Source organism: Saccharopolyspora indica (genome assembly GCF_027853965.1).
Classification (GTDB): Bacteria; Actinomycetota; Actinomycetes; order Mycobacteriales; family Pseudonocardiaceae; genus Saccharopolyspora; species Saccharopolyspora indica.
Window position 1 is genome coordinate 56328 of sequence record NZ_JAQGLB010000010.1, and the last position, 112963, is coordinate 169290.

A 112963-nucleotide genomic window follows, 5' to 3' on the forward strand; every position below is an offset into this window, starting at 1 on the left:
GCACAGTTGCGCCAGAAGAAGTCTGGGCGAGCGGGCATAGCGCGCAAGTGGTCGTGCTCACGACACTCTGAGTGAGAATTGCCCGTCGATCCGGGCTTTCCGTAACCGGCGCGTGCGTTCAAAGGAGCACAGCGAAGTGCAGGAGTTCGACCTTCTCGTGGTGGGTGGCGGCCCCGGTGGGTACGTCGCCGCGATCCGGGCCGCGCAGCGCGGCCTCTCGGTCGGTGTGGTGGAAAAGGAGCGTCCCGGCGGGGTCTGCCTGAACTGGGGCTGCATCCCGACCAAGGCGATGCTGCGTTCGGCCGAGGTCTACGAGACCGTGCTGCACGCGGCCGACTTCGGCATCAACGTCGAGAACGTGAGCGTCGACTACGACGCCATCCGCCGTCGCAAGAGCAGCGTCGTCAAGGGCCTCACCGACGGTGTCGCCGGGCTGCTCAAGAGCAACGGCGTCACCGTCATCAACGGCCACGCCCGGTTCACCGGACCGACGACCGTGGACGTCTACGCCACCGGTGAGTCGCCGCTGGGCGCCGAGGGCCCGCGCTACGCCGCCGAGCCGGCGGGTGCGCAGCCGATCGAGCAGGTCAAGGCCCGCGACGTCATCATCGCCACCGGCTCGGTCCCCGTGCAGCTGCCGCTGCCCGGCGCGGACCTGCCCGGTGTGATCACCTCCGACGGCGCCTTCGGCCTGGAAGAGGTGCCCAAGCGCATCGCCATCATCGGCGGCAGCGCGGTCGGCGCCGAGTGGGCGACGCTGTTCGCCACCCTCGGCAGCGAGGTCAGCATCATCGAGATGCAGAAGACCCTGGTGCCCGCCGAGGACGCCGAGATCGGCAAGGCCCTGGGCCGCTCGTTCACCAAGCGCGGCATCAAGGTCCTCACCGAGGCCACCGTCTCCCGCGTCGACCAGGCCGCCGACGGCCTGAAGGTCACCGTGGACGGCGCCAAGCCGCAGCAGATCGACGCCGACGTGGTGCTCGTCGGGGTCGGCCGCAAGCCCAACACCGCCAGCCTCGACCTGGCCAGGACCGGGGTCGCCACCAGCGAGCGCGGTTTCATCACCGTCGACGACAAGCTGCGCACCAACGTCGAGCACGTCTACGCCATCGGTGACGTCACCGGCAAGGCGCTGCTCGCGCACGTCGCCTCCCACCAGGGCGTCGTGGCGGCCGAGACGATCGCCGGGCAGCACGCCGCGATCGACTACAACGTCATCCCGGCGGCGACCTTCACCCACCCGGAGATCGCCAGCGTCGGCCTCACCGAGGCGCAGGCCAAGGACGCCGGCCACGACGTCGTCGCTTCGAAGTTCCCGTTCGCCGCGCTGGGCCGCGCCCAGAGCTACGGCGACACCGAGGGCTTCATGAAGATCGTCGCCGGCAAGAAGTACGGCGAGGTCCTGGGCGTGCACATCATCGGCCACTCGGCCAGCGACCTGATCACCGAGGGCGCGCTGGCGATGGCCCTGGAGGCCACCCTCGACGAGCTCGCCGAGACCATCCACGCGCACCCGACCCTGGGTGAGATCGGCATGGAGGCGGCCATGAACGCCCTCGGCCTGCCGGTCCACGTCGCACCGCCGAAGAAGCGCTGAAACCAAGGCTTTTTTCCGAAAGGGGACTGTGATGGCACAGACGGCCACGCGCAGCAAGCCGGCCACCCGCAGCACCGCCAAGTCGCGGCGCGGCGGTGCGGTACGCGGCTCCGGCGGCGGACGCTTCACCGGGGAGTCGCCGGAGCTGCTCCAGGACTACTTCCACGAGATGACCCTGATCCGCCGCTTCGAGGAGCGCGCGGCGCAGGGCTACACCCAGGCCAAGATCGGCGGGTACTGCCACCTCAACCTCGGTGAGGAGGCCACCGTCGTCGGCCTGATGCGCGCACTGCGCAAGACCGACCTGCTCTACACGAACTACCGCGAGCACGGCTACGCGATCGCCAAGGGCATCGAGCCCGGCCGCGTGATGGCCGAGCTCTACGGCCGCACCACCGGCACCTCCAAGGGCTGGGGCGGCTCGATGCACATGTTCGACGTGGAGGCCGGGCTGCTCGGCGGCTACGGCATCGTCGGCGGCCAGATCCCGCTGGCCACCGGTGCCGCGCTGGCCATCGACTACCGCGACGGCGACCAGGTCGTGATGTGCCAGATGGGCGATGGCACCACCAACATCGGCGCCTTCCACGAGTCGCTGAACATCGCGGCGCTGTGGAACCTGCCGGTGGTCTTCGTGGTGATCAACAACCAGCTCGGCATGGGCACCACGGTGGAGAAGTCCTCCGCGGAGCCGGAGCTGTTCAAGCGCGCCTCGGCCTACAAGATGCACGGCGAGCGGGTGGACGGCAACGACGTGCTGGCGGTCCGCGAGGCGGCGACCCGGCTGGTCGAGCAGGCCCGCAACGGCGGCGGCCCGGCCCTGCTGGAGTGCGTCAGCGAGCGGCTGAAGGGCCACTCGGTGGTCGACCCGGCCAAGTACCGCAGCGATGAGTCGGTCGAGAAGGCCAAGGAGGCCGACCCGATCGCCAACTTCCGCGCCCAGCTGATCGAGGCGGGTGTCCTGGACGAGGACGCGGCCGTCGAGATCGAGCGCAAGGCCCAGGCCGAGGCCGACGCGGCGGTCGCCTTCGCCGACGACAGCCCGCACCCGGACCCGTCGACGCTGTTCGACTACACCTACGCCACCCCGGTGGCCAACGATTCCCGACGGCTTCCCGCCGACCCGGTCTTCTGACGCCACCGCCGGGTTCCGCGAGAGGAACCGTCGCGGTATTTGCGACACCCCGCCACTTGATCCGTGAGCGGTTTTGCGGCTGACCGCCGCAAAACCGCTCGCGGTTCCCATTGCTCTTTTCCAGGAGAAACACCCTTGGCCGTCATCACGTACCGCCAAGCGTTGCACGACACGCTTCGCGAGGAAATGCTGCGCGATGAGGACGTCCTCCTCATCGGCGAGGAAATCGGGATCTTCGAAGGCTCCTACAAGATCACCGCAGGGCTGCTGAAGGAATTCGGCGAGAAGCGGGTGCGCGACACCCCGATCGCCGAAGAGGGCTTCGTCGGCGCCGCGATCGGTGCGGCCATGCTGGGCCTGCGGCCGGTCGTCGAGCTGATGACGATCAACTTCTCGCTGATCGCGCTGGACCAGATCGTCAACCACGCGGCCAAGATCTACGGCATGTTCGGCGGCCAGACCCCGGTGCCGATGGTGCTGCGCACGCCGGGCGGCGGTGGCCAGCAGCTGGGCGCCACCCACTCGCAGAACATCGAGCTGTACTACGCCTTCGTGCCGGGCCTGAAGGTCGTCGCGCCGAGCACGCCCGCCGACGCCAAGGCGCTGATGCTGGCCTCCATCCGGGACAACGACCCGGTGCTGTTCCTGGAGAACCTGGCGCTCTACAACACCAAGGGCGAGGTCCCCGACGTCGTCGAGCCCGCCGAGATCGGCAAGGCGAAGGTGACCCGCGAGGGCACCGACATCACCCTCATCGGCTACTCCCGGATGGCGCTGGTGGCCCACCAGGTCGCCGAGAAGCTGCACGCCGAGGAGGGCATCAACGCCGAGGTCATCGACCTGCGCAGCTTGCGGCCGCTGGACCGGCAGACCATCGTGGACTCCGTGCGCAAGACCGGCTGCGCCGTCGTCGCGGAGGACGACTGGCTGACCTACGGCATCGGTGCGGAGATCGCCGCGTCCATTTCGGACGGTGCGTTCGACTACCTGGACGCCCCGGTCCGCCGGGTCGCGGCGGCGGAGGTGCCGCTGCCCTACGCCAAGCCGCTGGAGCGCGCCGCGCTCCCGTCCGCCGAGTCCCTGACGACCGCGATCCACCAGACGCTGGACGCAGTCGGTCGCCGCCGCTGAGGCCTGTCTCACCCGAGGAAGACGATGACTGAGATTCAGATGCCGAGGCTCTCCGACACCATGGAGGAGGGCGTGATCTCGACCTGGCGCAAGAAGGTCGGCGACCAGGTCAGCCGCGGTGAGGTGATCGCGGAGATCGAGACCGACAAGGCCCTCATGGAGCTGGAGGCCTACGACGACGGGGTGCTGGAGAAGATCCTCGTCGAGGAGGGCGCGACGGTGCCGATCGGCACCCCGATCGGCGTCCTGGGCGACGGTTCCGGCGCGGCGGCGGAAGCCGCTTCCACCCCGGCGCCCGCCGCCCCGGCTGCCGAGTCGGCTCCGGCCGCTGAAGCCCCGGCCCCGGCTGCTGCCCCGGCTCCGGCCGCCGCTCCTGCTGCTGCGCCCGCCGAGCAGGGCGCCAAGCCGAAGGCGTCGCCGCTGGCCAAGGCGGTCGCCAAGGAGAAGGGCGTCGACCTGGCCACGGTGCAGGGCACCGGCCCCGGCGGCCGGATCATCCGCGCCGACATCGAGGCCGCCGCTGCCGCCGCCCCGAGCGCCCCGGCCGCCCCCGCCGCTGCTCCGGCCGCTCCGGTCGTGGCGGCGAGCGAGGACGTCGAGGAGGTCCCGCTCAACAAGATCCAGAAGGTGAGCGCCAAGCGCCTGACGGAGAGCAAGCAGCAGGCGCCGCACTTCTACCTGACCAGCGCCATCGACGTCACCGAGCTGATGGCGTTCCGCGGCACGCTCAACGAGCGGCTGGCGGCTGCGGGCGGCCCGAAGGTCAGCGTCAACGACCTGGTCGTCAAGGCGGTGGCCACCGCGCTGCGCGCGAACCCGTCGGTGAACGTCTCGTTCGCCGGGGACAAGCTGCTCAAGCACAAGCGGATCAACCTCGGCGTCGCGGTGGCGATCGAGGGCGGTCTGGTGGTGCCGGTGGTCAAGGACGCCGACCGCAAGAGCGTCTCGGAGATCGCGACGGAGAGCCGCGAGCTGGCCGGGCGCGCCCGCGAGGGCAAGCTGAAGCTGGACGAGATGTCCGGCGGCACCTTCTCGATCTCCAACCTGGGCATGTTCGGCATCGAGCAGTTCAGTGCGGTGATCAACCCGCCGGAGGCGGCGATCCTGGCGGTCGGCGCGGCCCGCGACGAGGTGCAGGTCCGCGACGGCGAGTTCGTGGCCCGCAAGATCCTGCGCGTGACGCTCTCGGCGGACCACCGCGCGGTGGACGGCGCGGTGGGCGCGGCGTTCCTCCAGCAGTTCACGGCACTGCTCGAGGACCCGATCCGCATCATCGCCTGACACCTGGTGAGGCCAAGGCCCCTTCCGCGAAGACCCCCGAATCTCGCGGAAGGGGCCTTTTCACGCGCGCGTACCAACTCCGCGGTTTCCGGGTGAACCGCCGAACACCGCAGCTCAACCACGAACGCGCCCCACAGCCGTACGAGGTCGCGCGCCAGTACAGCGCTGCGTCGAGCGGATGAAGTCCGACGGCCTGGACGATCTCTACCAGCGCGGCTACGTCGTGCACCGCGACAAGACGGGGATCACCGCCGGTCTTCCCGCTGCGACGACGGCTCCTCCCGAGCAGTCCCCTCCGACCGCCGAGGAGTTCGAGGAGAACCAGCACGAGTTCTGGTTCGAGGCGACTCAGGCCCCGATCTACCTCGCCCGGGGCGAGCTCTGGCCCGCTGCTCTCCGCCAAGCCGAGATGCGCGATCTGCTCCTGACCGTGCTGGAGTGGAACGCGGCAGCCCGGTCCGGCGGGGCAATCGACACCTGGCACAACGGGCACCACCTCCAGGAGTGGCTCCCGGACGACTACCACGCGAGGATCGCGCCGATCTTCGCCCAGTACGACCCGGCGGACGGCGCGCGGGCGTGGCGCGCGCTGATCGACCTCTACTCCGATGTCGCGGCGGAAACAGCGCGCCTCGCCGTGCTCCCCCGGCTGGACCTGAAGGCGAAGGTCCTGCGGCACGTCGACTCGGTCCTGCACGGGCCGGGGGACGGCACGTCGTGAAGCACTCGCCGACTGCTCAGGCCGTTTCCTCCCGGTAGATGCGGGTGAGTTCGGGGGCGTAGGCGAGGAGGAGCTGGAGGGTGCTGATCGGGGCTCCGATCAGGCTGGGCACCGCCAGGTCGTGCGCCACGTGGGCGCCTCGGTGAGTGGGGACCGGCGTGGTCACGTCGGTGAACCAGCGCAGGAAGTCGGCCGGGACCAGCGGGATTCCCGTCGCCCGGTCCAGGTTCTCGTTGAGCATCAGCAGCGCGGCCTGCGGGTTGCGGAGCATCCAGCGGTAGAGCTCGCTGAACTGGAAGATCTGCCAGTCGATCCGGGTCGGGCGGGCGCCGTTGGCCTCGGCCAGGCGCAGGCCGTGCTCGGTCGAGGCCTGTTCGGCGTTGCCCCACGCCGGGTCGTGCGTCCAGCGGTCGGTCAGCTCGCCGCGCTGCATGCGGCGGAGGTAGTCGGCCCACAGGTGCGATCCCGGGTTGCCGCCGTCGTCGTCGGAGACGCCCAGGGCCATCGCGGTGCCTCGCTCGATGCCCTCCAGGATGCCGGCGTCGACGTGCGAGACCCAGGAACCCCGCTCGCCGAAGCCCTTCTCGATGAAGAAGCCGATGATGCCCTCGATGTTGCGCCAGTGCCGGAAACCGGGGATGTACTCCGCCGAAACCCGGTCCTGCACGGCTCGGACGAACGCGAGCCGCTCGGTCAGCGGCAGGGCCTCCAGCTCGGCCGCGCTGCAGTCCAGAGTGGACGCGCACGATCGGCCGGTGCGTTCCTGCGCGCTCGCCGGGATCGGCAGCGCTGCGAGGACCAGGGCGAGCAACAAGGGCACGAGACGGGCCACGGAACTCCTCCTCGGGGTGGGCGTCGAGCAGGAAGTGAACCACCAGGACGATCATTCGTCGCCACGTCCACGCAGGGTTTCACCGGATCAGGGCTCGGTTTCGTAGCAGAACCGTCACACGGTGATCGAGACGCGCGGACATCGGCCGGTCACGGTGGGGCACATGCGAAGTCGTTCTCTGCTGTTCGGCGCGGTGCTCGCGCTGACCGCGCCGCTGGTGGGCGCCGTGCCCGCACAAGCCGTCCTGGGCGGTACCGAGTCGGCCCGGCCCTATCCGTTCATGGGTTCGTTCCAGCCGTCCTTCCCCAGATCACCGCATCCCGACGGGCACGGTTGCGGCGTGGAAGTGCTTGCTCCGCAATGGGTTCTGACCGCCAGCCACTGCGCGGGCAAGAATCCGACGGGCGCTCGGGTGGGCGTGCCGCGGGGCTGGCAGGTCCGGATCGGGTCGCTGGAGACCGGCGGCGGGGGAGAGGTCGCCGAGGTCGACCACTACTACCGGCTGGCCACCCACCAGGACGAGGGCGGTTTCTGGGGCAAGGACCTGGCGCTGCTGCACCTGCGGACCCCGGTCCGCGCCGAACCGGTGTGGATCGCCTCGGCCACACCACCGGAGAACACCCCGGTGCGCATCATGGGCTGGGGAATGACCTGCGATGACAGCAACGATCCCGGCTGCTTCACGGAGAAGCTGCGGGAGGCCGACACCGTGGTGCAGCCGAGTTCGGCGTGCCGGGAAGCGAGCCCCGGAGAGCTGTGCATCGGCAGCCGGGACGGCAGCGTCGCTTCGAGCAACATGGATTCCGGTGGTCCGGCGCTGGTCCGCGAAGGCGGCGAGTGGGCGATCGCCGGTGTGGTCAGCGGCCCGGGCGGCGGGGAGAGTTCTCCGACGCTGTTCACCGACGTCACCAGGCACGCCGACTGGATCAACGGGATCATCGGCGGCACCGACGTGCCGCCGGACGACCGGATCCCGAACGTGGAGGGCGCGGTCGAGCTCAACGGCTGCGTCGGTTCGGTGGTCCGCACGCCGACGGCCCGGCCCGAGGATCCGGCGCTGCTGCTGACCAACGGGCACTGCGTCGAGCAGCGGCCCGAGCCGGGGAAAGCGCTGGTGGACCAGCCCGCGGATCTCGAAGTGCCCATCGCCGATCCGCAGGGCTACCCGCAGAGCACCGCCCGCGCGAACCGGCTGGTGTACGCGACGATGACCGGCACCGACATCGCGCTGTACCGCCTCGACAAGACCTACGGCCAACTCGCCGGTGAGGGCGCGAAGGTCTTCGAGCTCGCGTCCGGTCCCGTGCGCGCGGGCGACCCGCTGACCATGGCCTACACCAGCCGGCGCTTCAGCTGCCTCGCCGAGGCAGTGGTCCCGCACCTGCGGGAAGGCGGCTACCAGCAGGACGATTCGATCCGCTACGCCGCAGGCGAGGACTGCGCTCCGTGGCCCGGCACTTCCGGCGCGGCTCTGCTGGCGCCGGACGGCAGCACGGTCGTGGGGATCCACAGCACGCACAACCGCGACGGCGAGCAGTGCACCGCCGACAATCCCTGCGAGGTCGGGCCGGACGGGACCGAAACCGCTGTGCAGGGGCGTGCTTACGGCCAGCAGGTCCACCTGATCGCGGCCTGCCTCGGCGAAGGATCGGAGCTGGACCTGTCCCGCCCGGACTGCGCCCTCACCGGAAACCGCCGGTGAGGAGCCCGCGGCAACCCGGTCAGCTCAGGGCGTCGACGAGCTTCGGCGTGAGGTGGTCCAGCGCGAACGGGATGCTGGAGACCGTGGCCGAGCCGAGGGCCATCGTCAGGTCGTAGTCGTCCAGCAGGATCAGCGAACCCCGCTTGGCCGCGGGGAGGTTGTTCAGCAGCGGGTCGTTGCGGACCGCGTCCACGTCGGTCGCCTTCGCCGTGGTGACGATGACGACGTCGGCGTCCAGCAGCGAGACCTGCTCCTTGCTGATCTTGACGTTGAACTTGCCGCCGCTGTCCAGCCCCTCGATGGCCGGGGACAGCCGCAGGCCCAGCTGCTCCAGCAGTGCGGTCCGGGCGTCCTGCTTGGTGTAGGCCGCGTAGGTGCCCGCCGAGTCGGTGCGGACGGTGACGTGCGTCTTGCCCTGGAACAGCGGGTTGGCCTCGCGGGTCTGGTCGATGCGCGCCTGGGTGTCGGCGAGGAGCTTGGCGACCTCGTCCTGCTTGCCCAGCGCACGGCCGATGGTCTCGGCCTGCACCCGCCAGTTCACCCCGTAGTCGATCGCCTCCGGCGGCTGCGCCACCACCGGGTTGAAGCTGGTCAGCCGGTTGTACTGCTCCTGGGTCAGGGCGCTCTGCAGGGCGAGCATGACGTCGGGGGCCAGCGCGATGACGCCCTCCGCGTCGACCTCGCTGCCGAAGATCTTCGGCTTCTCGCCGCGGAGCATCGGCTCGACCCACGGGCCGACGCCGCTCTCCCACGGCCCCCACTTGGTCAGCCCGACCGGGACGACGCCGAGCGGCAGCAGCACGTCGTGGTCGGTGATGCCGAGGCTGACGATCCGCTGCGGGGCGGCCTTGATCTCCGCGGTTCCGTACCGGTTCGGGATGCTCGCCGGGAATCCCGGGCCGCCCTGCGGGCTGTCGGCCTCGCCGGGAGCGCCGCTGGTGCCGCAGGCGGCCAGCCCGGCGGCGGCGAGCACGCCGGTCGCGCCGATCAGGAAGCCCCGCCGGCCGATGCTGCGGGCGGCTGCTGGGGGAGGAGTCATCTCCGCGTCCTTAGTAGTCCGACATCTCGTGGAAGAAAGGCTAACCTAACTCAGGGTGCCGGTGATCCGCTGGTGAATCGGATCACCGGGGCGCCGCGAGGGCGTATCGTGGCTGGGAGAGCGATCGCACATCAACCAGCGTTGGAGTCGCGATGAGTGACGATGACGTTTTCGGCCGCCGTTGGGTGCTCTCCGAGGACGAGCTGCTGCGGATGCTCTGGCGGAGTCACGCCGGGGAGAATCCCGACGTCCTGCTGGTCGAGCTGCACGCCAACCGCTGCGCTGACCGGCGCAATCCCGGGCCGTTCGGCGCACGCACGCCCAGGACGCCCCGGCACCGGCGCCATCGCGCGGTGCGCTGATCACACCCCGGGCACATCCGGCTGCCGGTACCGTGTCTGTCGATCGACACCCCGGACTGGAGATGTGCCCTGATGAGTTCGTTCCTCGCCGGATTCCGCGCCCTGGGCACCGGGTTCGGCCTGATCCTGCGTCGCCCGAAGCTGCTGCTCCTCGGCGCGTTGCCCGCGCTGATCAGCGCCGCGCTGCTGCTGGGCTGCCTCGGTGCGCTGATCTACTTCAGCGGTGACCTGGTCAGCTGGATGACGCCGTTCGCCGACGGCTGGGGCGATGTCGGGCGCCGGGCGCTGCGGATCCTGGTGGGCGTGGCGCTGGTCGGTTCGGCGGCGTTGCTGGCCTCGGTGTCGTTCATCGCGATCACGCTGCTCATCGGCGGACCGTTCTACGAGCACATCGCAGAGAAGGCCGAAGAGGAACTGGGGCTGGACACCTCCGACGACGGTGCCGGCGTGATGCGCCAGCTCGGCCGCGGGGTGAAGGACTCGGTGAAGCTGGTGCTGATCGCGCTGACCGGCGCGATCGTGCTGTTCGCGATCGGGTTCATCCCGGTGGCCGGGCAGATCGCCGCGCTGGTGCTCGGCGCGCTGTTCGGCTCGTGGCTGATCACCTTGGAGATGGTCGGCCTGGTCTTCACGCGGCGCGGGCTCAAGCTCGCCGACCGGCGCCGGGCGCTGCGCGGGTACCGGGCCGCGACCTTCGGCTTCGGCCTGCCGACCTACCTGCTGTGCCTGGTCCCGGTGCTGCAGCTGGTGGTGATCCCGTCGGCGGTGGTCGGCGGGACGCTGCTGGCGCACCGGGTTCTCGGGCCGACGCCGCGGGACGCGCGCTAGAGCCTGTCTGGGCCTCTTAGTCCTGTGTGGACCGGCGCAGTCCCTGGTCGACGAGGTCGATGAGCCACTCGAAGCTCTCGTCGACGTCGGCGGACCACTGGAAGCCGTGCGCGGCCTGCAAGGTGGCGAAGCCGTGGAAGGAGCTGCGCACCGCGCGCAGCGCGTGGTCCAGCTGATCCGGCTCGACGGGGTAGCCCCGCAGCACCGCGGTGAAGGAGTCCAGCAGCCGTGCTCCGGCGACCGCGATCGGATCGTCCGGGCCGGTCGGCTCGACGCCGACGGTGGCCGCGTACCGGCCGGGGTGGGCGAGCGCGAAGCCGCGGAACGCGCGGGCCGCGGCGGCGAGGGCGTCCCGGCCCGCGCGGCCCCGCACGGCGGCGCCCACCGCGTCGGCCGCTTCGGTGAGGGCGAGCGCGGCGATCCGGCGGTTCAGGTCGTCCTGGTTGGCGATGTGCTTGTAGAGCGACGGTGTTCGCACGCCGACCCGCTCGGCCAGCAGGCCCATGGTCAGCCCGGTGAAGCCGACCTCGTCGGCGAGCGCCGCTCCGGCCGCGACGACGGCGTTCGGGTCGAGTCCGGCCCTAGGCACGGGCGGGTTCCAGGAACGACAGCATCGCGGTGACCACCTCGGCGGGGAACTGGACGTGCGGGTAGTGGCCCGCGCCGGTGATCATCTCAAGCCGGCCCAGGCCGGGCGGCAGCGCCGCCACGATCGCCTCGCCCTCGGCCCGCGGGGAAGCCCAGTCGGGGTCGAGGGTGCCCTGCACGATCAGCACCGGGCAGCCGACGTTGCCCAGCTGCGTCCCGGCGTCGACTGGCGCGGACCGGCCCATCAGCTGCATGGCCTTCATCCGGCCGGGTTCGCGCAGCAGCGCGTCGATCCGGGCGAGGCGGGCGTCCCAGTCCGCCGGTTTCGGGCCGGGGTGGGCGATCTCCAGATACTCCTTCCAGAGCCGGACGCTGCCGAACAGGGCCGCGCCGAGCAGGCGGAGCATGCCGCGGCGGAAGCGGGCCACCCGCAGGTCGCCGAGCGCGATCTGCTGCTCGCGGGTGAACGGCGCGAGTTCGACGACCGCGGTGATCAGCGACGGAGCCTTCGCCGCGGCGATCGTGGCGGCTCCGCCGGAGATCGAGTGCCCGACCAGCACCGCCGGGCCGCCGAGGTGGTTCACCAGGGCGATCAGGTCTCCCGCGATGTCGGTTCGGGTGTAGGACGGCCACCCGGTGCTGGACTCGCCGCAGCCGCGCAGGTCCGCGGCGGCGACGCGGTGTCCGGCCGCGACGAGCGCCGGGGTGATGTGCCGGTAGGCCTCGCGGCTGTCGCCCATGCCGTGGGCCAGCACGACGAGCGGCCCGGAGCCGGTCACCTCGTAGGCGAGGGTGCCGCCGTCGACGGCGAGGTGTTCGGTCATCGCGACCTCCCGTTGGCTAACTCGATTAGCTAAAAGCTAAAGTCGTTAGCCAACAGTGTCAAGCCGCGTGCTCAGGGGAGGAGCGCTGGACGCCGACGATGATGTCGCGCGCATGCCGCGATGTAAGGGTGACGACGGGGCGCGCTTGATGATGTCGGGTGCACTTCCGCAGGTGGGGCCCGTGAGCGTTTTGTGGGGTCATAGCACCACAAAACGCTCACGGTCTTTGACCAGGGGAAACTGAACTTCTCGCGGGGTGAGCAGGTGCTGAGGCTCCCCGGCGGCGGGGGTGGGCACCTAGAGTCGGGGTGTGACGAAGCCTGTGCAGCCGGACGACTCGTACCTCCGCGCCGTTTCCGCCGCCACCGAGCGGGCGGTGGCCGCGGCCGCGCCGATCCGTTCCGAGCACGCCGGGGCCGGTGAGATCCTGCGCGCGGAAGTCGAGGAGTGGGTGGACGTCCACGCCGACGACCTCGTCGCGCTGAGCCGCGACCTGCACGCGCACCCGGAAGAAGCGTTCGCCGAGCACCGGTCCGCGGCGCAGGCCGCGGAGCTGCTGCGCCGCCACGGGTGCGACGCCGAGGTGGGTGTCGGCGGGCTGGACACGGCCCTGCGCGCCGCGGTCGGCGGTGCGGGTCCGCACGTGGCGGTGCTGGCCGAGTACGACGCGCTGCCGGGCATCGGGCACGGGTGCGGGCACAACATCATCTGCTCGGCGGCGGTGGGCGGGTTCCTCGCCGCGGCATCGGCGGTGACCGCGACCGGAGGCCGGGTGAGCCTGTTCGGCACCCCGGCCGAGGAAGGCGGTGGCGGCAAGGAGCACCTGGCCCGCGCGGGACTGTTCGACGACGTCGACGCGGTGGTGATGCTGCACCCGTTCTCGCACGACATCGCCACCCACCCGTTCCTGGGGCGGCGGCAGGTCGAAGTGGTGTTCCACGGCGTGGCCGCGCACGCCGCCGCGCAGCCGTTCATGGGCCGCAACGCGCTGGACGCGGTGGTGGCGACCTACCAGGGCGTCGCGGCGCTGCGCCAGCACATGCCGTCGACGGACCGGGTGCACGGGATCATCACCGACGGCGGCAAGCGCCCCAACGTGGTGCCCGATCGCGCCGCGGCGCTGTTCTACGTGCGCTCCGCCGAGCCGGGATCGCTGCGCGACCTGGCGTCCCGGATCGAGGCCATCGCGCACGGCGCGGCGTCGATGACGGGCTGCGGGGTGGAGCTGAACTGGGACAACAACCCGGCCTACCTGCCGATCCGGCACAACGACGAGCTGGCCGCCCGCTGGGCCGAGCACCAGGCCCGCCGCGGCCGGACGTCGCTGCCGCGCGGTGTGGTCCCGGAGTACCTGACCGGCTCGACGGACCTCGGCAACATCAGCTACCGCGTCCCGGCGATCCACCCGATGATCGGCCTCGGCGACCCGAACCTGGCCCTGCACACGGCGGAATTCGCCGCCGCGGCGGGAAGTCCGGCAGGCGACCGGGCGGTGCTCGACGGCGCGGTCGGCCTCGCGCTGACCACAGTGGACTACTTGACCGACGCCGCGCTGCGCGAAGCGGTCGACGCGGAGTTCCAGGCCGCGGGCGGAACCCTCGACGTCCCCGGCTACTTCGACTGACGCTCCACCGGCAGCCGCACCGCCACCGAGCAGCCCCGCCCGCCCGGTCCGGGGCCGAACTCGGCCGAGCCGCCGCAGGCCAGTGCGCGTTCCCGGACGCCGTCGAGCCCGTGGCCGTTCGTGCCGCCGGTGTCGCCGCGCCCGTCGTCGGTGACCGTGATGAGCAGGTCGTCGGCCCGCCAGTCCAGGGTCACCGAGATCTCCGCGGCGTTCGCGTGCTTGATGGCGTTGGTGAGCGCCTCCTGCACCGCGCGGTAGGCGGCCAGCTCCGCGTCCGGCGCCAGCGGGCGAGGAGTGCCCGACACCTCCAGGGAGGTCTTCGGGCCGGCCCTCGCCACCCCTTCGACCAGCGTCGGGATCTGGTCCGCGGTGGGCGCGCCACCGTCGGCGGGCCGGTCCAGCAGCCCGAGCAGCCAGCGTACCTGGGTCATCGCGTTGCGCCCGGCCGCGGCGATGTCGTCGAACGCCCGCTCGGCGCGCTCCGGCTTGCTGCGCACGACCACCGGACCGGCTTCGGCCTGCACGATCATCAGGCTGATCGCGTGCCCGAGGATGTCGTGCATGTCCCGGGCGATCACGGCGCGCTCCCGTGCCGCTGCTCGCTGCGCCTCCAGCTCCCGCTCCCGTTCCAGCTGCCGCGCGTGGGCCTGCCGGTGCGCCGTGGCCCGGCCCGCGGCCCAGGCCGCGGCGTACATCACGATGCCGTGCACGACCGTCTCCGCACCGGCGTGCAGCACGACGCCACCGAGCTCCAGGGCAGCACCGACGCCCAGCAGCGCCAGCCCCCGGGCGCGTTGCCGGGAGCTGCCCGCGGCGGCCAGCGTGTACGTGGCGACGAGCGCCGCGTAGGCGACCGGCTGTCGTGCGGTGTCCGGGTCGTTCAGCGTGTAGGCGGCGGTGGCGAGGATGACCAGCGCGAAGACCAGCAGCGGCGCCCGCCGTCGCCACAGCAGCGGCAGCGCTTCGCCCAGCACCGGTAGGTACTGCGCGAGCGTCCAGCCGGTCTCGGGGGCGGCGACCCGGGTGGTGACCAGGAACGGCGCGGTGTGGGCGGCGAGCACGGCCAGCGCGATGCCGGAGTCCACAAGGGATGGTGGAATTCGGCGGAGCAGAACGGCGAGTCGTGGCATGGCGGCACCAATCTACGTGAAGTGCAGGCCGGCGAAGTTGTAGATCAGCGCGGCGGCGGCGAAGGACACCGCGCCGAGGGTGAGCGCGGTGTAGGCGATCCGGCCGGGCAACCGCCACCAGCGCCGCCACCACGCACCGAGCGCGCAGAACACCATCAGGGCGGCCAGCGGGACGGTCGCCGAAGCCAGCACCAGCAGCGCGATCAGCGTGGGCGTGGCCTCCACGACGGCTGTCGTCGCAGCGGGCTCGTCGAGCATGATGGCGCCGAACCAGGCGACGAAGGTGACCACGACCGCACCGGTGAACCATCCGGTGGCGCGGGCGATCCGGGCGCCTCGCGGATGCGCCGGACGGCGGCGCGCGCGGCGGATCGCGGCCAGCAGGGGGAATCCGGCCACCGCGAGCAGCCCGGCGGCGGCGCCGAAGCCGAACATGCCCAGGTGCAGCTGCGGAAGGTCACCGGCGCCGATCCGGTCGAACACGTTGGTGCTGCCGTCGATGGCGAGCTGCCCCGGTTCCGGGAAGGCGATCAGCCCCCACCCGCCGCGCTCGGCGAACAGGCCCGGCTCGACCTGGTCCCAGTCCTTCGGCCCGCCGGACAGGCCGGTGGTGCGGATGCTGCCGTCGCCGTTGGCGGTGACGTGCACCGGTTTCCGCCAGAGCGCCTTGACCTTGTACATGCTGAACCGGCTGGTCCGGCCCGCCTGGTACCAGCCGGTGTACTGGTCGGCGTCGGCCTGGAGCGGGGTGCGCGGCGCGGGTGCCCTGGCCGGGAGGTAGGTGTCGACGAGCGCCTCCACGAGCTCGATGCCGTCGATCCCCTCACCGCCCTCGCCGTCGCCGTTGGCGACGATGTTGATGCCCAGGTCGAGCTCCGGCACGAACAGCATGTAGGAGTTCATGCCGGGCATCTCGCCGCCCTTGAACAGCAGCGGATGACCGTTGTGCTGGATGTGCTCGAAGATGAAGCCGACACCGCGCAGCGCCGGGTGCTCGGTGTGCTGCTGGCGCTGCATCTCCGCAGCGATGCCGGGGCCGAGCCTGGGATCGCGGTCGAGCTGGGCGAGCATGTAGCGGCCCATGTCGGCGGGCGTCGACGTCGGACCGGTGCCGCCGGGGATCATGTAGCCGCAGGTCGCCTCGGTGGGAGTGCCGTCGCCGAGGTAGGCGGTGGTGTCGCCCTTGCCGCCGCAGCGGGCGTCGGAGTCGTTCATGCCGAGCGGCTGGAAGACGTGCTGCTCGACGTAGTCGGCGTAGGGCATGCCGGAGGCGACCTCGACCAGGTGCCCGGCCAGCGCGGTGCCGTAGTTGTTGTAGACCACGCCCGATCCCGGCGGCCTGACCCTGGCGGGCTGGTACTTGGCGAGCCCTTCGGCGAGCGGCTCCCGGTGGACGAGCATCCCGACCATGTGGTCCTCGTCGAACCCGGCCGTGTAGGTGAGCAGGTGCCGCAGCGTGACCGGCTGCCCGGGGTAGGTGTCCTCGATCTGGAACGTGCTCAGGTAGCGGTTGACGTCGGCGTCGAGGTCCAGCTTGCCCTCGTGCACCAGTTGCAGCGCGGCTTGCGCGGTGAAGAGCTTGGCCTGCGAGCCGACGAGGAACCGGGTGCGGTCGGGATCGACCGGGATGCCCTTCTCGACGTCGGCCAGCCCGTAGCCCTTGTTGATGACCTGCTCGCCACCGGCGACCACGGTCACGGCGGCGCCGGGTATCTCCTCCTCGGCCATGGCCGCGGCGAGGTAGTCGTCGATCCACTTCTCGAGGCCGGGCGGCGGTGCGGCGGCCAGCGCCGGAGCCGCGGTCAGCAGCGCGGCGGCCGCGGTCAGCAGGCCGACCACCAGTCGTTTGATCATGCCCGTCAGCTTCGGGCGAGCACCCGGCCCGGCACATCGCCGACGCGACCGATCCCGCATCGGTCGCGTCGGCGATTTCCGGCGATCACTGACCGCGGAGGAAGGCCTCCACGGTGTCCTTCGTGACGACCTGGACCGGGATGTTGGTCGGGGCTCCGGGGCCGAGGTCGCGGGCGCGGGCCGCGCGGACCGCCTGCTCCACCGCCGCCTTGCCGAGCAGCTTCGGCTGCTGAGCCACGTCGGCGCTCTCGGTGCCCGCCTGGACCGCCGCCAGGCCCTCCGGCGTGCCGTCGAAGCCGACGACCTTGACGTCGGTGCCCGCGCGGGAGCCCAGTGCCGTGATCGCACCCAGCGCCATCTCGTCGTTGGCCGCGAAGACACCCCGGATCTCCGGGTGTGCCTGCGCGATGTTCTGCATGACGTCCAGCGCCCTGGTGCGGTCGAAGTCCGCGGGCTGCGAGGCCACCACCTGGATGCCCGGGTGGTTGCGGATCTCCTCGGTGAAGCCCTGGCCGCGCTCCCGCGCCGCGGAGGTGCCGGGCTGGCCCTCCAGCACCGCGACCGGACCGGCGCCGACCAGCTGAGCCAGCTGCTGCGCGGCCAGGCGGCCGCCCGCGACGTTGTCGGAGGCGACGGTGGTGACCACGATGCCGTCGCTGGGCGCGCGGTCCACGCCGATCACCGGGATCTCCGCGGCGTTCGCCGCCTTCACCGAGGGCACCACCGCGTCGGAGTCCACCGGGTTGACCACGATCGCGTCCGCGTTCTGCGCGATCGCGTTCTGCACCGCGTTCGCCTGCTGCGAGGCGTCCTCGGAGGCATCGGTGACGCGCAGGTCGACGCCGAGCCGGTCGGCCTCCTCCTGCGCGCCCTGGCGCAGGTCGACGAAGAACGGGTTGTTCAAAGTGGACACCGACAGCGCGATCTGCAGCCGCCCGTCGTCGGCGGCGTTCTGCCGCTGGTAGACCGCCCAGCCCGCGGCCACCACCAGCAGCGCGGTCACCGCCGCCGTCGCGCGGCGGATCGCCGGTGTGCGCAGCAGTCCCGGGCCGCGCCGCCCGCTGCGCCGGCGCTGGCGCACGGTGTCGAACAGCACCGCCGCGGCGATCACCGCACCGATGACGACCTGCTGCCAGAACGCCGAGACGTCCAGCAGGTTCAGGCCGTTGCGCAGCACCGCGAGGATCAGCGCGCCGACGAAGGTGCCCAGCGCGGACCCGACACCACCGGCCAGGCTCGCCCCGCCGATCACCACCGCCGCGATCGCGTCCAGCTCGTAGCCGGTGCCCGCCTCGGGCTGCGCCGAGGACAGCCGCGCCGCGAGCAGGATGCCCGCCACCGCCGCGAAGAGCCCGGACAGCGCGTAGATCAGCAGCCGCTGGCGGGTGACCTTGATGCCGGACAGCCGCGCCGCCTCGGCGTTGCCGCCGATCGCGTACATCGCGCGCCCGGTGTAGGTGCGCCGCAGCACGAACGCCGTGATCAGCCCGATCGCCAGCATCACCAGCACCGGGTAGGGGAGCACCCCGAACAGCTCGCCGCTGCCGATCTCGGTCAGCCAGCCGTCCACCCCGATCGGCCTGCCGTCGGAGATGACCAGCGCCAGCCCGCGCGCCACGCTGAGCATCGCCAGCGTCGCGATGAACGGCGGAACGCGTCCTGCGGTGATCAGCACACCGCTGGCCAGGCCGGCGAGCGCACCCGCGGCCAGGCCGACCGGGACGGCCAGCCACAGCGGCAGCCCGGCCGAGGTCACCGCCCAGCCGGTCACGATCCCGGCCAGCCCGGCGACGCTGCCCACCGACAGGTCGATGCCGCCGCTGACGATCACGAACGTCATGCCGAACGCCAGCACCGCCACCACGGACGCCTGCACGCCCACGTTGAGCAGGTTGTTCGCGGTCAGGAAGTCCGGTGACAACAGCGCCAGCAGGACCACCAGCACGACCAGCCCGCCGAGCGGTCCGCCGGCGCGGCCGAGCGCGGCCCGCCAGCGCGGGGTGGTGCCGACCTCGTTGTCAGGCATCGCTTTCTCCTCCGGTGTGCTCCGCCGAGACGGCGAGCGCCAGCACGCGCTCCTGGGTCGCCTCGGCACCGTTGAGCTCGCCGCGCAGCCGTCCGTCGGCCAGCACCAGCACCCGGTCGCTGAGGCCGAGCAGTTCGGGCAGGTCGCTGGAGACGACGAGCACCGTGGTGCCCGCGCGGGCGAGTTCGTTGATGAGTTCGTAGATCTCGGCGCGGGCGCCGACGTCGATGCCGCGGGTGGGCTCGTCGAGGATGAGCACCCGCGGTTGGGCCAGCAGCCACTTGCCGATGACGATCTTCTGCTGGTTGCCGCCGGAGAGGGTCAGCGCGGGCTGGTCCAGCCCGGCGGTGCGGATCCGCAGCCGCTGCACCGACTCCGCGGCGGCGCGCCGCTGCCCGGCCAGGTCGACGAGCCCGGCGCGGGTGCGGTCGGAAAGCGTTGCCAGGCCCAGGTTCTCGGCCACCGACGCGCCCAGCACCAGGCCCTGACCGGCCCGGTCCTCGGGGACCAGCGCGAGCCCGGCGGCGCGGGCCGCGGCGATGTCGCCGGACGGGATCGACTGCCCGCCGACCAGCACTTCGCCCTCGTCGTAGCCGTCGGCGCCGAACAGCGCCCGCACCAGCTCGGTGCGTCCCGCGCCGACCAGGCCGCCGATGCCCACCACCTCCCCGGCCCGCGCGGTGAAGCCGATGTCGGCGAGCACGCCGTGGCTGGTCAGCCCGCGGACCTCCAGCTGCACCTCGCCGATCTCGGCCTCGCGCGGCGGGTACTGGTGGTCGACGGTGCGGCCGACCATGAGCCGCACCAGCTCGTCCGGATCGGTGTCCGCGGGCACCTCGGCCACCTTGGCGCCGTCGCGCAGCACGCTGACCCGGTCGCCGATCTCGGCGACCTCGCCGAGCAGGTGGGAGATGAACACCACGCCGACGCCCTGCGCGGTGAGGTCGCCGACGATGCCGAACAGCCGGTCCACCTCGGCGCGGCTGAGCACCGCGGTCGGCTCGTCCATGATCAGGAAGCGGGTGTCCAGGCTGAGCGCCTTGGCGATCTCCACCAGCTGCCGGTGCGCGACGCCGAGCTCGCCGACCACGGCGTCGACGTGCAGGTCCAGGCCCATCCGCTCGATCAGCTCGGCGGCCCGGCGGCGCATCGCGCGGCGGTCGATCACGCCGAAGCGGCGCGGCGGGCGGCCCAGGTAGATGTTCTCGGCCACGGTCAGCTGCGGCACCAGCGCCATCTCCTGGTGGATGGTGGCGATGCCCAGCCGCTCGGCGTCCTCGGGGCCGTGGAAGCGCACCGGGCGGCCGTCCACCCGGATCTCGCCGGTGTCCGGCCGGTGCGCGCCGGCGATCATCTTGATCAGCGTGCTCTTGCCCGCGCCGTTCTCGCCGAGCAGCACGTGCACCTCGCCGGGGCGCAGGTCGAAGTCCACCGCGTCCAGGGCGCGCACACCGGGGTAGGTCTTGGAGACCCCGATCAGCTCCAGGTGCCCGTCGTCGGCCATCACCGTCAGCTCCACTCGTCGTTGAGCGCGGAAACTGTAATCGGTTTCCGTAGCTGGGCCACGATGAACCATGAGAGATCTGCTGTCAAGCGGCACAATGGTTGCGTAACCGATTACACTCCGATCGGCCGCAGCGCGACGGTGCGCCCGGCTGCGAGCGGAGGAGGTGGCGTGGGCGTCACGATCCACGATGTGGCGGCGCGGGCCGGGGTCTCGGTGGCGACCGCGTCGCGCGCGATGTCCGGGCAGCGCGGCGTGCGGGCGGAGAACCGCGACAAGGTGCTCGCGGCGGCCCGCGAGCTCGACTACGAGCCCAACGTCGTGGCGGCCTCGCTGCGCAGCCGCACCACGCACACCATCGGCATGGTCGTGCCCCGCATCGCCAACCCGTTCTTCGCCACCCTCGTGGAGTCGATCGAGAAGCGGCTGCACGACGGCCAGCGCAGCCTGCTGCTGGCCAACTCGCACTACGAACCGGAGGTCGAGCAGCGCCAGGTGCGCGCGCTGCTGGACCGCCGCGTCGACGCGCTGATCCTGATCCCGTGCCACCGCGAGCGCAGCGGCGAAGTGCTGGCCACGGCGGCGGCCCGCATCCCGGTGATCCAGCTCGACCTGCGGGTGGACGGCTTCGCCAGCAGCTGGGTCGGCGTGGACAACGAGGCCGGGGTCTGGCAGGTGGTGCGGCACCTGACCGAGCGCGGCGCGAAGCGCCTGGTGTTCGTGGGCGCGCAGCCGACCGACTCGGCCGCCCAGGCCCGGCTCGACGGCTACCGCCGCGCGGCGGGCGACGGAGATGACGTGCTGCTGGGCGACTTCAGCAAGGAGTGGGGCCAGCAGGCGGCGAAACTGCTGCTGCAGCGCGGTGATCTGCCCGACGGCATCGTCTGCGGCAACGACACGATCGCCCTGGGCGTGCTCGGCGAGCTGGCGAGCAACGACGTCCGGGTGCCGCAGGACGTGCTGGTCGCGGGCTTCGACGACATCCCTTACGCGGAGCTCTCCCGCCCGGCCCTGACCACGGTCCGCCAACCGCAGGAGCAGATCGCGGCCGAAGCGGTCCGCATCCTCGACGCCCGCCTCGCCGACGACGCGGCAGCGCCCCGGAGCACGGCGATCACCCCGGAACTCATCGTCCGCGCCTCGACCTGAGCGGTGGTCGAGGCCCCTGCGCGCCGTCCGGGTGGGGACTGCCGCGATTTCAACGGAAATCGGACGTCTGATTTCAATGGAAGTTGCGCAGCGGTCTGCCGGTGGGAGCGGCCGGGTGCCTCGGCTAGGCTGGGTCGCGGTCCCGAACCCCGAACCTCAGGTGTCTGCTGTGGACGAATTAGTGCGGGAGTGGTCCGCGCAGCTGCTCGACTCGGGCAACGTCGCCGCGCTCGTCGCCGGGCTGGTCTCGCTGGTGCTGGTGCTCAACCGGACCACCTGGCTGCCGCTGCGCAACGTCGTGACCATCGCGCACGAGGGCGGGCACGCGGTGGTCGCGCTGCTCAGCGGGCGCAAGCTCAACGGAATCCGGCTGCACTCCGACACCTCCGGGCTCACCGTGTCGACCGGCAAGGCGACCGGGCCGGGCATGGTCCTCACCCTGTTCGCCGGGTACCCGGCGGTCTCGCTGCTCGGGCTGGGCGGCGCGTGGCTGGTCACCGCCGACCTCGCGCACGTGATGCTGTGGGGCTTCATCGCGCTGCTGGCGGCCATGCTGCTCGCGATCCGCAACGCCTACGGCGTGCTGTCGATCCTGGTGACCGGTGGCGGGCTCTTCGCGGTGTCCTGGTTCGCCACCCCTGCCTGGCAGGCGCTGTGCTGCGCCCTGCTGAGCTGGTTCCTGCTGATCGGCGGCCTGCGGCCGATCTCCGAGCTGAGCCGCAAGCGCTCGCGCGGCCGGGCCGCCAACTCCGACGCCGACCAGCTCGCCCGGATGACGGGAGTGCCCGCCGGGCTGTGGCTGGTGCTGTGGTTCCTGCTCGGTCTGGTCGCCCTCGTGCTGGGCGGCACCTGGCTGCTCCTCATGCCGCAGCTGTGAGGTGGGGGTTGCGTGTGGCTGGCGGGTTCGGCCTGGGTAGGTGGGCCGTGAGCGTTTTGGGGTGTTGTAGCGCCCCGAAACGCTCACGGGTGTGAGGATGAGCTCCTTGCCGGAGGTGGCGTTTTCTAGCAGCATCGCGGCGTGACGAGTGCTTCCAACGCCCTGGGTGGCGTGTTCCAGTTGACCGCGGACCGCCAGATCGGCCGGGTCGGGTTCGGCGCGATGCAGCTGGCCGGTCCCGGCGTGTTCGGTCCGCCCGCCGACCGCGACCGGGCGGTCCGGGTGCTGCGGCGCGCCGTGGAGCTGGGCATCGACCACATCGACACCAGCGACTTCTACGGCCCGTGGGTGGTCAACGAGCTGATCGCCGAGGCGCTGCACCCCTACGCCGACGACCTCGTGCTCGCCACCAAGATCGGTGCCCACCGCGACCACGAGGGCGCGTGGCTGCCGCTGAACCACCCGGACGCGCTGCGCGCCCAGGTGCACGACAACCTGCGACGGCTGCGCCTGGAAGCGCTGGACCTGGTCTACCTGCGGCACACCGTGGACCGCGGGATCGCGCTGGCCGACCAGCTCGGCGCGCTGGCGGAACTGCGCGAGCAGGGCCTGGTGCGCGCCATCGGACTGTCCAACGTGTCCGTCGAGCAGTACGAGGAAGCCGAGCAGCACACCGAGATCGCCGCGGTGCAGAACCTCTACAACGTGGTCAACCGCACCGCGGCGGACCTGCTGGCGAAGACCGCCGAGTCGGGTGCGGCGTTCGTCCCGTTCTTCCCGCTGGGCTCCGGTTTCGCCGACAGCCGGGCGCGCGAGGACGACGTGCTGCGCGGGATCGCCGAGCGCCACGGCGCGACCCAGGCGCAGATCTCGCTGGCCTGGCTGCTGCGCCGCGCCGACAACGTCCTGCTGATCCCGGGCACCTCCTCGCCGGAGCACCTGGAGGAGAACACCGCGGCGGCCACCGTCGAGCTCTCCGAAGCCGACATCACCGCGCTGAACGCGCTGGTCGCCGAAGGCGAAACCCTCGAAGAAGCCCACTGAGTCAGCTCCGTTTCCACTGGTCAGGCCGCCGTGAGTGCTTTGGGGCGTGATAGCACCCCAAAACGCTCACGGCAGCCACCCGCGGAACCGCAGCGCCAGTTGCTCGCCCTGAGGCTGCTCACCGCGCCGACCGCTCGCGGAACGCGGTGCGGTAGGCGGTCGGCGTGGTGTCGACCCGGTCGGCGAAGTGGCGGCGCAGGGCCGCCGCGGAGCCGAACCCGGAGCGCGCGGCGACCTCCTCGACCAGGAGGTCCGTCGTCTCCAGGAGTTCCTGCGCGCGGTGCACCCGCGCCAGGACCAGCCACTGCAGCGGCGTCGTACCGGTGAGGTCCCGGAAGCGGCGGTTCAAGGTGCGCACGCTCATGCTCGCCTGCCGGGCGATCTCGGCCAGCGGCAGATCCCGGTGCAGGTTGTCGCGCATCCAGTCCATCGTGGGCCGGAGGCTGCCGCTCGGGAGCTCGTAGGAGATGAACTGCGCCTGCCCGCCCTCGCGGAACGCCGGCATCACGATCAGCCGGGCCGCGCGGGCGGCCAGGGCGGAACCGTGGTCCCGGCGGATCAGGTGCAGGCACAGGTCCACCCCGGCGCAGACCCCGGCCGAGGTGAGCACCTGCCCGTTGTCGACGAACAGCACCGAGGGATCGACCTCGACCCGCGGGTAGGTCCCGGCCAGGTGCCGCGCGGCGTTCCAGTGCGTGGTGGCCCGCATGCCGTCCAGCAGTCCCGCCGCGGCGAGCACGAACGCGCCGGTGCAGATCGACGCGATCCGGGCGCCGCGCGCCGCGGCGTCGGTCAGCAGCTCCAGCACCTGCGGTGGCCACGGCCGGGTCCAGTCCTGCACGCCGGGCACCAGGATCGTGTCGGCCGAGGTGAGCTCGTCGAGCGCGAACGGCGCGGTGAGCTGGAAGCAGTCGGAGCCCACCGCGGTCACCCGGGTGCCGGGCGCGGCGCAGACCCGCACCTCGTAGGGGCTGTCCTGATCGGGCGGCCGGGCCGCCGCGAACACCTGGCACACCGTGGTCAGGTCGAAACCGACCACGCCGTCGACGGCGGCCACGCCCACCACGTGCATGGCCAGAAGCATACGGAGAACGTCCTTTCCGGAGCTGTCGCCGCCCGGCGGCGAAGATCAGCATCGACGTCATGGACAGACGATCACTCCTCCGGGCCGGTGCGGCCGTCACCGCGGCCGCCGCCGTCCCGGCCGCCACCGCGCAGGCCGAACCCTTGCGGCGCAGCCCCTTCCGCGTGCACCTGCTGGTCTTCGACGGCGCCGACGACCTGGACTTCATCGCGCCCAACGAGGTCTTCCAGCACGCCGCGCACACCGGGCCCCGCGTCGAGACCCGGCTCGTCACCGGTGCCGGGCCCGGCACCATCACCTCCGCGTTCGGCACCCGCATCGAGGCCGCCGGCTGGGCGCCGCACGAGGCCGATCTCATCGTGGTCGCCGGCGGCGGCTACGGGATGCCCGACGGGACGCCCGGCGTGCCGCAGGAGATCGAGCGCGGGCACCTCCCGGCCGCGTTGCGCGAGGCCCGGCGACCGGGCCTGGTGTTCGCCTCGGTGTGCACCGGCGCGATGCTGCTCTCGGCGGCCGGGATCACCCGTGGCCGACCGTGCACGACGCACCACCTGGTGCAGGAGGACCTCGCGCAGCAGGGCGGCCGGATCATGCCGGGCCGGGTGGTCGACGACGGCGACCTGGTGACCTCCGGCGGCATCACCTCCGGACTGGACCTGGCGCTCTGGCTGCTGGAGCGGAACTTCGGCGCACAGGTGGCGCTGGGCGTGGAGGCGGTCATGGAGTACGAGCGCCGGGGCGCCGTCTGGCGGCGTTAGGTGGAAGCCGGTCCCGCACCGGGCGGGACCGGCAGCCCCGCCGATCGGCGAGGACGCGGTAGCCCGGTGGGCTGAACGGCCGCCTCGATCGATACCGATCTTGCATCGTCACTACGCCTTGCGGGGCAGGGTGGTGTCACCCAGTAGTCTGGTCGCCACGCAACGGTGCGAATGCGAGGTGGACGTGAGCGAACTGGCGAAGTGGGTGCCCGAGGGTGTCGACGAAGAAGTCCCCAGCGCGGCACGGCTCTACGACTACCTGCTCGGCGGCGCGCACAACTTCGCGGCGGATCGCGCACTCGCCGAGAAGTTCCTGACCGCGCTGCCCAGCGCGCGCGACGTGGCGCGGCTCAACCGCGCCTTCCTGCGCCGCGCCGTGGTCTTCATGGCCGAGCAGAGCGTGCGGCAGTTCCTCGACATCGGCTCGGGCATCCCGACGGTCGGCAACGTGCACGAGATCGCCCAGGCCGCCGATCCGCAGGCGCGCGTGGTCTACGTGGACTACGAATCGGTCGCCGTGGCGCACAGCCAGCTGCTGCTGGAGGGCAACGCGAACGCCACCATCCTGCAGGCGGACCTCACCCAGCCCGCGGCGATCCTGCAGCACCCGGAAACCCGGCGGCTGCTGGACTTCGACCGGCCGATCGGGCTGATCATGGCCGGGGTCTTCCACTTCGTGCCGCGCGAGGCCGACGCGCCGGCGATCATCGCCGGCTACCGCGACGCGCTGGCCCCCGGCAGCCACCTGGCGCTCTCGCACTTCACCGCCGACATCAGCCCGGAGGAGATGGCCGGCGTGGTCGAGGTGATGAAGCGCAGCGCCGACCCGATCCACACCCGCACGCACGCCGAGGTCACCGAGCTGTTCACCGGTTTCGAGCTGGTGGAGCCGGGTGTGGTCGGCACCGCCCTGTGGCGGTCGGACCGGCCGGAGCAGGCCGCCGACGAGCCCGGTGGCTCGCAGATCTACGCGGGGGTGGGGCGCAAGCCATGAGGCGGTCCCGGGGGGCGCGAGCCGGTTCGACGAAGATGTCAGGAAAGGTGTGATTGGGGCGGACCGCCCGACGAGCGTGCTGGACGGTTGAGATGAGCGAGGAAACGGCGGACGAGCCGCCGAGCGTGCTGGTTCCCCAGCGGCGCGATGCCGACTGGCGGGCCGAGGTCGCCCGGCGCTGGGCCGCGGAGCTGAGCACCGCCTCCTACATCCCGCTGGCCCGCGCGACCGTCGAGCAGGCGCTGGAAGACCTGGTCGAGCGCATCGTGGCGGCGCTGGACGATCCGTCCACCCTGGAGGAGACCGGCCGCGAGGTCGGAACCCGGCTGGTGGAGATGCACGCCACCGGCGAGAGCAGCCTGCCGCTGAGCCTGGACCTGCTCCGCGACGCGCTGGTGCAGCGGTTCGGCGCCGACGACGTGCACCGGATGCTGGAGCTCGTCGCCGCGATCGCGGCCGGCTACGCCGCCGCGGACCGCGAGAGCACGTTCGTGCAGCAGGAGACGCTGAAGCGGGCGCTGCTGCGCTCGAAGCTCAAGGCCGACCGCGAGCTGGCGGCCAGCGAGGCGCGCTTCGGCGAGGTGTTCACCACGACGCCGATCGGCGTCGCGATCAGCGACCTGCAGGGCAGGTTCGTCCAGGTCAACCCGGCGTGGGAGCACACGCTGGGCTACCAGGAGCAGGCCCTGACGTCGATGACGATCCACGACCTGTTCCACCCCGAGGACGCCGAATACCTGTCGGCGGCGTACGGCGAGCTGGCCGAGGGCTGCGGCGCCAAGCGCCTCAGCGACCGCAAGCGCCTGCTGCGCGCCAACGGCGAGGAAGCGTGGGCGTACCTGGCGGTTTCGGTGCTGCGCGGCTCGGACGGCGCGCCCCGCCACTTCGTGACGATGGTCGAGGACATCACGGAGCTGCACATGCTGCAGGCCCGGTTCCGCTACCAGGCGCTGCACGACGTGCTGACCGCGCTGCCCAACCGGCAGTACTTCTCCACCCGGCTGGAGACCGCGCTGGCCAACTTCCCGCGCGATTCCCGGATGACGCTCTACCACCTGGGCCTGGACGGGTTCGAGCTGATCAACGACGGTCTCGGCTACGAGGTCGGCGACCTGGTGATCAAGACGGTGGCGCGGCGGCTGGAGCAGCTGGTCGAGGACGAGGAGGCGCTGGTCGCGCGCTTCGGCGGCACCGAGTTCGCCATCCTGGTGTGGGAGCAGGAGAAGACCCCGAAGGTCCCCGAGGTCGTCAAGATGATCAACGACCTGCTCGCCGAGCCCGTCTACGTCGGCGACCAGGGCATCGCGGCATCGGCGAGCGTCGGCGTGGTGCAGCGGCAGGTGGCCGAGGCGGAAGCGTCGAACATGCTGTGGGCCGCCGACGTCGCGCTGCGGCGCGCGGAAGCGTCGAACATGCTGTGGGCCGCCGACGTCGCGCTGCGGCGCGCGGAAGCGGCGGGCAAGCGGCAGTGGGCGCTGTTCGACCCGGACCGGGCACCGGAGGAGCGCATAGAGTCCAAGCTGGCCGCGGTGATGCCGGGCGGCCTGGAGCAGGGCGAGTTCGACGTGGTCTACCGCCCGCTGGTGCGCCTCGACGGCTCCGGCGTGATCGCGCTGGAAGCAGGGCTCCGCTGGGACACCAGCGAGAACGGCACGCTGGAGCACGAGGAGTGCCTGCGCCTGGCGGAGCGCTCCGGCGTGACGCTGTCCCTGCGCGACTGGATGGTGGCCAGCGCCTGGGAGCAGCTGCGCGAGTGGCACGCCGACGGGCACCGGGTGCAGCTGAACGTCGCCCTGAGCCCGAACCAGGGCCAGGATCCCGACCTGGCGGCGGTGATCCACCGGGTCCTGGACACCGGTGACGTCGACCCGGGCTGGTTGCGGCTGTGCCTGCCGATGGTGGCGATCAGCGGCGACAACGAGGAGACCCGCGACAACATCCGATTCCTCGGCAGTCGCGGGATAAGGACCTCGCTGCACGACTTCCAGGGCTCCGCGGAAGAACTGCGGCTGCTGCGCGAGCTCCCGGTGGACGCGGTGCGCCTGGCCGACGAGCTGGTCTCGATACTGCACAACGCGGAATCCCCGGACCTCCCGGAAGTGCAGGCGATCCGCAGCCTGGTCCCGCTGACCAGAGCCTGCGGCGCGCAGCTGTGGGTCGCAGGCGTGGAAACGGAGCAGCAGGCCGAGTCCTGGCGCGAAATCGGCTGCGAGGTGGCATCAGGCCCCCGCTTCGGCGGACCCCTGTGCTCCTTCGACGTCTCGGACTTCCTCCGCGAGCACTGACCCGGTGAAGGGCACCTTTAGGCAACTTACTTGCTAAAAGGTGCCCTTCACCGCAACCCGACCGAGCAGGGCGAAGCTGCCGGAGAGCGATTCGTGGAGCCCTTCGTCGAACGGCAGGACGTGCATTTCGACGTTCGCACGTTCGCCCATGTCCAGCAGGTGAGTCGACTGCTTTGCTGCAACGGCCTTGGTCTTGACGCAGCGGTGCAGGGCGGCTTCGGAGATCACGGCGACGAGGTGCAGCTCCGGCGGCCGACATCGTCTCCGCGAACCGGCCGTGATCTGCGGAGGCCTGGCCGATGACCTGGAAACACGACTGCTGCCACGAGCTGAGATCGGATTGCTGTTCGGCACACCCGATCTCATGACCTGGCACCCGTGGACGCTGCGCCGCGTCCACGGGGGATTGCAGAAGCTGTAGAGCTCGGCGGGGGCACCGTGACCGAACCAGGCAAGGGCCGTGAGCACTTTCTGGTGCTATAACCCCAGAAACCACTCACGGGCCCGTCGCGCACGAGTGGCGACCTTCGCGGGGTGGGCGGATCCGGTGGTCACTCGGAGGCATCGGGAGCGCGCGCGACGGCGTCCCGGATCTTTTCGCGGACGAGGTCGAGGAAGGCGCTGTCGGCGGGTGCCGAGTACGCCATCGTCGGATCCGGGTAGATGACGACGTCCAGTCGTTCTCCGGCGGCGGAGGCCACGGACAGCCCGGCCGACATGCGCGCGACGTTGGTCTTCACCGTGGCCGGTGCAACGTCGGCGCCAGGACTGGGAAAGGTCTGCTTCCGCACCGGCTGGCCGAGACCGACCTTCCACAGCGAGACCGCGACTCGGTCGACGCTGAGGATGAATCCGGCGAAGCTCCGCAGGCCCAGCGTTGGGCGGCACAGAAAGGCGAGGCCGTTCTGGCGCAGCGCTGCCAAGGCCCTGCGCTGGTTCCGGACCACGAGCCGCCCGTAGATCACCAGCGCGAGCAGCAGCAGAAGCGCCATCGCCACGACCAAGATCAGGAAGGCGTACATCGACCGACTGTAACCCGGCGGGGAAGGTGCATCACCGGTCGATCCAGGGGAAGTCGATGCCATGCCTCTGGTGACCGTGCGCGAGGCGGCCGCCGTGCGTGCAGTGCTGGCGTGGGTCAGCCGTCGTTCGCGGGTAGGAAGTTGAGCGCTTCTCGGAGGTTCTGCTCGGCGATCGCTCGCATGGCGTCGCGGTCGGGGAAGTCGCCGTCGAGGAGGCGCAGCGGACCGGCGACGAGGGACAGGCGCATCGCCAGCGCGTAGAACGTCAAGCGCTGTTCGTCGAGGTCACGGGTTTCCAACCACCGGTAGTGCTCGCCGAAGCGCAGGCGCAGGAACGCGTGCTCCCACTCGACGTCGAAGAACATCACGCCCTCGATGTCGATGAGGACCGGTCGCCCGTGGGCGTCCACCAGCACGTGATCCGGGCCGAGCTCTCCGTGGATCAGCCCGTGCTGCGAGCGCGGGCGCACCGCGGCCGCCAGTTCGCGGAGCACAACCTCCAGCTGGTCGCGAGGATGCGCGATCCGCGTGTCGCGGGCGGCGGCTTCGGCGAGATCAGCGAGGGCGCGGCTCAGGATGACCTGCTCGCACGAGTCGCCCTCTGACGCGCCGCCCTCGTCGAGCAGGGCGATCTTTCCGAAGCGGGAACCACGGTGCTCGTGCATCGCATCGAGCGCCTCGGCGAGTAGCGCCATGGTCGTTCCCGCGCTGCGCGGCTCTTCGTGGAGCAGTGCTTCCAGATCCTTGCCGGGCACGTCCTCGACCACCGCGATGTCGGCCGGGTAGTGGCGCCGGCTCCGGTCGATCAGATGGATTCCGGGCGTGCGGATCCCCAGGGCGTCCAGGCGCCGGTGGGCTGCTTCGAAGAGATCGATCCCGGTTGCGGGGGAGAGCGGGTCCGCGCGGTTCTCGGGCTGCTCGGTCGGCCAGTAGTTCTCGGCATCGGCCCAGATGTAGGCGATCGCGGTGGCGCCGTCGTCGGAGGTGAGGCGGTACACGCCCTTCTTGCTGCCGCCTCTGAGCCGCGCGACGTCGGCGAGGCGGTGGCCGGGCCCCAGCGCCGCGCGCGCGACGTCCGTCAGGTGATCTCGCGTGGCAGTTCTGCGCACCGCCGCCTCCTGTGCATCGACCGCCGACCGATCTTAGGAGAAGACGAGCAGGGCCCCGCCAGCTGGCGGGGCCCTGCTCGTCAGGTCAGCGGGTCAGCGCTGGTAGACCGGTTGGGTCTGGGGGTTGAACTCCGCGAACTTCACGCTCTTGGCGTTGTTGGTGCGGGGATCGTTGATCTCCAGCACGTCCAGGCCCTCCTGGATGCCGCTGGAGTAGATGTGGCCGTTGTAGTAGTACGCCGACCACGAGCCCGCCGTCGACAGCTTGCTCTCGTCGAACGCGGTGCGGTCGAAGTAGCCGATCTCCTTCGGGTTGGCCGAGTCGGTGAAGTCCCACACCGACACACCGCCCTGGTACCACGCCTGCACCATGTAGTCGCCGTCCTTGGTCGGGATCAGCGAACCGTTGTGCGCCACGCAGTTCTCGGTGTCGGCCTGGTGCCGCGGGATCTTGTAGTAGCTGCGGAACTCCAGCTCCGCGTCGTCGCCCGCGCCGGTCAGGTCGTAGATGCCGTTGGCGCCGCGGGTCGGGCCGGTCTTCGCGTTGCAGGTGGCCGCGCCGCCGCCGCCGAGCTCGTCGGTGAAGACGACCTTGGTGCCCTCGTTGTTGAAGGTGGCGCTGTGCCAGAACGCGAAGTTCACGTCGTCGCGGACCTGCTCGATCACGCGCGGCTTCTCGCGGTCGGAGATGTCCAGCAGCACACCGTCGCCCATGCAGGCACCGGCCGCGATGTCCTTCTCCGGGAACGCGGTGATGTCGTGGCAGCCGGTGGTCTGGCTGACGGTGTCCGAACCGGGGTTGCCGCCGTCCGGGAACAGCACCGGGGCGTCGACCAGCACCGGCTCGGCCGGGTTGGCCAGCGGCACCTTGATGATCGAGATCTGGTCGTGCGGCGGCTGGCAGTTCGGGAACTCCGCGCGCGGGCCGTACGACGAGACGTAGATGTAGACGTCCTTGCCCGCCTTGTCCGGCACCAGGGTGTTGGTGTGCGAACCGCAGGCGGTGTCGATCGCGGAGACGTAGCGCGGCTCGGCCGGGTTGCTGACGTCGAAGATCCGGATGCCCTCCCAGCCTCCTGCGTCGGCCGCGGTGGTCGACTCGCTGGTGCACGTGTCGTTCGTGCGCGGGTAGTCGACGGAGAGGAACAGCAGATTGCCGGAGATCGAGACGTCGCCCTGGCCGCCGGGGCAGGCGACCTGGGTCAGCACCGACGGCTTCTTCGGGTTCTTGATGTCGTAGACGACGAACCCGTCGTAGTTGCCGACGTACGCGTGGTCTCCCTTGAACGCGATGTCGGTGCCGAAGGCTTCCAGCGTGTTGAACGGCTCCTGCTTCGGCAGGTTCGCGACGTGCGTGATGTTGTCGCTCTTGAGGACGTCACCGGCCGGGGCGGCCACGGTCTGCACGGCGGCCTGCTCCGGGCCGTCGTGGGCCGGGGTCGCCGCAGACGCCGGCGCGAGGGCCAGACCGAGGGACAGGACGCCGACGGACGCGCCTAACGCGCGCCACCTGGAAGTACGTTTCAAGACCAATCCACCCCTGTTGCTCGGGTCGGTCGCAGCTGCGACCAGCGGTGTCGAGAACACCGCCGCCGATCAGTATTGTTTTGCCCGGTTCTGGACCCAATAGGCCAGTTGGCGGCTTTTCCAGCTGGATCCCACCAGGCGGACGCGTTGTGCGCGGCGGCTCCGGTGGGTTAAGGACGACGACAGGAGGACTCGATGCGCCGGTTGACCGCCGTGTTGCTGATCGCGGTTGCTGGGCTCGCCGGATGCGCCGGGGAGCAGCCGGAGCCGCCGAAGGTGGTGCTGCCGGGCGCACCGGGCGACCAGCCGCAGGTGGTGGCGAGCGCCGCGCCGGACCCGGGTGTCCCGGTCGACGTCGAGGCCGGCTACCTGCGCATGATGATCGCGCACCACGAGCAGGCGCTGGAGATGACGGCGCTGGCACCGCAACGCGCGCAGCACCCGAAGGTCCGCGCGCTGGCCGAGCGCATCGGTGGCGCGCAGGGCCCGGAGATCGGTGCCATGCAGGGCTGGCTGGACACCCACGGCTTCGGCGAGGAGCACAGTGGACACGGCCAGTCCGCCGGGCACGATCACGCGACGATGCCGGGCATGGCCACGCCCGCGCAGCTCGCGCAGCTGCGGGACTCCACCGGCGCCGACTTCGACCGGCTCTTCCTGCAGCTCATGATCGCCCATCACGAGGGCGCGCTGACGATGGCCACCGACGTCCTGACCCGGGGCCGCGAGGAGCAGGTCCACGCGATGGCCACGGACGTCCTGGTGACCCAGCAGTCCGAGATCGACACCATGCGCGGGCTGCAGGGCGAGGTGGCCTGAGCGTTATTCGATGGCCGCGGGGCGCGGGCGGTGAGAACATCGCCGGCATGACGATGTTCGGGCCGGTGCTGGACGTCCGCCCCCTGTTCGGCCAGGAGCGGCAGGAGCTGCTCGCGCTGCTCCGCTCGCTGCGCGCCGAGGACTGGTCGCGCGAGACGGTGTGCCCGGGGTGGGACGTGCACGACGTGGTCGGGCACGTCCTGAACGACTACGTGCGCCGGATCTCGGGCGCCCGGGACGGTTTCGGCGGTGCGGTCTTCGCCAACGACGAGACGCTCCCGCGCTACCTGGCGCGCGTCAACGACGAATTCGTCCGGGCGGCGCGGCAGTTCAGCCCGGAGCTGATGGTCGAGCTGCTGGCGCACCTCGGCCCGGAGCTGGACCGGCTCTGGGCGGGCTTCGACCTCACCGGCCCGGCCGCGCTGGACGTGTCGTGGGCCGGACCCGGCTCGAGCCCGGCCTGGCTGGACATCGCCCGCGAGTACACCGAGTTCTGGGTGCACCAGCAGCAGATCCGGGACGCGGTGGGCCGTCCGGGCGCCGACCGGCCGGAACTGGTGCACCCCGTGCTGGACACGTTCCTGCGCGGGCTGCCGCACGCGCTGCGCGAGGTCGCCCGCCCGAGCGGGACCGAAGTCCGCGTCGTCGTGACCGGTCCGCCGGGCGGCATCTGGTGCGCGGTGTCCGACGAGGGCCGATGGCGGATGGCCGAGCCCGGCGGTGAACCGGCGGCCACCGTCACCGTGCGGCCGGACGACCTCTGGCGGCTCGCGACCAGGGGCATCACCGTCACCGAAGCCCGCCGGCGGGCGGACGCGCAAGGCGACCCCGCGCTCACCGAAGCGGTGACCGCACTGCTCGCGGTGGTCGCCTGAGGATCCCTACCGCGAGCTGAGGAACTCGATCGTCCTCCGGGTCAGGAGCTTCGCGGCGTCCGGGTCGTGGGACGGCAGCGAACTGTCCGCGAACAGGTGCTGGTCACCCGGGTACAGGAACATCTCCGCAGCAGCGCAGCCGGAGACGAGGGCGCGGGCGGCGTCGACGTCCTCGGCGAAGAGCGGATCCGCTTCCTTCCCGTGCACCTGAACCGGCACGCCGTCGGGCCATGCCGCACCGAACTCCGACACGGGGATGCAAGCGTGGAACAGGAGCGCGCCCCGCGCGCCCGCCCGGGTCTGCGCCAGCTTCTGCGCGGGCAGCACACCGAGCGAGAAACCAGCGTAAACGGCGTCTCGCGGCAGAGCTTCGGCTGCGCGGACACCGCGCTCGGTGATCTCGCCGAAGCCGACCTGCTCGACGTGGGCGATGCCTTCCTCGAGCGAGCCGAAGACGAGCCCGTCGAAGAGATCGGGCGTGTGGACGGTGTGCCCGGCCGCGCGGAGCTCGTCGGCGAAAGCGGTGACCCCGGAGGTCAATCCCTGCGCGTGGTGGAACAGAACGACCTCTGCCATGCCCGAACCCCTTGCCTGCCGGTAGCGAATGCCGAACGATACCCGAGGCGGTTCACCACTCGACGCGGAGTTCGTGCAGGCCGCGGACGAAACCGCCGGTCTTCCAGGGGAGTTCGGCGTCGGTCAGGCGCAGCTGCGGGAAGCGGCGGGTGAGCTCGCCGAGGCCGGTCTCCAGCTCGATCTTCGCCAGCTGCGCGCCGAGGCAGCGGTGCACGCCGTTGCCGAACGCGAGGTGGCGGTTGGGCTGGCGGGCCGGGTCGAACTCGTCGGGCGAGTCGAACGCCGCGGCGTCGCGGTTGGCCGAGCTCAGCGAGATCAGCACGGTGTCGCCTTCGGCGATGGTCACCCCGCCCAGCTCGACCGTCGCGGTGGCCACCCTGGGCAAGCCCACCTGGAAGGCCTCCAGCGAGGAGTAGCGCAGCAGCTCGTCCACCACCGGCCCGATGAGTCCCGGGTGCTCGACGAGCCTGCGCCACTGGTCCGGGTGCTCGTCGAGCAGCAGGGCCACCGAGTTCGCCAGCTGGTTCTTGGTGGTCTCGTGCCCGGCGTTGAGCAGCGCGAGACCGAACAGCACGAGTTCTTCCTCGCTCAGCCGGTCGTCCTCGTCGCGCGCTGTGATGAGCAGGCTGAGCAGGTCTTCGGTGGGGGAGCGGCGCTTGTCGTCGACGAGCTCCGCGATGTAGTCCGACAGCTCCGTCCAACCGGCCCGGACCTCCTCGACCGGCAGCCCGGACACGGTGAGGATCCGCTCGGTCCAGTCCTGGAAGGAGGGCCGGTCGGCGTCGGGCACGCCGAGCATCTCGCAGATGATCTCGATGGGCAGCGCGGCGGTGAAGTGCTCGATCAGGTCGACCGGCGGCGTCATCCCGGCGAGCTCGTCCAGCAGCCGGTCGGTCACCTCCTGCACGCGCGGGCGCAGCTGCTCGATCCGCCGGGCGGTGAACACCTTCGCGACCAGCTTGCGCAGCCGGGTGTGCTCCGGTGGGTCGGTGGCGAGGATCAGCCCCGGCGGCAGCTCGAAGGTGCCCAGCTTGGGCACGTCCGGGTGGGCGGCGCGGGCCAGGCTGAACCGCGTGTCGACCAGCACGGCGTTGACCTCGGCGTAACGGGTGACCAGCCAGACCGGCTTGCCGGACAGCAGGACCCGCGAGATCGGCTGCTCGTCGCGCAGCCGGGCGATCCGCGCGCGGTCGCTGCTGCCGTCGGCAGCGGTGAACGGGAACTCGGGGAGTTCGGTCTCGCGCACAACGCCTCCTCGCACCGGGAATCCGCGTCGTCCCACCGGCAGGCTACCGCCGCGCGGAGCCACTGCCGATCGGGATTTCGGGTGGAGAACCGTTGCCTGATAAGCGGAATCCGTCGCCTGATCAGCCGTGGCCCGAAAGGAGGCCACGACTCCGACGATGGGGTTGCTGCCCGGTCGGCCGAAGCTCTCGCACGGCAACGCGTTCTCGCCGCGTCGATCCGGCCGAGTCTCACCACTGGACCTGGAGCCGGTGCAATCCCCGAACGAAAACCCCTTTCTTCCAAGGAAGTTCGCCGTCGGTCAGGCGCAGCTGCGGGAAGCGGCGGGTGAGCTCGCCGAGGCCGGTCTCCAGCTCGATCTTCGCCAGCTGGGCGCCGAGGCAGCGGTGCACGCCGTTGCCGAAGGTCAGGTGGCGGTTGGGCGTGCGGGTGGGGTCGAACTCGTCGGGGGAGTCGAAGACCGCGGCGTCGCGGTTGGCCGAGTTCAGCGAGATCAGCACGGTGTCGCCCGCGGCGATGGTCACCCCGCCCAGCTCGACCGGTTCGGTGGCGACCCTGGGGAAGGTCACCTCGTAACCGGCCAGCGAGACGTAGCGCAGCAGCTCGTCCACCGCGGACGGGATGAGCTCGGGGCGCGCGACGAGTCGTTGCCACTGGTCGGGATGTTCCGCGAGCAGCACGGCCACCGAGTTCGCCAGCTGGTTCTTGGTGGTGTCGTGCCCGCCGGTCAGCAGCGTGAGGCCGAACACCGCGAGCTCGTCGTCGCCCAGCTCGTCGTCCTCGTCGCGGGCTGCGATCAGCATGCTGAGCAGGTCGTCGGTGGGAGCACGGCGTTTCTCGGCGACGAGTCCGGCGAGGTAGTAGGTCATCCGCGTCCACCCGGCCCGGACCTCTTCGACCGGCAGCCCGGCGACGGTGAGCAGGCGCTCGGTCCAGTCCTGGAACCGGTCCCGGTCCTGGTGGGGGACGCCGAGGATCTCGCAGATGATCTCGATGGGGAGCGCGGCGGTGAAGTGCTCGATCAGGTCGACCGGCGGCGTCATCCCGGCGAGTTCGTCCAGCAGCCGGTCGGTCACCTCCTGCACGCGCGGGCGCAGCTGCTCGATCCGCCTGGCGGTGAACACCTTCGCGACCAGCTTGCGCAGCCGGGTGTGCTCCGGTGGGTCGGTGGTGAGGAGCTGCCCCGGCGGCAGGTCGAAGGTGCCCAGCCGCGGGACTCCCGGGTCGATGGCGCGGGCCAGGCTGAAGCGCGTGTCGACCAGCACGGTGTTGACGTCGGCGTGCCGGGTGACGAGCCAGGCGGGCTGGCCGGCCAGCGCGACCCGGGTGATCGGCTGCTCCTCGCTCAGCCGGACCATCCGTTCGTGGTCGTTGCTGCCGTCCGGGGTGGTGAACGGGAAGACCGGGAGTTCGCTTTCGGTCGCGCGCACAACGCCTCCTCGGGAGGGGATCGGACCGGACACGTGGAGCCGTCCGGGGGAGGATCCCATCCAGCGGCACCCTTGCCGGCGGTCGAGCTCTGGAGGATCTCGGCGGCTTCCGCTCGTGCGGCACCCACCACCAGCAGGCTACCGCTCACGAGTGGCAGCCGATCGGGTCCCGAGCGGCGGAGGGTTCACCACTCGACGCGGAGTTCGTGCAGGCCGCGGACGAAAACGCCCTTCTTCCAGTCCAGTTCGGCGTCGGCCAGGCGCAGCTGCGGGAAACGCCGGAGGAGGCCGCCGAGGCCGGTCTCCAGCTCGATCCTCGCCAGCTGCGCGCCGATGCAGCGGTGCACGCCGTTGCCGAAAGCGAGGTGGCGGTTGGGCGTGCGCGCCGGGTCGAATTCATCGGGATCGTCGAACATCGCGGTGTCCCGGTTGGCCGAGGTCAGCGAGATCAGCACGGTGTCGCCCTCGGCGATGGTCACCCCGCCCAGCTCGACCGCCGCGGTGGCCACTCTGGGGAAGGTCACCGCGTAGCCGAACAGCGGCACGTAGCGCAGCAGCTCGTCCACCGCGGACGGGACGAGCTCGGGCTGGTCGATCAGCCGCTGCCACTGGTCGGGACGTTCGGCGAGCAGCATGGCAACCGAGCTCGCCAGCTGGTTCTTGGTGGTCTCGTGCCCGCCGATCAGCAGCGCGAGCCCGAGCATCACCAGTTCGTTCTCGTCGAGCTTGTCGTCCTCGTCGCGCGCCGCGACCAACCTGCTGAGCAGGTCGTCGGTGGGAACGAGGCGCTTCTCGGCGACGAGCCCGGCGAGGTAGTCGGCGATCCGCGTCCACCCGGCCTGCACTTCCTCGGCCGGCAGCCCGGCGACGGTGAGCAGGCGCTCGGTCCACTCCTGGAACCGGTCCCGGTCCTGGTCGGGGACGCCGAGGATCTCGCAGATGATCTCGATGGGGAGCGCGGCGGTGAAGTGCTGGATCAGGTCGACCGGCGGTGCCTGCTCGGCGAGCCGGTCCAGCAGCCGGTCGCTCACCTCCTCCACGTGCGGCCGCAGCTGCTCGATCCGCCGGGCGGTGAAGACCTTCGCGACCAGCTTGCGCAGCCGGGTGTGCTCCGGTGGATCGGTGGCGAGGAGCTGCCCCGGCGGCAGCTCGAAGGTGCCCAGCCGCGGAATTCCTGGATCGATGGCGCGCGCCAGGCTGAAGCGCGTGTCGACCAGCACCGCGTTGACGTCGGCGTGGCGGGTGACGAGCCAGACCGGCTGACCGGCCAGCGCGACCCTGGTGATCGGCTGCTCCTCGCTCAGCCGGACCATCCGTTCCTGGTCGTCGCTGCCGTCCGCGTTGGTGAACGGGAACACCGGGAGTTCGCTTTCGGTCGCGCGCACAACGCCTCCTCGGGTGGGATTCGACCGGCCCGGCCGCGCGCGGACAGGTGGAGCCGTCCGGGGAGGGCAACGTTTCCGGCGGAACCTTGCCGGTGGCTGAACTCCGGGATCTCGGTGGCCGTCGCCCGGCGCACCACCAGCAGGCTACCGCGCTCCCGGGTCGTCGCAGATCGCGTGTTCGAGTGGCGAAAACCTTTGCCCGACAAGACGAACCCGTCCCCTGATCGTCCCTCGCCCGATCGGTCCAAGCCGATCCCGAGGCGACCTCAGGCCTTCAGGGCGGCGCGGACGATGGCGAGGGCTTCGTCGGCCGGAATGCCCAGGGCGTGGGTGATCTGGGCGTAGGTGGCCGCCGCTTCGGCTGCTCGGGCTGCGCTCTGATCGCCCGCGTCGGAGACGAAAGTGCCTGCGCGGCCACGGGTTTCGATCAGCCCGGCCTGCTCCAGCTCGCGGTAGGCCTTGGCCGCGGTGTTGGCCGCGATGCCCAGGTCGGCGGCCAGGGCGCGGACGGTCGGGAGCTTGGCGCCCACCGGCAGCTCACCGCTGCGGACCTGCTCGGCGATGCTGGAGCGCACCTGCTCGAACGGCGGCACGTCGGAGTTGGCGTCAACGCTGATCCGCATGGTCCATCACTTCCCGGTCGAGGTCGGTGCCGCAACAGTATCCGGCGGGCCCGCGCGGCTCACCCGCGCCAGGCCTGGGCCGAGGGGAGGTCGGGCACGATGGGGAACACCTCGGTCAGGCGGGTGATCCGGAAGATCTTGAGCAGCCGGTCCGCGGTGCACACCAGGACCACGTCGCCGTCGACGGCGCGGATGCGCTTCAGGGCGCCGACCAGCACGCCGAGCGCTGTGCTGTCCAGGAACTCGACCTGGGTGAGGTCCACGACCAACCGGTGCGCGCCGTCGTTCACCGCGTCGGTCAACCGGTCCCGCAGCGTTGGTGCGGTGCTGACGTCGATCTCGCCGCTCACGGTGATCAGCGCGACGTCGTCGGGCAGCCGTGTGCTGGTCACGCCGAAGTCCATGGGCTGCACACTAGCGCCGGATCCCGGGCTCTCGTGACGATCCGACGTCGTGCGCGCACGGTGGGTGGCATGCTCGTCGGCATGATCGGTTCGTGGTGGAAGCGGCGCCGGGGCGAGGTCGGACGCGTTTCCGTGATGCCTGCCCGGTCGATCTGGATCGGGGCGCTGGTGCTGCTGGTGGTGGCGGCGGTCTCGATGTGGGCGCTGATGGCGCTGTACGGCGGCGGGAGCCCGCAGGACAAGGTCCAGCTGGAGATCATCAAGCTGGCCGGTGGCATCGTGGTCGGGACCGGTGGCGCGGCTGCGCTGCTGCTCGCCGCACGACGGCAGCGCTCCACCGAACTGCAGCTGGCCCAGAACGAGCGGGACCTCGCCCAGAAGGAGCGCGCCGCCGCCGATGCCCGCCACGACGCCGCGGAACGGCGGATCACCGATCTCTACTCCTCCGCAGCGGAACAGCTGGGCTCGGACAAGGCCCCGGTGCGCCTGGCCGCGCTCCACGCTCTCGAACGACTCGGCCAGGACAACCCCGGCCACCGCCAGACGGTCGTGGACCTCCTGTGCGCCTACTTGCGGATGCCCGGCACCTCGCCCGAGGCGATCGGTCCGGATCAGCAGGACGGGCAAAGTCAGGAGGACCAGGTGCGGCTCACCGCGCAACGGCTGCTCACCGCTCACCTCCGGCCCGAGGACGACGAGAAGTTCTGGGCGGACGGGGACCTCGACCTCACCGGTGCCACGCTCACCGCGTGGGACATGACGGGCTGCCGCGTTCGCCACGCCTTGTTCGACGGGACGACCTTCCACGACAAGGCTTCCTTCTCGCTGGCGGTGTTCAGCGGGGAGGCCTCGTTCGGCGCGGCGCTGTTCAGCGACTGGGCTTCGTTCGGTGGAGCGCAGTTCCACGACGTGGTCGGATTCGACGAGGTGGCGTTCCGAGGCCCCGCCTCCTTCCGCGCGGCGGAGTTCGACGGCATGGTCCTCTTCGACGAGTCCGAGTTCCACGATCCGGTCTCCTTCGCCGAGGCCACGTTCAGCGGTCCGGTTTCCTTCCGGAAGGTGGCGTGCCGGGGCGCGGTTTCGTTCCGGCAAGCGGATTTCCGCGCCGCGGCTGCGTTCGGTGCGGCTGAGTTCCGCGAGGAGGCGTCCTTCGGCGGAGCGCAGTTCCGGCACTCCGCCTCGTTCGGTGAGACGCGGTTCCAGGCCGTGGTCTCGTTCCGGGAGGCGGAGTTCCACGACTCGGTGTGGTTCGACCACATCCGACTGGGAGAGCCGGATTTCTCCGACGCCCGGCTCCTCGCGCCCGACTCGGCGGCCGCCCCGGACTGGCTGCGGAGGCTACCGGGATGGCGGCTGACCGTCGTCGAGGGTGAAGTGGCCGATGAGCAGCAGCGTCGTTGGCATCGGTTCGAACCGACCGGGACCGTGCGGTCGGCTTCGGAGGTGGGCGGACGAGACTGTCAGACCGAGTCCGAATCGGTTCGCCCTGCACACGACTCGGCTGAGATCATGGACGTGTGACGAGCCGCGACGAACCGATCGACTGGCAGGCGCTGGCCGAGGGCATCGGCACTGACCCGAACCGGAGCGGCGACCGCACCGCCCGGCGGGCGATCGCCTTCCTGCTGGGCGATGAGGCGATTCGCCGGTCCGTGGACTGGTACGTCGAGGGCCTCCCGGCCGCCGAGCACGCGCGTTCGGTGTTGCGGCTCCTGCAGCCCGACGCCGCCCGGTCCCGCTGCCTGGAGATCTACCGGACCGACCCCGATCCCGAACGCCGCCGCTGCGCCGTCGAGCTGTTCCGCGTCGTCGCCACGGCCGATGATCTGCCGCTGGTCGGCGAGTTCCTCGCCGACGCCGATCCGGGTGTCCAGCTCTGGGGCATCGGCGTCCTCGACCAGCTCCTGTTCGGCGGTCACGTCGACGCCGACGATGCCGAGCCCTTCCTCCAGGTCGCCGAGCAGCACTCGCATCCCCAGGTGCGCGAGAAGCACGCAGACCTGCGCGAGCACCTGGCGGAGCGCTAGGAACCGCTCCGGAAGGCCTCCAGCAGGCGTTCCGCGGCCAGGCCAGCGGTCAGTTCTCCCGCCCGCACCTGGGATTCCACCTCGCCGAGGATCTCCCGCACGCCCGGGTGGTGGGTGAGCTCCGACAGCAGCTGGTCGCGCACCAGCGCCCAGGTCCACTCGACCTGCTGGCGGCTGCGCTTCGCCGCGAACTCGCCGGTTTCGGTCAGCACCGCCCGGTGCTGCTCCACCTGCTCCCACACCGAGTCCAGGCCCAGGCTCTGCAAGCCGCTGCAGGTCAGCACCGGCGGTGTCCAGCTCGCGCTGATCGGGGTGAGCAGGCGCAGGGCGCCGCGGAGCTCGCGGGCCGCCTTGCGGGCTTCGGCCGCGTGATCGCCGTCGGCCTTGTTGACCGCGATGATGTCGGCCAGCTCCAGGACGCCCTTCTTGATGCCCTGCAGCTGGTCGCCGGTGCGCGCCAGGGACAGCAGCAGGAAGCAGTCGACCATGCCCGCCACGGTCACCTCGGACTGGCCGACGCCGACCGTTTCCACCAGCACCACGTCGAAACCGGCCGCCTCCATCAGCACGATGGTCTCGCGCGTCGCGCGCGCGACGCCGCCGAGCGTGCCCGCCGACGGCGACGGCCGCACGAACGCCGCAGGGTCGCTGGCCAGCCTGCCCATCCGCGTCTTGTCGCCGAGGATGCTGCCGCCGCTGCGGGTGGACGACGGGTCGACGGCCAGCACCGCGACCCGGTGCCCGGCGGCGGTCAGCATCGAGCCCAGCGCCTCGATGAACGTCGACTTGCCCACCCCGGGCACGCCGGTGATCCCGACGCGGTGCGCGCCGCCGCTGTGCGGCAGCAGCTCGACCAGCAGTTCCTGGGCCTGCGCGCGGTGATCGGCGCGGGTGGACTCCACCAGCGTGATCGCCCGCGCCAGCTTGGTGCGGGAACCGGCGAGCACGCCCTTGGCGTAGTCCTGGACGTCGATGCTGCGCGGCATGATCAGTGGCCGAGCCGGGTGCGGAGTTCGTCGAGCAGGCCCAGCGCCGCGTCGGCGATGACGGTGCCCGGCGGGAAGATCGCCGATGCCCCGGCCTGGCGCAGCGCGTCGAAGTCGGCGGGCGGGATGACGCCGCCGACGACGATCATGATGTCCTCCCGGTCGATCGCGGCCAGCTCGTCGCGCAGCGCGGGCACCAGCGTCAGGTGCCCGGCGGCGAGGCTGGAGACGCCGACGACGTGCACGTCGGACTCGGCGGCCTGGCGGGCCACCTCCGCCGGGGTCTGGAACAGCGGGCCCACGTCCACGTCGAAGCCGAGGTCGGCGAAGGCGGTGGCGATCACCTTCTGGCCGCGGTCGTGGCCGTCCTGGCCCATCTTGGCGACCAGGATGCGCGGACGGCGGCCTTCGGCCTCGGCGAAGTCCTCGACCCGTTCGCGCGCGGTCTCCAGCTGCTCCGACGGCCCCGATTCGTCCCGGTACACGCCGGTGATCGTACGGATCTGCCCGGAGTGGCGGCCGAAGACCTTCTCCAGCGCATCGGAGATCTCGCCGACGGTGGCCTTCGCCCGCGCCGCGTCCACGGCCAGCGCGAGCAGGTTGTGCGCGAGGTCGTTCGGCCGGTCGTCGGACATCGACGCCTCGGCCGCGGCGGTGAGGCGCCGCAGCGAGTCCTCGCAGGCCTGGCTGTCGCGCTCTTCCCGCAGTCGCCGCAGCTTCTCCAGCTGCTGGGCGCGGACCCCGGCGTTGTCGACCTTGAGCACGTCGATCTGCTCGTCGCCGTCGTAGCGGTACTTGTTGACGCCGATCAGCGGCTGGCGGCCGGAGTCGATGCGGGCCTGGGTGCGGGCGGCGGCCTCCTCGATGCGCAGCTTCGGGATGCCCGCGTCGATGGCCTGGGCCATGCCGCCGGCGTCCTCGACCTCGGTGATGTGCGCCCAGGCGCGCTCGGCGAGGTCCTGGGTGAGCCGCTCCAGGTAGTAGCTGCCGCCCCACGGGTCGATCACCCGCGTGGTGCCGGATTCCTGCTGCAGCACCAGCTGCGTGTTGCGGGCGATGCGCGCGGAGAAGTCGGTGGGCAGCGCCAGCGCCTCGTCGAGCGCGTTGGTGTGCAGCGACTGGGTGTGGCCCTGGGTGGCGGCCATCGCCTCGACGCAGGTGCGCACGACGTTGTTGTAGACGTCCTGGGCGGTCAGCGACCAGCCGGAGGTCTGCGAATGGGTGCGCAGCGACAGCGATTTCGGGTTCTGCGGCGCGAACTGCTTGACCAGCTTCGCCCACAGCAGGCGGGCCGCGCGCAGCTTGGCGACCTCCATCGCGAAGTTCATCCCGATGCCCCAGAAGAACGACAGCCGGGGCGCGAAGGCGTCGGTGTCCAGCCCGGCCTGCCGCCCGGCGCGCAGGTACTCCACGCCGTCGGCCAGCGTGTAGGCCAGCTCCAGGTCGGCGGTCGCCCCGGCCTCCTGGATGTGGTAGCCGGAGATCGAGATGGAGTTGAACTTCGGCATCCGCTGCGAGGTGTAGGCGAAGATGTCGGAGATGATCCGCATCGACGGCTGCGGCGGGTAGATGTAGGTGTTGCGGACCATGAACTCCTTGAGGATGTCGTTCTGGATGGTCCCGGCCAGCTTCTCCGGCGCGACGCCCTGCTCCTCGGCGGCGACGATGTAGAGCGCCATCACCGGCAGCACCGCGCCGTTCATGGTCATCGACACGCTCATCTTGTCCAGCGGGATGCCGTCGAAGAGCTGGCGCATGTCCAGGATCGAGTCGATGGCCACCCCGGCCATGCCCACGTCGCCGGACACCCGTGGGTGGTCGGAGTCGTAGCCCCGGTGGGTGGCCAGGTCGAAGGCCACCGACAGGCCCTTCTGCCCGGCGGCGAGGTTGCGGCGGTAGAAGGCGTTGGACTCCTCGGCGGTGGAGAACCCGGCGTACTGCCGGACCGTCCACGGCTGGTTGACGTACATCGTCGGGTACGGGCCGCGCAGGAACGGCGCCAGCCCGGGGTAGGTGTGCAGGAAATCCAGGCCCTCGGTGTCGGCCGAGGTGTACAGCGGCTTGACGCCGATGCCCTCCGGCGCCTCCCACACCAGCGCGTCGGACTCCTTGCCGGTGGCGGCGAGCACCTCCTCCTGCCAGCGGGGGAGACCGGCGGGCGGCGGGCTGTCCAGCGGGACGTCGGCGAAGTTCGGGATCTGCGTCATCGTCGGACTCCCAACTGGTCGTGGACGTCGGTGAGGACGGCCAGCGCATCGCACCCGGTGAAGACGAACCCGTCCACCCCGGCCAGGTCGCCGGGCTTGCCCGCCAGCAGCACGCGCTGCGCCCCGGCCCGCTTCAGCGCCTCAGCCGTTTCCGCCGCGCGCTCGGCGTAAACCTTGTCGCTGGAGCACAAGCACACCACCGGAGCACCGGAGTAGGCGGCGACGACGTCCTCTGTGGACTCGGTGGCGCCTGCGTCGGTGCACTCGACACCGCCCGCGGCGAAGAGGTTCCGCGCGAAGGAGGCGCGGGCGTTGTGGGCGGCCAGCGGGCCGAGCGTCGCGAGGAACACCGTCGGCCGCTGCGGCTGGGCGTCGGCGGCCTCGCGCAGCCGCTCGAAGTCCTCGGCGTAGCGGTGCGCGGGAAGGCCGCCGGTGGGCCGCTCGGGAGCGGGCTCGCGTTCCAGCGGCGGCTCGTCGAGGTTCGGGAACTCGCTGACGCCGGTGATCGGGTCCTCGCGGTGCGCGATCGCGGTGCGCCGCCGCTCCCAGGTGGCGGCCAGCTCGTCGGCGATCAGGCCGGACTCCAGCGCGGCGGGCAGGCCACCGGCGGCTTCGATCCGCTGGAACCAGGCCCAGGCCGCCTTCGCCAGCTCGTCGGTCAGCGATTCGACGTAGTAGGAGCCACCGGCCGGGTCGATCACCTGCGCCAGGTGCGACTCCTCCAGCAGCAGCGACTGCGTGTTGCGCGCGATGCGGCGGGCGAAGGCGTCCGGCAGCCCGACCGCGGCGTCGAACGGCAGCGTGGTCACCGCCTGCGCGCCGCCCACGCCTGCGGCGAACGACGCGATCGTGGTTCGCAGCATGTTCACCCACGGATCGCGGCGGGTGAGCATCGCCGCGGAGGTCACCGCGTGCTGCACCTGGCCGCGCGCCTGCTCCGAGACGCCGGAGGTGCGGGTCACCTGCTCCCACAGGCGCCGCGCGGCGCGCAGCTTGGCGATGGTGAGGAACTGGTCGGCGGTGGCGGCGTAGCGGAACTCCAGCAGCCCGGCGGCGGTGTCGACGTCCAGTCCGGCGTCGGTGAGCCACCGCAGGTAGGTGGTCGCGGCGGCCAGCGAGCAGCCGAGCTCCTGAGCGTCCGAACCACCCGCCTCGTGGTAGGGCAGACCGTCCGCGACCAGCGCTTTCAGCTCCGGGAACGCCGTGCAGCGCTCGGCGAGCGCGACTGCGGCCGCCCGGTCACCGGGCCGGCCGGTCCGGGCCTGCCAGCCCAGCGGATCGGCGCCGAGGTTGCCGCGCAGCGCGCTGCCGCGCACGCCCTGCTCCTCGGCCAGCGCGAGGAAGGCGTCCGCGGCGGCGGCGAAGTCGGCCCCGGCGTCCAGCGTCACGCCGATCATGTCCAGGTGGACGCCTTCGAGCGCGTCGGCGAGCGCGTCGACGGCCAGGCCGCCGCGGCCCAGCCGCAGCCACAGCGAGGACACGCCGTTGTAGAGGTCCGCCAAGATCTCGCGGTTGGCCTCGGCCGCATCGGGGTGCTCGTGCCGTTGCCGCACGTCCCAGCCCTCGGCCACGCTGCCCTGCGGGCGGGTGCCCCGCACGAACGGCGTCAGCCCCGGCACTCCCGGCTCACCCGCGGTGCCGGTGTAGAGCGGGTGCACGGTGATGCCGTCGTAGGTGGTGGTGGCCAGCACGTCCTCGACCGGCCCGGCCGGATGCTCGTCCACCAGACCCGACCGCTGCAGGACCTTCTGCACCTGGGCTTGCCACTGCTCGTGGGTCGGTTCCGGGAACTCGGCAGCCAAGGGCAGTCCCGGCCCGACGCCGCTCGACTTCGAGTGCGCCACCATGGGAACAGATGGTAGGCCGGTGTCCGGAAATCGAACCTGATCAGCACTGTGACGCGCATCGCAAGTCCCCGGACGGTCGACCCGCTTGTGGACACCCACCCTGCCGGGCTCCCGATTTTGGCGGAACCCGACAATTGCGCGATCACCGCTCCAGCGCGGCGGCCACATCTTCCCAGGGAACCGTGCCGGACTTCTCGGCCTCGGTGGCTCGACGCGCCCAGTACGCGTCCTCCGCTGCTTCCCAGTGTTCGGCGATCTCAGGGGCGACCATCGCGGCAACCCGCCGACCGCAGTGCGTCAGGTAGATGAATCGGCCGTCTTGCGCGAGCTCGACGTAGTCGGGCAGGTGCGCGTGAGCGGTTGACACGTCGATCTCGACCGCATCGTCGCCGGAAACGAGTGGCTCGGAGCTCATTTGCGAAGCGTACGGCGACGAAAAGCCACAGTGATCACTCAGGGTGGCGTCAGAGATTACGAATCGTGTTCACATTGGGGTTTGGCAGGTCGTCGTGGGTGTTGCATTGACTCGGGCCGATGACGTGGTGTGATCGGCCGATGCGCGTTGTATTGCTGATCATGTTCCTCGTCGGTGTGGTCGTGAGCGGCGGCTGCGCTGACAGCCGGTCCCGCAACGCCCCACCGACGGTGGGGGAGGCCCTCGCGTTCAGCGGGGTCGTAGTCCCGCCGGGCGGGGAGGTGCTCGGCGTCGACGCGAGCGGCGGCATCGACTCCTTCTACAAGGTCGCGGTGGCCGTCGACGCCGGAGCGGTGGAGCGGTTGCTGGCCGATTCGCAGTTCCGCGCGTCGTTGCAGCCGGGACGGAAGGTCACCTACGAGCCGCTGCCGCAAGCGCCGATCGGCACCGACTTCGCCTCGGCCTCCGATGAACTCCCGCCGGGGCCGGGACGGCCGAACAGGGTCTTCCGCGAGCTCCTGGTCGATCGCTCCGCCCCGGCGCGCCCGGTCCTCCACGTCTGGGCCTTCACCACCTGACCGCCTCGCCCGGTGAGGCGTCAATTTCGTACGAAATTGACCGCTCCTCGGGTGACGGTGGTGGTCAGGGGGCTTTTGGGTGGGGTGGAGCGATCGCCTGGGCGGGGCGCGCGTGCCCATGCCGCTTGGCTTCAAACGATCGGGGTGCATTCAGGTGGTGAACTCTGTGGAACAACGAGGTTTTCACACATCTGGGCCGCGCGGTCGGTCAGGTGCGGCGGGTGTCGATCCGCTCACCTGCGGAGGAACCGCCGATTCGGGATCTTCCCGGTGAAAGCCCCCGGAGCGCGCCGGGCTCGGTGATCTTGACGGCAATGCGCGGTAGCGGTTCCTTGTGGTGGAGCCGATCGCGGACCAGGGCGCCCCGATTCCGGTGCTCGCGCCGAAAAGCCCTGTTGCCGCCGCAGTTCGGCGATCCCCGATTCCTCCAGGAGGCGGCATGTTGCTCAAACGTGCGCTCGGCGTGGCCGCGGGCGCGGCGGTGGTGACCGCGATACTCGTGGCACCGGCCAGCGGAGCGGGCCAGGCGGACCTCGACTCGGCCGTGCGGGAGGCGATGCTGGCCGAGCGCGGCGCGGCCGCCAGCGCGGACTTCGGCACGCCGGTGCTGGCCGAGCCGCTGGTGGAGCCGACCCGCTCGAACGACCAGGGCTGGGCCTTCGGCACGACCACCATCCCCGCGCCGGACAAGGAGCACGCGGGCCCGCACACGGCGATCTTCGTGGCGCACCGCCAAGCGCAGGGCTGGCAGGTCGAGCTGGACGGCACGGCCGAGTTCGTCGAGGCCGTCGAGCGGGCGCCCGCCGACGTGGTCAGCGACGGCGAGAAGCAGCTGTTCGCGCGCAACTACGAGAACAGCCGCGTCGCGGTGGCCGACACCGGCCTCGGGCTGCCGTGGGCCGAGGGCGTCGCCTGGTGGATGGGCGGCGGGCCGCACGGCGACAGCGGGCAGAGCCGTCCGTTCAGCTCGCTGGACTTCAACGGCGGCAACGGGCAGGTGCTGTCCGCGGGTGCCGGCCGCGTCTACAAGAGCTGCCTGCGCAACGGCAGCGGCCTCGTCCGCGTCGTGCACGAGAACGGCTTCAGCACGACCTACTACCACATGACCGGCCTGACCGACCTCGGCGACGGCCAGCCAGTGGCCTACGGCGACTACCTCGGCCGCATCGACGTCGGCCTGCCCTGCGGCGGCAGCACCACCGGTCCGCACGTGCACTTCTCCTTGCTGCGCGGTGACTCCCACACCAAGGTCGACGGCCAGACCATCGGCGGCTGGACCTTCCGCGAAGGTGCCCAGGCCTACGGCGGCTACGCCGAGCGCAACGGCACCCAGGTCGGCACCGGCGGTCAGATCACCAACCACGGCCAGGGCACCAGCACTCCCACCGGGGTGGTCGACGCCGGGCAGAACGCCTCGGTGAACGTGCGCGGCGAGCCGAGCCTGACCGCGCCGATCGTCGACGAGCTGCCCGACGGCACCGTCGTCCGGATCAAGTGCACCGCGCGCGGTGACGCCGTGGACGGCGTCTGGGGCCGCACCGACCTGTGGAACCAGCGCGACGTCGGCGGCTGGATCAGCGACGGATTCCTCTACACCGGTTCCGACGACCCGATCGCGCCTGCCTGCTGAACCGGCGGTCGTGAGCGCGGCAGCCGGTACCCGCGCTCACGACCCCGGGTGGCAGTGCTGGTAGACCCAGCCCGCTTCGGCGGAGTAGCGGAGCTCGTAGTGGGTCTCGATCTTGGGGCCGTCGTGCAGGTGGATGTGCCGCAGCAGCCGTCCCGCGACCGCTTCCGAATCCCGGAGGTCCTGCATCCGTCCGTCCAGCGGCCCGCCGATGAAACGCACGTTCTGGCTCGGCATGGCGCCCTCCTCCCGCACAGTCTTCCCCGTCCGCGTCCAATCGTCCCCGATCCCGGCCCCGCAACACCAGCGCGCGAACCGGTGGCCCGACCCGTTTCCGCTGGCCCGGCCGAGCCCGAACCTCGGGTTGTTCCCGGCCCCGCCGACCCGGAAACTTGCTCCCGCCGAAGCATCCGGTCTCGGACGCGCCGGTGGTGCGTCGGGATGCCGTGCGATTTCCATTGAAATCAGACGTCTGACTTCAATGGAAATCGCACGAGTTCTCCTCGCGGCGGAGCGAGTTGTCCGCATCCGTCGGCAGGTCCGACGGATCACGGTTTCAACGGGAATCGCGGAGCCTCAGGGGATCGCCGCCTCGATCTGGGCGAGGTGGTCGGCGAGGATCTCCTCGAACGCTCCGCCGCGGTCGGCTCCGACGGGCCGGAGGTCGCGGCCGTAGTAGGCCAGCGCGGGGAAGGATTCCGGATCGGCGCCGAGCACCGCGACGCGGAACAGCTCCAGCCCCTGCTCGCGCTCTTCGGGCGTGCGGGTGCTGACCCCGGCCTCGGCGGCGATCAGCGCGACGAGCAGGACCGCGAGCCGGTGGTAGCGCGACGGGATCTCCTCGTCGGGCAGGCCTGATGCGCGCAGTGCTCGCAGCGCCTCTTCGATGACCAGCCGGGAGCCGGTGCCGCCGGAGGCGTAGCGACCCCAGATCGCGGCCAGCTGGGGCTGCTGGCCGAAGGTGTCCCGCAAGCGCAGGGCCAAGTTCGTGATGCGCTGCTTCCAGTCGCCCTTGGGCAGGTAGCCGTCCATGGCCTCGAAGAGGATGCGGTCTACGACCGCGCGCAGCAGCTCGGTCTTGCTGCGGAAGTGCCGGTAGAGGCTGGACGAGTCCGTGCCGAGCGCCGAGGCGAGCTTGCGCACGCTGAACGACTCGGCGTCGCTCGTGCGGAGCAGCTCCGCCGCCGTGTCCAGGATCTCCTCGGTCGTCCAGCGCCTGCGACCAGTCATCTCGCCCCTCTCGTCCGATCCACCATAACCGATGCACTCGCGAATGCACTTGGCGATGCACGCACCGCGTGCATAATGAGGACATGCGCTCGCCGGAGCACTCGAACCCGGCGCGGACTCACTCGTGGAAGGGCACACCTCATGACGAAGTCGCTGGACACCGCCGAGCTCGACGCTGCGATCGAGAACGTTCACCGCGCTGGCGTGCCGGGCGTGTTCGCCGAGGTCCGCGACGGCGACCAGATCTGGCGCGGCGCCGCCGGGGTCGCCGATCTCGACACCGGCCGTCCCGTCACCGCCGACATGCGCCACCGCGTCGGCAGCATCACCAAGACCTTCACCGCCGCCGCGGTGCTGCAGCAGGTGGAGAACGGGCAGGTCGAGCTCGACGCACCGATAGGCCGCTACTTGTCGAAGCTGGTCCCGGGCGAGCGCGGCGCGGCGATCACGGTCCGGATGCTGCTCAACCACACCAGCGGCCTCGCCGAATACCTCCCGCACGCCTACCCGTCGCTCGAAGCGTTCCCGGCACTGCAGGACACCCGGCCGCACAGCCTGGACGATCACCGCTTCACGCGGTTCGACCGCGTCGAGCTGATCGAGCTGGGCCTGGCCGCGCCTGCCTTCGGCGCACCGGGCGGCACTCCCGGCCTGTACTCCAACACCAACTACCTGCTCCTCTGCGAGCTCCTGGAACAGGTCACCGGTGCCAAGGCCGAGGAGTGCATCACCCGCAACGTCATCGAACGCGCGGGCCTGCAGGACACCGAGCTCCCCGACGACCCGCACGTGTCCGGGCCGCACTCCCGGCTCTACGAATCGTGGTTCGGCATGATCGACCCGCCGCGCGACTACAGCGTCTTCGACATGTCGTGGGTGGGGCCCGCGGCCTCGCTGATCTCGACCGTCGCGGACCTCAACCGCTTCTACGGGCTGCTGTTCGCCGGTGAGATCGTCGGCCTGCCGATGCTGGAGCAGATGCGCCGCACCGCCCGGGTCATCTCCCAGGAGGGCGAGGTGATCGACTACGGCCTGGGCCTGCACCCCACGAAATCCGCAGGTCGGGAGACGTTCTGGGGGCACGGCGGCTCGGCGTGGGGCGCCGGCGCGCTCAGCATGGCCCGCGCCGACGGGACGCGGCAGATGTCGGTCGCGGTGAACATCCAGCGGTGGAACCGGCTCGACGCCGCGGGCAGGCCGCAGCCCCACCCCATCGACGACGCGCTCGAGGCGCTCCACCAGGCGGCGATGCACGGCGGCCCCGGATCGCGGTAGAGGTGGTTTCGGCCACCCCGGGTCGATTCGGCTGGGGTTGTGCAGGGACGATGGTGGGACGATGAAGCTCACCGACCACCTCCCCGCGTCCGGCACGCCCGCCCCCGACGAACTGCTCGAAGCGTTCGTCACCTGGACCACCGATCAGGGCATCGAGCTCTACCCGGCGCAGGAAGAGGCGCTGATGGAGGTGGTGACCGGGGCGAACCTCATCCTGAGCACCCCGACCGGCTCCGGGAAGAGCCTGGTGGCCACCGGCGCGCACTTCACCGCGCTGGCGGCGGGCAAGCGCAGCTTCTACACCGCGCCCATCAAGGCGCTGGTGTCGGAGAAGTTCTTCTCGCTGGTCGACGTCTTCGGCGCGGAGAACGTCGGCATGATGACCGGCGACAGCAGCGTCAACGCCGACGCGCCGATCATCTGCTGCACCGCCGAGATCCTGGCCAACATCGCGCTGCGCGACGGCGAGCTCGCCGACGTCGACCAGGTCGTGATGGACGAGTTCCACTTCTACTCCGAGCCGGACCGCGGCTGGGCCTGGCAGGTGCCGCTGCTGGAGCTGCCGCGCACCCAGTTCGTGCTGATGTCGGCCACCCTCGGCGACGTCACCTTCTTCCAGCAGGACCTCACCCGGCGCACCGGCCGGGAGACCGCGGTGGTCGCGGGCGCCGAGCGGCCGATCCCGCTGACCTTCCGCTACGCCAAGACGCCGCTGCACGAGACCATCGAGGAGCTGCTCGCCGGGCAGCAGGCCCCGGTCTACGTCGTCTACTTCAACCAGGCCTCGGCGCTGGAGCAGGCGCAGGCGCTGATGAGCGTCAAGGTCGCCTCCCGCGAGCAGCGCGACGAGATCGCCGAGGCGATCGGCGACTTCCGGTTCACCGCCGGGTTCGGCAAGACGCTGTCCCGGCTGGTGCGGCACGGCATCGGCGTGCACCACGCCGGGATGCTGCCGAAGTACCGGCGGCTGGTCGAGCAGCTGGCGCAGGCCGGGCTGCTGAAGGTCATCTGCGGCACCGACACGCTGGGCGTGGGCATCAACGTGCCGATCCGCACCGTGCTGATCACCGGCCTGACCAAGTACGACGGGGTGCGCACCCGGCACCTGAAGGCGCGCGAGTTCCACCAGATCGCCGGGCGCGCCGGGCGCGCGGGCTACGACACCGCCGGGTACGTGGTGGTGCAGGCGCCGGAGCACGAGATCGAGAACGAGCGGGCGCTGGCCAAGGCGGGCGACGACCCGAAGAAGAAGCGCAAGCTGGTCCGCAAGAAGGCGCCCGAGGGCTTCGTGTCCTGGAGCGAGAAGACCTTCGAGAAGCTCGAAACGGCGGAGCCGGAACCGCTGCGCTCCAGCTTCACCGTCAACCACGCGATGCTGCTCAACGTCATCAACCGGCCGGGCGACGCGTTCTCCGCGATGCGGCACCTGCTGGAGGACAACCACGAGGACCGGCCGACGCAGCGCCGCCACATCCTGCGGGCCATCGCGATCTACCGCGCGCTGCTGGCCGCCGACGTGGTCGAGCAGCTCGACGAGCCCGACGAGCAGGGCCGCCGGGTGCGGGTGACCATGGACCTGCAGTTCGACTTCGCGCTCAACCAGCCGCTCTCGCCGTTCGCGCTGGCCGCCATCGAACTGCTCGACACCGATTCGCCCAGCTACCCGCTGGACGTGCTGTCGGTCATCGAGTCCATCTTGGACGATCCGCGGCAGGTGCTGTCGCAGCAGCAGTTCAAGGCCCGCGGCGAGGCCGTGTCGCAGATGAAGGCCGAGGGCATCGAGTACGACGAGCGGATGGAGCTCCTGGAGGAGATCACCCATCCCAAGCCGCTGGCCGAACTGCTCGACGCCGCCTACGAGACCTACCGCAAGGGCCACCCGTGGGTCGGCGAGCACGAGCTGTCGCCGAAGTCGGTGGTCCGCGACATGTTCGAGCGCGCGATGAACTTCGTGGAGTACGTCAACCACTACGGGCTGGCCCGCTCCGAAGGCCTGGTGCTGCGCTACCTCGCCGACGCCTACAAGACGCTGCGGCACACGGTGCCCGACGACGCCAAGACCGAGGAGCTCACCGACATCATCGAGTGGCTGGGCGAACTGGTGCGCCAGGTCGACTCCAGCCTGCTCGACGAGTGGGAGAAGCTGCGCCACCCGGGCGCCGAGCCGACGGCCGTCGTGGCGGTCGACGAAGGCCCGGAGCGGATCACCGCGAACAAGCGCGCCTTCCGCGTGCAGGTGCGCAACGCGCTGTTCCGCCGCGTGGAGCTCGCGGCGCGCCGCCGCTACGACGAGCTCGGCGAGCTCGACGGCGACAGCGGCTGGGACGCCGACGCGTGGGCGGACGCGCTGGAGGAGTACTACGAGCAGCACGACGAGATCGGCGCGGGCCCGGACGCGCGCGGCCCGGCGCTGCTGATGATCACCGAGGAAGCGGACCGCTGGATCCTCCGGCAGGTCTTCGCCGACCCGGCCGAGGACCACGACTGGGGCATCAGCGCGGAGGTCGACCTCGCAGCCTCCGACGAAGCCGGCACGGCGGTCCTGCGCATCACCGACGTCAACCAGCTCTGAACAGCCGGCCCGTTGCGGCAGGTGGCCACCCGTGAGCGCTTCGGGGTGCCAGAGCACCCCGAAACGCTCACGGGCATTCGGACCCCGGCGGCGGTGGCGTCGGCGGGTTCGCTGGCCTACCATCCGGGCGAGATCGACTGATCCCGTCGGGAGGAGCCCGCGATGCCGCAGACCGTCCTTGTCGGTGTGGACGGATCGGACGAGTCGGTCCGGGCGCTGCGCTGGGCCGCCAACCAGGTCCGCGAAGTCGGCGGCATCGTGCACGCCGCGATGATCTGGCACCAGCCGGTGCAGTTCGGCTACCGCCTGCCGACCTCGGACACCGAGCTGGAGCAGCGCGCCCGCAAGTCCCTGGACGCGGTGGTGGACGGGATCAAGGCCGAGTTCCCGTCGGTGGACGTGCGCTCGCGCCTCGTCCGCGGCCACGTGGTCGACGAGATGGTCGCCCTGTCCAAGCAGGCGGACCTGCTGGTGGTGGGCAACAAGGGCCACGGTGCCTTCACCGGCATGATGGTCGGCTCGGTGGCCCTGAAGCTGGTCCACCACGCGGCCTGCCCGGTCGTCGTGGTCCGCTGACGCTCCGCCGTCCTGGGGCCCGGCGTCAATTTCGTACGAAATTGACCGTCACCCGGGTGAACGTCAATTTCGTACGAAATTGACGCAGCTCCGGGTGACGGCCAGCAGCGCGGTGGTGCTTCAGGAGCGGTCGTACTCGGCTATCGCGCGCTTGGTCGCGCTCATCCGCCAGGCCTGTTCCAGGAGCCCGGCGATCTCGGCCCAGTCCGGGTCGGACGCCTCGTCCAGGTTCGCGCCGACCCAGCCGTGCGGGCCCAGGTAGGCGGGCACGAAGTAGCGGGCGCCGTCCTGGGCGACGAGGCTCTCCTGCTCACCGCGCGGGGCCTTGACGGCCAGCGCCAGCCGCCCGTCGCCGTGGTGGTCGACGAGCAGCCAGGCGAATCTCTTGCCGCGCAGCAGGAATCCGGTGTGGCCGTGCGAATCGTCCACCTGCACGCCGGGGAACACCGAGATCAGCTCCACGAGCCGGTCGCGCACGCTGCGGCGTTCGTCTTCGTCCCACGAATTTCCCATGGCGCCACGGTAGCGGTCAGCTGCGACGCCAGGCACGTTCGCCGAGCAGGCGCAGGCCGTTGAGCCCGACGATGATCGTGGAGCCCTCGTGCCCGGCCACGCCCAGCGGGAGCGGGAGGTGGCCGACCAGGTCCCAGACCACGAGCACGGTGATGAACGTGCCCGCGATGACCAGGTTCTGCTGGACCAGCCGCCGGGCGCGGCGGGACAGGCCGACGACCTTGGGAACCGCGGCCAGCTCGTCGCGGACGACCACCACGTCCGCGGTCTGCAGCGCCAGGTCCGAGCCCGCGCGGCCCATCGCGACCCCGCAGTGCGCGGCGGCGAGCGCCGGTGCGTCGTTGACGCCGTCGCCGATCACCATCGTCGGCTGCGCGGATTCCCGGACCGCGGTGACCTTGTCCGCGGGCAGCAGTCCCGCGCGCACGTCGGAGATGCCCACCTCGGCGGCGACCTTGGCGGCGGTGCGCTCGTTGTCGCCGGTCAGCAGCACCGGTTCGGCGCTGGTCAGCTCCCGCAGGGCAGACACCGACGCAGCGGCGTCGGGACGCAGGCGGTCGGCGATGCCGATCACGCCCGCCACCTCGCCGTCCACGGTGACGACCACCGACGTGTGAGCGGTGTCCAGCTCGGCGGCTCCGGTTCCCCGCGGGCTGGTCACGGCGACCTCGCGCCCGTCGACCGTCGCCGACACGCCGTGACCCGGGGTCGACCGGAAGTCCGCGGCGGCCGGGATCGTCAGGTTCTTCTCGCGAGCGGCGGCGAGGATGGCGCGGGCCAGCGGATGTTCGCTGAGGTGCTCCGCTCCAGCGGCCAGGGCCAGCACCTCATCGGCGGCGTGACCCGCGGCGGGCTCGACGCTCGCCACGCGCGGTGCGCCCTCGGTGAGGGTGCCGGTCTTGTCCAGCGCCACCCGCTCGGTCTGGCCCAGGCGCTCCATCACCACCGCGGACTTGACCAGCACGCCGTGCCGCCCGGCGTTGGCGATCGCGGACAGCAGCGGCGGCATGGTGGCGAGCACGACCGCGCACGGCGAGGCGACGATCATGAACGTCATGGCCCGCAGCAGAGCGCTTTCCAGGTCATCGCCGAGCAGCAGGGGAATCCCGAACACCGCGAGGGTGGCCAGCACGACGCCGACGGAGTAGCGCTGCTCGACCTTCTCGATGAACAGCTGCGTCGGCGCCTTGGTCTCGCTGGCCTCGGCGACCAGCGCGACGATCCGCGCGATGACCGACTCCGAGGCGTCGCGGGTGACGCGCACGCGCAGCGCACCGGTGCCGTTGAGAGTGCCGGCGAACACCTCGTCGCCGGGCTGCTTGGCCGCGGGCAGCGGTTCGCCGGTGATGGTCGCCTGATCGACGTCGCTGGAACCGTCGATCACCTCGCCGTCCGCACCGATCCGCTCACCGGGGCGCACCACGATCACGTCGCCGACCTGGAGCTCAGCGGTGGGCACGGCCTCCTCGACGCCGTCGCGGAGGCGGACCGCGGTCTCCGGGGCGAGGTCGAGCAGGCTGCGGACGGAGTCCTCGGTGCGCGCGGTGGCGAAGGCTTCCAGCGCGCCCGAGGTGGCGAAGATGACGATCAGCAGCGCGCCGTCGGTGATCTGCCCGATCGCGGCGGCGCCCAGGGCGGCGACGATCATCAGCAGGTCCACGTCCAGCGTCTTCTCGCGCAGCGCCTGGAGCCCGGCGTAGGCGGGCTCCCAGCCGCCGGTGGCGTAGCAGACCAGGTAGAGAGCCCAGAACAGCCAGGTCGGCCCGCCGAGCAGCTGCACGGCGAGGCCGAGCAGGAACGCGACCAGCGACGCGGTGGCCCACCGCGCTTCGGGCAGCGCGAGCAGACCGCGGCGGGACGGTGCCGGTTCGGTCCGGATCGGTGTTCGGTCGGTGACTGCGGTCATCGCGCGCCCTTCCGGCGTCGGGGGCAGCGGGCTTGCTGCCGGACGAGGACAATACATGAACGTCTGATCAGTCATTCATATGTCCTGCGGTCGCTAGACTGCCTGGCATGGGTCACGGGGTCAAGCGCGAGGAAACGCCGACGGCGCGACTGGACGCCGCCTCGGCGGCCTCCGTCGCGGAGACGCTCCAAGCTCTGGCCACCCCGTCCCGCCTGCTGATCCTCAGCGAACTGCGCCAGCGAGAGCTGTCGGTCGGCGAGCTGGCGGAAGCGGTGGGCATGGAGCAGTCGGCGGTGTCCCACCAGCTGCGCCTGCTGCGCTCCCTCGGCCTGGTGGTCGGCAACCGTTCCGGCCGAAGCGTCGTGTACTCCCTCTACGACAACCACGTCGCCCAGCTCCTCGACGAAGCCGTCTACCACATCGAGCACCTGCGCCTGGGCATCCGCGACTGATCACTCGTCCGGCCGAGCGATGAACCGGCCGGTGCCCTGCGCCCGTGTTGTGTGCGGCTTTCTTCGAGGCGCGCAGGGAGGATTCATGGGCCGCAGGACCTTCGTGATCGTGGCCGCAGCAGTGCTCGCCGCATTCCCGTTCGCGACAACGGCTTCGGTCGCCCGCGCGGATGCCGAGGTGTGCAACAAGGAGTGCGACGCGCTCGATCCGTCGAAGGCGGTCGGGGACCGCACGCCGGTGAGCACGACGCTGCACGGCCGGACCATCGCGCTGCACGTGGACGACGGGAACGCGATGGGGTGGGCCACGATCGACGGCGCCGGTGCCGGTGACGAGATCTGGCTGGACCGCTCCTTCGACGGCGGGAAGACGTGGAGCAAGCTCGGCCTCACCGAGGCGCCGGAGGGCTATCCCGGCTGGCGCAGCCAGATGTACAACGTCGACGACTGGAACAACCGCGGCATCGGCGCATTGCGCGCCTGCGGACGGGCGGCCGACCGGCCGGAGATCGCCTGCACGCAGTGGGCGCGCTCGGACTGGAACGCGTCGAGCCCGGGCAAGGCCGCCGCGACCGCGCTGATGATGCTCTTCGACCGCGACACCGGCCTGTTCGAGAGCAACGGCTGGTGGACCAGCGCGAACGCGCTCACCGCGGTCATCGACAACATCCGGGCGACGGGCATGCGCAGCTACGAGTACGCGATCGCGGAGACCTACGACCGCAATCTGGACGGCCACGGCGGCAACTTCACCAACGAGTTCCTCGACGACACCGGCTGGTGGGGCCTGGCCTGGGTGGCGGCCTACGACCTCACCGGCGACAACCGCTACCTGGAGACGGCGAAGATCGATGCCGACCACATGAACGCGCACTGGACGTCGGAGTGCGGCGGCGGGGTCACGTGGAAGACCGACAACGGTTACAAGAACGCGGTCACCAACGAGCTGTTCCTCCACCTCAACGCGGCGCTGCACAACCGGATCCCGGGCGACACCGAGCACCTGGCGCGAGCCCAGCGCGAGTGGGACTGGTTCCGCGACAGCGGCATGATCAACGCGGACAACCTGGTCAACGACGGCCTGGACGGCTGCCAGAACAACGGCCAGCCGACCTGGACCTACAACCAGGGAATCCTCCTGGGAGGCCTGGCAGAACTGCACCGCGCGACCGGCGACGAAGGCCTGCTCGAAGCCGCCCGCGAACTCGCCGACGCCTCGACGACGGCGGAAAGCCTGCACAAGGACGGCGTCCTCACCGAACCCTGCGAGCCGAACAACTGCGACCCCGACGGCCCGTCCTTCAAAGGCGCCTACGTCCGAGGCCTAGGCGCCCTCAACGACGCACTGCCGGACCACCCGTACAGCGACTACCTGAAGCGCCAAGCGGATTCCGCCTACGCGAACCGCAGCCCGCTGGACATGTACGGCGTCCAGTGGAACGCCCCGGCCGACCGGATCTCCACCGGCCGCCAGCACAGCGCCCTCGACCTGTTCAACATGGCCTACTAACCGCTCGGGTGGCGGGTGAAGGGCACCTTTGACCAAGTAAGTGGGCGAAAGGTGCCCTTCACCTCGAAAAATCGGTCAGCTCAGGCCGGTGATCCGGCTGCGCTCGTCGATGAGGAGATCCGTTCGCGGCCGTCGCTGATGGCCGCGCGGGTCAGCTCTTGGTGATCGAGTCGGCGAAGGCCAGTGCCGGTTCGAGCTGGGCGGTCGCGATGCGCAGGTCGTGCCCCGCGCCGGGGACGATGGTCAGGCTGGCCCGACCGCCGGCGGCCGTGACCGCGCGGTGCATGTTCTGGGTCTGCTCGTGCGGGATCAGGCAGTCGGAATCGCCGGCGGCGAAGCTGATCGGCGCGATCTCGCGTGCGGTGGGCAGGTAGGTCGCGGGATCGGCCTGGCGCAGCTCGTCGGCCACGGCTTCGGTCTGCAGGCCGCCTCGCAGCCAGATCGACTCCGGAGATTCCGGTGGGTCGTGCTTCAGCACGTTGCCGTTGCAGGCGGGTGGTGTGCTGCCGGCGAACTGCGGGTCCATCTTCCCGAAGTCGTACGGGCCGTACCAGGCGACAGCGCCCTGCACGGCGCTGGAGACCTCGGCGTTGCCGAGGCTGTCGTCGTCGAACGGCGTGCGCTGGTCCCCGGTGACGGCGGCCATCGTGGACATGTACGCACCTGCCGACGAACCCCAGGTGATGAACCGGTCCGGGTCGACGCGGTATTCGGTGGCGTGCGCCCGGAGCCAGCGGATCGCGGCCTTGACGTCCTGGGCTCCGGCCGGGAACGCGGCCTCGCAGCTGAGCCGGTAGTTGATGCTGGCGACGGCGTAGCCCCGCGAGAGCTGCGCCGACACCACGTGCAGATCTCCCGGTTGTGCCTTGTCGCCCTGGATGAAACCGCCGCCGTGGATCAGGATGATCAGCGGTGCGGCCCCGGATTTCTGCTGCGGCAGGTAGAGATCGAGCTTCTGCGCGGGCGAAGTCGTCGCGTACGCGAGGTCGCGGTGCGCGGGTTCGGGCGCTGGTGTCGGCTTCTGCATCGGCAGGTCGGGAAGTTCCGCGGGCGGACGGCTCTCCGGGCGGCCGTCGGGGCCGCAGGTCGTGGGCGTGATCGTCGGTGCCGCCGATGGCGGCTGAACGGCCGTGCTGTCGGCGCAAGCGGTCAGCAGCAGGGCGGCGACGACGAGCACGCTCGCTCGGGCGGCTGCTCTTCGTCCGGTGCGATCGGCCGAGGCCGCAGTTCGAGCGCTCACAGGTTCACTCCGTTGTTCGCGAGACGAGTTACTAACACGTGTTAGTAAAGTTAGCACAGCGCTCGGGAAGGAGGGGTGATCCGCAGGTGAGCTGGTGGATCGCCGGTGCGTGCTAGCGTTCTGCGTCAGCAACCCGCAGGAGAGGCGATGTCTCCAGATCGGCGACAGCCAACCGCCCAGGACGTGGCGCGCGAAGCCGGTGTCTCCCGGACGACCGTCAGCTTCGTGCTCAACGACACGCCTGGTCAGTCGATCCCGGAATCCACCCGCCAGGCCGTCCTGGCCGCCGCGGATCGCCTGGGTTATGCCCCTTCCGCGGCCGCCCGCGCGCTCCGCTCCGGACGGAGCGAGGTCGTGCTGTGCCTGCTCGGCAGCTGGGTGGCCAGCCGGGAGAAGGACCGGTTCCTCGGCCTGATGACGGCGCACCTGGCGGAGGAGGGCTTCGCCTTCGTCGCGCACAGCAGGGCCTACACGGACCGGCCGGTGGACGACCTGTGGCGTGCGATCACGCCCGCGGCGGTGATCACGCTGCTGGATCTCTCGCCCGATGACCGCGCTGCCGTCGAACGATCAGGTGCGGCGATCGTCGAGGTCTCGCTCGACCCGCCGCGCTCCGGCCAAGTGGGGTCGGCGCTGAACCAGGCTGACATCGGGCGGATGCAGGTGGAGCACCTGGTGGCCCGCGGGCACCGGCGGATCGCGTACGTGTTCCCGGACGACCCCGGGCACGAACCGATGGCGGTCCGGCGATTGGACGGCGTCCGCGCCGAATGCCGGAAGCGCGACCTGGCCGACCCGTTCGTCCGAGCCCTGCCCGGTGGCGAAGGTGCCGCAGGCAACGTGGTGTCGGAACTCCGGCGCGGCCGGTGGCCGGTCACGGGTGTGTGCGCGTTCAGCGATGAGACCGCGTTCGCGCTGCTGGCGGGCATGCGGGAGAACGGTCTGCAGGCACCGGCGGACCTCGCCGTCATCGGAGTGGACGACGATCCGCTGGCCCGCTACTCGTACCCACCGCTGACCACGATCCGAGTCGACATGGCGGCCGAAGCCCGACGCCTGATCGATGCCGTCCTGGTCGCCTTGGGTCGAGAATCCCGCACGAAGCCGCCGCAGATCGAGGAACCGATCCTGAACCTCGTCGAGCGCGATTCGACCTGAGCCGGGACCGGCCGGGCGGTGCGAGGGGGCGTCGCATCGCCCGGCCGGGAAGGCCCGGTGCCGGGTGTCGGGGAGGGAGGCGGCCGGCACCGGGCCGGTCTACAGACGCCGCAACCCGGCGAGAATCCGTTGCAAGGGTGCGGGGTGGCAGTTTTGCCGGAAACTGCCACCCCGGCGTGCCCGGACTGTCCGGTCGGTTTCCGGCAAAACTGCCGCACGAGCCCAATCGCTTCGGCAATCAGGTTCGGTGCCGGGAAGTTCACTGGGCTCGTCGCCTGTTGGGCGCTGATCGACCGGGGGTGTGCGGAGCCGGTGGCGACCGCAGCTGCTGGTTTCGGCTTCGACTCGAGCGATCAAGTAGTGGACCGTCAACGCTCCTTCCCCGCCTCCGGCATGCTGAGGTTGGCGAGAGAAGAAATAGAGGGCGCAGTAGGCCGCAAGCGAGGTGACGGCGAGGATGGCGATTGCCCAAATGGCCACGAGGTTCGCGCTCATCCCTTCATCGCTTTCAGCTCGGAGTTGCAGCGCTGGCACGAAGGTGCGCGTATCCAGTCCATTTCGGACGGCTCGGCAATGGCGAACAGGTCGCCGCAGAAGGATTTGCCGCTTGTTCCTGCGTCGATGCGTCGACCGCTGAATGCGTGGCGGACCAGCCCGTAGCTGCTGGAATCGTCTACGACCGGAAGCCAGTGGTAGCGCAGTTGTCCGTTCGTTCCCGTCATGTCGACTCCTGTCTCCGTTCGCTGCGTCACCGCTCGATGACTGTGCGTTAGACGGTAATGGTTACCCGGTAACAAAGTCGACGTATGCGGCCCTGATCCGCCTGAACAGGTGATCTCGGGAGTTCGATCTCCCGTGCGAAGCTGGGCGCATGGCAGGAACCGCACGGCAAGTGCACTTGGGGCGTCAGCTCCGACAGTTGCGGACCAGCGCAGGTGTGTCCCTGGAGGAGGCGGCTGCGCACCTGGAGCGATCGCGAGCGACAGTGGGCCACTGGGAGCGTGGCCACTCCAGGGTGTCTGCGAAGGACTTGGATGCGCTGCTCAAGTTCTACCGGGCTCCGGAAGATCTGGTCGAACAGCTACAGAAACTGCGCCGGGAGAGCGGTCAACGCGGCTGGTGGCAGAGCTACAAGCTGCCGTCCGATCTCGCTCCGTTCGTCGGCTTTGAAGCCGAGGCCAGCGAGATCTTCCACTACGAGCTGGGTCTGATTCCGGGATTGCTGCAGACGGAGGGCTACGCGAGAGCGGTGCACGAGGTGGGACGGCTCAAGCTGTCGGACGCCGAGCTCCAAAGCTGGGTCGACGTCCGACTCAAACGGCAGGAGAGGTTGAACAGCGGCGGTGGTCTGACCCTGCACGCGGTGATCGCGGAAGAAGCTCTCCACCGAGTGGTCGGCTCCCGGACGGTGATGGTCGATCAGCTCGAGCACCTGATTGCGGTGGCGAAGCGAAAGACGGTGAACTTGCAGGTGCTGCCGTTCTCGGCCGGTGCTCATGCTGGCTCAGTCGGTCCGATCACCGTGCTCCGGTTCGATGACGCCTCGCATGACGATGTGGCGTTCAGCGACACCCCGCTCGGCGGGCACGTCATCGACGACCTGCGAGACGTGGCCGAGCTTTCGCGGCTGTTCAGCGCGCTTCAAGCGCAGGCGCTTTCAGGAGAGGAGTCCGAGGGCCTGCTGCGTAGCATCGCGGATGCGCACGCCGGTTCGAAGGAGTGAGAGACATGGGCACGACACCTGAATGGCGCAAGTCCAGCCGCAGCGCTCAAGCAGGCAACTGCGTCGAGGTCGCCGTAAACCGGACGGATATCGCCTTGGTGCGTGACAGCAAGCTCGGAGATGAGTCGCCTGTCCTGCCGTTATCCCAGAAGACCTTTGCGAGCTTCCTCGGCTCGGTGAAGTCGGGGCGTTTCGACCCGCGTTGAGCGGCGCCCCCCTGATCGGGTGGTAGGTGAAGGGCACCTTTCGCCCAGTATGTTGGCGAAAGGTGCCCTTCACCGCGAGGGGATCAGTTGCGGGGGCGGGTGGTGAGGGGGCCGAGGGTTGCTGCTGCGATCATGAGCAGGGCGAAGGTGGTTGCGCCGGTGGTGAGGTTCGTTGCGTCCGTGAGGTAGCCGATCGCGACTGGGAGGGCTCCGGCGGGGAGGTAGCCGCCGAAGTTGAAGGCGGCGTTGGCCTCCGCTCGGCGGGCGGTGGGGACTTCTGCGCTCAGCATTGACAGGCCGCCCAGCTGGCCCAGGCCTTGGCCCGCGCCTGCCAGCATCGCTGCGGCGACCAGCGGTGGGATCGATGAGTGGTGCACTGCGAGCATCAGGGCCGCCATGCTCGCGACCGTGGCGGCGGCACCGGCCGTCAGGATGGTGCGGATGGGGAGCTGCTGGACCGCGAACTGCACCGCGGTCGCGGTCGCGAACATCACGAACGCCATGCCGCCGGCGAGGATGCGGCTTTCGGAGCCCAGCAGGTCGGACAGCAGCGACGGGCCGAGCGAGAGCACGAAGCCGGTCGCCGTGATGCCGGGGGCGAACACGGCGAGGCCGCGGAGCAGGTGCTCGCGGTTCTCCCGCGGCACCGACGGCAGGCGGATCCAGGGGCCGGTGCTCGTGCGGTTCCCCTTGCTGGGCAACGGCATTCGGAGGACCGCCAGCAGCGCGGTGACCAGCAGCAGGGCTTCGAGGGCGAACACGGTGACGGTCGGGCCGGGCAGCGCTTCGGCCAGCACCCCGGCCAGCAGGGGGCCGAGTCCTGCGCCGAGCACCATCGCTGTGGAGGCCAGCAGCGATCCGAGTCGGGTCCGCGACGGGCCCGCGACCTCGGTCACCGCCGCCATCCCCGCCGAGACCACGGCGCCGACTCCGACGCCGGTCAGCAGCCGCGCGACGGCGAGCGCCGGGACGGAAGTGGCGGTGGCGAACACCAGGCAGGACAGCACGCCGAGTGCGACCGCGGGCACCAGGACGGGCTTGCGGCCTAGGCGGTCCGAAGCCACGCCCGCCACCAGGAGCGTGCCGAGCAGTCCGGCGATGTAGCTGGCGTAGATCACCGTGAGCATGCCCGAGGAGAACCCGATCTCCCGCTGCCACAGCACGTAGAGCGGGGTGGCCGCGTTGGACAGCGCGAGCACCGCGGTGATCGGCCAGGCGGCCAGCCAGATCTCCCACTTCGGCGGTGCGGTCGGTTCGGCGGGTGGCGCGGATGCCTGGGACACGGACTTCCCCTCGTTGTACGATCAGATTCGAACTACGACTGGAGTCGAACATAGCCCTTGTTCGAAAAAAGTCGTACAACTACCTGAGGAGTGTTGCCCATGTCACCGTCGGCGAAAGCAGGCGCGCTGCCGGACCCGCTGCCCGAGCCCGCCGCCGAAGACCTGCGGCTGGAGGTCGTCTTCGGCGCGCTGTCGGACCCGCTCCGGATGGAGATCGTGCGCAAGCTGCTGGTGGAGTCGGGCGGCGTCTACCACCCGTGCGGCTGGTTCGGCTTCGACCGGCCGAAGTCCTCGCTGACGCACCACTTCAAGGCGCTGCGCGAGGCGGGCCTGATCCGCCAGCGCCAGTACGGCACCGAACGGCGCAGCCAGGTCCGCACCGAAGACCTCGACGCCCGCTTCCCCGGTCTCCTCGATCTCGTCGCGTCGTCGAAACCCGCCGCCGGGTGAGTGCGCGATTTCAAGGGGAATCGGACGTCCGACTTCCCTTGAAATCGCGTGGACCGGTCAGCTCAGGCCGGTGATCTGGCCGTGCTCGTCGATGTCGATGGACTCCGCCGCCGGGCGGGAGCCCAGGCCCGGCATCGTGCGCATCTCGCCGCAGATCGGGTAGATGAAGCCCGCACCCACCGAGGCCCGGACTTCTCGGACCGGGAGGGTCCAGCCCGTGGGAGCGCCGAGGAGGGTCGGGTCGGAGCTGAGGGAGAGGTGGGTTTTGGCGATGCAGATCGGGAGGTTCCCGTAGCCGTTCGCCTCGTAGCCGTCCAGGGCTCGGGCTGCGGCGGGGAGGTAGGAGACGCCGTCCGCGCCGTAGATCTTCGTCGCGATCGTCTCGATCTTGGCGCGCAGGTCCGCCGAATCCGGGTACAGGAGCTGGAAGCCGCTCGGTTCCTCGGCTGCGGCCACCACCGCTTCGGCCAGCTCCACCGCGCCCTTGCCGCCGTCCAGGTAGTGGTTGCTGACCGCCACGCGGGCGCCTTCGGCCTCGGCGATCTCGCGGATCGCCTCGTGCTCGCTGTGGTAGTCGGTGGGGAAGGCGTTGATCGCCACCACCGGCGACACCCCGTGCAGCCGGATGTTGTCAATCTGCTTGCGCAGGTTCGCCGCGCCCGCTCGCACGTCGTCCGGGTTCTCCGCCAGCATCGCCGCAGGTAGCGGCCTTCCCGCGACCACCTTGTAGCGGCCGGAGTGCGCCTTCAGCGCGCGCACCGTGGCCACCAGCACCGCCGCGTCCGGGCGCAGGCCGGAGGTGCGGCACTTGATGTTGAAGAACCGCTCGGCGCCCATGTCCGCGCCGAAGCCCGCTTCGGTCACCAGGTAGTCCGCGCAGCGGCTGGCGATGCGGTCGGCCACCACCGAGGAGTTGCCGTGCGCGATGTTTCCGAACGGGCCCGCGTGCACCAGCACCGGCGTGTTCTCGGTCGTCTGCATCAGGTTCGGCTTGATCGCCTCGCGCATGATCACCGCCATCGCGCCGCCCGCGCGCAGCTGCTCGGCGCTGACCGGCTCGCCGTCGCGGGTGTAGCCGACCACGATCCGGCCCAGCCGCTGCCGCATGTCCTGCAGCGACGTGGACAGCGCCAGCACCGCCATCACCTCGCTGGCCGCGGTGATGTCGAAGCCGGTCTGCCGGGGCGTGCCGTCGACCTTGCCGCCCAAGCCGGTGACGATGTTGCGCAGGTCGCGGTCGTTGACGTCCAGCACCCGCCGCCAGGTGATCCGGTGCTGGTCGATGCCCAGCGCGTTCCCCTTGTGCAGGTGGTTGTCCAGCATCGCGGCCAGCATGTTGTGCGCCGCGGTGACCGCGTGCATGTCGCCGGTGAGGTGCAGGTTCAGCGCCTCCATCGGCACCACCTGGCTGTAGCCGCCGCCCGCCGCGCCGCCCTTGATGCCGAAGGTCGGGCCCATCGACGGCTGCCGGATCGCAATCGCGGAGCGCTTGCCGAGGTGCCGCAGCGCCTGGCCGAGCCCCACCGTCGTGGTCGTCTTGCCCTCGCCCAACGGGGTGGGCGTGATGGCCGAGACGACGATGTAGCGGGCGGTGGGCTCGGCGGGCAGCTCGTCGAGCGCCTCCAGCGAGATCTTGGCGACGTTGCGGCCGTACGGTTCGAGCAGGTGGGGGCCGATGCCGAGCTGCGCCGCGACGTCCTCCAGCGGCTCGAGCGAGGTGTTGCGGGAGATGTCGAGGTCGGAGGGGATGTTCATGCGGGTACCTCCCTGAGCCGGGCGATCAGGTCGTGGCGCCACTGCACCGTCTTCGCGATCTCGTTGAAGGTGAAGAAGTGCCAGCCCGCGATGCCGCAGGAGGGGTCGACGAGGTGGGGGGAGAGCCCGTCGAACAGCTCCTCCGGTGTGTAGCGGGTGAGCAACTTCGACACTACGCCGTGCTGCTTGCGCAGGTAGCGCATCGACTCGCCCAGCCCGATCCGCAGCGAGATCCGCAGCAGCCTGCGCGCGTCCACCACACCGGGCACGCCGAGGTGGATCGGCAGCAGCACGCCGCGGGCGCGCACCGCCTTCACCCAGGACGCCACCGTCCGCGGGTCGTAGCAGATCTGCGAGACCACGTAGTCGGCGTAGCGGGACTTCTCGGTCATGGCCCGGACGGTCGTGGCGTCGGGGATGAACGCGTGCCGCTCCGGGTAGCCGGTGATGCCCACCCGCTCCGGACGGCGGCCGAGCTCGTCCATCGCGCGCAGCAGCGCGAGGGCATCGGGGAAGTCGCCGCGCGGAACCGGTGAATCCCCGGCCACCACGAACACCTCGGTGATGCCGAGCTCGTCGGTGCGGTCGAGCAGCGCGGTCAGGTGCGCGCGGTCGCCGATCATCCGGGCCGCCAGGTGCGGGACCACGTGCAGATCGCGTGCCCGCAGCTCAGCGGCCAGGTCCATGGTGGCCTCGATGCCCTTGGCCGGCGAGGCCGTGACCGTCACGGTGGTGCCCGCGGGCAGCAGTTCCGCCTGCGCCAGCACGCCTTTCAGCGGAATCACCTCGAACCGGGCGTGGTTCAGCGACTGCTGCAGGAGTTCGGGTTGGGTCTTCATCGTTGCTCACCTCCTTCAGTTGTTGGCTCGGGGTCAGTTGGTGCCAGGGGTTCGGTCTTCCTTGGGGTCGTGAGCGGTTTGGGGTGCTATAGCCCCTCAAAGCACTCACGACTACGCCGAGCCGACCAGGCGCTTGGGGATGTCCTTGGTCGGGTCCAGGAACGGCTTCTCCACCACGACCGCGTCCTGCGGGCCGTGCTGGGTGTGCACCACGAGTTCGGTGCCCAGGCCCTCGTAGGCGATCGGCACCATCGCGTAGCCGATGTTGCGCTCCAGGCGCGGCGAGTAGCAGGCCGAGGTGACCTCGCCGATGCGCAGGCCGTGCGGGTCGTGCACGTCGAAGACGTCGACCATCTCGCCGTCGTTGAACGAGCCCACGCCCGGCCCGCCGATCTCCACGCCGACCAGCTTGCGGCTGATGCCCTCCGCCTTGATCCGCCGCAGCGCGGCCTTGCCGATGAAGTCCGCCTCCTGCTCCAGGTCGACCATCCAGGTCTTCTCGAAGCCGTAGCCGACCTCGAACGGGTTGGTGTCGTAGGTGATGTCGCAGCCCCAGGACAGGATCCCGGCCTCGATGCGCCGGATGTGGCACGGCCCGATCACCCGCATGCCGTGCGGTTCGCCGGCCTGCCAGATGGCGTCCCACAGCCGCACGCCGTCGCGGCTGGCGTCGTGCAGGTAGATCTCGTAGCCCAGCTCGGCGGTGTAGCCGGTGCGCGAGACCACCACCTGCATGCCGTCCAGCTCGCGCTCCACCGCGTAGTAGTAGGGCACGTCGAGGATCGACTCGCCGAAGAGGTCGACCATCACGTCCCGCGACTTCGGGCCCTGGACCTGCACCGGCCCGACGTCGGGTTCGCGGATCTCGACGTCCACGCCCAGGTTGTGCGCCAGGCCCTTGGCCCACAGCAGCACGTCGCTGTCGGCCAGCGACAACCAGAAGCGGTTCTCGCCGAGCCGCAGCAGCACCGGGTCGTTGATGATGCCGCCGTCCTCGGCGGTGACGAACACGTACTTGCACTGCCCGACCTTGCACTTGGTCAGGTCGCGGGGCACGAGCATGTTGGTGAACTCGAAGGCGTCGGGGCCGGTGATCTCCACCTGCCGCTCGACACCGACGTCCCACAGCGTCACGCCCTCCAGCAGCGCCCAGTACTCGCCGACCGGATCGCCGTAGTGCCGCGGGTGGTAGGTGTGGTTGTACACGCTGTACAGGCCGACGCCGTGCCGCCGCGAGGCGTAGAAGAACGGCGACTTGCGCAGCCGCGGGTAGAGCAGGACACCGGGATTCGGGTTGATGGTCATGAGTGCTCCGCCTCCTCCGGGGTAGCCGATATCCGCGCCGCTGGTGGGGCAGCGCGGCCGGGTGTCTCCAGGGTTCGCGTGGAATGTGCTGATCAGCAGCGCATTCTGGTCATCTCGGGGTCGAAGACGGGGTCAGCGGCGACCGTCGCCGGATGCCGCTGGTCGAAGTAGGACACCTGCACGGAGGTGCCCGGTCGGGACAGTTCTGCGGGCAGCCAGGCGTAGGCCAGGCTGGCGCCGGTGCTGTAGCCGTAGCCGGCGCTCGTGGTGAACCCGACGGGTGCACCACCGGCGAACACCGGCTCGGAGCCCGTCAGCACGGTGCCGTCGTCGATCGTCAGGCAGCACAGCCGTCGCCGCGGCGGGCTCTCCCGCCGCCGCAGCAGCGCGTCCCGGCCGATGAAGTCGCCCTTGTCGGTCTTCACGGCGAAGCCGAGACCCGCTTCGTCCGGATCGTGCGAGCTCCACACGTCCGCCCCCCAGGCCCGGTATCCCTTCTCCAGGCGCAGCCCGTTGAAGGCGCCGCGCCCGCCGGGGAAGACGCCGTGCTCGGCGCCCGCCTCGGCCAGCAGGTCCCACAGCCGCCGGCCGAACTCCGCGGAGGTGTAGAGCTCCCAGCCGAGTTCGCCCACATAGGACAGCCGCAGTGCGACCACCGGAACCTCGCGCACGCGCAGCCGCTTGGCGCGGAAGAACCGGAAGGCCTGGTTCGAGACGTCGCGGTCGGCCAGCGCGGCGAGCACGTCGCGGGCGCGCGGGCCCCACAACCCGATGCAGCAGGTGCCGCCGGTGATGTCGCGGACCTGCGCGGTCTCGTCGGCGTGCCCGCGCAGCCAGGCGATGTCGCGCGGACCGTTGCAGCCGACCTGGAAGGTGTCCCGGCCGAGGCGGGCGACGGTGATGTCCGCGCGGATCCCGGCCGTCGGCTCCAGCAGCAGCGTGTAGGTCACGTAGCCGGGCGGCCGGTCGAGCTGGTTGGTGGTCAGCCGCTGCAGCAGGTCGAGCGCACCGCGCCCGGTGACTTCCGCCCTGGCCAGGGAAGTCATGTCGTACATCGCAACTCGCTCGCGGGTGGCCTGGTGTTCGGCGCCGACGATCGGGGACCAGTAGCGCCCTGCCCACGGGCCAGGCTGGACGATGTCGCGGCCGTCGACCAGGGACTTGTTGCTCTCGTACCAGTGCGGCCGCTCCCAGCCGTTGGCCTCCAGGAACACCGCGCCGAGCTCGCGCTGGCGGTCGTGGAACGGGCTGGTGCGCAGCGGGCGCGGGTGCTCGGGCGGCTGCTGCGGGTGGATGATGTCGTAGACCTCGCGGAAGCTCTGCGCGCCGCGCTCGGCCACGTAGGACGGGCTGTGCGCGAAGTCCTCGAAGCGGCGCAGATCGGCCTGGCGCAGGTCGATCTCGGGCACCCGCCCGGTCAGCCACTGCGCCATCATCTCGCCGACACCGCCGGCGTGGGTGATCCACACGGCCTCGGCGACCCAGAAGTTGCCGATCTCGTTGGACGGCCCGAGCACCGGCATCCCGTCGGCGGTGAACAGGAACAGGCCGTTCATGCCCTCGGCGATCTCGGTGCGGCGCAGCGCGGGCAGCAGCGCGCGGGCCTCGTCCCACGGCCCGGCGAAGTCCTCCGCGGTGAAGGGCTGCACCGATGCCATGCCCTTCCAGCCGCCGCCCTCGGACGGTGCTTCGGCCCCGTCGGTCGAGGTGGGCAGGATGTCGTTGCCGTCCACCGGAATCGCGCGGTGCCGGTAGGAGCCGATGCCGCAGCGGTCGTGGATCTGCCGGAAGTACATGGACCGGTCCTGGTGCCGCAGGATCGGCTGCTCCACCTCGCCGCGGGCGCCTGCCAGGCCCGGCACCGGGCCGGTCACCGCGTACTGGTGGGCCAGCGGCTGCACCGGGATCGACACCCCGGCCAGCCCGCCGATCTTCGGGCCCCAGATGCCCGCGCAGCACAGGACGGTCTGCACCGCGACATCGCCGCGGGTGGTGCGCACGGTGCGGACTTCGCCGCCCCGGACGTCGAAGCCGGTCACCTCGGTGTCGGCGGCGAACCGCACGCCCCGCCGCATCGCTTCGCGCGCCATGGCCTCGGCGGCGCGCACCGGCTTGGCGATGCCGTCGGTGGGCACGTGCAGGCCGCCGTGGATGCGCGTCGGATCGAGCTGCGGGATCAGCTCCTGGACCTGCCGCGGGTCGAGCAGCTCGCCGCGGATGCCCCACGCGGTGGCCAGGCCGAGCTTGCGCTTGAGGTCGTCCCAGCGCTCCGGCGTCGCGGCCACCTCGATCCCGCCGACCTGGTGGTAGCAGGGGAGTCCGTCGAGCTCCAGCCCGGCGTAGGTCTCGACGGTGCGGGTGGCCAGCCGGCTCATCGACTCCGAGGGGTTGGTCTGGAAGACCAGGCCGGGCGCGTGCGAACTGGAACCTCCGGTGGCGAACAGCGGTCCCTGCTCGACGACGAGGACGTCGGTGACTCCGAGGCGCGCGAGGTGGTGAGCGGTGCTGCATCCCACGATGCCTGCGCCGATGAGGAGCACTTGGGCGCTGGAATCCATAGCTGCCGCCTTGTTGCGTCTACGACAACCCACTGCGTCTAACGCAACGGTGCACCTCGGCGAGGGCGCACGTCAAGGACACGGGAGGACCAATTCGGGGCTCGGCCTGGTCAACTGCCGTGAGTGCTTTGGGGTGCTATGACGCCCCAAAACGCGCACGGCCCACCCACAACCAAGCCATTCGCGCGAACCAAGCACGCGCGGCGCGTCAGATGGCTTGGCGGATGGACTTCTCGAAGTGGTCGACGTGGGTGACCGCGATCCGGTCTGCTCGGTCGGCGTCCGCGGCGATGATCGCCTTGAGGAGGTCCGCGTGCTCCCCGACGTGGTCGGCGACGTTCGGGAGGCGGTCGAAGAACAGGTGCCAGATGCGCAGGGCCAGGTTGTAGTACTGGCCGAGAGTGGTTTCCAGGTAGCGGTTGTGGGTGCAGCGGTAGATCGTGCGGTGCACCCGGGCGTCGACGTCCATGATCACCGGCTGGTCGCCGGAGAGGTCTTCGGCGAGCACGCGCAGCTCGTCGAGCTCGGCACGCTCGGCGTCGGTGGCGCGCTCGGCGGCGCGGCGCGCGGCGTGGCCCTCCAGGCGGCGGCGCACGTCGGCGATCAGCGCGTGGTCGGTGATGTTGACCTCGGTGACGAAGGTTCCGCGCCGCGGGTAGATCGCCACCAGCGACTCCGACTCCAGCCGCTTGACGGCCTCCCGGAACGGGGTGCGGCCGATGCCGAGCTCGCCGGTCAGCGGCTCCTCGGGCACCGGGGCGCCGGGCGGCAGCTGCAGGGTCAGGATCAGGTCGCGCAACGTCAGGTAGGCGCGCTCGGCCTGCGAGGGGGAATTGACGGCTGCGGACACGTCTCGTAGCCTACCCCACAGACTGATATATCAGTTTGCACAACACAGTTCCCCCTGGTCACTCCCGTTTTGGAGGCCGCGGTGGTTTCCACTCCCCTTCCCGAACCGCCGCCGAGGCTGTGGCGCAACCCGGATCCGAAGCGGCACTACGACGTGGTGATCGTCGGCTCCGGTGGGCACGGCCTGGCCACGGCCTACTACCTGGCGCGCAACCACGGCATCCGGGACGTCGCGGTGCTCGAACGCGGCTGGCTGGCCGGCGGCAACATGGCCCGCAACACCACGATCATCCGCTCCAACTACCTCTTCGACGAGAGCGCCTCGCTCTACAACCACGCGCTGGACCTGTGGGAGGCGCTGCCCGCCGAGCTGGACTACGACTTCCTGCTCAGCCAGCGCGGGGTGCTCAACCTGGTGCACACCGAGCAGGAGGTGCGCGACTCGCGGCGGCGGGTGTTCGCCAACCAGCTCAACGGGATCGACGCGGAGTGGGTCGAGCCCGCCGAGATCGCCGAGCTGTGCCCGATCCTGAACCTCTCCGCCGACGTCCGGTACCCGGTGCTGGGCGCGACGTTGCAGCGCCGCGGCGGGATCGCCAAGCACGACCACGTCGCCTGGGCCTTCGCTCGCAAGGCCGACGAGATGGGCGTGGACCTGATCCAGGGCTGCGAGGTGACCGGGTTCCAGCTCGACGGCGACCGGGTCACCGGGGTCGAGACCTCCCTCGGCCCGATCGGCGCCGACCGGGTCGCGCTCGCCGCTGCCGGGCGCACCTCGCTGCTCACCGATCAGCTCGGCCTGCGCCTGCCGCTGCAGAGCCATCCGCTGCAGGCGCTGGTGTCCGAGCTGCTCGAACCGGTCCACCCGTGCGTGGTGATGTCCAACCACGTGCACGTCTACTGCAGCCAGGCGCACAAGGGCGAGCTGGTGCTCGGCGCGGGCATCGACAGCTACAACGGCTACGGCCAGCGCGGCTCGGTGCACGTGATCGAGCGGCAGATGGCGGCGGCGCTGGAGCTGTTCCCGATCTTCGCGCGAGCGCACGTGATCCGGACCTGGGCGGGCACCGTGGACGTCACCCCGGACGCCTCGCCGATCATCGGCCCGACGCCGTACGAGAACCTCTACCTCAACTGCGGTTGGGGGACGGGCGGTTTCAAGGCGACACCGGGCGTCGGCTGGGTGTACGCGCACACCATCGCCACCGGCCGTCCGCACCCGCTCAACGCGCCCTACGGCCTGGAGCGCTTCACCACCGGTGCCCTCATCGACGAGCACGGCGCCGCCGCCGTCGCCCACTGAGGAATTGGAGCGCCTGATGCTGCTGATCCACTGCCCCTGGTGCGGGGACCGGGACGAGGCCGAGTTCCACTACGGCGGGCAAGCCCACGTCGACTTCCCCGACAACCCCGCCGAGCTGGACGACGCGGCGTGGGCGGAATACCTGTTCGTCCGCGACAACCCGCGCGGGCTGTTCCACGAGCGGTGGGCGCACGCAGCGGGCTGCCGCCGCTGGTTCGACGTCGTCCGAGACACCGCGACCAACGAGATGCGTCCCGAGAAGGTGGTGCCATGACACGGCTTCCGGCGGGAGGTCGCATCGACCGCTCCCGCGCGCTGCGGTTCTCCTTCGACGGTATCGAGCTCACCGGCCACCCCGGTGACACGCTGGCGTCGGCGCTGCTGGCCAACGGCCGCATCGAGGTCGGCCCGTCGATCTACCGCGACCGGCCGCGCGGCATCGTCACCGCCGACGGCACCGAACCGAACGCGCTGGTGCAGGTGCTCAGCGGTGGCCCGGAGCCGATGGTGCCCGCCACGACGCTGGAACTGCACGACGGCCTGCAGGTGGCGAGCCTGTCCGGCGTCGGCTGGCTCAGCGGCGCACCGGATCCCGCGGTCCACGACAAGAAGTACGTGCACGCCGACGTGGTCGTCGTCGGCGCGGGCCCGGCCGGGATCGCCGCCGCGCTGGCCGCCGGGCGCAGCGGCGCGCGGGTGCTGCTGGTCGAGCAGTGGCGCGAGCTGGGCGGGGCGCTGCTGGACGGCGGCGAGCGCATCGACGGCCGCAGCGCGGGGGAGTGGATCGCCCGCGCGGCACGGGAATTCGTCGACATGCCGGAGGTCCGGGTGCTCACCCGCGCCGCCGCGGTCGGTCTCTACGACCACAACTACCTGCTCATCGCCGAGCGGCGCGGCAACCGCCAGCGGCTGTGGCACGTGCGCGCGCAGCGGGTCGTGCTGGCCACCGGAGCCCACGAGCGGCCGATGGTCTTCGCCGACAACGACCGGCCCGGCATCATGCTCGCCTCGGCGGTGCGCACCTACCTCAAGCGGTTCGCGGTGCTGCCCGGCCGGGACGCGGTCGTGGTCACCACGTCCGACAGCGCGTACCTGACCGCGGCCGACCTCGCCGCTGCCGGGGCCCGGGTCCGCGCGGTGGTCGACACGCGGCCGGAACCACCGCAGCGGCTCGTCGAACTGGCGGAATCCCTGGGCGCGCAGGTGTTCACCGGCTCCGCCGTCATCGGGACGACCGGGGACCGGCGAATCACCTCCGCGCGCATCGGGGGAGCGGGAACGCCGGTCGACGTGGCGTGCGACCTGCTGGCGGTGTGCGGCGGGTGGAACCCCGCGGTGCAGCTGTTCAGCCAGGCGGGCGGGGCGCTGCGCTGGGACCGGCTGGTGGCCGGGTTCGTGCCGGAGCAGGAAGCCGGGCGACCCAAGGTGATCGGGGCCGCGCGCGGTACTTACGACCTCGCGGGTTGCCTCGCCCAAGGGCTGGCAGCGGGCGCGGAAGCGGCCACCGCCAGCGGCTTCCGGATCGCGGCTCCGCCGGTGCCGCCGGTGACCGGCGACCGGCCGGTCAGCGCGCCGCAACCGGTGTGGCTGGTGCCGGGGGAATCCGGCGAACCGGCGGAGTGGACGCAGCACTTCGTCGACCTGCAGCGCGATGCCACGGTCGCCGACGTGTGGCGCGCGATCGGCGCCGGGATGCGCTCGGTCGAGCACGTCAAGCGCTACACCACCATCGGCACCGGCAGCGACCAGGGCAAGACCTCCGGCGTCAACGCCATCGGCATCATCGCCGAGGCGCTGGGCGCGGAGTCGCCGGGCGAGGTCGGCACCACGACCTTCCGGCCGCCGCACAGCCCGGTGACGTTCGCGCTGCTGGCCGGGCGCGACCGGGGTGTGCTGCACGATCCGGTGCGCACCACGCCGATGCACTCCTGGCACGTGGCGCACGGGGCGGAGTTCGAGGACGTCGGGCAGTGGAAGCGGCCCCGGTACTACCCGGGCCAGGGCGAGGACATGGCCGCCGCGGTGCACCGCGAATGCCTGGCCGCGCGCACCGGGGTCGCGATGCAGGACGTCTCCACGCTCGGCCGGATCGAGGTCGTCGGGCCGGACGCGCCGGAGTTCCTGAACCGCGTCTACACCAACGCCTTCGCCAAGCTCCAGGTCGGCAAGGCCCGCTACGGGGTGATGTGCCGCGCCGACGGGATGGTCTTCGACGACGGCGTGTCCATGAGGCTGGCCGAGGACCGCTACCTGATGAGCACCACCACCGGCGGTGCCGCGGCGGTGCTGGAGTGGCTGGAGGAGTGGCTGCAGACCGAGTGGCCGCACCTGGCGGTGCACTGCACCTCGGTGACCGAGCAGTGGGCCGCGGTGGCCGTGGTCGGGCCCGATTCGCGGGCGGTGGTGGGCAGGCTGGCCCCGGACCTGGACGTCTCGAACGAGGCCTTCGGCTTCCTGGAGTTCCGGGAAACCGCGCTGGGCAACGGGATCCCGGCCCGGATCAGCCGGATCTCGTTCTCCGGCGAGCTGGCCTACGAGATCAACGTGGCGTCCTGGTACGGCCTGGCGCTGTGGGAGGCCGTCCACGAAGCCGGGCAGGACTTCGGCATCACGCCCTACGGCACCGAGACCATGCACGTGCTGCGCGCGGAGAAGGGCTTCGTGATCGTCGGGCAGGACACCGACGGCACCGTGACGCCGCAGGACCTGGGCATGGACTGGGTGGTGTCCAAGCGCAAGGACTTCATCGGCAAGCGCTCCTTCGCCCGGCCCGACACCGCCCGCGCCGACCGCAAGCAGCTGGTCGGGCTGCTCCCGGTGGACCCGGGCGAGCTGCTGCCGGAGGGCGCGCACCTGGTGGAGCCGGACGTGCCGCTGACGCCGCCGGTGCCGATGCTCGGGCACGTCACCTCCAGCTACCGCAGCGCGATCCTGGAGCGCGCCTTCGCGATGGCGCTGGTCCGCGGTGGCCGCGGGCGCATCGGCGAGGTGCTGCACGTGCCGGTCGACGGCAGGCGCATCCCGGTCGAGGTGACCGATCCGGTGTTCTACGACGTGGAAGGAGCCCGCCGTGACGGTCGCTAGCCAGGCCCGCCGGAAGGCCGACACCCTGCGCCGCAGCCCGCTGGCCGCGCGCGCCGACGAGCTCGCCGCCCGCAGCGGAGCCGCCGTCGCGCTGGCCGAGGAACCGTTCCTGACCCAGGTGAACCTCCGCGTGCACCCGGGCAGCCCGGCGGTGGCCCGCATCGAGCACGCACTGAACCTGGCACTGCCGCACCACGAGCCGAACCTCGTCTCCGGCGACGAGACCGCGGCGGCCCTGTGGCTGGGCCCCGACGAGTGGCTCCTGATCGGCCCCGACGGCCGAGCACCGACCCTCCTCCCGGCCCTGGCAGAAGCCCTGGCGGACTCCCTGGGCTCCACAGTGGACGTGTCAGCCAGCCGAACCGCGCTGCGCCTCTCCGGCCCCAGATCCCGCGACGTCCTGGAGAAGCTCTGCTCCCTGGACCTGCACCCCAGATCCTTCCCGCCGACCCGCTGCGCCCAAACCCTGGTAGGCAGAACCCAAGCGATCCTCTGGCACCTGGACCACGAACCCACCTACCGCCTGCTGGTCCGCAACTCCTACGCCCCCTACCTGGCAGACCTCCTCCTGGACGCCATGCACGAGTTCACCCCAGAATGAGCCGAACCAACCGAAGGGCACCTTTCACCAACTAACCAGGCGAAAGGTGCCCTTCACGCCACCTCGTACGGATGACGAACGCCTCCCCCCGCCGCCGCGGTGCACCTGCGCCTCGATCGAGCGAGAGGTGAAGGGCACCTTTTAGCAACTAACTTGCCTAAAGGTGCCCTTCACCGGGGTCGCCACTCGTTCGGGGAGCAGGTGAAGGGCACCTTTCACCAACTATGCGGGCGAAAGGTGCCCTTCACCCCACCCACCCGCGTCCGCCGCGCGAGTTTTCTCGCGGTGAAGGGCACCTTTTGGCGAGTAAGTTGCCTAAAGGTGCCCTTCACCGCGATTCGGGCGGGTGGTGAGGGTGGTGGTGAGGCGGCGGCGGTGGGTGGCGAACTGCTTGGGGTTGTTCATCGCCAGGAGCGCTACCTGGCGGCCGCCGCGGTGGTAGGCGGCGACGAAGCGGCGGGATGCCAGGGAGCCTTCCACCACGGTGATCCGGTCCTTCGGGCTCGCGTAGCCCGCGAACTGCAACGTCGAGCCGTACTGGCGCGACCAGAAGTGCGGGACGCCGGTGTAGTGCGCCACGGTGCGCCCGGCCAGCAGGTTGCGGACCGCGACCGGTGGTTGGTTCATCGCCGTCGACCAGTGGTCGCTGCGCACCGTGCGCGGGTGGTGCGGCGGCCGGTAGCGGGCGATGTCGCCGACGGCCACCACGTTCGGGATCGCGGTGGCGCAACCGGAGTCGGTGAGCACGCCGTCGCGGAGCTTCAGGCCGGAGCCGCGCAGCCAGTGCGTCGCGGGTTCCGCGCCCACCTCGACCACGACCGCGTCCGCCGGGAGCACCCGCCCGTCGGCCAGTTCGACGCCGGTCACCCGGTCCTCGGTCAGCACCCGGATCGCGGGCGTTCCGCACCGCACCCGCACGCCGTGGTCCTCGTGCTGCGCGAAGTGCAGCGGCGCCAGTTCGATGCCGAGAGTTCGCGCCAGCGGCAGGTGCTGGGCGTCGACGAGCGTCACGTTGGCGCCCAGCGACCGGCAGCTGGAGGCGATCTCGGTGCCGATCAGGCCGGCACCGACCACGACGACCCGCGCTCCGGCGCTGACGTCCTCGCGCAGCGCGAGCGCGTCGTCGATGGTGCGCATCCGGTGGCTGCCGGGCGCTTCGCCGGTGCCGGGCAGGCTCCGCCGCGCCGAACCGGTCGCCAGCACGACCCCGTCCACCCGGACCTCGCTGCCGTCGGCGAGCACCACCGCGCCGCGCCGGGTGTCCAGCCGGACCGCCGCGATGCCCAGCCGCCACTCCGCGGCCAGGTCGGCTTCCTCCTGGTCGCTGCCCAGCGCGAGTTCTTCCGGTTGCAGCTGCCCGGCCAGGAACTCCTTGGACAGCGCCGGCCGGTCGTAGGGCCGGTGCGGTTCGGCGCCGATGATCACCAGCCGCCCGTCGAAGCCCTGTTCGCGCAGCTCCTGCGCGGCTCGCCAGCCCGCCACCGAGGAACCGACGACGGCGACCGCCCTCATGCGGCGCTCACGGCCGGTGCGGCCACGAAGAATGACGACAAGCCGACCTCCGTTGCACAATGAGGAACAGCGCGTAGTATGTGCAACAAATCTGACCCTCTGGCCACGACAACGTCAAGAGGGACAACGGATGAGCTTTTCCGATCTCGCAGTCCGGGGCGGCATCCGAGGCCCCGCCCACGCGAAAAGCTGGATGGTTCTGGAATGTGCACCGCGAGCGGATACGGTTGACCGGTGGGTAGCGCAGCTGAATCACGCGGGAGGAGTTCTGGCGCTCTGGTGCAGTCCGTCGATCGGGCTGTGACCGTCTTGGAACTGCTGGCGCGCAACGGAGAAGCCGGCATCACCGAGATCGCCGGAGAGCTGGGAGTGCACAAGTCGACGGCCTCCCGGCTGGTCAGCGTGCTGGAAGCGCGCGGCCTGGTCGAGCAGCTGGGCGAGCGCGGCAAGTACGCCATCGGCTTCGGCATCGTGCGGCTGGCCGGGGCGGCGACGGAGCGGATGGACCTGCCACGGCTGGGCAGGCCGTTCTGCGAGTCGCTGGCCGCCGACCTGGGCGAGACGGTCAACATCGCGATCCGGGACCACGACGTCGCCATCAACATCAGCCAGGCCCGCGGCACCGCGGCGGTCACCGCGCACAACTGGGTCGGCCAGCGCACGCCGCTGCACGCCACCTCCAGCGGCAAGGTGCTGTTCGCGCACGCGCCGCGCGAGGACCAGGACGAGCTGCTGGTCCGGCCGCTGGAGCGCTACACGACCCGCACCGTCACCAGCGCGGGCCAGCTGCGCAAGGACTTCGACCTGATCGTCCGCGACGGCTACGCGACGAGCTACGAGGAGCTGGAGCTCGGTCTCAACGCGGCAGCGGTGGCGGTCTACAACCAGGAGGGCGAGGTGATAGCGGCGCTGAGCGCCTCGGGCCCGTCCTACCGCTTCTCCCGCAAGCGGATGCGAGAGGTCGTCGGAGCGATGCGCATCGCGGCCAAGGAGCTCTCCTCCCAGCTCGGCTTCCTCGCCTGACCGCGCACGTCCCCTGCGGCTCACCGGCCAGGGGCGGTCTACGCGATTTCAATGGAAATCGCGTAGATCCGGACGTGCCGTCGGCGTGCCGGGCTAGGCGCCGGAGCAGCGGGAGGCGTCAGTCGCGGGAGAGCCAGAGCTCCTCCAGGTCGAGCTGGTGCATCACGCGGCGGAGGACTTCGTCGTCGATGCGGCGGTTGTCGCGGAACTGCACGAACACCGCCCGCTCCGCCGCCAGCATCTCGCCGCGCAAGCGGCGGTACGCCGCCGTCGGGCTCTCGCCGACTTCGTCGGCCGATCGCCCCAGCCGCTCCCACGCCTGGTTGCTGCGCTGCTGCGCTGCGCTTCGCAGCTGCTCCACGGCCTCCTCCGGCAGCGCCGACTCCGCGGCGAGCGCGTCCAGGCGCTCCCGCGCCGCGCGGGCCGCGTTGTGCTGTGCTTCGGCTTCGGCGAGCGCATCGGTGTAGTCCTCGGTTCCGCGCACGCCCAGCTCGTTGATGAGCCAGGGGAGCGTGCTGCCGTGCAGCAGCAGCGTCGCCAGGGTGACGAAGAACGTCAGGAACAGCACCTCGGCGCGGTGCGGGAACGGTTCGCCGCTCAGCGTCGCGGTCGGGATCGCCGAGGCCGCCGCCAGCGACACCACGCCGCGCATGCCCGCCCACGACACCACCACCTTGTCCCGCCAGCTCGGTTCGCGGCCGCGCAGCAGCTCCGGTAGGTACATCACCAGGAAGACCCACACCACCCGCGCGAGCACCACGCCGGCGGTGAGCGCCAACCCGGCGACGAACAGCGGCCCGAGGTCGATCGAGACGCTCTCCGCGACGCTGCGCAGCTGCAGGCCGATGAGGGCGAACACCACCGCTTCGAGCAGCGTGTCCGCGGCGTTCCACACCGCCCGGTCCTGCAACCGGGTGGCGGCGCTGCCCGAGGTCGCGTGGTGCCCCAGGTACAGCCCGGCCACCACGACGGCCAGCACACCGGAGGCGCCCACCTCCTCGGCCAGCAGGTAGGCGAAGAACGGCACGATCAGCCCGGTGGCGCTCTCCAGCAGGTCGTCGCGCAGCAACCGCCTGATCCGGTGCACCAGCCAGCCGATGGCGTAGCCGATCACCACCCCGCCCACCGCGGCGATCAGGAACATGCCGACGCCGCCCAGCAGCGAGGAGCCGACGCCGACCGCAGCGGCCACGGCCACCCGGTAGGCGGTGAGCGCGGTCGCGTCGTTGACCAGGCTCTCGCCGCTGAGCACCGTCATGATCTTGCGCGGCAGCCCGAGCCTGCGGCCGATGGAGATGGCCGCGACCGCGTCCGGCGGCGCGAGCACCGCGCCGAGCACCAGCGCCGCGCTCACCGGCAGGTCCGGCACCAGCCACCAGGCGATGGCCCCGGCGACCGCCGTGGTGAACAGGACCAGCCCGAAGGCCAGCAGCCCGATCGGTTTCAGGTTGGCCCGGATGCCGATGGTGGAGCTGTTCAGCGCCGCGGAGTACAGCAGCGGCGGCAGGATCAGCAGCAGCACCACGTCCGGGTCGAGGGCGTAGTCCGGCACTCCGGGGATCGACGACACCGCCAGCCCGACCACCACGAGCGCCAGCGGCGCGGACAGGCCGATGCGCCGGGCGATCGCGGTCACCGCGAGCGATCCGGCGAGCAGTGCCATGAGTGCGGGAAGATCGTGCATGGTCGCTCCGTGTTGGTGCGGAAGGCCGAACCGCGCGGTTACCGTCGGAACGACATTCTCGCCCGAACGCACCAAGAGGGAGCCTGTGATGTCCACCAGCTGCGCGCACCTGCGCGAAGCGGCCGAGCAAGCGCCGGAGCCGAGCCGGGCGGACGGCTGCGAGGACTGCCTGGCGGCGGGGGAGCACGCGTGGGCGCACCTGCGCATGTGCACGGAGTGCGGCCACATCGGCTGCTGCGACTCCAGCCCGCACAAGCACGCCACGGCCCACTACCACCAGACATCCCACCCGGTGGTCCGCTCCTTCGAGCCGGGCGAGTCCTGGACCTGGTGCTACGTCGACGAGAAGCTCCGCCCCTGACCGCTCCCGCGAAACCGCCCGTCACCCGGGCCCTGGTCAATTTCGTACGAAATTGACGCCGCCCCGGGTGATGCCGTCAGAGCTCGTCGGCGGCTTCTTCGATGGTCTCGCCGCGGGCGAGGCGGCTGTTGTGCCTGCTGTAGACGAAGTAGAGGACGAGGCCGAGGAGCATCCAGACGCCGAAGCGGATCCAGGTCCAGCCCTCCAGGTTCAGCATCAGGTACAGGCAGGCCGCCGCGGCCAGCACCGGGATCACCGGCACCCACGGCACCCGGAACGCCCGCGGCAGGTCCGGGCGGGTGCGGCGCAGCACCAGCACCCCGATCGACACCAGCACGAAGGCGCACAGCGTGCCGATGTTGGTCATCTCGGCGAGCACGTTGATCGGGGTCAGCGAGGCGATGATCGCCACCACGACACCGGTGATCACGGTGATCCGGTACGGCGTGCGGTACTTGCGGTGCACCTTGGCGAACCACACCGGCAGCAACCCGTCGCGGCTCATCGCGAAGCCGACCCTGGCCTGCCCCAGCATCAGGATGAGGATCACCGTGGTCAGCCCGGCGATGGCGCCCAGCGAGACCAGCCCGACCGCCCACGGCGCGCCGATCGCCTGGAACGCGGTGGCCATCGGGGCCGCGGTGTTGAGCTGGTCGTACTTGACGATGCCGGTCATCACCAGCGACACCAGCACGTACAGGACCGAGCAGACGGCCAGCGAGCCGAGGATGCCGATCGGCATGTCCCGCTGCGGCCTGCGGGTCTCCTCCGCACCGCTGGCGACGATGTCGAAGCCGATGTAGGCGAAGAACACCAGCGCGGCACCGGCCACCAGGCCGCTGAGTCCGAACGAACCGGTCTGCCCGAAGATCGCGTTGATCAGCGGCTGCTCCAGCGGTGCGGCGACGGCCCCGGGCTCCGGCGGCTGGTGCGGCGGGATGAACGGGGTCCAGTTGGCGGCCTTGACGAAGAACGCGCCGAAGATGATGAAGAACAGCACCACCACGAGCTTGATGGCCACCACGACGTTGGTGACCGCGGCGCTGAGCCGGATGCCGATCACCAGCACGACGGTCAGCAGCAGGGCGATGATCGCGGCGGGCAGGTTGGCCACGCCGCCGGCGCCGGGTGCGGCGGTCAGCGCCTCGGGCAGCGCCAGGCCCATCGCGCTGAGCGCTTCGACGAAGTACTGCGACCAGCCGACCGACACCGTGGAAGCGCCGATGATGAACTCCAGCATCAGGTCCCAGCCGATGAGCCAGGCGAAGAACTCGCCCAGCGAGGCGTAGGAGAAGGTGTAGGCGGAGCCGGCGACGGGCACCACCGAGGCGAACTCGGCGTAGCACAGCGCGGCCAGCCCGCAGGCGATGCCGGAGATGACGAACGAGATCGAGATGCCCGGCCCCGCGTCGGTGGCCGCGGCGACCCCGGTGAGCACGAAGATGCCGGTCCCGATGATCGCCCCGATGCCGATGCCCAGCAGGTCCACGGCGCGCAGCACGCGCCGGAGCCGGAATTCCGGGGCTTCCGCATCGTTGATGGACTGCTCGACCGACTTGACACGCATGATGGACATGGGTGGCCTCCTCACCCCAGCCCCGGCAGGTCGGGTTGGCCCGCACGCTCAGAGCCTGCTTGTGGTCGTTTTGCGTGGCGGTGCGGGTGGCGGAACCTGAGTGCTTCCCTGGACTGCGGGTGCCCCTCCTGATGTATGACCAGATACACGGCGGAGGGGCCGTCCTCGCCAGGAAAGCACTCAGAACCCGCAGCGGTGCAAGCTGCGTACGTACTCAAAGCGGCTGACGCCGCTTGTAAGGCGCGGACGGCTACGCCGACAGTGCCCTCAGTACTGAATTGTGACCCCGTTCACCTCTTCTCGCGGGCTGCGACCAGCGCCGCGGCGGCGGATCGTGCGGTGCGTGCGGAGTCGGCCCGGCCGTTCACGGCGGCGGTGCTGATCGCGCCCTCGACCAGGATGAGCAGCTGCTCGGCGAGCTCATCCGGATCGGCCGCGTCGAGCCGCCCGGTGAGTTCGCGCAGGTAGTCGCGCAGGGCCCGCTTGTGCTCGCGGGCGATTTCGGCCACCGCGGGAGCCACGCCGCCGAGTTCGCCGAAGGAGTTGAGGAACGCGCAGCCGCGGAAGCCCGGTTCGCCGAACCACTGGTGCAGCCAGTCGAAGACCGCGAGCACGGACTGCTCGCCGCTGCGCTCGACGTGCGCGGCCAGCGCGGCCAGCCAGCGCCCGTCGCGGCGGCGCAGGTAGGCCTCGACCAGCTCGTCCTTGGAGGCGAAGCACTGGTAGAAGCGCTTGAGCGAGACGCCGGAGGCGGTGCGCAGCTCGGCCATGCCCACGGCCTGGATGCCGCGCTCGTAGAACAGGGCTTCGGCGGTGTCCAGCAGCTTGTCCGCGGCCTCGTTGCGGTCCATGTGGTGATCTTCCGGGGTGGTGCGGAGAACGGTCGTTCTCTACACTACCCGGAGAACGACCGTTCTCCACGAGGAGGCCTGCCATGACCCGCCCGCCCTTCCCGCCGTTCGACGAGCGCACCGCCGCGCAGAAGGTTCAAGCCGCGGAGGACGCCTGGAACACCCGGGATCCCGAGCGCGTCGCCGCGGCGTACACAGCGGACTCGGTGTGGCGCAACCGCGACCGGTTCGTCACCGGGCGCGCGGAGATCGTCGAGTTCCTGCGGCAGAAGTGGGCGCGCGAGCAGGACTACGCGCTGCGCAAGGAGCTCTGGAGCTTCCGGGAGAACCGCATCGCGGTGCGCTTCCAGTACGAGAGCCGCGACGAGGCCGGGCAGTGGTGGCGCAGCTACGGCAACGAGCTGTGGGAGTTCACCGCGGAGGGCCTGATGAGCCGCCGCGAGGCCAGCATCAACGACGTGCCGATCACCGCCGCCGAACGCCGGATCTTCGGCCCCCGCCCGGAATCCGAGCGCGGGCAGCCGATCCCGATCCGCTGACCGGTGCGTGCGGCACCGCCCGGTACCGCACGCACCGGGGGGTCAGGCGATCCGGACGCCGCGCGACAACTTGTGCACGGGGGTGCGGAGGCGGCGCGCGCTCAGCGTCAGCGCACCGGCACCCACCAGCACGTTGAACCCGAGCCCGTAGGGCCACACGGCCGGGCTCGACGTCGGGGTTTCGGGGTCGTAGGTCTCGATGTCCGTGCGCATGGCGCGCGCCATGACACCGATGCTGGCCAGCGGGTCCGCGTCGACCACCGGCTCGTCCTTGCCGGTGTAGGGGTTGAACTGCATCGGCGGGGCCGGGGCCGCGTCGCCCAGGATGACGAACGGGTTCGGCGCCAGCAGCCACCACACGAGGTCCGGCTGCGCCATGGTTCTGGTGTAGGTCTGCCCCTCGACCGTGAAGTGCTTCTCCTGCATGGTCATCGGGAGCGACAGGAGGAAGGTGATCATCGTGCCCACGGTCAGCGCGAACACCAGCAGGTAGGCCATCAGCGTCGAGGTGATCCCACGCGCGAACAGCGCCGACAGGCCTTGCGCCATCGCGCAGATCACGCCGATCAGCACCGCGACGACCGCGATCACCGCCAGGGCGCGCAGCGGACCGACACCGCCCTCCAGGACCGCCCACGCCACGAACGGCAGGGTCAGCGCCAGGAAGACCAGCCCGGTGATCCAGGACGCCGCGAACTTGCCGAGCGTGATCTCCCACGCCGTCAGCGGCGTCACCTGCACCGTGGCGAGGGTGCCGCGCTCCCGGTCGCCGTTGATGGACTGCGCCGCCAGCGCCGGGGACACCAGCAGCGCCAGCCCGAGCACGAACAGCATGAGGCTGCCGAACAGCGGCAGGCCGATGTTGTCCATGCCGATGTCGGAGGTCGCGCGCGCGACGCCCAGTCCGTACCGCAGCAGCCCGGTGAAGGCCGCGATGACGGCGACCCACGCGATCAGCAGCCAGCGCCACCGGCCGGTGCGCAACCGCACCCGGAACTCCTGCGCGGCCACGATCTTGATCCCGCTGAGGGTCATCGGCGGTCCCGCCTCTCCGCGTTTTTCAGTGGTGGTTGCGTTTGGCGTTGCTCTGCCGTTTTGGCGGTTTCTCGTGGCTGGGTTGCATCACGGTCCCCTGAGGTGCGGTTGGGCGTCATCGGCGCTCCTCGGTGTAGGCCAGGTAGGCGGACTCCAGGTGGTTGCCGACCGGGGCGAAGCTCGACACCCGCACGCCGTCGGCGATCAGCTGGGCGAGCAGCTCCGCCGCGGCCTGCTCGGACTCGACCTGCAGGTCGACGCCCGCGGAGTGCGCGGAGTGCTCGATCTCGCGCTGCGCCAGCGCGGCGGGCAGATCACCGGCGACCGCCCGCACCCGCCAGGTGGCGCGGTGGTCGAGCTCGTCCATCCGGTGCTGCCCGGCGGTCTGCCCGCCGTTGATGAACACGACCCGGTCGGCGATCTCGGACAGCTCGCTCAGGATGTGGCTGGACACCAGCACCGCGGTGCCCTCGCCGGCCTGCGCGCGCAGCAGATCGCGCAGCTCCACGCGGGAGCGCGGGTCCAGCCCGGAAGCCGGTTCGTCGAGCAGCAGCACCGACGGCCGGTGCACCAGCGCGCGAGCCAGCGCGAGGCGCTGCTTCTGGCCTCGTGAGAGCACGTGCACCGGCTGGTCGGCGAATCCCGCGAGGCGAACCAGGGCGAGCAGCTCGGCGACCCGGGCGCGGGCGTCGGCGGCGGGCATCCGGTAGGCGGCGGCGAAGAAGGCCAGGTACTCGCGGGTGGTCAGCTGGTCGTAGACGCCGAAGGTGTCGGGCATCCAGCCGAGCTGGCGGCGCACCGCGAGCGGATCGGCGACCGGGTCGGAACCCGCCACCCGCAGCTCGCCGGAATCCGGTGCCAGCAGCGTGGCCAGCATCAGCAGCAACGTCGTCTTGCCCGCGCCGTTCGGCCCGACGAGGGCGGTGACCTCGCCGTAGGGGACGTCGAGATCGATTCCGCGCACGGCCTCCACCGCGCCGAACCGGCGTCGCACATCCCTGGCCAGGACGGCATGGTCCTGCGTAGGCATCGTGTGGCACTCCTGATCGTTGATCTTGCGTCGTAGGACGCACCGGAGTGCGATCAGGTTGCGCGCCGAGTCGCCGATATCCGCGAGAAAGCGCTTTGCGGCCAGGTGGCGGGCGCGGTTGGCCCATCCGGGCGGTCAGGACTTGGTGCTCGGCTGGTCTGCTTTGCTCAGCGAGTTGAGCGCGTCGAGGGCCGAGGTCTTGGTCTCCTGGTCCACCGAGGTTCCTTCCGGGGCCGGTTGCAAGACCGTCTCCGACGGTGCGGCGACCGGTTCGAGGTCCGGGCGGGTGCGCTCGCGCGGGCGCTGCGGGACCGGCATCCGCGGGCGGGACTGCGGCGGCGGGACCGGTGCGCGCGGCGGCTGGCTCGCGCTGATGTAGAGCCCTTCCAGCACCAGCACGATGATGCCGATCATCAGGGCGCCGATGGCCAGCCACAGGCCGGTCGGTTCGCCGCCGGACCACCAGAGCGCGCCTGCCGCGCCGCAGCCGGCACCGGCCGCGATGGCCAGCAGGTGGAACAACAGGTGGACGGCGTAACCCCTCACGACCCGATTACCTCCCCGTGCATCGATCGCGGTCCGCCGCCGGTGCGAACCGCGCTCGTCGGAATTGGGCGGCTGGTGCCGAACACGCACCCCGCTGCTGCTCGGTTGCCCGGTCGAGGGCCAGGTCACACCGCTCGAACGCGGTCGGAACTCCCGATATCCGATGGTAGCGCCCGATCCGCGCGATCCGCCCGATCAAGGACTCCGCATCCGATATCACCTGTTCGGGCGACCGGGGCGGACGTGCCCAGCGGCCCCGACCAGCCCGTCCTACGGTGAATCCAAAGGGCCCCCGTTCACCCGCATCGGTGCGGTGCCGGTCGGCGCGTCTTGCCAGCCGCCGAAACACGAGGTGGCCCGGTCTTACGCATACGGGGGGTGGGTGCCGGTGATCAACTCGCTGGCTGGATTCGCGTTGGCCGCATCGATCGGGCTGGGTGCGCTCCTCGGCTCGCCGCTGCTGATGTCCTGGGTCGAGCACCGGATGCTCGGCAGGCGCGCGCCCGCCGCGGGCAGGCACCGCCGCCAGGCCGTCCGGCCCAACCTGCTGGTCGTCCGGTGGCGCTACGCGATCCCGGTGCCGCGCCGGGTTCCGGCGGGCGGGCCCGGTGCCATGCGCAAGCCCGGCCCGAGACGCTCCTTCGACCGGCCTACACCGGTGCCATGCCGGGCGAAGCAACACAGCTGACCAGGGTTTCGACCGTCGCGGCGGCCTGCGCCCGGTACCAGACCCCGCCGGGGACCACCAGCTGCGGCGACTGCCCGGCGCCCGCGCCCAGCACGCGCTGCTCGGGCTCGGCCGGTTCCGGCCCGTCGCCGCCCAGCAGGAGGACCAGCGGGCCGCCCCGGTGCCACAGCCACAGCACGTCGGAGTCCACCGACCGCCATTCCGAGCGCTGGGCGGGCGGCAGCAGGAAGTAGCCGGCCGTGGCCACCGGCCGCGATCCGCCCTGCGGGCTGGTCCAGGTGCGCCGGTGCCAGCCGCCCGACGGGTGCGGCAGCAGGTCGAACTCCTCGGCGGTCCGGTTGCGGGTCTCCAGCGAGACGAAGTCACCCGCCTGATCGCGCCGCGCGTAGCGGACGCCGATCACCGCGCTGCGCTCCAGCGGGCCGTAGACGTGCGGGAACAGCTGGTCGGGGGAGAAGCTGTACGGCGGCGAGGGGTGGGCGGGCTCCCAGCGCACGGGTGCGGAGAGCTTCGCCGGATCGAGCTCCAGCGCGATCATCGGCTCGGTGGCCGGGCGGAACACGGTGTTGGCGACGGCGAGTGCGGTGCGCACGTCCTGCGAGCAGTGCACGAAGCCGTCCGTCTGGAGGCTGGCGACCCGGATCGGCGAGTCGCGGTCGGCGTGGAAGGCGCTCAGCGGCAGCAGATGCAGCAGCGTCGAAGTCACCCCGACAGTTTCCCGCTTCCGCCCAGGATGGCGCGCCGGTGTCCGGGCTCGTTCGGCGCGAGCCCCATAAGATCGGGACATGGCGATTCGGGTTGCGGTGCTGGACGACTACCAGGACGTCGCGCGGGACTGCGCGGACTGGGGTTCGCTGCCCGCGCAGGTCGAGTTCTTCCACGAGCACATCGCCGACCAGGCGGAGCTGGTGCGCAGGCTGGAGCCCTTCGAGGTGGTCGCGGCGATGCGCGAGCGCACCGCGTTCCCGCGCGAGGTGCTCGCGGCGCTGCCGAACCTGAAGCTGCTGGTGACCACCGGCATGCGCAACGCGTCGATCGACATGGCCGCGGCGCGCGAGCTGGGCGTCGTCGTCTCCGGCACCGGGGGAGCGGGCGCGGAGCGCGCGTGGGCGCCGACTGCCGAGCTGACCTGGGGGCTGATCTTCGCGCTGCTGCGCAAGATCCCGGAGGAGGACCGGTCGATCCGGGAGGGCGGCTGGCAGCGCGGCGTCGGCCTGGAGGTCGTGGGGCGGACGCTGGGCGTGCTCGGGCTGGGGCGGCTGGGCTCGCAGGTCGCCGCCGTCGGGCGGGCGTTTGGCATGGACGTGATCGCCTGGAGCCAGAACCTCACCGACGAGGCCGCGGCGGCGGCCGGTGCGCGGCGGGTGGACGAGGACGAGCTGTTCGCCGCCTCCGACGTGCTGACCATCCACACCGTGCTCAGCCGCCGGACCCGCGGCCTGGTCGGCGCCGCCGAGCTGGCGCTGATGCGCCCGACCGCGTACCTGATCAACACCTCGCGCGGGCCGATCGTCGACGAGGCCGCGCTGCGAGCGGCGCTGCACGAGGGGCGGCTCGCCGGTGCGGGCATCGACGTCTTCGCCCAGGAGCCCCTCCCTGCGGACGACCCGTGGCGCACCACGCCGCGCACGGTGCTCACCCCGCACCTGGGCTACGTCACCGAAGACACCTACCGGGCCTTCTACACCGACACCGTCGAAGACATCGCGGCCCACCTGCGCGGCACCCCGATCCGCGTCCTCAACGCCGGTGAAGGGCACCTTTAGGCAAGTAAATTGCTAAAAGGTGCCCTTCACCGGGCTGTCGCCGATCGTGCGAATCGGGCACTGATACGGCTTCCGTCTGGATGACGACTCGGCCTTGACGGCTGGAGAGACGCAGATCACAGTCATACCAACCAGTCGGTCTGATCTTCGTCTCCAGCCCAGCCGAGGGGAGCCCGCCCATGACTGCCGGTGCACCAGCCGAACGAACCCCGGGAACGCCGAAGAAGCTGCTGATCGCGGCGCTGATCGCCAGTTCGATCGAGTGGTACGACTTCTTCATCTACGCCACGGCCGCGGCGCTGGTCTTCGGCCACCTGTTCTTCCCGGGCGCGAGCCCGCTGATCGGCGTGCTGCTGTCGTTCGCCACCTTCTGGGCCGGGTTCATCGCCCGGCCGATCGGCGGGCTGGTCTTCGGCCACCTCGGCGACAAGGCCGGCCGCAAGCCGGCGGTGGTGACCTGCCTGGTCATGATGGGTGCGGCGACCTTCCTGATCGGGGTGCTGCCCGGTGCGGCGACGATCGGCGTGGCCGCGCCGGTCCTGCTGGTGGTGCTGCGGTTCCTGCAGGGCATCGCTGTCGGCGGGCAGTGGGGCGGGATCGTGCTGCTGCTGACCGAGAACGCCGACGGCGGGCGGCGGGGCATGGCGGGCACCTTCGGCCAGATGGGCGTCCCGCTGGGCGTCATCCTCGGCAACGTGGTGTTCCTGGTGGTCGGCGCCGCGCTGAGCCCGGAGGCGTTCCTGGCGTGGGGCTGGCGGATCCCGTTCCTGGCGAGCGCGGTGCTGGCTCCGGTGGTGCTGTTCATCCAGCTGAAGATCGAGGACACCCCGGTGTTCCGCGACCTGCGGGAGCGCAAGGAGAAGCGGGACGAGCAGGTCGTGCGGGCACCGCTGGTGGAGGTCCTGCGGACCCGCAAGCGGACCGTGCTGCTCGGCGCCGGTCTGCTGTTCGCCACCAACTCGATCTTCTACATCAGCATCTCGGGGCTGCTGGACTACGGAACGCGCGAGCTGGGCATGCCGCGCCAGACGCTGCTCGCGATCTCCCTGGTGTCCTCGCTGGTCGGCGTCTTCGTGATCTTCCTCAGCGGTGCGCTGTCGGACCGCTGGGGCCGCCGCCCGCTGATCCTGGCCGGTGCCGGGCTGCTCGCGGTGTGGGCGTTCCCGTTCTTCTGGCTGGTGGACACCGCGACCGTGCTCGGCGTGGCGGTCGCGGCCGCGGTGGGCAGCATCGGGTCGAGCCTGACCTACGGCCCGCTGGCGGCCTACCTCAGCGAGCTGTTCGAGCCCCGCGTGCGCTACTCCGGCGCGTCCCTGGCCTACCAGCTGGCGGCGATCCTGGTCAGCGGCGGAACGCCGTTCATCATGACGGCGCTGCTGGCGGCGACGGGCAGCTCGGCATCGGTCTCGGCGTACCTGCTCCTGATGGGCCTGTGCACCCTGGCCTCGGCCCTCCTGCTCCGCGAGACCCGCCCGGAACCCCACTTCCGAGCAACCGCCACCAAACCCTGACCCCAGCACCGATCGAGTGAAGGAAGACGAGGTGAAGGGCACCTTTCACCAAGTTACTTGGCGGAAGGTGCCCTTCACCTTTCACTTGACGGTGCGGTCAGACGTCGGTGGCGAGCTGCTTGACCTGCTCGATGAGCTTGGCGCGGGTCTCGGAGTCGCCGGCGAGCGGGGTGACGTTGAGGGTCGTCACGCCCGATTCCTTCATGGCCGCCAGCCGCTCCTTGACGTGGCTCTCCGGGCCGATCAGGGAGGTCTTCTCCAGCAGGTCGCGCGGGACCGCCGCGGCGGCCTCCTCCTTGCGGCCGCTGAGGTAGAGGTCCTGGATCAGCTCCGCCTCGGCCTCGTAGCCGTAGCGGCGGGCGAGGTTGTTGTAGAAGTTCTTGCCCTTCGCGCCCATCCCGCCGACGTAGAGCGCCACGTGCGGGCGGACGAAGTCGAGCAGGTCCTCCAGGCCCTCGCCGATGGCCAGCGGTGCCTGGGCGACCACGTCCAGCGGCGGCAGCGACGCGTCGCGCTTGGCCTTGCCCGCCGCCAGCGGCTCGCCCCAGACCTCGCCGGCGCGCTCCGGCAGGTAGAAGATCGGCTCCCACGCCTCGGCGATCTCGGCGACCAGCTCGACGTTCTTCGGGCCGATGGCGGCGATCATGATCGGGATCCGCTCGCGCACCGGGTGGTTGATCAGCTTCAGCGGCTTGCCCAGCCCGGTGCCCTGCTCGGCGGGCAGCGGGATGGCGTAGTGCTTGCCGCTGTGCTCGACCTTCTCCCGCCGCCACACCTGGCGGCAGATGTCGACGATCTCGCGGGTGCGGCCCAGCGGTGCGTGGTAGGGCACGCCGTGGAAGCCCTCGATGACCTGCGGTCCGGATGCGCCGATGCCCAGCGTGAAGCGGCCGTCGGAGACGTAGTCCATGCCCGCGGCGGTCATCGCGGTCAGGGTGGGCGTGCGGGTGTAGATCTGCAGGATGCCGGAGGCGATCTCCAGGCGTTCGGTGCGGGCGGCGATGAAGCCCATCTGGCTGACCGCGTCGAACGAGTACGCCTCCGGGACGTAGACGATGTCCAGCCCGGCCTTCTCGTAGGTGGCCAGGTCGTCGACGGTTTCCTTGAAGCCCCCGCTGTAGTTCAGCGGCATCCCGATGCGCATCGGCCGTCCTTCCGGTTTGCGGCAGCGGCGCTGTCCAGCCGGGCACGCCGCCGAGGTCGTGCGGAGAGGTTACCGCCGAGTAGGGGGTGGCGTGAATCGCCTCGCCCGGCCGTGGATGTGACCGAAATCTCAGGAAAAGGTCGGTCTGGCCGGTTTTCCGGACGCTCGGGCCCCGACAATGGGAGCATGTCGCCCCACTACCGCATCGAAGCGCCGAACAGGCCGCGCGGTGCGCGGGTGGGCCGGGCATGAAGCTCGCCCTGCTGGACATCGGATCCACTGCTGCGCGCCTGGAGATCGTCGACCTCGGCCGGTCCCGGATGCCGCGAGCGGACTGGAGCGTCAAGGCCCGCACCCGCCTCGCCGAGCGCACCGGAGTCGACGGCGTCGTCGACGAGCGCGGCGTGGAGCTGGCGGTGCGCGCGGTGCAGCACTGCGTGCGCGCTGCCGCCGACCAGCGGCCGGACACGCTGGTCGCGTTCGGCACGTCCGCGGTGCGCGACGCGGCGAACGGCGCGCGGCTGCGCGAGGAGCTCAGCGAGGCCGCCGGAGTGCGGATCGGCGTGCTCAGCCCGCGCGACGAAGCCGCCGTCACCTACCACGCGGCCCGGCGCTGGCACGCGCGCTGCGGGCAGCCGATGACCACTGTGGACATCGGCGGCGGCACCATCGACGTGGCCACCGGGCTGGACCTGGAGCCCGCCGACGTGGTGTCGCTGCCCATCGGTGCGGTGCGGCTGACCAGGCAGTACCTGCCGGACGATCCGCCGCACCCGCAGCAGGTCGACGAGCTGGTCGAGGCCGTGCGGCGCACCATCTCGCGCTCGCTGAGCCGCTTCGCCGAGGCCGATCTGGGACACCCGGTGGCGCTGTCGAAGGTGCTGCGGCAGCTGGCGGTGCTCACCGAGAGCACGCCGGACCGCCTCGCCCGTCACCCCGACCGCCTCTCGCGCGCCAAGCTGCGCCCGTGGATCCCGCGGCTGGCCGAGCTCGACCAGGCCCAGCGCGCGGCGCTGCCCGGCGTTTCGCGCAGCCGCGCCCGGCGGATCCTGGCCGGTGCGATCGTGGCGGAGCTCATCCTGCGCACCATCGGCGTGGACGAGCTGGAGATCTGCCCGTGGGGCCTGCGGGAAGGCCTGGTCTTCCGGTTCGCCGAGGCGCACGGCGAGGCCGACGGCGACGTCCGCGAGCTGATGACGACCCTGTTCCGCTGACGCCGAAGCGGCGCGCGACCCCCGGATGCCGGTAGCGTCGGGATCGTTCACGATCGAGACGCCGGAGGGAGTTCCAGTTGCCCTTTCGCATCGCGGAACCGCCGGCGGCGAGCGCGTGGCGCTCCGGTCGCGGTGAACCCGCGGCGAGCGGTGGACGTGCTCGACAGCAGGGTGAGCGGCCCGCACCGCTCGCGGACGAATCGTAGGGGGACCTGACGTGGCAGTTCTGCTGCAGCTCCTGATCACCATGGTGGCGGTGTGGATCACCACCGCGCTGCCGGGCATCGACCTGTCCGGGGAGGACACCACCGCCAAGGTGCTCACCCTGCTCGCGGTGTCGGTGATCTTCGGCATGATCAACCTGGTGCTCAAGCCCATCGCGAAGACGCTGGGCTGCCTGCTCTACCTGATCACCCTCGGGCTGTTCGGCCTGGTGGTCAACGCGCTGCTGTTCTGGTTGACCAGCTACCTGGCCGGCCGGCTGGGCCTGCCCTTCCACGTGGACGGCTTCTGGCCGGCGTTCTGGGGCGCGCTGATCGTCACGATCGTCAGCAGCGCGCTGGCGGGGATCGTCCGCCGCGCCCAGCTCCAGGACGACTACCGCCGCTGACCCCGCGGAATTGTCCGGTCCACTGTGGATCGCGCGGCGCGGCGCTGGATTCGGAACTGGTGTCGACCAGGAGGAGGACGACGTGGAACTGCTGCTGCTGTCCAGTTCGGTGAAGCACGGCACCGGTTTTCTCGAGCACGCCGCGTCCGCGGTGACCGAGCTGCTGACCGGCCGGGACCGGCTGCTGTTCGTGCCGTTCGCCAAGCGCGACCACGACGGCTACACCGACACCGTGCAGAAGGCGCTCGCGCCGCACGGCATCACCGTCGACGGCATCCACCGGTCGGCCGATCCGGTCGCCGCGGTCCGGGACGCGCAGGCGGTGTTCATCGGCGGTGGCAACACGTTCCGGCTGCTCGCCGCGCTGCACCGGCTCGGCCTGGTCACCGCGCTGCGCGAGGCGGTGCGCGGTGGCACGCCGTACATGGGCGCCAGCGCCGGCACCAACATGGCCTGCCCGACCCTGCGCACCAGCAACGACATGCCCATCGTGCAGCCGCCGTCGTTCGAGGCGATCGGGCTGGTGCCGTTCCAGATCAACCCGCACTACGTGGACCCGGATCCGGGCAGCACGCACATGGGCGAGACCCGGGAGCAGCGGATCGCGGAGTTCCTGGAGGACAACGACGTGCCGGTGCTGGGCGTTCGCGAGGGCTCCTGGCTGCGCGTGCGCGGCGATCGGGCCGAGCTCGGTGGCACCACTGGTGCGCGCTTGTTCAGCCGCGGCGCCGATCCCCGAGAGCTCGCACCGGGAGCGGACCTCACATCGCTGCTGAACACCGAGCCGCACTTTGACTCCTGAGGCCCGGATCTCCCAGCGCCGCAGCCGGATTCGCGTAGCCGTTCGATCACCCTGTGCTATGGTGCGGACATCCTGCCGAGGGGCGCTGGAGCGGGACGCCGCCGATCGGCGCTCCGCCCTGGGCCAAGTGGTGGAATCCCGCTGACTGCGGCGCGGGCACCATGCGGGAGCACACTGGGTCGGTTCGACGGTTGCGGAGCACTGTGGCGCGGACGAGCAGTTCCGGGAGCGAGTACAAGACGATCCGGGCCCGCCTGACGCGCGTCGGCTTGGTGCCCAGCGTGATCCTGCTGGTCCTGTGGCTCGGGTTCTCCTCGTTGACGATCTACGACGGCTTCTACGCCGTGATGGTCGCCCGCGGGGTCCAGGAGGCCTCGCTCCCGGCGGGCCGGAGCCTGGTCGAGCTGCAGGCGGAGCGCCGCATGGCGCTGGAGCGCTTCAGCCGTCCGGACCTCGATCCGGGCGCCATGGCCGCTCAGCGCGCCCGGACCGATGACGCGCTCGCGCGGACCCGGCCGAACTTCGACGGGCTGATCGCCGATTCACCGCAGGCGATCGCCGGGCAGGTCCGGACGCTGGACGGGTTGCTGGCCGAGCTCCCGGACCGGCGGGCCGGGATGGACTCCGGCGCGATCTCGCGGCAGGAGACCTTCGACTACTACAACCGGCTGCTGGACGCCTGGGCCGACCTGTTCGACACCCAGGCGCGGATCGTGCCGGACCTGGAGGCCAGCCACGCCGGGCTGGCGGGCAGCGAGGTGGTCCGGGCGGCCGATCAGATGTCGCAGGCCGCGTCCCTGGGCAGCGCCGCGCTGGCCGGCGGCGGGTTCGGCGACATCGATCACGTGACGTTCGCGCACCTGGTCGGCTCCTACCACGCCAGGATCGACACGAACCTCCCCGTGATGGAGCCGAACGGCGCCGCCCTCCTGCGGCAGCTCACCACGAGCGAGGCCTGGCGCAAGCTGGTCGCCTTCGAGAACGAGCTGATCGAGCGCCCGCCCCGGCCGGGCGTCCGCTCGGTGGATCCGGTGGAGTGGGGTCAGGTCACCGCGGAGGTCTCGGAGAAGCTGATCGAGGTCGCCCAGCAGCAGGCCCGCGAAGGCGTCGAGCTCGGCCTGGACAACGGCAACAGACGGCTCCTGGAAGTGCTGGCGATCAGCCTGGTGGGGCTGTTGGTAGTGCTGGTCGGCATCGTGCTGGCCGCCCGCGTCGCCCGCGGCCTGGTGGACCGGACGCTGGTCTCCCGGTTGGCGAGCCTGCGCGACGACACGCTGCGGCTGGCCCACGACCGGCTGCCGGACATCATGTCCCGGTTGGAGCGCGGCGAGCAGGTCGACGTGGAGGCCGAGCTCGCACCGCTGGACTACGGCACCGACGAGATCGGCCAGGTCGCCGACGCGTTCAACACCGCGCACCACACGGCGGTGGCGGCCGCGGTGCAGGAGAACCACGCCAAGGCCGGGTTCAACAAGGTCTTCCTCGGCATCGCGCACCGCAACCAGGGCCTGGTGCACCGCCAGCTGAAGGTGCTCGACCGGATGGAGCGCAACGAGGAGCACCCGGAGCGGCTGGCCGGGCTGTTCGAGCTGGACCACCTCGCCACCCGCGCCCGCCGCAACGCCGAGAACCTGGTGGTGCTGGCCGGGGTGCAGGCGGGGCGGAAGTGGCGCAAGCCGGTGCGGCTGGCCGACGTGGTGCGCGCGGCGGTCGCCGAGACCGAGCACTTCGACCGCATCCAGGTGCACCGGGCGCCGGATCTCTCGGTGGTCGGCGCGGCGGTGGGCGACGTGATCCACCTGCTGGCCGAGCTGATGGACAACGCCACGTCGTTCTCCGCGCCGAACTCGCGGGTGCAGGTCTACTGCGGCGACACCACTCGCGGCGGGGTGCTGGTGCGGATCGAGGACGAGGGCCTGGGGATGCGCCCGGCCGAGCGCGACGAGGCCAACGTCCTGCTGGCCAGCAAGCCGAAGTTCGAGGACATCACGCTGCGCGGCGACTCCCGCCTCGGTCTGTTCGTGGTGGCCGTGCTCGCGTCCCGGCGCGGCATCAAGGTGGAGCTGCGCGAGGCGGCGGGGGAGGGCACGGTGGCCTACGTCCGGCTGCCCGCCAACATCGTGGCGCACGACCGGCTGTTCGAGGACCGGTCGGAGGAGCCGGACCTGCTGCGCCTGCCGACGTCGGCAGGCGCCGAGCGGCCGTCGAACGCCTCGGACGACCGGGTCCGGCCGAAGTGGAAGGGCCGGGACCGGCCCGGCGACTGACCGGGCCGTCCACAGTGGTCGGTCATGCGGGTGTCAGCGCGGTGATCGCCCGGCCGAGGGCGTCCTGTTCGCCGTCGGGCAGCCAGCGGGCGGCGTGCAGCATGTGCAGGGCGGTGCGCAGGCGCGTGCGGTCCTCGTCGGTGCCGAGATCGCCGAGCCGCGCGGGGAGCACGAGGGCCAGCGCCTTCAAGTCCCGGCGGGCGCAGAACTCCGCGATCAGGTCGTCGATCAGCTCGGTGGCGGGGTTGACCGGGCGCAGCCCCTCGGCGATGGCGAACCGGGTCCAGTCCGCGTACTGGCCGGGCGGGACGTCGCCGATGTGCCGGGCCGCCGCGGCGAAGTGCTCCTGCGCCCGGTCGGGCCGGTCGACGTCCCGGTAGGACCTCGCCAGGTTCAGGTGCAGGGAGGTGAAGAAACCGGCCACCCGCTCGTCGGCGACCCGCTCCGCGCGGGCCAGGCTCTCCTGGTTCCAGCGCAGCGCCTGCTCGGGAGACGGCTGGTGCCGGGCGAGGTAGTGGGCGGCGATGCTGGCCTCGTAGTCGTCGGCGGCGAGTTCCCAGGCCTGCTGGAAGTGCTCGCGAGCGTCGTCGTCCCGGCCTTCGGCCTCGGCCTGCATGCCCTGCGAGCACAGCCGGATGACGGGATTCTCGGGATTCACGGTCGGGTTCCTCTCTTCGGGCGTTCAGCGCACGGGCATGACCAGGGTGGTGAAGCTGCCCTGGTCGGCGGAGCGGATCACCACCGGCCGGTCCGGTGCGGAGAGCTCCAGCAGGACGTCGGGCCCCACACCGGCTTCCAGCGCCGGTACGAGCACCGCCGGGTCGAAGGCGATGCGCAGCGGTGGCCCGGTGTGCACTGCGGGCCGCTCGGTGATGTTCCCGTCGCGGTCGGCGATCACCAGGTGGCCGTCGTCGGTGCGCAGGACGACCGGGCCGGGCGCGTGGAGCAGCGCCGCGCACAGGGCGCTCCGGTCGGTGATGACCCGGTTCTCCGGAGCGGGCAGTTCGTCCAGGATCAGCTTGTAGTCGGGGAAGGTCTCGTCGGAGGTCGGCAGGTCCCGCGACCGGCCGCCGGCGTGCAGCCGCGCGCCGCGATCGTCGACCTCGATGCCGACCTCGGCCAGCGGCAAGGCCCAGGACGCGGCGTCGGCCAATGCCGCGGCGTCGACCACGAGGCCGGTCGCGGCGCCGTCGGCGAACACCGGGCGCAGCGTCCGGACCGCCAGGCGGTAGCGGTCCGTGGCGACCAGCCGCACCTCCTCGTCGAGCTCGACGAGGATGCAGCCCAGCACCGGGAATTCCGCCCGCGCAGCGGCTCCGGCGACCGACGGCGACACCTGGCGCACGGCGCTGGCCAGCTCCGCTCCGCCGACCCGGACCAGCGTCCTGCGCGCACCGCCCGGCAGCGAGCGCAGGATCTCCCCGATCTCGGCCTGCGCGGCCGCCGCCAGGTCTCGCGCCCGCTGGGCGTGGGCGGTCAGCGCGGCACGGGCCTGCTCGGCCGTCCCGTCGAGCACCGCGCCGACCTCGGGCAACGGCACTCCCGCCGCCCGCAACCGGCGCAGCAGCACGGCGCGCGAGAGCTGGCCGGGGGAGTAGTAGCGGTACCCGGTCGTCGCGTCGACGTGCGCGGGGAGCAGCACGTCGCAGTCGTCGTAGAACCGCAGCGCGCTCGGCGTCAGCCCGGCCTGCCGCGCGAAGGCACCGATGTTCAGCAGCTCGTCGTCCATGAGGGCGATTGTCGGCCTTCAAGCGACTTGAGGGTCAAATCGCTGACCTGACCGGGTCAGGTCCGGCGAGGCCTCGGAGGGCAGGCGCAACTCGAGGCCACCCGCGGGGTCGTTCGTGACATCCGCGGACTCAGCACCTGAACGAGAGGTGTTCGGTCGGCGGCGATGCCCGGTCTGGCTGAACGCAGGAATCTGGTCCACAATGGACAATCGGCGAGGGTGGCGGTCCGGGAACGTCGGGGGCTCCTGCTCCGCGAACCTGCCGTCGCGGAAGCCGGCGGATGATCCGATCGGCTGCGAGTCGAGGGCGTGGTGCGCCCTATGCTGATCGGTATCCGATGCCGTTCTTCCGCCCACGAAGAGGAAGCACTCACATGGCACAGCACGTTCCGGTTTGCGCAGAGGCGGTGCAGCGCCAGATCCCGAAGCACGGGCTCGGCGAGAAGGAGATGCTCCGAGCGTGGCTGGAGTTCGGCCGCAAGACCGTCCTGGGCAAGACGTCCGGTCTCTCCGACGACGACGCCCGGCACAACCCGACGCGGTCGAACACCTCGCTGGCGGGCATCGTCAAGCACCTGACCACCGTGGAGCAGCACTGGTTCCAGGTCGTGCTGGGCGGCCGGGAGATCGCGATGCCGTTCGACCGGCAGAACCCGGACGGCGACTGGATCGTGGCCGACGGCGAGACCCTGACCAGTCTGCTGGACCGCTACCGCGAGGCCTGCCGGGAGAGCGACCGCATCATCGACGAGCTGGACCTGGACAGCACCGGAGCGCAGACCGACGACGACTACACGCTGCGCTGGGCGCTCTGCCACGTCGCGCTGGACACCGCCCGCCACGCTGGCCACGCGGACATCCTCCGCGAGCAGTGGGACGGCGCCCGCGGCTGGTGAACCGGGGGCGTCAGCGCGGCTTCTTGGCCGCCGGCGCGGAGGTGGCGCGGTCGCGGTCGAGGTGGTCGTCGAGGTGTTCCAGGAGGCGGCGGAGTTCGCCGACGACGCGTTCGTAGTCGGCCGGGCTGTAGTCCGGGAGGAGCCGTGCTTCGTTGGCGAGGTGGAGGCGGAAGATCCGGTCGACGACCTCGGTCCCGTGCGCGGTGAGCCGGACGCGGACCGAGCGGCGGTCGTCGGTGTCGCGGATGCGCTCGACCAGGCCCTTGGACTCCATCCGGTCGATGCGGTTGGTGACCGTGCTCGAGGTGATCATCGCCGCGTCGAGCAGCGCGCCGGGGGTGAGTTCGTACGGCGGCCCGGAGCGCCGGAGCGTGGTGAGCACGTCGAACTCCCACACCTCGAAGCCGTGCTCGGCGTAGAACGCCTTCAGCGCGCGGTCGAGGATGCGGGACAGCCGCTGGACCCGGCCCACGATCGCCACCGGCCACAGGTCGTCGGCCAGTTCCGGCGCTTCGTCGCGCCACAGGTCCATGATCACGTCGACGCTGTCGCTCATCCCCGCTCCTTACCTCGACGCCGAGATTACCCCGTCCCGCGCGCGGGACGGGGTGCCCTCGGTGCGTGCTCACCAGGACTGCCGGTCCCGGTCGTCAGCTGCCTCGCTTGATCCGCGCCGCCAGCTCGGACAGCAGGTCGGTGAGCAGGGTTCGGGTGAACTCGTCGGTCACGGTGCCGTCGCCGTCGAACCTCTCGTGCGCGCCGAACACGATCACCTCCGGCTTGGCCAGGACGTCGGCGCCGACGCTGGTGAGGATCTGGCGCAGGCCGAGCTGGGCCCGCACCGTGCCGAGCGCCCCGGGCGAGGCGCCCGCCACCGCGACCGGCTTTCCGCTCATCCCGGCCCCGGACGGCATCCGGCTCATCCAGTCGATCGCGTTCTTCAGCGCGGCGGGGATCGCCGCGTTGTGCTCCGGCGTCGCGATCAGCAGTCCGTCGGCCCGCAGGACTTGCTGGTGCAGCTCGTGCACGGCGTCCGGCAACGCGCCCTGCTCCAGATCCTGGTTGTACAGCGGCAGATCGCCGAGTCCGGGGTGCACGCGCACGGACATCGAGCCCGGTGCGAGATCGCGGGCCGCCCGCAGCAGTGCGGTGTTGTAGGAGTCGGCCCGCAGGCTGCCGGACAGCGCGAGGACGTGGTATTCGGGTGCGGGGGTGGTCATTTCGTGCTCCTGTTCATGGATTGGCCCGCGATGAGCGCGAGCAGTGCGACGGTGAATCCGACGAGTTGCCAAGGGGTGAGGGTCTGGCCGAGCAGGACGAAACCGGCCAGGGCCGCGACGAGCGGGTTCACAGTGGACAGCTGGGACACCGCGGTGGGGGCGAGTCGTTGCACGCCGCGGAACCACAGCGTGTAGGCGAGGGCGGTGCCGACGAGCCCGACGTAGACGAACCCGGCCACGTTCTGGGCGGTGATCGTCGCGGGCAGCCCTTCGGCCACGAGGGTCAGCGGCCAGAGGGCGAGGCCGCCGATGGTGAGCTGCCAGCCGGTCATGGTCAGCGGCGGAACCGGCGAGCCCCACTTCTTCCCGAGCACGATCCCCAGGCCCATGAGCGACGTCGCGGCCAGCATGGCGGCGACGCCGACCGGGTCCGGCACGGTGACGGCGGTGATCGTCATCAGCCCGATCCCCATCGCCGCCACGACGAAGGCGAGCAGGATCCGTCCCGGGGTGCGCGTCTTCAGCAGCAGCGCCGCCAGCGCGGCGACGATGAGCGGTTGCAGCGCCCCGAGCGCGGCGGCGAACCCGCCGGGCAGCCGGTAGGCGGCGAGGAACAGCAGCGGGAAGAACGCCCCGACGTTGAGGAGCGCGAGCACGCTGGCCTTCAGCCACCACGCCCCGCGCGGCAGCGTCCGGGTGAGGGCCAGGACGAGCAGCCCCGCTGGCAGGGCCCGCATCGCCCCGGCCAGCAGTGGCCGGTCCGGCGGGAGCAGCAAAGCCGTTGCCGCGTAGACGGTTCCGAAGCTCGCGGGAGCGATCGCGGTGAGTGCTGTGTCGCGCAGTGACGCCGGTGCCCGGAGGGGCGTCGGGGATGCGCTGGTGGTGATGGTGGCCATGTCGTCCGCCCTCGATTTCTCTCGATGCCGAGATAAAATCATCCGGAACTGTCGCTGTCAAGTATCTCGATGTCGAGGTTTTTGGCGACGGGCGGTGCGCGAACCGGCTCCCGGCGATCGCCTCCGCGGCGTTCGCGATCGCCGCGGTGCTGTCCGTCGTGCTCGTGCGGAGCACCCGCCGCTCGCCGTCCCTCGGCCGGGCCTGAAACGGCTGTCCCGCAACGGATCGAGGGTCGAACACGATCCTGCGACCGCGCGGCTGGTGCGCTGGAGGGATTCCGCCGCGGTGGCGATCTCGCCTACCGTTGAGGGCATGGACGATCGTGCTGCCGGGTGGGGCACGACCGCGCGGCGGGTGCTCCAGCTCGCCGCCGCCGTGCTCGCCCTGACCTCGTGCACGACCAGCCAGGTCGCCGCCCCACCGGAATCCCGCTGGGGCGAACCGGCGGTGGTCGCCGACGGACTCGGCGCGCCCTGGTCGATCGCGTTCCACGACGGCACCCCGTTGATCAGCGAGCGGGACACCGCCCGGATCGTCGAGCTGACCCCGACCGGGGACGCCCGCCCGATCGGCACGATCGCAGGAGTCGAGGGCACCGGCGAAGGCGGGCTCCTCGGAATCGCCGCGCGGGACGGGTACCTGTACGCGTACTTCACCGCAGGCGAGGAGAACCGGATCGAGCGCTACGCGCTCACCGGTGGCGCGGGGGCGCTGCGCCTCGGCGCACCGCAGGCGGTCCTCGGCGGGATTCCCGCCGCCGGCATCCACAACGGCGGCCGCATCGCGTTCGGCCCGGACGGGATGCTCTACGCCACCACCGGCGACGCCCAGGACCGCGGCAGCGCGCAGGACCTCGGCTCCCTGGCGGGCAAGATCCTCCGGATGACCCCGGACGGCGGTGTACCGCCGGACAACCCGTTCCCCGGCTCGCTCGTGCACAGCTACGGCCACCGCAACGCGCAGGGCATCGCGTGGTCGGCGAACGCGACGATGTACGCCACGGAATTCGGCCAGAACACCTGGGACGAGCTGAACATCGTCGAACCCGGTGGCAACTACGGCTGGCCCGAGGTGGAGGGCATCGCCCACCAGGACGGGTTCATCGACCCCGTCCAGCAGTGGGACCCGGCGGACGCCAGTCCGAGCGGCATGACGATCGCGGGGGACACCGCCTACGTCGCGAACCTGCGCGGCGAGCGGATCCGCGAGATCCCGCTGACCGCCCCGGCAACCTCGGTCGAGCACTTCACCGGCGAGTTCGGCCGACTCCGCGACGTCGTCCTCGCCCCGGACGGCGAGCTGTGGATCCTCACGAACAACACCGACGGCCGCGGCGACCCGCGCCCGGGCGACGACCACGTCCTGCGCACCGACCCCGACTGACCTGGCCGAATCACCTCGGACACCGCCGGTGCTGTGGGATCGTGATCGGGTGAACACGGGGCGCGCGGTGCTGCTGCTGACCTGCCTGGCCGTCGCAGGGCTCGGCGGATGGTTCGCGGTGGCGCGCTGGGACGACGCCAACAAGGTGGCCGCTTTCGCCTCGGCACTGGGCGCGGTCGCCGCGGTCGGAGTGGCCATCTGGGCCGCGCTGCGGACCTCCGCGCGGGGGCCGTCGGTGAGGGTGCGGCGCACCGGGCGCGCGGAAGCGCGGGGCGGTGGCTCGGCCAACAGCGGAGTGCGAGGCGGGGCAGCAGGTTCCGCGCGGGCCGAGAACACCGGTGACGCAGTGGCTGACGGAGGGGACGCCAACAGCGGTGCCAGACTCGACTGACCGCGTGCGCATCGAGGCCTCCCGCACCGGTGATGCCGCCGCGGGGCCTGGTGGGTACGCCAACACGGGTGTGCACATCGGCGACGTGTACCTGCTGCCCGCGAGCCCGGTGCGGAGCGGCTACCTGCACCAGGTCCGCCGCATCGCACCGCCGGAGCTGCTGGCGCGGGAGCGGGAGCTCGCCGAGCTGACCGCGTTCTGCCGGAGCACCTCCCCGGCGGGTGCCTACATGTGGTGGCGCGCGCCCGCGTGGGCGGGCAAGACGGCGCTGATGTCGTGGTTCGCGCTGCACCCACCGCCGAACGTGCGGGTCGTGTCGTTCTTCATCACGGCCCGGCTGGCCGGGCAGAGCGGCCGGGCGGCCTTCGTCGACAACGTCCTGGAACAGCTTCAGGCGCTCGTCGGTGGACCGGCGGTGGCCGTGACCGACGCTGCCCGCGCCACCCGTCTGCTCGGGCTGCTCGACACCGCGGCGCACGCCTGCCGGGCCGCGGGCGAGACGCTGGTGCTCCTGGTCGACGGGCTCGACGAGGACCAGAGCGCCGACGCGGTCGTCGGCGAGGACCGCAGCATCGCCGCACTGCTGCCCGTGGAGCCCCCGGCCGGGATGCGGGTCGTCGTTGCGGGACGACCGAACCCGCCGATCCCCGGCGACGTGCCCGCGCACCACCCGTTGCGCACGGCCGCCGTCCACCCGCTGACCACTTCGGCGGCCGCGCAGGTGGCGCGAACCGACATGGAACGCGAGCTCTCGCGCCTGCTGCGCGGCTCGCCCGCCGAACAAGACCTGCTCGGCCTGCTCGTCGCCGCGGGCGGCGGGCTGACCGGTGCCGATCTCGCGGAGCTCACCGGGCAGACCCGGCAGCAGGTCGACGACCAGCTGCGCACGGTCGCGAGCCGCAGCTTCACCCGGCGGGACAGCAGGTTCCGGCCGGGCGAGCTGCCGGACGTCTACCTGCTCGGCCACGAGGAGCTGCACGCCGGGGTCGTCGCCGCACTCGGCGACGAACGCCTCGCGACCCACCGGTCGCGGCTGCACGAGTGGGCCGACCGGTACCGCGACCGCCGCTGGCCGCGGGGCACGCCCGAATACCTGCTGCACGGCTACCACTCGATGCTGCTCGCCTCCGGCGACACCGCGCGGGCGATCGAACTGAGCACCGACCCCGATCGCCACCACCGCATGCTCGACGCCTCCGGCGGCGACGCGCACGCGATGGACGAGATCGAGCTGCTGCTCGACACGCTCGCGGACGCCGACCCGGTCGATCTGCCCGCCACCGCGAGGCTGGCCGTGCACCGCGATCACCTGCGAATTCGCGGTATCGGCATCCCTGCCCGACTACCTGCGGTGTGGGCTGCGCTGGGCTTCTACGACCGCGCGCTCTCCCTAGCCCGTTCGGTGGGCGCGCGTGGCCCCAGGACGGAGTCGCTGGTGTCCACCGCGGATGCTCTGTTCGCCGCTGGGCAGTCCGAACTCGCGCACCAGGCCATCGACCAGGTGGTCGCGGAGGCCTGCGCGGATTCCTTCCTGCTCGAACGGGAAGGCCGGTTGTCGGCGGCGATGACGTCGTTGGCCAAGGCGGGCGAGATCGACCGGGTCGCCGACGTGGACCGCCTCACCAGCGGGCGAGGTCACCGGCGTGCCGCGCTGCTGGCCGCCGCAGGCGAACTGGCCGACTCGGGAGCCCGTGCGCGAGCTCAGGCGTTGCTCCGCGAGTTCGAGTTGGCGGCGCGCGAGCCATTCCGGAGCCCGGCCAGAACGGCTGTGGAGCTCGCGAAGTTCGCCCGTGCGCTGGCGGTGATCGGCGATCGCAAGCGGGCCTGGGGCCTGATCGCGCGGGCCCGGGATCTGGCACTGGCTCCGGACGACCCGGACGGGGGAGCGGAGTCCTCGCTCGCGGTGGTGCGTTGCCTCAACGCACTGGGCGCGCGCCGACGGGCGCGTGCACACGCCAGGAAGGCCACCTCGCTCGTGCGGCGGCACACCGATGCGCATCCGATCCGGGCGCTGGAGAACGCGGTGCGGGCGTTGGCCGAGGCCGGGCACTTCGCCCGCGCGTACGGACTCGTCAGGAAGATCACCGAGCCCTCGGATCGAAAGCACTGCGCGGAACACCTGGCGGTCGCCTGCGCCCGCCAAGGCGACGCCTACTGGGCAGCGGCGCTTCTCGACGGGTTGATGGACGACTTCAACATCGCGCACATCCTGGGCAAGGTCGGTCTGGCGTTTGCGCGCGCCGACGATTGCGTGGGAGCGCGCGTGGTCGCAGTCAGGCTGCGCGACGAGTTCGCCCACCACGTCCGCAACCCCGGCCCCGCCATCGTGGACGCGACGAAGATCTTCTGCGCCCTCGGTGAGCTCGACGCCGCAGAAGCCACCGCGCGGAGCACCACGGGTTCTTGGATCCCTGCCGAAGGTCTCACCGCGGTGGCCGAGTCCCTCGCCGGACGCGGGGACACCAGCCGAGCTGAGTCGCTGTTGCGGCAGGTGGAGGCCGCAGTGCTGGGCAGCCAGATCATGGATCGGCAGTCCGACGGGTACGTGACCACCGCCAAGGCGTTGATCACGGCAGGAGATCTGACCAGTGCCCGAGTCATCGCCGACCGGCTTCCCGATCCTCTTCAACGGGCGGAGCTGCTGCACGCCGAAGTCATCGCCGGGGTGGCGGACCCGGACTCGGCAACCCGCCTGATCGAGCTCGCCGAGGAGGTGAAGGAGACCGCGGGGGAGCAGGACCGCGGCAACGAGAGCGTGCGGGCGCTGGCCTGGGCGGCAGCTGCGCTGCTGCGATCGGGTGACGTGGACCGGGCGCATCGGTGGCTCCGCGAGGCGGAAGCCCTGATCGACGGCGGTCGGCGGGCCAATGCCCCGGGCGCGGCGATCACGATGGCCCTCGTGCACGCTGGTGAGCCGCAGCGAGCGCTCGACTTCGTGCACCGGAACCGCGGCGCCGGATGGGAGGTGTCGTACCAGGCCCTGCTCGCAGCGGGCCGGCCGGACTCGGCCAGCGAACTCGCCCGCGATGTCGAGGCGTGGTACGCCGATGTGCCGTCACCCGACGGCCGGATCGTCTTGCGCGCGATGCTCGTCGAGCCGCTGATCGCGGTGGGCGAAGCCGACCGCGCCCGCACCATCGCCCGCGACGTGATCGCCTACCTGCGGGCCACGCCCGAACCCGATCCGCCGCTGAGCAGCGAGCTCGCGGTGCTGGTCGCAGGTGTGCTGGCCGTGCACGATCCTCGCGAGGTGCCGGACGTCGTCGAACGGGTCGTCGGCAGGATTCGTGCCCAGGCCAGCACGGTCTGGTACCTCGATCAGGGCGGGTTGGCCGCGCCGGTGGCCAGAGCCATGGTGAGGGCGGGTGATCTCGACGGCGCGCTCGCGCTGAACGCCGTGCTCACCGATGCCACTCAACGCGCCTGGGTGTTGAGGGCGATCGCCGTGGCTCTGCTGGCCGACGGTGATGCGGCCGCAGCCCGCCCGCTGCTCGCCGAGGCGCTGCGGTCGAGCGACAGCAGCGAGTGGAGCTGCGTCGTGGAGGAGGCGGGCGACTTCCTGCCCGACGTCGTCGATGCGGTCGGCGCAGAGGTGGTCGCGCTGTTGCGGAGCGGCCAGCGGCGCTCGCGTCCCGATCAGCATTGACCGCTCGCCGGTCGAGCGGACCGCAGAACCCGCACGGGCTCAATCTCCCCGCCTCTGATCAGCGAGTTCTGCTTACCGCGAAGCGTCCACAAAGGCCGAATCGGGGAGTCGAAAACTCCATTCCGATTCGCGTCATCGCAGTACATCGGTGGCATGGTCCAACCATGTTACTCGACTGCGTTGCGTCACCGAGCGCAACTTCACCCTGTGATCAAATCGGCTGAATCCGGCCTATGTGGCCGGTTCTCGCGCGGCCCGGCCTGACGTAATGTGTCGCTCCATGCACACCGGAAGTTCCACCGTGCCCACCGGAGAAGGAGCTGGGTTGACGTCATTAAGCGAGCTCACGACCTCGGATGACGGACTATACGAGAACTCCCCCGCCGCCCCTCCAGGCCTCTCGCCTGTCGCAGCGGATATCCTGGATTTCTTGAGGTGGTACTCGAGGGAGCGGATCGATTCTCCCCGAATGGACAGTCGGCGGTCCGCCGACCCTTGCATTGTTCCCGATTTCGCGAGTCACGGCTTATGGGGACTTCAAGTTCCCAGGAAATACGGCGGCCTGGAACTGAGCTACCGGGACACGTTCCGAATCATGGAGCAACTCGGTGCGATCGACTGCAATTTGTTCGTCATGGTCGCGGTGCACAACATGGTCGGCATTCCACCGATCGCGCATCACGCCACTGAGGACGTCAGGTCGCAAATTCTGCCTTTGCTGGCGCGGGGGCAGAGCTTGACCACGAGCGCGGCCAGCGAGCCCGGCATGGGCTCCGACCTGCGCGGAATGACCACCCGAGCGGTCCGGCAGTCCGACGGGACGTATCTCCTGAACGGGATGAAACGCTGGATCAGCCTCGGCGGGTCGTCGCGATTCCTGAACATTTTCGCCCGGCTCTACGCCGAGGACGGCACCCCGCAGGGCTTTACCGGTTTTACCATCGACAGCCACACGCCCGGGTTCACGGTGGGTCCCGAAGTGCGCACTCTGGGTTTGCGGGCGGTTCCCCAAGTCACCCTGACCTTCGAGGACATGCGGGTGCCCGCGGTGTGGCGGCTCGGCGCCGAAGGCGACGGCCTTATCGCTGCGAATTCTGCATTCATGCTGTCACGGTTGGTAATCGGCGCGGGCAGCATCGGCGCGATGAAGCGCTCGCTGGAGGTCGCGTCCCGATACGCGCGGCAGCGGCCCGTCGCCACCGGCTTGCTGATCGACAACGGCCGGACCCAGCAGATCCTCACCGAGGCCGCGGCGGCGACCCTGACCGTCGAGCTGCTGATGGATCACATCACCACGATGCTCGACCAGGGCCAGCAGCCCCACGAGCTGCTGTACTTCGTCACGAAGATCATGTCCTCGGAAGAGCTCTTCACGGTCGTGGACCGGGCCGTGCAGATGCTGGGAGGCCGCGGCTTCCTGGACACCAACATCGTCGGCCAGTTCTACCGCGACTACCGGCTGATGCGGATCTTCGAGGGCGCGACCGAGGTCGTCACCCTCTACACGGGCCTGAAGGTCACCCGTTCCCCGAACACCTTCCAGGATCTCCTCGCCGCCATCCCCGGGGTGTCCCGCGAGGTCGTCTCCCTCATCTCCGAGGCCGAGGAGTACGTGGCCCGCCGCGGTGCCACCGAGCAGGCGGAGCACATCCGGTACAACGTGCTCGGCGACCTGCTGTGCTGGTCCGTCCTGGCCGCGCTCACTAGCGCGGCGGAAGGCCGCTCCGAGATGCACGGCGTCGCGGCCGAGTGGTGCGCGCACCGCCTGCGGCGGAGGCTCATGGAGGCCCGTCGCGACGTTCGGTTGGACCTGCCGAGCAAGGAGGCGCTGCTGCAGCACATCGCGGGCTACGAGGCGGACATCGGCGACACCGATCAGCGCCGGGCCGGCGAAGAGCACGGCCTGGACCCGCTGCTGCACCGACCCGTCAGGTGACGAGACGCGGCGCGGCGTGCGTGGGCTGCACCCCGGATAGCTCACTCACGCCGCACCGCATCGTCGGGCTCAGCGCTGCGCTTCGCCTCGCGGCCCGCGCTGCTGGATGCTCTGCATCACGCGATTCGCGAAGTCCTTGATCAGCGGGACGTCCCACTTCCGCTGCTCGGTGTCCACCACGCACACCGTGCCCAGGGCGGTGCCGTCCCGGTCGCGCAGGGCCATTCCGAGGTAGCTCTCGACCGCCATGGATTCCACCAGGACGTTGCCGACGAAGAAGCGGGGGTGGTCGGCGACGTTCTCCAGCGGGAACGCGACCTCGCGCTTCATGGTGTGCGGGCACCACCCGGCGTTCTTCGGCATCTTCACCAGCGCCGAGGTGTCTCCCTCCTTCATGTGGATCCCGACGAAGTTCTGGTGGTGCTCGTCGAAGAGGTTCACGACCGCCGCTTGAGCGCCGAACGCCTTCACCATGTCTTGGGCGTAGGCGTTGAGCTCCTGGTCGCGCTCGACTCCTAAGAGCCCGTACTCGCGGAGACGAGCCGCTCGCGTCCTCGTCGGGGTCGTGGTGTTCCAACCTGCCCTGGGGTTCGTCAATGCTCAAAGATCCATCCCTTTCGGAGTGGGCAGCAAGCCGTCACGGCCTGAATGCCCTCCGCCTGGCCCTGCGGCCTACTCTTTCAGAAGGCATCCGACCGTGGCGTTGTGGCCGTCCATGCGCTGACCGTGATGCGCGCAGGTGCTGCTCATCGGTCCTGGACGCGACGGGATCACCGCTCCAGCACGCCTGCTGGCGGGTCGCCCTCACCACGACCGCTCCGGCCGGGTTGGCGGACATCGTGATCACGTGGCCGGGCGACGCGTCCGGGAACCGATCGTCGGTCATGTCGATCAGTATGCACCTTGGCCGCCGACGTTCCGGTGCCCGTCGTCGTGCGGTTTTGCGGTCCCGCCGCCGCCATCGCTCTGAGTGCTGGAGAAGCCGATGTTGATCACCGGCCGTTACGCCGTCCGGGTGAAGCAGGCGGTGTTGACCTGAGTTGTCGACGGTCAGTGCTTCCCTGTACTTCCATCGAGTGAAGATCGTGCCGTTGCGGAGGAGCGCGCCCCGGAGATCGTTCACCTTCCACAAAGGCCGCCGCAGGTCCTCGACGGACTGGAGGCCGCGGAGCGAGCCCAGCCGGTCCGTGCCCACGGGACACCCTCGGGTCAGGCGATGAGGAAGAGGCCAAAAGAAAAGGTCGCCATGGCCGGCCGACCGCGAACCACGCTCCGCAGCGGAGGGTTCGTTGACCTGAAAGAAGAATTGGTGCGCGATACTGGGATTGAACCAGTGACCTCTACCGTGTCAAGGTAGCGCTCTCCCACTGAGCTAATCGCGCGAGGCGGAGGCGGGAATCGAACCCGCGTACAGGGCTTTGCAGGCCCTTGCCTAAGCCACTCGGCCACTCCGCCGGACTCCGCATCCACACCTGAGTCGGCTGGAACGCCAGAGGATCCAGAGCGGATGACGGGACTCGAACCCGCGACCCTCACCTTGGCAAGGTGATGCGCTACCAGCTGCGCTACATCCGCGTGCCTGCGACTTCTGGTTCCGGGGCTTCCCGGGGCCGTCCGCCGCGTTGCACAGAGAACTTTAGACCACGCCCGAGATCGCGATCAACGGGGGGTCCACCAGTCACCCGGCGCGGTCTGCGCCGAGCCTGTCGTCCCTGGTCAGCCGAGGTCGTGCGGCAGCAGTCGGGTCAGCGCCTCGTCCACGTCGACCCACAGGTTCTCGTTGCCGGGGACGACCACGTCGTAGGTGCGGTCGAGGAAGTCGGCGAGCTCCTGCGCGGAGGCCTCGAACACCGCGTGGCCCGACGGGGAGCTCAGCTCGATCGCCACGACCTCCGGGTCGTCGACGGCCGGGCGGATGGTCACGTCGCCCTCACCGGCGTGCGCGATCAGCCCGTCGGCGAGCAGGTCGCGGGCGAACACCCATTCGACCCAGCCGGCGCGTCCGGTGCGGAAGGCGGCCACCACCGCGTACGGGTCGCGGGTGTCGTAGCGCAGTTCGACCTGGACCGGCACGGCAGGTGTCTGCGGAGCCAAGAGATCGAACACCGCGGTGGAACGCAGTGTCACGTGATCGTTACGCATTGTTCTCCCCTTTCTGCTCCTCCCGGTCTGCTTATCGACCGGGCAACACAGTTGTGACGCCTCAACGGGCTCGCACGCTCGCGACTTTCGCTCAGATCACCCGTACGGGGCAGGGTGCAATTCGCTGGGCAATCGGTTGGATGCGGTGCGTGTTCACGATGGCCTCCGGGGTCGGGGTGACCGCGGGCCGCGCGCCTCGTTCCGAGACGCGTCGGGCCCGTTGTTCACGCCAGAGGAAGAGCCACTGCGAACAGCCCGGCAGAGGCGTTGAGCCGTAGTTCCAGAACTCGTTCGGCGACCACGCTCAGCTACTTTCCGTAACCGAGCGAAACGGTCCCGCGTCCGGTCTTCGATCCGTCGCCCCCGTCTCGCGGGAACTCGCCTTCGCGCCCGGCTTGACCACCGGGTTTGCCGCTCCGCCGAGTCCGCTTGACGTCCGCTCAAGAATAGGGGATCGACCCCCTCGTCCAGGAGGGCGCGCGGGCGGTGGATGAGATGCTCGCCACCGCGTATCCCCGGATCGGGCTAATGTCGCGCGACCTCGCCGTTGTGCGGCAGGCGTGTGACCGAACGCGCGGTCGAGAGTGGTGTCACAGTGTGACCAGGATCGAAGCGGTGCGACAGGGCCGAACGGCCCGGTCGGTTCCGCCGCGGCCAATGAGACGGATCACATTTCCGCGGCCACGGGGGTGTGCTGACGCCCGACTGTCGGCTTGACACCCGGCCCGATCCGGCCGCGCCGGAATGCGCGAAACGTGCCCGGGGGAGCGGGCGGATCGTATTCTGGCGGGACCGGGAGCCTTCGCCCGCGCGGAGGCCCCGTCCGAAGACGACGCACGACCGACAGGTGGAGCCCTGACCGAGGAAGCCGAGCCGGGATCCCGCCGCGCCGCCGCGGACCCCGCGACCGACGACTACAAGCCCCGGCTGCGGGAGCGCCTCTGGATGTTCCGGGAGCGCCTCCGCGCCAAGGCGGGCATGAACCTGGCCTACCGCGTGGTGATCGGTGTGATCGGCGGCGCGGTGCTGGCCGCGGGCATCCTGATGATCCCGTACCCGGGACCCGGCTGGCTGGTGGTCTTCGCCGGGCTCGGCATCCTCGCCA

101 protein-coding genes and 3 tRNA genes (1 of these 104 running past the window's edge) are annotated in these 112963 nt (G+C 70.9%); 50 read left to right on the forward strand and 54 right to left on the reverse strand.

Annotated elements, in window-relative coordinates; all coding sequences use genetic code 11:
* Positions 1-136: 136 nt before the first annotated feature.
* The 5 genes from lpdA (at position 137) to OU416_RS21985 (ending at position 5865) form a co-directional block, all read left to right on the forward strand.
* The gene (lpdA, locus tag OU416_RS21965; protein WP_270928891.1) at positions 137-1597 is read left to right on the forward strand and encodes a dihydrolipoyl dehydrogenase; all 1461 of its coding nucleotides are present in this window, start codon (positions 137-139) and stop codon (positions 1595-1597) included.
* A gap of 31 nt (positions 1598-1628) precedes the next feature.
* The gene (gene pdhA, locus OU416_RS21970) at positions 1629-2732 is read left to right on the forward strand and encodes a pyruvate dehydrogenase (acetyl-transferring) E1 component subunit alpha (protein WP_270928892.1); all 1104 of its coding nucleotides are present in this window, start codon (positions 1629-1631) and stop codon (positions 2730-2732) included.
* 135 nt (positions 2733-2867) lie between these two features.
* Entirely contained in the window at positions 2868-3863 is a 996-nt protein-coding gene (locus OU416_RS21975) for an alpha-ketoacid dehydrogenase subunit beta (protein WP_093345270.1), read from the forward strand.
* Between the two features lie 24 nt (positions 3864-3887).
* Positions 3888-5144, forward strand: coding sequence for a pyruvate dehydrogenase complex dihydrolipoamide acetyltransferase (locus tag OU416_RS21980; protein ID WP_270928893.1), 1257 nt, complete (start codon positions 3888-3890; stop codon positions 5142-5144).
* A gap of 178 nt (positions 5145-5322) precedes the next feature.
* Positions 5323-5865 carry an aminoglycoside 6-adenylyltransferase gene (locus tag OU416_RS21985; RefSeq protein ID WP_270928894.1) on the forward strand — a complete coding sequence of 181 codons (543 nt, stop codon included), beginning with the start codon at positions 5323-5325 and terminating at the stop codon, positions 5863-5865.
* A gap of 16 nt (positions 5866-5881) precedes the next feature.
* Here OU416_RS21985 and OU416_RS21990 read toward each other — a convergent pair whose 3' ends face one another.
* On the reverse strand, positions 5882-6697 hold the full coding sequence (locus OU416_RS21990) for a hypothetical protein (protein WP_270928895.1): 816 nt from the start codon (positions 6695-6697) through the stop codon (positions 5882-5884).
* A gap of 163 nt (positions 6698-6860) precedes the next feature.
* Here OU416_RS21990 and OU416_RS21995 point away from each other — a divergent pair, with 163 nt between their 5' ends.
* Positions 6861-8399 (forward strand): trypsin-like serine protease, encoded by a 1539-nt coding sequence (locus OU416_RS21995; RefSeq protein ID WP_270928896.1) that lies wholly within the window; start codon positions 6861-6863, stop codon positions 8397-8399.
* A 19-nt stretch (positions 8400-8418) separates the two neighbouring features.
* On the opposite strand, the gene OU416_RS22000 is transcribed toward OU416_RS21995, so the two are convergent.
* Complete coding sequence (locus OU416_RS22000) at positions 8419-9438, reverse strand: iron-siderophore ABC transporter substrate-binding protein (protein ID WP_270928897.1); 1020 nt, start codon at positions 9436-9438, stop codon at positions 8419-8421.
* A gap of 152 nt (positions 9439-9590) precedes the next feature.
* Here OU416_RS22000 and OU416_RS22005 point away from each other — a divergent pair, with 152 nt between their 5' ends.
* Both OU416_RS22005 and OU416_RS22010 read left to right on the forward strand, forming a co-directional pair.
* On the forward strand, positions 9591-9800 hold the full coding sequence (locus tag OU416_RS22005; protein WP_270928898.1) for a hypothetical protein: 210 nt from the start codon (positions 9591-9593) through the stop codon (positions 9798-9800).
* Positions 9801-9872: 72 nt separating this feature from the next.
* A complete protein-coding gene (locus tag OU416_RS22010) occupies positions 9873-10628 on the forward strand; it encodes an EI24 domain-containing protein (RefSeq protein WP_270928899.1) in 756 nt (251 codons plus the stop codon).
* A gap of 16 nt (positions 10629-10644) precedes the next feature.
* On the opposite strand, the gene OU416_RS22015 is transcribed toward OU416_RS22010, so the two are convergent.
* Entirely contained in the window at positions 10645-11217 is a 573-nt protein-coding gene (locus OU416_RS22015) for a TetR/AcrR family transcriptional regulator (protein WP_270928900.1), read from the reverse strand.
* The gene (locus OU416_RS22020; RefSeq protein ID WP_270928901.1) at positions 11210-12040 is read right to left on the reverse strand and encodes an alpha/beta fold hydrolase; all 831 of its coding nucleotides are present in this window, start codon (positions 12038-12040) and stop codon (positions 11210-11212) included. Before OU416_RS22020 ends, OU416_RS22015 begins: the two co-directional genes overlap by 8 nt.
* 322 nt (positions 12041-12362) lie before the next feature.
* On the opposite strand from OU416_RS22020, the gene OU416_RS22025 reads away from it, so the two are divergent.
* A complete protein-coding gene (locus OU416_RS22025; protein WP_270929103.1) occupies positions 12363-13664 on the forward strand; it encodes a M20 family metallopeptidase in 1302 nt (433 codons plus the stop codon).
* Here the strand turns inward: OU416_RS22025 and OU416_RS22030 are convergent.
* The 4 genes from OU416_RS22030 to OU416_RS22045 all read right to left on the reverse strand — a co-directional run bounded on the left by OU416_RS22030 (position 13652) and on the right by OU416_RS22045 (position 20178).
* The gene (locus OU416_RS22030) at positions 13652-14749 is read right to left on the reverse strand and encodes a sensor histidine kinase (protein WP_270928902.1); all 1098 of its coding nucleotides are present in this window, start codon (positions 14747-14749) and stop codon (positions 13652-13654) included. The genes OU416_RS22025 and OU416_RS22030 overlap by 13 nt on opposite strands.
* A 57-nt stretch (positions 14750-14806) precedes the next feature.
* Positions 14807-16648: a serine hydrolase domain-containing protein gene (locus tag OU416_RS22035; RefSeq protein ID WP_270928903.1), complete on the reverse strand. Its 1842-nt coding sequence runs from the start codon at positions 16646-16648 to the stop codon at positions 14807-14809.
* 85 nt (positions 16649-16733) lie between these two features.
* On the reverse strand, positions 16734-18674 hold the full coding sequence (locus OU416_RS22040; protein ID WP_270928904.1) for an ABC transporter permease/substrate-binding protein: 1941 nt from the start codon (positions 18672-18674) through the stop codon (positions 16734-16736).
* On the reverse strand, positions 18667-20178 hold the full coding sequence (locus OU416_RS22045) for a sugar ABC transporter ATP-binding protein (protein ID WP_270928905.1): 1512 nt from the start codon (positions 20176-20178) through the stop codon (positions 18667-18669). Before OU416_RS22045 ends, OU416_RS22040 begins: the two co-directional genes overlap by 8 nt.
* Positions 20179-20349: 171 nt before the next feature.
* Here OU416_RS22045 and OU416_RS22050 point away from each other — a divergent pair, with 171 nt between their 5' ends.
* The 3 genes from OU416_RS22050 (at position 20350) to OU416_RS22060 (ending at position 23248) form a co-directional block, all read left to right on the forward strand.
* Positions 20350-21327 (forward strand): LacI family DNA-binding transcriptional regulator, encoded by a 978-nt coding sequence (locus tag OU416_RS22050; RefSeq protein WP_270928906.1) that lies wholly within the window; start codon positions 20350-20352, stop codon positions 21325-21327.
* 169 nt (positions 21328-21496) lie between these two features.
* A complete protein-coding gene (locus OU416_RS22055) occupies positions 21497-22204 on the forward strand; it encodes a M50 family metallopeptidase (RefSeq protein ID WP_270928907.1) in 708 nt (235 codons plus the stop codon).
* A 141-nt stretch (positions 22205-22345) separates the two neighbouring features.
* Complete coding sequence (locus OU416_RS22060) at positions 22346-23248, forward strand: oxidoreductase (RefSeq protein ID WP_270928908.1); 903 nt, start codon at positions 22346-22348, stop codon at positions 23246-23248.
* A gap of 118 nt (positions 23249-23366) precedes the next feature.
* On the opposite strand, the gene OU416_RS22065 is transcribed toward OU416_RS22060, so the two are convergent.
* Positions 23367-24320 (reverse strand): GlxA family transcriptional regulator, encoded by a 954-nt coding sequence (locus OU416_RS22065; RefSeq protein ID WP_270928909.1) that lies wholly within the window; start codon positions 24318-24320, stop codon positions 23367-23369.
* A 71-nt stretch (positions 24321-24391) separates the two neighbouring features.
* On the opposite strand from OU416_RS22065, the gene OU416_RS22070 reads away from it, so the two are divergent.
* From OU416_RS22070 to OU416_RS22080, 3 genes are all read left to right on the forward strand, one after another.
* Positions 24392-25090: a DJ-1/PfpI family protein gene (locus OU416_RS22070; protein ID WP_270928910.1), complete on the forward strand. Its 699-nt coding sequence runs from the start codon at positions 24392-24394 to the stop codon at positions 25088-25090.
* A gap of 184 nt (positions 25091-25274) precedes the next feature.
* Positions 25275-26084 carry an SAM-dependent methyltransferase gene (locus OU416_RS22075; protein WP_270928911.1) on the forward strand — a complete coding sequence of 270 codons (810 nt, stop codon included), beginning with the start codon at positions 25275-25277 and terminating at the stop codon, positions 26082-26084.
* A 92-nt stretch (positions 26085-26176) separates the two neighbouring features.
* Positions 26177-28369 (forward strand): putative bifunctional diguanylate cyclase/phosphodiesterase, encoded by a 2193-nt coding sequence (locus OU416_RS22080; RefSeq protein WP_270928912.1) that lies wholly within the window; start codon positions 26177-26179, stop codon positions 28367-28369.
* A gap of 33 nt (positions 28370-28402) precedes the next feature.
* Here the strand turns inward: OU416_RS22080 and OU416_RS40310 are convergent, their stop codons facing one another.
* The 4 genes from OU416_RS40310 to OU416_RS22100 all read right to left on the reverse strand — a co-directional run bounded on the left by OU416_RS40310 (position 28403) and on the right by OU416_RS22100 (position 32033).
* Entirely contained in the window at positions 28403-28735 is a 333-nt protein-coding gene (locus OU416_RS40310; protein ID WP_372907280.1) for a Scr1 family TA system antitoxin-like transcriptional regulator, read from the reverse strand.
* A gap of 185 nt (positions 28736-28920) precedes the next feature.
* Positions 28921-29391, reverse strand: a complete 471-nt coding sequence (locus tag OU416_RS22090) for a hypothetical protein (RefSeq protein WP_270928914.1) — start codon at positions 29389-29391, stop codon at positions 28921-28923.
* A gap of 116 nt (positions 29392-29507) precedes the next feature.
* Positions 29508-30500, reverse strand: coding sequence for a phosphotransferase family protein (locus OU416_RS22095; RefSeq protein WP_270928915.1), 993 nt, complete (start codon positions 30498-30500; stop codon positions 29508-29510).
* A gap of 93 nt (positions 30501-30593) precedes the next feature.
* Positions 30594-32033: an LVIVD repeat-containing protein gene (locus OU416_RS22100; protein ID WP_372907279.1), complete on the reverse strand. Its 1440-nt coding sequence runs from the start codon at positions 32031-32033 to the stop codon at positions 30594-30596.
* A 189-nt stretch (positions 32034-32222) separates the two neighbouring features.
* Between OU416_RS22100 and OU416_RS22105 the strand changes: the two genes are divergently transcribed.
* Both OU416_RS22105 and OU416_RS22110 read left to right on the forward strand, forming a co-directional pair.
* Complete coding sequence (locus tag OU416_RS22105; RefSeq protein ID WP_270928916.1) at positions 32223-32846, forward strand: DUF305 domain-containing protein; 624 nt, start codon at positions 32223-32225, stop codon at positions 32844-32846.
* Positions 32847-32893: 47 nt separating this feature from the next.
* Positions 32894-33721, forward strand: coding sequence for a maleylpyruvate isomerase family mycothiol-dependent enzyme (locus tag OU416_RS22110; protein WP_270928917.1), 828 nt, complete (start codon positions 32894-32896; stop codon positions 33719-33721).
* A gap of 6 nt (positions 33722-33727) precedes the next feature.
* Here OU416_RS22110 and OU416_RS22115 read toward each other — a convergent pair whose 3' ends face one another.
* From OU416_RS22115 to OU416_RS22140, 6 genes are all read right to left on the reverse strand, one after another.
* A complete protein-coding gene (locus OU416_RS22115; protein WP_270928918.1) occupies positions 33728-34297 on the reverse strand; it encodes a dienelactone hydrolase family protein in 570 nt (189 codons plus the stop codon).
* 52 nt (positions 34298-34349) lie between these two features.
* Complete coding sequence (locus OU416_RS22120) at positions 34350-35543, reverse strand: cytochrome P450 (RefSeq protein ID WP_270928919.1); 1194 nt, start codon at positions 35541-35543, stop codon at positions 34350-34352.
* Positions 35544-35772: 229 nt separating this feature from the next.
* Positions 35773-36972, reverse strand: a complete 1200-nt coding sequence (locus OU416_RS22125) for a cytochrome P450 (protein WP_270928920.1) — start codon at positions 36970-36972, stop codon at positions 35773-35775.
* Between the two features lie 185 nt (positions 36973-37157).
* Positions 37158-38357, reverse strand: coding sequence for a cytochrome P450 (locus tag OU416_RS22130; RefSeq protein WP_270928921.1), 1200 nt, complete (start codon positions 38355-38357; stop codon positions 37158-37160).
* A gap of 266 nt (positions 38358-38623) precedes the next feature.
* A complete protein-coding gene (locus tag OU416_RS22135) occupies positions 38624-38980 on the reverse strand; it encodes a GntR family transcriptional regulator (RefSeq protein WP_270928922.1) in 357 nt (118 codons plus the stop codon).
* A 59-nt stretch (positions 38981-39039) separates the two neighbouring features.
* Positions 39040-39384: an STAS domain-containing protein gene (locus OU416_RS22140; protein ID WP_270928923.1), complete on the reverse strand. Its 345-nt coding sequence runs from the start codon at positions 39382-39384 to the stop codon at positions 39040-39042.
* A gap of 69 nt (positions 39385-39453) precedes the next feature.
* On the opposite strand from OU416_RS22140, the gene OU416_RS22145 reads away from it, so the two are divergent.
* Positions 39454-40905: a pentapeptide repeat-containing protein gene (locus OU416_RS22145; RefSeq protein WP_270928924.1), complete on the forward strand. Its 1452-nt coding sequence runs from the start codon at positions 39454-39456 to the stop codon at positions 40903-40905.
* Entirely contained in the window at positions 40902-41411 is a 510-nt protein-coding gene (locus OU416_RS22150) for a hypothetical protein (protein WP_270928925.1), read from the forward strand. The genes OU416_RS22145 and OU416_RS22150 overlap by 4 nt, the downstream gene beginning before the upstream one ends.
* On the opposite strand, the gene meaB is transcribed toward OU416_RS22150, so the two are convergent.
* The 4 genes from meaB to OU416_RS22170 form a co-directional block, all read right to left on the reverse strand.
* Positions 41408-42397: a methylmalonyl Co-A mutase-associated GTPase MeaB gene (gene meaB / locus OU416_RS22155; protein WP_270928926.1), complete on the reverse strand. Its 990-nt coding sequence runs from the start codon at positions 42395-42397 to the stop codon at positions 41408-41410. The genes OU416_RS22150 and meaB overlap by 4 nt on opposite strands.
* A 2-nt stretch (positions 42398-42399) precedes the next feature.
* Positions 42400-44604, reverse strand: a complete 2205-nt coding sequence (gene scpA, locus OU416_RS22160) for a methylmalonyl-CoA mutase (RefSeq protein WP_270928927.1) — start codon at positions 44602-44604, stop codon at positions 42400-42402.
* Positions 44601-46451 carry a methylmalonyl-CoA mutase family protein gene (locus OU416_RS22165; RefSeq protein ID WP_270928928.1) on the reverse strand — a complete coding sequence of 617 codons (1851 nt, stop codon included), beginning with the start codon at positions 46449-46451 and terminating at the stop codon, positions 44601-44603. Before OU416_RS22165 ends, scpA begins: the two co-directional genes overlap by 4 nt.
* Before the next feature lie 142 nt (positions 46452-46593).
* Entirely contained in the window at positions 46594-46866 is a 273-nt protein-coding gene (locus OU416_RS22170) for a hypothetical protein (protein ID WP_270928929.1), read from the reverse strand.
* Between the two features lie 140 nt (positions 46867-47006).
* Between OU416_RS22170 and OU416_RS22175 the strand changes: the two genes are divergently transcribed.
* Positions 47007-47444: a hypothetical protein gene (locus tag OU416_RS22175; protein WP_270928930.1), complete on the forward strand. Its 438-nt coding sequence runs from the start codon at positions 47007-47009 to the stop codon at positions 47442-47444.
* Between the two features lie 439 nt (positions 47445-47883).
* The gene (locus OU416_RS22180; RefSeq protein WP_270928931.1) at positions 47884-49074 is read left to right on the forward strand and encodes a peptidoglycan DD-metalloendopeptidase family protein; all 1191 of its coding nucleotides are present in this window, start codon (positions 47884-47886) and stop codon (positions 49072-49074) included.
* A 36-nt stretch (positions 49075-49110) separates the two neighbouring features.
* Here OU416_RS22180 and OU416_RS22185 read toward each other — a convergent pair whose 3' ends face one another.
* Positions 49111-49308, reverse strand: a complete 198-nt coding sequence (locus tag OU416_RS22185; protein ID WP_270928932.1) for a hypothetical protein — start codon at positions 49306-49308, stop codon at positions 49111-49113.
* 339 nt (positions 49309-49647) lie between these two features.
* The gene (locus tag OU416_RS22190) at positions 49648-50301 is read right to left on the reverse strand and encodes a TetR/AcrR family transcriptional regulator (RefSeq protein ID WP_270928933.1); all 654 of its coding nucleotides are present in this window, start codon (positions 50299-50301) and stop codon (positions 49648-49650) included.
* 141 nt (positions 50302-50442) lie between these two features.
* Between OU416_RS22190 and OU416_RS22195 the strand changes: the two genes are divergently transcribed.
* The 3 genes from OU416_RS22195 (at position 50443) to OU416_RS22205 (ending at position 54724) form a co-directional block, all read left to right on the forward strand.
* Positions 50443-51576 (forward strand): serine hydrolase domain-containing protein, encoded by a 1134-nt coding sequence (locus OU416_RS22195; RefSeq protein WP_270928934.1) that lies wholly within the window; start codon positions 50443-50445, stop codon positions 51574-51576.
* Positions 51577-51637: 61 nt separating this feature from the next.
* Positions 51638-54148 carry a DEAD/DEAH box helicase gene (locus OU416_RS22200; RefSeq protein ID WP_270928935.1) on the forward strand — a complete coding sequence of 837 codons (2511 nt, stop codon included), beginning with the start codon at positions 51638-51640 and terminating at the stop codon, positions 54146-54148.
* Between the two features lie 162 nt (positions 54149-54310).
* Positions 54311-54724, forward strand: coding sequence for a universal stress protein (locus OU416_RS22205; protein ID WP_270928936.1), 414 nt, complete (start codon positions 54311-54313; stop codon positions 54722-54724).
* Positions 54725-54844: 120 nt separating this feature from the next.
* On the opposite strand, the gene OU416_RS22210 is transcribed toward OU416_RS22205, so the two are convergent.
* Both OU416_RS22210 and OU416_RS22215 read right to left on the reverse strand, forming a co-directional pair.
* On the reverse strand, positions 54845-55237 hold the full coding sequence (locus OU416_RS22210) for an MmcQ/YjbR family DNA-binding protein (RefSeq protein WP_270928937.1): 393 nt from the start codon (positions 55235-55237) through the stop codon (positions 54845-54847).
* Between the two features lie 16 nt (positions 55238-55253).
* Entirely contained in the window at positions 55254-57143 is a 1890-nt protein-coding gene (locus OU416_RS22215; RefSeq protein WP_270928938.1) for a heavy metal translocating P-type ATPase, read from the reverse strand.
* Between the two features lie 107 nt (positions 57144-57250).
* On the opposite strand from OU416_RS22215, the gene OU416_RS22220 reads away from it, so the two are divergent.
* Both OU416_RS22220 and OU416_RS22225 read left to right on the forward strand, forming a co-directional pair.
* Positions 57251-57595, forward strand: coding sequence for an ArsR/SmtB family transcription factor (locus OU416_RS22220; protein WP_270928939.1), 345 nt, complete (start codon positions 57251-57253; stop codon positions 57593-57595).
* 85 nt (positions 57596-57680) lie between these two features.
* The gene (locus tag OU416_RS22225) at positions 57681-59105 is read left to right on the forward strand and encodes a glycoside hydrolase family 76 protein (RefSeq protein WP_270928940.1); all 1425 of its coding nucleotides are present in this window, start codon (positions 57681-57683) and stop codon (positions 59103-59105) included.
* A 151-nt stretch (positions 59106-59256) separates the two neighbouring features.
* On the opposite strand, the gene OU416_RS22230 is transcribed toward OU416_RS22225, so the two are convergent.
* Positions 59257-60345 (reverse strand): alpha/beta hydrolase, encoded by a 1089-nt coding sequence (locus tag OU416_RS22230; protein ID WP_270928941.1) that lies wholly within the window; start codon positions 60343-60345, stop codon positions 59257-59259.
* Between the two features lie 147 nt (positions 60346-60492).
* Between OU416_RS22230 and OU416_RS22235 the strand changes: the two genes are divergently transcribed.
* Positions 60493-61503 (forward strand): LacI family DNA-binding transcriptional regulator, encoded by a 1011-nt coding sequence (locus OU416_RS22235; protein ID WP_270928942.1) that lies wholly within the window; start codon positions 60493-60495, stop codon positions 61501-61503.
* 491 nt (positions 61504-61994) lie between these two features.
* On the opposite strand, the gene OU416_RS22240 is transcribed toward OU416_RS22235, so the two are convergent.
* Complete coding sequence (locus OU416_RS22240; protein ID WP_270928943.1) at positions 61995-62225, reverse strand: hypothetical protein; 231 nt, start codon at positions 62223-62225, stop codon at positions 61995-61997.
* Between the two features lie 149 nt (positions 62226-62374).
* Between OU416_RS22240 and OU416_RS22245 the strand changes: the two genes are divergently transcribed.
* Together OU416_RS22245 and OU416_RS22250 are read left to right on the forward strand one after the other, a co-directional pair.
* Positions 62375-63226 carry a helix-turn-helix domain-containing protein gene (locus tag OU416_RS22245; RefSeq protein ID WP_270928944.1) on the forward strand — a complete coding sequence of 284 codons (852 nt, stop codon included), beginning with the start codon at positions 62375-62377 and terminating at the stop codon, positions 63224-63226.
* 5 nt (positions 63227-63231) lie between these two features.
* Positions 63232-63432 (forward strand): DUF397 domain-containing protein, encoded by a 201-nt coding sequence (locus OU416_RS22250; protein WP_270928945.1) that lies wholly within the window; start codon positions 63232-63234, stop codon positions 63430-63432.
* An 83-nt stretch (positions 63433-63515) separates the two neighbouring features.
* Here OU416_RS22250 and OU416_RS22255 read toward each other — a convergent pair whose 3' ends face one another.
* Entirely contained in the window at positions 63516-64715 is a 1200-nt protein-coding gene (locus OU416_RS22255; protein ID WP_270928946.1) for an MFS transporter, read from the reverse strand.
* Between the two features lie 99 nt (positions 64716-64814).
* Between OU416_RS22255 and OU416_RS22260 the strand changes: the two genes are divergently transcribed.
* Positions 64815-65165 carry an ArsR/SmtB family transcription factor gene (locus OU416_RS22260; RefSeq protein ID WP_270928947.1) on the forward strand — a complete coding sequence of 117 codons (351 nt, stop codon included), beginning with the start codon at positions 64815-64817 and terminating at the stop codon, positions 65163-65165.
* Positions 65166-65222: 57 nt separating this feature from the next.
* Here the strand turns inward: OU416_RS22260 and OU416_RS22265 are convergent, their stop codons facing one another.
* The 5 genes from OU416_RS22265 to OU416_RS22285 all read right to left on the reverse strand — a co-directional run bounded on the left by OU416_RS22265 (position 65223) and on the right by OU416_RS22285 (position 72472).
* Positions 65223-66920 carry a formate--tetrahydrofolate ligase gene (locus tag OU416_RS22265; RefSeq protein WP_270928948.1) on the reverse strand — a complete coding sequence of 566 codons (1698 nt, stop codon included), beginning with the start codon at positions 66918-66920 and terminating at the stop codon, positions 65223-65225.
* Positions 66917-67759, reverse strand: coding sequence for a methylenetetrahydrofolate reductase (locus OU416_RS22270; protein WP_270928949.1), 843 nt, complete (start codon positions 67757-67759; stop codon positions 66917-66919). The genes OU416_RS22265 and OU416_RS22270 overlap by 4 nt, the downstream gene beginning before the upstream one ends.
* A gap of 111 nt (positions 67760-67870) precedes the next feature.
* On the reverse strand, positions 67871-69064 hold the full coding sequence (locus tag OU416_RS22275) for a glycine cleavage T C-terminal barrel domain-containing protein (RefSeq protein WP_270928950.1): 1194 nt from the start codon (positions 69062-69064) through the stop codon (positions 67871-67873).
* A gap of 92 nt (positions 69065-69156) precedes the next feature.
* The gene (locus OU416_RS22280) at positions 69157-71622 is read right to left on the reverse strand and encodes a GcvT family protein (protein ID WP_270928951.1); all 2466 of its coding nucleotides are present in this window, start codon (positions 71620-71622) and stop codon (positions 69157-69159) included.
* A gap of 208 nt (positions 71623-71830) precedes the next feature.
* The gene (locus OU416_RS22285; RefSeq protein ID WP_270928952.1) at positions 71831-72472 is read right to left on the reverse strand and encodes a GntR family transcriptional regulator; all 642 of its coding nucleotides are present in this window, start codon (positions 72470-72472) and stop codon (positions 71831-71833) included.
* An 81-nt stretch (positions 72473-72553) separates the two neighbouring features.
* Here OU416_RS22285 and OU416_RS22290 point away from each other — a divergent pair, with 81 nt between their 5' ends.
* Genes OU416_RS22290 through OU416_RS22305 form a run of 4 tightly spaced genes read left to right on the forward strand, consistent with a single transcriptional unit; the run spans position 72554 to position 77459 of the window.
* On the forward strand, positions 72554-73774 hold the full coding sequence (locus tag OU416_RS22290; protein WP_270928953.1) for a sarcosine oxidase subunit beta family protein: 1221 nt from the start codon (positions 72554-72556) through the stop codon (positions 73772-73774).
* A 16-nt stretch (positions 73775-73790) separates the two neighbouring features.
* Positions 73791-74048 carry a sarcosine oxidase subunit delta gene (locus tag OU416_RS22295; protein ID WP_270928954.1) on the forward strand — a complete coding sequence of 86 codons (258 nt, stop codon included), beginning with the start codon at positions 73791-73793 and terminating at the stop codon, positions 74046-74048.
* The gene (locus OU416_RS22300) at positions 74045-76858 is read left to right on the forward strand and encodes a 2Fe-2S iron-sulfur cluster-binding protein (RefSeq protein WP_270928955.1); all 2814 of its coding nucleotides are present in this window, start codon (positions 74045-74047) and stop codon (positions 76856-76858) included. The genes OU416_RS22295 and OU416_RS22300 overlap by 4 nt, the downstream gene beginning before the upstream one ends.
* Positions 76845-77459: a sarcosine oxidase subunit gamma gene (locus tag OU416_RS22305; protein ID WP_270928956.1), complete on the forward strand. Its 615-nt coding sequence runs from the start codon at positions 76845-76847 to the stop codon at positions 77457-77459. The genes OU416_RS22300 and OU416_RS22305 overlap by 14 nt, the downstream gene beginning before the upstream one ends.
* Positions 77460-77774: 315 nt before the next feature.
* Here the strand turns inward: OU416_RS22305 and OU416_RS22310 are convergent, their stop codons facing one another.
* Positions 77775-78971, reverse strand: coding sequence for an NAD(P)/FAD-dependent oxidoreductase (locus tag OU416_RS22310; protein ID WP_270928957.1), 1197 nt, complete (start codon positions 78969-78971; stop codon positions 77775-77777).
* Between the two features lie 279 nt (positions 78972-79250).
* On the opposite strand from OU416_RS22310, the gene OU416_RS22315 reads away from it, so the two are divergent.
* Entirely contained in the window at positions 79251-79994 is a 744-nt protein-coding gene (locus OU416_RS22315) for an IclR family transcriptional regulator (protein WP_270928958.1), read from the forward strand.
* 118 nt (positions 79995-80112) lie between these two features.
* Here OU416_RS22315 and OU416_RS22320 read toward each other — a convergent pair whose 3' ends face one another.
* Positions 80113-81678 carry a Na+/H+ antiporter gene (locus OU416_RS22320; RefSeq protein WP_270928959.1) on the reverse strand — a complete coding sequence of 522 codons (1566 nt, stop codon included), beginning with the start codon at positions 81676-81678 and terminating at the stop codon, positions 80113-80115.
* An 88-nt stretch (positions 81679-81766) separates the two neighbouring features.
* Between OU416_RS22320 and OU416_RS22325 the strand changes: the two genes are divergently transcribed.
* A complete protein-coding gene (locus OU416_RS22325; RefSeq protein ID WP_270928960.1) occupies positions 81767-82039 on the forward strand; it encodes a UBP-type zinc finger domain-containing protein in 273 nt (90 codons plus the stop codon).
* 76 nt (positions 82040-82115) lie between these two features.
* Here OU416_RS22325 and OU416_RS22330 read toward each other — a convergent pair whose 3' ends face one another.
* Entirely contained in the window at positions 82116-83615 is a 1500-nt protein-coding gene (locus OU416_RS22330) for an amino acid permease (protein ID WP_270928961.1), read from the reverse strand.
* A 290-nt stretch (positions 83616-83905) separates the two neighbouring features.
* Complete coding sequence (locus tag OU416_RS22335) at positions 83906-84466, reverse strand: TetR/AcrR family transcriptional regulator (RefSeq protein ID WP_270928962.1); 561 nt, start codon at positions 84464-84466, stop codon at positions 83906-83908.
* 83 nt (positions 84467-84549) lie between these two features.
* On the opposite strand from OU416_RS22335, the gene OU416_RS22340 reads away from it, so the two are divergent.
* Positions 84550-85005: a nuclear transport factor 2 family protein gene (locus tag OU416_RS22340; RefSeq protein WP_270928963.1), complete on the forward strand. Its 456-nt coding sequence runs from the start codon at positions 84550-84552 to the stop codon at positions 85003-85005.
* 42 nt (positions 85006-85047) lie between these two features.
* Here OU416_RS22340 and OU416_RS22345 read toward each other — a convergent pair whose 3' ends face one another.
* From OU416_RS22345 to OU416_RS22355, 3 genes are all read right to left on the reverse strand, one after another.
* Positions 85048-86040, reverse strand: a complete 993-nt coding sequence (locus OU416_RS22345; protein ID WP_270928964.1) for an ABC transporter permease — start codon at positions 86038-86040, stop codon at positions 85048-85050.
* A gap of 115 nt (positions 86041-86155) precedes the next feature.
* Positions 86156-87070: an ABC transporter ATP-binding protein gene (locus tag OU416_RS22350; RefSeq protein ID WP_270928965.1), complete on the reverse strand. Its 915-nt coding sequence runs from the start codon at positions 87068-87070 to the stop codon at positions 86156-86158.
* 135 nt (positions 87071-87205) lie between these two features.
* The gene (locus tag OU416_RS22355; protein WP_270928966.1) at positions 87206-87616 is read right to left on the reverse strand and encodes a hypothetical protein; all 411 of its coding nucleotides are present in this window, start codon (positions 87614-87616) and stop codon (positions 87206-87208) included.
* A gap of 388 nt (positions 87617-88004) precedes the next feature.
* On the opposite strand from OU416_RS22355, the gene OU416_RS22360 reads away from it, so the two are divergent.
* Complete coding sequence (locus OU416_RS22360) at positions 88005-88304, forward strand: hypothetical protein (RefSeq protein ID WP_270928967.1); 300 nt, start codon at positions 88005-88007, stop codon at positions 88302-88304.
* Here OU416_RS22360 and OU416_RS22365 read toward each other — a convergent pair.
* Positions 88267-89010 carry a cupin domain-containing protein gene (locus OU416_RS22365; protein ID WP_270928968.1) on the reverse strand — a complete coding sequence of 248 codons (744 nt, stop codon included), beginning with the start codon at positions 89008-89010 and terminating at the stop codon, positions 88267-88269. The two genes, OU416_RS22360 and OU416_RS22365, sit on opposite strands and share 38 nt — an antisense overlap.
* 85 nt (positions 89011-89095) lie before the next feature.
* On the opposite strand from OU416_RS22365, the gene OU416_RS22370 reads away from it, so the two are divergent.
* Complete coding sequence (locus OU416_RS22370; RefSeq protein WP_270929105.1) at positions 89096-90070, forward strand: D-2-hydroxyacid dehydrogenase family protein; 975 nt, start codon at positions 89096-89098, stop codon at positions 90068-90070.
* A gap of 179 nt (positions 90071-90249) precedes the next feature.
* Entirely contained in the window at positions 90250-91581 is a 1332-nt protein-coding gene (locus OU416_RS22375; protein ID WP_270928969.1) for an MFS transporter, read from the forward strand.
* Positions 91582-91678: 97 nt separating this feature from the next.
* On the opposite strand, the gene OU416_RS22380 is transcribed toward OU416_RS22375, so the two are convergent.
* Positions 91679-92725, reverse strand: a complete 1047-nt coding sequence (locus OU416_RS22380) for an LLM class F420-dependent oxidoreductase (protein WP_270928970.1) — start codon at positions 92723-92725, stop codon at positions 91679-91681.
* A gap of 248 nt (positions 92726-92973) precedes the next feature.
* Between OU416_RS22380 and OU416_RS22385 the strand changes: the two genes are divergently transcribed.
* The 4 genes from OU416_RS22385 to OU416_RS22400 all read left to right on the forward strand — a co-directional run bounded on the left by OU416_RS22385 (position 92974) and on the right by OU416_RS22400 (position 97618).
* Positions 92974-93939 (forward strand): Ppx/GppA phosphatase family protein, encoded by a 966-nt coding sequence (locus OU416_RS22385; RefSeq protein WP_270928971.1) that lies wholly within the window; start codon positions 92974-92976, stop codon positions 93937-93939.
* 217 nt (positions 93940-94156) lie between these two features.
* Positions 94157-94549: a phage holin family protein gene (locus tag OU416_RS22390; protein ID WP_270928972.1), complete on the forward strand. Its 393-nt coding sequence runs from the start codon at positions 94157-94159 to the stop codon at positions 94547-94549.
* A gap of 82 nt (positions 94550-94631) precedes the next feature.
* Entirely contained in the window at positions 94632-95351 is a 720-nt protein-coding gene (gene pepE / locus OU416_RS22395; RefSeq protein WP_270928973.1) for a dipeptidase PepE, read from the forward strand.
* A 191-nt stretch (positions 95352-95542) separates the two neighbouring features.
* Positions 95543-97618 (forward strand): sensor histidine kinase, encoded by a 2076-nt coding sequence (locus OU416_RS22400; protein ID WP_270928974.1) that lies wholly within the window; start codon positions 95543-95545, stop codon positions 97616-97618.
* Between the two features lie 22 nt (positions 97619-97640).
* On the opposite strand, the gene OU416_RS22405 is transcribed toward OU416_RS22400, so the two are convergent.
* Positions 97641-98276: a hypothetical protein gene (locus OU416_RS22405; RefSeq protein WP_270928975.1), complete on the reverse strand. Its 636-nt coding sequence runs from the start codon at positions 98274-98276 to the stop codon at positions 97641-97643.
* Positions 98277-98300: 24 nt separating this feature from the next.
* Complete coding sequence (locus OU416_RS22410) at positions 98301-99347, reverse strand: MerR family transcriptional regulator (protein ID WP_270928976.1); 1047 nt, start codon at positions 99345-99347, stop codon at positions 98301-98303.
* Positions 99348-99721: 374 nt separating this feature from the next.
* On the opposite strand from OU416_RS22410, the gene OU416_RS22415 reads away from it, so the two are divergent.
* Positions 99722-100243 carry a DinB family protein gene (locus tag OU416_RS22415; protein WP_270928977.1) on the forward strand — a complete coding sequence of 174 codons (522 nt, stop codon included), beginning with the start codon at positions 99722-99724 and terminating at the stop codon, positions 100241-100243.
* A 10-nt stretch (positions 100244-100253) separates the two neighbouring features.
* Here OU416_RS22415 and OU416_RS22420 read toward each other — a convergent pair whose 3' ends face one another.
* The 3 genes from OU416_RS22420 to OU416_RS22430 all read right to left on the reverse strand — a co-directional run bounded on the left by OU416_RS22420 (position 100254) and on the right by OU416_RS22430 (position 102359).
* Positions 100254-100799, reverse strand: a complete 546-nt coding sequence (locus OU416_RS22420) for a MarR family winged helix-turn-helix transcriptional regulator (RefSeq protein ID WP_270928978.1) — start codon at positions 100797-100799, stop codon at positions 100254-100256.
* Positions 100800-100893: 94 nt separating this feature from the next.
* Positions 100894-101463, reverse strand: coding sequence for an NADPH-dependent FMN reductase (locus tag OU416_RS22425; protein WP_270928979.1), 570 nt, complete (start codon positions 101461-101463; stop codon positions 100894-100896).
* Complete coding sequence (locus OU416_RS22430; protein WP_270928980.1) at positions 101460-102359, reverse strand: EamA family transporter; 900 nt, start codon at positions 102357-102359, stop codon at positions 101460-101462. Before OU416_RS22430 ends, OU416_RS22425 begins: the two co-directional genes overlap by 4 nt.
* 313 nt (positions 102360-102672) lie before the next feature.
* Between OU416_RS22430 and OU416_RS22435 the strand changes: the two genes are divergently transcribed.
* The 4 genes from OU416_RS22435 to OU416_RS22450 all read left to right on the forward strand — a co-directional run bounded on the left by OU416_RS22435 (position 102673) and on the right by OU416_RS22450 (position 109716).
* Complete coding sequence (locus OU416_RS22435; protein WP_270928981.1) at positions 102673-103743, forward strand: PQQ-dependent sugar dehydrogenase; 1071 nt, start codon at positions 102673-102675, stop codon at positions 103741-103743.
* A gap of 49 nt (positions 103744-103792) precedes the next feature.
* A complete protein-coding gene (locus OU416_RS22440) occupies positions 103793-104134 on the forward strand; it encodes a hypothetical protein (protein ID WP_270928982.1) in 342 nt (113 codons plus the stop codon).
* A 4-nt stretch (positions 104135-104138) separates the two neighbouring features.
* Complete coding sequence (locus OU416_RS22445; protein ID WP_270928983.1) at positions 104139-107780, forward strand: hypothetical protein; 3642 nt, start codon at positions 104139-104141, stop codon at positions 107778-107780.
* Positions 107781-108249: 469 nt separating this feature from the next.
* Entirely contained in the window at positions 108250-109716 is a 1467-nt protein-coding gene (locus OU416_RS22450; RefSeq protein ID WP_270928984.1) for an acyl-CoA dehydrogenase family protein, read from the forward strand.
* 69 nt (positions 109717-109785) lie between these two features.
* Here OU416_RS22450 and OU416_RS22455 read toward each other — a convergent pair whose 3' ends face one another.
* The 5 genes from OU416_RS22455 to OU416_RS22475 form a co-directional block, all read right to left on the reverse strand.
* A complete protein-coding gene (locus OU416_RS22455) occupies positions 109786-110313 on the reverse strand; it encodes a GAF domain-containing protein (RefSeq protein WP_270928985.1) in 528 nt (175 codons plus the stop codon).
* A 710-nt stretch (positions 110314-111023) separates the two neighbouring features.
* Positions 111024-111098, reverse strand: a tRNA-Val gene (locus tag OU416_RS22460).
* 1 nt (position 111099) lies between these two features.
* A tRNA-Cys gene (locus OU416_RS22465) sits at positions 111100-111171 on the reverse strand.
* A 47-nt stretch (positions 111172-111218) separates the two neighbouring features.
* A tRNA-Gly gene (locus OU416_RS22470) sits at positions 111219-111291 on the reverse strand.
* Positions 111292-111432: 141 nt separating this feature from the next.
* Complete coding sequence (locus OU416_RS22475) at positions 111433-111858, reverse strand: SsgA family sporulation/cell division regulator (protein ID WP_093153719.1); 426 nt, start codon at positions 111856-111858, stop codon at positions 111433-111435.
* Positions 111859-112602: 744 nt separating this feature from the next.
* On the opposite strand from OU416_RS22475, the gene OU416_RS22480 reads away from it, so the two are divergent.
* On the forward strand, positions 112603-112963 hold the 5' portion of the coding sequence (locus OU416_RS22480; RefSeq protein ID WP_270928986.1) for a TIGR02611 family protein. The gene runs 224 nt beyond the window's last position; 361 of the gene's 585 nt are visible here — the first part of the coding sequence; the start codon lies at positions 112603-112605; the stop codon falls past the right edge of the window.

What these genes read in the sequence shown, in the direction of transcription:
- OU416_RS22040 (WP_270928904.1), bottom strand. Translation starts at nt 18,674, where the DNA reads ATGCCTGACAACGAGGTCGGCACCACCCCGCGCTGGCGGGCCGCGCTC.
- OU416_RS22215 (WP_270928938.1), bottom strand. Translation starts at nt 57,143, where the DNA reads ATGACCGCAGTCACCGACCGAACACCGATCCGGACCGAACCGGCACCG.
- pdhA (WP_270928892.1), top strand. Translation starts at nt 1,629, where the DNA reads ATGGCACAGACGGCCACGCGCAGCAAGCCGGCCACCCGCAGCACCGCC.
- OU416_RS22320 (WP_270928959.1), bottom strand. Translation starts at nt 81,678, where the DNA reads ATGCACGATCTTCCCGCACTCATGGCACTGCTCGCCGGATCGCTCGCG.
- OU416_RS22335 (WP_270928962.1), bottom strand. Translation starts at nt 84,466, where the DNA reads ATGGACCGCAACGAGGCCGCGGACAAGCTGCTGGACACCGCCGAAGCC.
- OU416_RS22245 (WP_270928944.1), top strand. Translation starts at nt 62,375, where the DNA reads ATGGCAGGAACCGCACGGCAAGTGCACTTGGGGCGTCAGCTCCGACAG.
- OU416_RS22020 (WP_270928901.1), bottom strand. Translation starts at nt 12,040, where the DNA reads ATGACCGAACACCTCGCCGTCGACGGCGGCACCCTCGCCTACGAGGTG.
- OU416_RS22260 (WP_270928947.1), top strand. Translation starts at nt 64,815, where the DNA reads ATGTCACCGTCGGCGAAAGCAGGCGCGCTGCCGGACCCGCTGCCCGAG.
- OU416_RS22070 (WP_270928910.1), top strand. Translation starts at nt 24,392, where the DNA reads ATGGACAGACGATCACTCCTCCGGGCCGGTGCGGCCGTCACCGCGGCC.
- OU416_RS22210 (WP_270928937.1), bottom strand. Translation starts at nt 55,237, where the DNA reads ATGGGAAATTCGTGGGACGAAGACGAACGCCGCAGCGTGCGCGACCGG.
- OU416_RS22105 (WP_270928916.1), top strand. Translation starts at nt 32,223, where the DNA reads ATGCGCCGGTTGACCGCCGTGTTGCTGATCGCGGTTGCTGGGCTCGCC.
- OU416_RS22090 (WP_270928914.1), bottom strand. Translation starts at nt 29,391, where the DNA reads ATGTACGCCTTCCTGATCTTGGTCGTGGCGATGGCGCTTCTGCTGCTG.
- OU416_RS22235 (WP_270928942.1), top strand. Translation starts at nt 60,493, where the DNA reads ATGTCTCCAGATCGGCGACAGCCAACCGCCCAGGACGTGGCGCGCGAA.
- OU416_RS22325 (WP_270928960.1), top strand. Translation starts at nt 81,767, where the DNA reads ATGTCCACCAGCTGCGCGCACCTGCGCGAAGCGGCCGAGCAAGCGCCG.
- OU416_RS22185 (WP_270928932.1), bottom strand. Translation starts at nt 49,308, where the DNA reads ATGCCGAGCCAGAACGTGCGTTTCATCGGCGGGCCGCTGGACGGACGG.
- OU416_RS21985 (WP_270928894.1), top strand. Translation starts at nt 5,323, where the DNA reads ATGAAGTCCGACGGCCTGGACGATCTCTACCAGCGCGGCTACGTCGTG.
- OU416_RS22280 (WP_270928951.1), bottom strand. Translation starts at nt 71,622, where the DNA reads ATGGATTCCAGCGCCCAAGTGCTCCTCATCGGCGCAGGCATCGTGGGA.
- OU416_RS22375 (WP_270928969.1), top strand. Translation starts at nt 90,250, where the DNA reads ATGACTGCCGGTGCACCAGCCGAACGAACCCCGGGAACGCCGAAGAAG.
- OU416_RS22080 (WP_270928912.1), top strand. Translation starts at nt 26,177, where the DNA reads ATGAGCGAGGAAACGGCGGACGAGCCGCCGAGCGTGCTGGTTCCCCAG.
- OU416_RS22175 (WP_270928930.1), top strand. Translation starts at nt 47,007, where the DNA reads ATGCGCGTTGTATTGCTGATCATGTTCCTCGTCGGTGTGGTCGTGAGC.
- OU416_RS22190 (WP_270928933.1), bottom strand. Translation starts at nt 50,301, where the DNA reads ATGACTGGTCGCAGGCGCTGGACGACCGAGGAGATCCTGGACACGGCG.
- OU416_RS22340 (WP_270928963.1), top strand. Translation starts at nt 84,550, where the DNA reads ATGACCCGCCCGCCCTTCCCGCCGTTCGACGAGCGCACCGCCGCGCAG.
- OU416_RS22425 (WP_270928979.1), bottom strand. Translation starts at nt 101,463, where the DNA reads ATGACCACCCCCGCACCCGAATACCACGTCCTCGCGCTGTCCGGCAGC.
- OU416_RS22205 (WP_270928936.1), top strand. Translation starts at nt 54,311, where the DNA reads ATGCCGCAGACCGTCCTTGTCGGTGTGGACGGATCGGACGAGTCGGTC.
- OU416_RS22140 (WP_270928923.1), bottom strand. Translation starts at nt 39,384, where the DNA reads ATGGACTTCGGCGTGACCAGCACACGGCTGCCCGACGACGTCGCGCTG.
- OU416_RS22035 (WP_270928903.1), bottom strand. Translation starts at nt 16,648, where the DNA reads ATGATCAAACGACTGGTGGTCGGCCTGCTGACCGCGGCCGCCGCGCTG.
- OU416_RS21980 (WP_270928893.1), top strand. Translation starts at nt 3,888, where the DNA reads ATGACTGAGATTCAGATGCCGAGGCTCTCCGACACCATGGAGGAGGGC.
- OU416_RS22380 (WP_270928970.1), bottom strand. Translation starts at nt 92,725, where the DNA reads ATGCGCATCGGGATGCCGCTGAACTACAGCGGGGGCTTCAAGGAAACC.
- OU416_RS22310 (WP_270928957.1), bottom strand. Translation starts at nt 78,971, where the DNA reads ATGAGGGCGGTCGCCGTCGTCGGTTCCTCGGTGGCGGGCTGGCGAGCC.
- scpA (WP_270928927.1), bottom strand. Translation starts at nt 44,604, where the DNA reads ATGACGCAGATCCCGAACTTCGCCGACGTCCCGCTGGACAGCCCGCCG.
- OU416_RS22415 (WP_270928977.1), top strand. Translation starts at nt 99,722, where the DNA reads ATGGCACAGCACGTTCCGGTTTGCGCAGAGGCGGTGCAGCGCCAGATC.
- OU416_RS22220 (WP_270928939.1), top strand. Translation starts at nt 57,251, where the DNA reads ATGGGTCACGGGGTCAAGCGCGAGGAAACGCCGACGGCGCGACTGGAC.
- OU416_RS22275 (WP_270928950.1), bottom strand. Translation starts at nt 69,064, where the DNA reads ATGACCATCAACCCGAATCCCGGTGTCCTGCTCTACCCGCGGCTGCGC.
- meaB (WP_270928926.1), bottom strand. Translation starts at nt 42,397, where the DNA reads ATGCCGCGCAGCATCGACGTCCAGGACTACGCCAAGGGCGTGCTCGCC.
- OU416_RS22330 (WP_270928961.1), bottom strand. Translation starts at nt 83,615, where the DNA reads ATGTCCATCATGCGTGTCAAGTCGGTCGAGCAGTCCATCAACGATGCG.
- OU416_RS22110 (WP_270928917.1), top strand. Translation starts at nt 32,894, where the DNA reads ATGACGATGTTCGGGCCGGTGCTGGACGTCCGCCCCCTGTTCGGCCAG.
- OU416_RS22180 (WP_270928931.1), top strand. Translation starts at nt 47,884, where the DNA reads ATGTTGCTCAAACGTGCGCTCGGCGTGGCCGCGGGCGCGGCGGTGGTG.
- OU416_RS22145 (WP_270928924.1), top strand. Translation starts at nt 39,454, where the DNA reads ATGCTCGTCGGCATGATCGGTTCGTGGTGGAAGCGGCGCCGGGGCGAG.
- OU416_RS22385 (WP_270928971.1), top strand. Translation starts at nt 92,974, where the DNA reads ATGAAGCTCGCCCTGCTGGACATCGGATCCACTGCTGCGCGCCTGGAG.
- OU416_RS22435 (WP_270928981.1), top strand. Translation starts at nt 102,673, where the DNA reads ATGGACGATCGTGCTGCCGGGTGGGGCACGACCGCGCGGCGGGTGCTC.
- OU416_RS22250 (WP_270928945.1), top strand. Translation starts at nt 63,232, where the DNA reads ATGGGCACGACACCTGAATGGCGCAAGTCCAGCCGCAGCGCTCAAGCA.
- OU416_RS22410 (WP_270928976.1), bottom strand. Translation starts at nt 99,347, where the DNA reads ATGGACGACGAGCTGCTGAACATCGGTGCCTTCGCGCGGCAGGCCGGG.
- OU416_RS40310 (WP_372907280.1), bottom strand. Translation starts at nt 28,735, where the DNA reads ATGAGATCGGGTGTGCCGAACAGCAATCCGATCTCAGCTCGTGGCAGC.
- OU416_RS22430 (WP_270928980.1), bottom strand. Translation starts at nt 102,359, where the DNA reads ATGGCCACCATCACCACCAGCGCATCCCCGACGCCCCTCCGGGCACCG.
- OU416_RS22000 (WP_270928897.1), bottom strand. Translation starts at nt 9,438, where the DNA reads ATGACTCCTCCCCCAGCAGCCGCCCGCAGCATCGGCCGGCGGGGCTTC.
- OU416_RS22045 (WP_270928905.1), bottom strand. Translation starts at nt 20,178, where the DNA reads ATGGCCGACGACGGGCACCTGGAGCTGATCGGGGTCTCCAAGACCTAC.
- OU416_RS22225 (WP_270928940.1), top strand. Translation starts at nt 57,681, where the DNA reads ATGGGCCGCAGGACCTTCGTGATCGTGGCCGCAGCAGTGCTCGCCGCA.
- OU416_RS22115 (WP_270928918.1), bottom strand. Translation starts at nt 34,297, where the DNA reads ATGGCAGAGGTCGTTCTGTTCCACCACGCGCAGGGATTGACCTCCGGG.
- OU416_RS21995 (WP_270928896.1), top strand. Translation starts at nt 6,861, where the DNA reads ATGCGAAGTCGTTCTCTGCTGTTCGGCGCGGTGCTCGCGCTGACCGCG.
- OU416_RS22350 (WP_270928965.1), bottom strand. Translation starts at nt 87,070, where the DNA reads ATGCCTACGCAGGACCATGCCGTCCTGGCCAGGGATGTGCGACGCCGG.
- OU416_RS22135 (WP_270928922.1), bottom strand. Translation starts at nt 38,980, where the DNA reads ATGCGGATCAGCGTTGACGCCAACTCCGACGTGCCGCCGTTCGAGCAG.
- OU416_RS22270 (WP_270928949.1), bottom strand. Translation starts at nt 67,759, where the DNA reads ATGAAGACCCAACCCGAACTCCTGCAGCAGTCGCTGAACCACGCCCGG.
- OU416_RS22265 (WP_270928948.1), bottom strand. Translation starts at nt 66,920, where the DNA reads ATGAACATCCCCTCCGACCTCGACATCTCCCGCAACACCTCGCTCGAG.
- OU416_RS22010 (WP_270928899.1), top strand. Translation starts at nt 9,873, where the DNA reads ATGAGTTCGTTCCTCGCCGGATTCCGCGCCCTGGGCACCGGGTTCGGC.
- OU416_RS22165 (WP_270928928.1), bottom strand. Translation starts at nt 46,451, where the DNA reads ATGGTGGCGCACTCGAAGTCGAGCGGCGTCGGGCCGGGACTGCCCTTG.
- OU416_RS22195 (WP_270928934.1), top strand. Translation starts at nt 50,443, where the DNA reads ATGACGAAGTCGCTGGACACCGCCGAGCTCGACGCTGCGATCGAGAAC.
- OU416_RS22420 (WP_270928978.1), bottom strand. Translation starts at nt 100,799, where the DNA reads ATGAGCGACAGCGTCGACGTGATCATGGACCTGTGGCGCGACGAAGCG.
- OU416_RS22065 (WP_270928909.1), bottom strand. Translation starts at nt 24,320, where the DNA reads ATGCACGTGGTGGGCGTGGCCGCCGTCGACGGCGTGGTCGGTTTCGAC.
- OU416_RS22475 (WP_093153719.1), bottom strand. Translation starts at nt 111,858, where the DNA reads ATGCGTAACGATCACGTGACACTGCGTTCCACCGCGGTGTTCGATCTC.
- OU416_RS22170 (WP_270928929.1), bottom strand. Translation starts at nt 46,866, where the DNA reads ATGAGCTCCGAGCCACTCGTTTCCGGCGACGATGCGGTCGAGATCGAC.
- OU416_RS22300 (WP_270928955.1), top strand. Translation starts at nt 74,045, where the DNA reads ATGACACGGCTTCCGGCGGGAGGTCGCATCGACCGCTCCCGCGCGCTG.
- OU416_RS22005 (WP_270928898.1), top strand. Translation starts at nt 9,591, where the DNA reads ATGAGTGACGATGACGTTTTCGGCCGCCGTTGGGTGCTCTCCGAGGAC.
- OU416_RS22200 (WP_270928935.1), top strand. Translation starts at nt 51,638, where the DNA reads ATGAAGCTCACCGACCACCTCCCCGCGTCCGGCACGCCCGCCCCCGAC.
- OU416_RS22450 (WP_270928984.1), top strand. Translation starts at nt 108,250, where the DNA reads ATGGACAGTCGGCGGTCCGCCGACCCTTGCATTGTTCCCGATTTCGCG.
- OU416_RS22240 (WP_270928943.1), bottom strand. Translation starts at nt 62,225, where the DNA reads ATGACGGGAACGAACGGACAACTGCGCTACCACTGGCTTCCGGTCGTA.
- OU416_RS22345 (WP_270928964.1), bottom strand. Translation starts at nt 86,040, where the DNA reads ATGACCCTCAGCGGGATCAAGATCGTGGCCGCGCAGGAGTTCCGGGTG.
- OU416_RS22295 (WP_270928954.1), top strand. Translation starts at nt 73,791, where the DNA reads ATGCTGCTGATCCACTGCCCCTGGTGCGGGGACCGGGACGAGGCCGAG.